Annotated in this window: 97 protein-coding genes, 3 tRNA genes and 1 pseudogene (2 of these 101 running past the window's edge); 48 read left to right on the forward strand and 53 right to left on the reverse strand. The window is 59.3% G+C overall.

From position 1 onward, the window contains the following. Together GAL_RS08010 and GAL_RS08015 are read left to right on the forward strand one after the other, a co-directional pair. Positions 1-401, forward strand: the 3' portion of a protein-coding gene (locus GAL_RS08010; protein ID WP_024097081.1) for a cytochrome c-type biogenesis protein. Its footprint begins 94 nt before the window's first position; only the last 401 of its 495 coding nucleotides appear in the window; its start codon lies beyond the left edge, outside the window; the stop codon is at positions 399-401. Positions 402-587: 186 nt separating this feature from the next. After that, entirely contained in the window at positions 588-1,364 is a 777-nt protein-coding gene (locus GAL_RS08015; RefSeq protein ID WP_024097082.1) for an enoyl-CoA hydratase-related protein, read from the forward strand. Between the two features lie 148 nt (positions 1,365-1,512). Here the strand turns inward: GAL_RS08015 and GAL_RS08020 are convergent, their stop codons facing one another. The 3 genes from GAL_RS08020 to gltX form a co-directional block, all read right to left on the reverse strand. Next, the gene (locus GAL_RS08020) at positions 1,513-2,406 is read right to left on the reverse strand and encodes a calcium-binding protein (protein ID WP_244462744.1); all 894 of its coding nucleotides are present in this window, start codon (positions 2,404-2,406) and stop codon (positions 1,513-1,515) included. A 337-nt stretch (positions 2,407-2,743) separates the two neighbouring features. Further along, entirely contained in the window at positions 2,744-4,039 is a 1,296-nt protein-coding gene (gene gltA / locus GAL_RS08025; protein ID WP_024097084.1) for a citrate synthase, read from the reverse strand. A gap of 126 nt (positions 4,040-4,165) precedes the next feature. Continuing rightward, positions 4,166-5,566 (reverse strand): glutamate--tRNA ligase, encoded by a 1,401-nt coding sequence (gltX, locus tag GAL_RS08030; RefSeq protein WP_024097085.1) that lies wholly within the window; start codon positions 5,564-5,566, stop codon positions 4,166-4,168. A 79-nt stretch (positions 5,567-5,645) separates the two neighbouring features. Between gltX and GAL_RS08035 the strand changes: the two genes are divergently transcribed. Then, on the forward strand, positions 5,646-7,709 hold the full coding sequence (locus tag GAL_RS08035; RefSeq protein WP_024097086.1) for a ComEC/Rec2 family competence protein: 2,064 nt from the start codon (positions 5,646-5,648) through the stop codon (positions 7,707-7,709). Positions 7,710-8,032: 323 nt separating this feature from the next. On the opposite strand, the gene lexA is transcribed toward GAL_RS08035, so the two are convergent. The 7 genes from lexA to GAL_RS08070 all read right to left on the reverse strand — a co-directional run bounded on the left by lexA (position 8,033) and on the right by GAL_RS08070 (position 13,582). After that, positions 8,033-8,716, reverse strand: coding sequence for a transcriptional repressor LexA (lexA, locus tag GAL_RS08040; RefSeq protein ID WP_024097087.1), 684 nt, complete (start codon positions 8,714-8,716; stop codon positions 8,033-8,035). A gap of 139 nt (positions 8,717-8,855) precedes the next feature. After that, entirely contained in the window at positions 8,856-10,028 is a 1,173-nt protein-coding gene (locus tag GAL_RS08045) for a molybdopterin molybdotransferase MoeA (RefSeq protein WP_024097088.1), read from the reverse strand. Next, positions 10,029-10,499, reverse strand: coding sequence for a cyclic pyranopterin monophosphate synthase MoaC (moaC, locus tag GAL_RS08050; RefSeq protein ID WP_024097089.1), 471 nt, complete (start codon positions 10,497-10,499; stop codon positions 10,029-10,031). Beyond that, positions 10,499-11,311, reverse strand: coding sequence for an indole-3-glycerol phosphate synthase TrpC (gene trpC, locus GAL_RS08055; protein ID WP_024097090.1), 813 nt, complete (start codon positions 11,309-11,311; stop codon positions 10,499-10,501). Before trpC ends, moaC begins: the two co-directional genes overlap by 1 nt. Before the next feature lie 14 nt (positions 11,312-11,325). Continuing rightward, positions 11,326-11,979, reverse strand: coding sequence for a uracil-DNA glycosylase (locus GAL_RS08060; protein WP_024097091.1), 654 nt, complete (start codon positions 11,977-11,979; stop codon positions 11,326-11,328). Then, positions 11,976-13,004 (reverse strand): anthranilate phosphoribosyltransferase, encoded by a 1,029-nt coding sequence (trpD, locus tag GAL_RS08065; RefSeq protein WP_024097092.1) that lies wholly within the window; start codon positions 13,002-13,004, stop codon positions 11,976-11,978. Before trpD ends, GAL_RS08060 begins: the two co-directional genes overlap by 4 nt. Next, positions 13,001-13,582: an anthranilate synthase component II gene (locus GAL_RS08070; RefSeq protein ID WP_024097093.1), complete on the reverse strand. Its 582-nt coding sequence runs from the start codon at positions 13,580-13,582 to the stop codon at positions 13,001-13,003. Before GAL_RS08070 ends, trpD begins: the two co-directional genes overlap by 4 nt. Positions 13,583-13,780: 198 nt before the next feature. On the opposite strand from GAL_RS08070, the gene GAL_RS08075 reads away from it, so the two are divergent. Continuing rightward, on the forward strand, positions 13,781-15,436 hold the full coding sequence (locus tag GAL_RS08075; RefSeq protein WP_024097094.1) for a divergent polysaccharide deacteylase family protein: 1,656 nt from the start codon (positions 13,781-13,783) through the stop codon (positions 15,434-15,436). Positions 15,437-15,569: 133 nt separating this feature from the next. Here GAL_RS08075 and trpE read toward each other — a convergent pair whose 3' ends face one another. The 6 genes from trpE to fabI form a co-directional block, all read right to left on the reverse strand. Further along, on the reverse strand, positions 15,570-17,081 hold the full coding sequence (gene trpE / locus GAL_RS08080) for an anthranilate synthase component I (protein ID WP_024097095.1): 1,512 nt from the start codon (positions 17,079-17,081) through the stop codon (positions 15,570-15,572). 15 nt (positions 17,082-17,096) lie between these two features. Next, positions 17,097-18,938, reverse strand: coding sequence for a peptidylprolyl isomerase (locus tag GAL_RS08085; RefSeq protein ID WP_024097096.1), 1,842 nt, complete (start codon positions 18,936-18,938; stop codon positions 17,097-17,099). A 146-nt stretch (positions 18,939-19,084) separates the two neighbouring features. Continuing rightward, positions 19,085-20,275, reverse strand: coding sequence for an aminotransferase (locus tag GAL_RS08090; RefSeq protein ID WP_024097097.1), 1,191 nt, complete (start codon positions 20,273-20,275; stop codon positions 19,085-19,087). Between the two features lie 194 nt (positions 20,276-20,469). Continuing rightward, a complete protein-coding gene (gene gpt, locus GAL_RS08095; RefSeq protein ID WP_014874783.1) occupies positions 20,470-20,973 on the reverse strand; it encodes a xanthine phosphoribosyltransferase in 504 nt (167 codons plus the stop codon). Between the two features lie 49 nt (positions 20,974-21,022). Then, on the reverse strand, positions 21,023-21,637 hold the full coding sequence (locus GAL_RS08100; protein ID WP_024097098.1) for a LysE family translocator: 615 nt from the start codon (positions 21,635-21,637) through the stop codon (positions 21,023-21,025). A gap of 96 nt (positions 21,638-21,733) precedes the next feature. After that, positions 21,734-22,552 (reverse strand): enoyl-ACP reductase FabI, encoded by an 819-nt coding sequence (gene fabI, locus GAL_RS08105; protein WP_024097099.1) that lies wholly within the window; start codon positions 22,550-22,552, stop codon positions 21,734-21,736. A 167-nt stretch (positions 22,553-22,719) separates the two neighbouring features. Between fabI and pdxH the strand changes: the two genes are divergently transcribed. The 5 genes from pdxH (at position 22,720) to GAL_RS08130 (ending at position 29,142) form a co-directional block, all read left to right on the forward strand. After that, entirely contained in the window at positions 22,720-23,325 is a 606-nt protein-coding gene (pdxH, locus tag GAL_RS08110; protein WP_024097100.1) for a pyridoxamine 5'-phosphate oxidase, read from the forward strand. 118 nt (positions 23,326-23,443) lie between these two features. Continuing rightward, complete coding sequence (locus GAL_RS08115; protein WP_024097101.1) at positions 23,444-23,980, forward strand: cold-shock protein; 537 nt, start codon at positions 23,444-23,446, stop codon at positions 23,978-23,980. A 4-nt stretch (positions 23,981-23,984) separates the two neighbouring features. Continuing rightward, positions 23,985-24,527, forward strand: a complete 543-nt coding sequence (locus GAL_RS08120) for a DUF192 domain-containing protein (RefSeq protein WP_024097102.1) — start codon at positions 23,985-23,987, stop codon at positions 24,525-24,527. Between the two features lie 43 nt (positions 24,528-24,570). After that, positions 24,571-24,647: transfer RNA gene (locus GAL_RS08125), tRNA-Pro, on the forward strand. A gap of 850 nt (positions 24,648-25,497) precedes the next feature. Continuing rightward, on the forward strand, positions 25,498-29,142 hold the full coding sequence (locus tag GAL_RS08130) for a vitamin B12-dependent ribonucleotide reductase (RefSeq protein ID WP_024097103.1): 3,645 nt from the start codon (positions 25,498-25,500) through the stop codon (positions 29,140-29,142). 200 nt (positions 29,143-29,342) lie between these two features. On the opposite strand, the gene GAL_RS08135 is transcribed toward GAL_RS08130, so the two are convergent. After that, on the reverse strand, positions 29,343-30,512 hold the full coding sequence (locus tag GAL_RS08135; protein WP_244462740.1) for an MFS transporter: 1,170 nt from the start codon (positions 30,510-30,512) through the stop codon (positions 29,343-29,345). Positions 30,513-30,746: 234 nt separating this feature from the next. Between GAL_RS08135 and GAL_RS08140 the strand changes: the two genes are divergently transcribed. The 8 genes from GAL_RS08140 (at position 30,747) to GAL_RS08175 (ending at position 41,346) form a co-directional block, all read left to right on the forward strand. After that, a complete protein-coding gene (locus tag GAL_RS08140) occupies positions 30,747-33,590 on the forward strand; it encodes an EAL domain-containing protein (RefSeq protein WP_024097105.1) in 2,844 nt (947 codons plus the stop codon). Positions 33,591-33,992: 402 nt separating this feature from the next. Beyond that, on the forward strand, positions 33,993-34,739 hold the full coding sequence (locus tag GAL_RS08145; RefSeq protein ID WP_024097106.1) for a FadR/GntR family transcriptional regulator: 747 nt from the start codon (positions 33,993-33,995) through the stop codon (positions 34,737-34,739). Beyond that, a complete protein-coding gene (locus tag GAL_RS08150) occupies positions 34,732-35,883 on the forward strand; it encodes an aminotransferase class I/II-fold pyridoxal phosphate-dependent enzyme (protein WP_024097107.1) in 1,152 nt (383 codons plus the stop codon). The genes GAL_RS08145 and GAL_RS08150 overlap by 8 nt, the downstream gene beginning before the upstream one ends. Before the next feature lie 41 nt (positions 35,884-35,924). Next, on the forward strand, positions 35,925-37,181 hold the full coding sequence (locus tag GAL_RS08155) for an ABC transporter substrate-binding protein (RefSeq protein ID WP_024097108.1): 1,257 nt from the start codon (positions 35,925-35,927) through the stop codon (positions 37,179-37,181). Continuing rightward, positions 37,163-38,113: a carbohydrate ABC transporter permease gene (locus tag GAL_RS08160; protein ID WP_024097109.1), complete on the forward strand. Its 951-nt coding sequence runs from the start codon at positions 37,163-37,165 to the stop codon at positions 38,111-38,113. The genes GAL_RS08155 and GAL_RS08160 overlap by 19 nt, the downstream gene beginning before the upstream one ends. A 9-nt stretch (positions 38,114-38,122) precedes the next feature. Next, the gene (locus GAL_RS08165; protein ID WP_024097110.1) at positions 38,123-38,974 is read left to right on the forward strand and encodes a carbohydrate ABC transporter permease; all 852 of its coding nucleotides are present in this window, start codon (positions 38,123-38,125) and stop codon (positions 38,972-38,974) included. A gap of 11 nt (positions 38,975-38,985) precedes the next feature. Continuing rightward, positions 38,986-40,053 carry an ABC transporter ATP-binding protein gene (locus GAL_RS08170; protein ID WP_024097111.1) on the forward strand — a complete coding sequence of 356 codons (1,068 nt, stop codon included), beginning with the start codon at positions 38,986-38,988 and terminating at the stop codon, positions 40,051-40,053. Between the two features lie 39 nt (positions 40,054-40,092). Continuing rightward, entirely contained in the window at positions 40,093-41,346 is a 1,254-nt protein-coding gene (locus GAL_RS08175) for an AGE family epimerase/isomerase (protein ID WP_024097112.1), read from the forward strand. Positions 41,347-41,425: 79 nt separating this feature from the next. Here GAL_RS08175 and GAL_RS08180 read toward each other — a convergent pair. Next, positions 41,426-41,500 (reverse strand) — tRNA-Asn (locus tag GAL_RS08180). 453 nt (positions 41,501-41,953) lie between these two features. Between GAL_RS08180 and GAL_RS08185 the strand changes: the two genes are divergently transcribed. Next, the gene (locus tag GAL_RS08185) at positions 41,954-44,962 is read left to right on the forward strand and encodes a hypothetical protein (RefSeq protein WP_024097113.1); all 3,009 of its coding nucleotides are present in this window, start codon (positions 41,954-41,956) and stop codon (positions 44,960-44,962) included. 16 nt (positions 44,963-44,978) lie between these two features. On the opposite strand, the gene GAL_RS22885 is transcribed toward GAL_RS08185, so the two are convergent. The 3 genes from GAL_RS22885 to GAL_RS08200 form a co-directional block, all read right to left on the reverse strand. Further along, positions 44,979-46,424, reverse strand: coding sequence for a phosphatase PAP2 family protein (locus GAL_RS22885; protein WP_040103992.1), 1,446 nt, complete (start codon positions 46,422-46,424; stop codon positions 44,979-44,981). Between the two features lie 132 nt (positions 46,425-46,556). After that, on the reverse strand, positions 46,557-48,329 hold the full coding sequence (locus tag GAL_RS08195; protein WP_024097115.1) for a tetratricopeptide repeat protein: 1,773 nt from the start codon (positions 48,327-48,329) through the stop codon (positions 46,557-46,559). 122 nt (positions 48,330-48,451) lie between these two features. Then, the gene (locus GAL_RS08200) at positions 48,452-48,940 is read right to left on the reverse strand and encodes an Lrp/AsnC family transcriptional regulator (RefSeq protein WP_024097116.1); all 489 of its coding nucleotides are present in this window, start codon (positions 48,938-48,940) and stop codon (positions 48,452-48,454) included. Positions 48,941-49,034: 94 nt separating this feature from the next. Between GAL_RS08200 and GAL_RS08205 the strand changes: the two genes are divergently transcribed. Together GAL_RS08205 and GAL_RS08210 are read left to right on the forward strand one after the other, a co-directional pair. After that, complete coding sequence (locus GAL_RS08205; protein WP_024097117.1) at positions 49,035-50,240, forward strand: methionine gamma-lyase; 1,206 nt, start codon at positions 49,035-49,037, stop codon at positions 50,238-50,240. A gap of 115 nt (positions 50,241-50,355) precedes the next feature. Further along, complete coding sequence (locus GAL_RS08210; protein WP_040103993.1) at positions 50,356-52,767, forward strand: transketolase-like TK C-terminal-containing protein; 2,412 nt, start codon at positions 50,356-50,358, stop codon at positions 52,765-52,767. Positions 52,768-52,872: 105 nt separating this feature from the next. Here GAL_RS08210 and GAL_RS08215 read toward each other — a convergent pair whose 3' ends face one another. Beyond that, a complete protein-coding gene (locus GAL_RS08215; protein WP_024097119.1) occupies positions 52,873-56,121 on the reverse strand; it encodes a chemotaxis protein CheB in 3,249 nt (1,082 codons plus the stop codon). A 300-nt stretch (positions 56,122-56,421) separates the two neighbouring features. Between GAL_RS08215 and GAL_RS08220 the strand changes: the two genes are divergently transcribed. From GAL_RS08220 to GAL_RS08250, 8 genes and pseudogenes are all read left to right on the forward strand, one after another. Beyond that, complete coding sequence (locus tag GAL_RS08220) at positions 56,422-57,084, forward strand: hypothetical protein (protein WP_244462741.1); 663 nt, start codon at positions 56,422-56,424, stop codon at positions 57,082-57,084. 554 nt (positions 57,085-57,638) lie between these two features. Then, entirely contained in the window at positions 57,639-58,775 is a 1,137-nt protein-coding gene (locus tag GAL_RS08225; RefSeq protein WP_024097121.1) for an ABC transporter substrate-binding protein, read from the forward strand. A gap of 99 nt (positions 58,776-58,874) precedes the next feature. Beyond that, complete coding sequence (locus tag GAL_RS08230) at positions 58,875-59,795, forward strand: branched-chain amino acid ABC transporter permease (RefSeq protein ID WP_024097122.1); 921 nt, start codon at positions 58,875-58,877, stop codon at positions 59,793-59,795. Next, positions 59,795-60,778, forward strand: coding sequence for a branched-chain amino acid ABC transporter permease (locus GAL_RS08235; RefSeq protein ID WP_024097123.1), 984 nt, complete (start codon positions 59,795-59,797; stop codon positions 60,776-60,778). Before GAL_RS08230 ends, GAL_RS08235 begins: the two co-directional genes overlap by 1 nt. Before the next feature lie 79 nt (positions 60,779-60,857). Then, positions 60,858-61,304: pseudogene (locus tag GAL_RS22965) on the forward strand (ATP-binding cassette domain-containing protein); the annotation flags it as partial. A 99-nt stretch (positions 61,305-61,403) separates the two neighbouring features. Next, on the forward strand, positions 61,404-61,541 hold the full coding sequence (locus GAL_RS22970) for an ABC transporter ATP-binding protein C-terminal domain-containing protein (protein ID WP_407674849.1): 138 nt from the start codon (positions 61,404-61,406) through the stop codon (positions 61,539-61,541). Continuing rightward, a complete protein-coding gene (locus GAL_RS08245) occupies positions 61,538-62,227 on the forward strand; it encodes an ABC transporter ATP-binding protein (RefSeq protein ID WP_024097125.1) in 690 nt (229 codons plus the stop codon). Before GAL_RS22970 ends, GAL_RS08245 begins: the two co-directional genes overlap by 4 nt. A 73-nt stretch (positions 62,228-62,300) precedes the next feature. Further along, on the forward strand, positions 62,301-63,044 hold the full coding sequence (locus GAL_RS08250; protein ID WP_024097126.1) for a glycosyltransferase family 2 protein: 744 nt from the start codon (positions 62,301-62,303) through the stop codon (positions 63,042-63,044). A gap of 61 nt (positions 63,045-63,105) precedes the next feature. Here the strand turns inward: GAL_RS08250 and GAL_RS08255 are convergent, their stop codons facing one another. Further along, positions 63,106-64,656: a trimethylamine--corrinoid methyltransferase gene (locus GAL_RS08255; RefSeq protein ID WP_024097127.1), complete on the reverse strand. Its 1,551-nt coding sequence runs from the start codon at positions 64,654-64,656 to the stop codon at positions 63,106-63,108. A gap of 471 nt (positions 64,657-65,127) precedes the next feature. On the opposite strand from GAL_RS08255, the gene GAL_RS08260 reads away from it, so the two are divergent. From GAL_RS08260 to GAL_RS08280, 5 genes are all read left to right on the forward strand, one after another. Then, complete coding sequence (locus tag GAL_RS08260; protein ID WP_024097128.1) at positions 65,128-65,724, forward strand: outer membrane protein; 597 nt, start codon at positions 65,128-65,130, stop codon at positions 65,722-65,724. Positions 65,725-66,137: 413 nt separating this feature from the next. Then, positions 66,138-66,722, forward strand: coding sequence for an outer membrane protein (locus tag GAL_RS08265; RefSeq protein ID WP_014874751.1), 585 nt, complete (start codon positions 66,138-66,140; stop codon positions 66,720-66,722). A gap of 307 nt (positions 66,723-67,029) precedes the next feature. Further along, the gene (gene cysS, locus GAL_RS08270; protein WP_024097129.1) at positions 67,030-68,427 is read left to right on the forward strand and encodes a cysteine--tRNA ligase; all 1,398 of its coding nucleotides are present in this window, start codon (positions 67,030-67,032) and stop codon (positions 68,425-68,427) included. Between the two features lie 67 nt (positions 68,428-68,494). Next, positions 68,495-70,126, forward strand: a complete 1,632-nt coding sequence (gene cimA, locus GAL_RS08275) for a citramalate synthase (protein WP_024097130.1) — start codon at positions 68,495-68,497, stop codon at positions 70,124-70,126. Next, positions 70,126-70,905 (forward strand): squalene/phytoene synthase family protein, encoded by a 780-nt coding sequence (locus GAL_RS08280; RefSeq protein WP_024097131.1) that lies wholly within the window; start codon positions 70,126-70,128, stop codon positions 70,903-70,905. The genes cimA and GAL_RS08280 overlap by 1 nt, the downstream gene beginning before the upstream one ends. 88 nt (positions 70,906-70,993) lie before the next feature. On the opposite strand, the gene GAL_RS08285 is transcribed toward GAL_RS08280, so the two are convergent. Next, positions 70,994-72,220, reverse strand: a complete 1,227-nt coding sequence (locus tag GAL_RS08285; RefSeq protein WP_024097132.1) for an MFS transporter — start codon at positions 72,218-72,220, stop codon at positions 70,994-70,996. A 92-nt stretch (positions 72,221-72,312) separates the two neighbouring features. On the opposite strand from GAL_RS08285, the gene GAL_RS08290 reads away from it, so the two are divergent. Then, on the forward strand, positions 72,313-72,981 hold the full coding sequence (locus tag GAL_RS08290) for a DNA-3-methyladenine glycosylase family protein (RefSeq protein ID WP_024097133.1): 669 nt from the start codon (positions 72,313-72,315) through the stop codon (positions 72,979-72,981). After that, positions 72,978-73,643 carry an alpha/beta hydrolase gene (locus GAL_RS08295; RefSeq protein ID WP_024097134.1) on the forward strand — a complete coding sequence of 222 codons (666 nt, stop codon included), beginning with the start codon at positions 72,978-72,980 and terminating at the stop codon, positions 73,641-73,643. Before GAL_RS08290 ends, GAL_RS08295 begins: the two co-directional genes overlap by 4 nt. A 40-nt stretch (positions 73,644-73,683) precedes the next feature. On the opposite strand, the gene GAL_RS08300 is transcribed toward GAL_RS08295, so the two are convergent. Next, positions 73,684-74,382, reverse strand: coding sequence for a pseudouridine synthase (locus GAL_RS08300; protein WP_024097135.1), 699 nt, complete (start codon positions 74,380-74,382; stop codon positions 73,684-73,686). A 611-nt stretch (positions 74,383-74,993) separates the two neighbouring features. On the opposite strand from GAL_RS08300, the gene GAL_RS08310 reads away from it, so the two are divergent. Next, positions 74,994-75,560 carry an HNH endonuclease gene (locus GAL_RS08310; RefSeq protein ID WP_024097137.1) on the forward strand — a complete coding sequence of 189 codons (567 nt, stop codon included), beginning with the start codon at positions 74,994-74,996 and terminating at the stop codon, positions 75,558-75,560. 94 nt (positions 75,561-75,654) lie between these two features. Here GAL_RS08310 and GAL_RS08315 read toward each other — a convergent pair whose 3' ends face one another. Genes GAL_RS08315 through rocF form a run of 3 tightly spaced genes read right to left on the reverse strand, consistent with a single transcriptional unit; the run spans position 75,655 to position 78,550 of the window. Next, positions 75,655-76,701: an ornithine cyclodeaminase gene (locus GAL_RS08315; protein WP_024097138.1), complete on the reverse strand. Its 1,047-nt coding sequence runs from the start codon at positions 76,699-76,701 to the stop codon at positions 75,655-75,657. Further along, positions 76,698-77,627: a citrulline utilization hydrolase CtlX gene (ctlX, locus tag GAL_RS08320; protein WP_024097139.1), complete on the reverse strand. Its 930-nt coding sequence runs from the start codon at positions 77,625-77,627 to the stop codon at positions 76,698-76,700. Before ctlX ends, GAL_RS08315 begins: the two co-directional genes overlap by 4 nt. Beyond that, positions 77,624-78,550, reverse strand: coding sequence for an arginase (gene rocF, locus GAL_RS08325; protein WP_024097140.1), 927 nt, complete (start codon positions 78,548-78,550; stop codon positions 77,624-77,626). Before rocF ends, ctlX begins: the two co-directional genes overlap by 4 nt. Before the next feature lie 112 nt (positions 78,551-78,662). Between rocF and GAL_RS08330 the strand changes: the two genes are divergently transcribed. Further along, positions 78,663-79,088, forward strand: a complete 426-nt coding sequence (locus tag GAL_RS08330) for an Lrp/AsnC family transcriptional regulator (protein WP_024097141.1) — start codon at positions 78,663-78,665, stop codon at positions 79,086-79,088. Positions 79,089-79,122: 34 nt separating this feature from the next. Here GAL_RS08330 and GAL_RS08335 read toward each other — a convergent pair whose 3' ends face one another. Both GAL_RS08335 and GAL_RS08340 read right to left on the reverse strand, forming a co-directional pair. Further along, complete coding sequence (locus tag GAL_RS08335; protein WP_024097142.1) at positions 79,123-79,593, reverse strand: disulfide bond formation protein B; 471 nt, start codon at positions 79,591-79,593, stop codon at positions 79,123-79,125. A gap of 2 nt (positions 79,594-79,595) precedes the next feature. Further along, positions 79,596-80,174, reverse strand: coding sequence for a YqaA family protein (locus tag GAL_RS08340; protein WP_024097143.1), 579 nt, complete (start codon positions 80,172-80,174; stop codon positions 79,596-79,598). A gap of 178 nt (positions 80,175-80,352) precedes the next feature. Between GAL_RS08340 and GAL_RS08345 the strand changes: the two genes are divergently transcribed. Next, positions 80,353-80,438 (forward strand) — tRNA-Leu (locus tag GAL_RS08345). 279 nt (positions 80,439-80,717) lie between these two features. Here GAL_RS08345 and GAL_RS08350 read toward each other — a convergent pair. From GAL_RS08350 to GAL_RS08410, 13 genes are all read right to left on the reverse strand, one after another. Further along, positions 80,718-82,190, reverse strand: coding sequence for an HD-GYP domain-containing protein (locus GAL_RS08350; RefSeq protein ID WP_024097144.1), 1,473 nt, complete (start codon positions 82,188-82,190; stop codon positions 80,718-80,720). 97 nt (positions 82,191-82,287) lie between these two features. After that, complete coding sequence (locus GAL_RS08355; RefSeq protein WP_024097145.1) at positions 82,288-83,043, reverse strand: ABC transporter ATP-binding protein; 756 nt, start codon at positions 83,041-83,043, stop codon at positions 82,288-82,290. Further along, positions 83,043-83,897 carry an ABC transporter ATP-binding protein gene (locus GAL_RS08360; protein WP_024097146.1) on the reverse strand — a complete coding sequence of 285 codons (855 nt, stop codon included), beginning with the start codon at positions 83,895-83,897 and terminating at the stop codon, positions 83,043-83,045. The genes GAL_RS08355 and GAL_RS08360 overlap by 1 nt, the downstream gene beginning before the upstream one ends. Further along, positions 83,894-84,829 carry a nickel transporter permease gene (nikC, locus tag GAL_RS08365; RefSeq protein WP_024097147.1) on the reverse strand — a complete coding sequence of 312 codons (936 nt, stop codon included), beginning with the start codon at positions 84,827-84,829 and terminating at the stop codon, positions 83,894-83,896. Before nikC ends, GAL_RS08360 begins: the two co-directional genes overlap by 4 nt. Further along, positions 84,826-85,884, reverse strand: coding sequence for an ABC transporter permease (locus GAL_RS08370; protein ID WP_024097148.1), 1,059 nt, complete (start codon positions 85,882-85,884; stop codon positions 84,826-84,828). The genes nikC and GAL_RS08370 overlap by 4 nt, the downstream gene beginning before the upstream one ends. A 1-nt stretch (position 85,885) precedes the next feature. Next, positions 85,886-87,481 carry an ABC transporter substrate-binding protein gene (locus GAL_RS08375; RefSeq protein WP_024097149.1) on the reverse strand — a complete coding sequence of 532 codons (1,596 nt, stop codon included), beginning with the start codon at positions 87,479-87,481 and terminating at the stop codon, positions 85,886-85,888. A 108-nt stretch (positions 87,482-87,589) separates the two neighbouring features. Then, complete coding sequence (locus GAL_RS08380; RefSeq protein WP_024097150.1) at positions 87,590-88,642, reverse strand: dipeptidase; 1,053 nt, start codon at positions 88,640-88,642, stop codon at positions 87,590-87,592. A gap of 204 nt (positions 88,643-88,846) precedes the next feature. Next, a complete protein-coding gene (locus tag GAL_RS08385) occupies positions 88,847-89,518 on the reverse strand; it encodes a class II aldolase/adducin family protein (protein ID WP_024097151.1) in 672 nt (223 codons plus the stop codon). A 6-nt stretch (positions 89,519-89,524) separates the two neighbouring features. Further along, on the reverse strand, positions 89,525-90,628 hold the full coding sequence (gene mtnA / locus GAL_RS08390) for an S-methyl-5-thioribose-1-phosphate isomerase (protein ID WP_024097152.1): 1,104 nt from the start codon (positions 90,626-90,628) through the stop codon (positions 89,525-89,527). A gap of 82 nt (positions 90,629-90,710) precedes the next feature. Then, positions 90,711-91,001: a MoaD/ThiS family protein gene (locus GAL_RS08395; protein ID WP_024097153.1), complete on the reverse strand. Its 291-nt coding sequence runs from the start codon at positions 90,999-91,001 to the stop codon at positions 90,711-90,713. A 10-nt stretch (positions 91,002-91,011) separates the two neighbouring features. Then, positions 91,012-93,282 carry a xanthine dehydrogenase family protein molybdopterin-binding subunit gene (locus GAL_RS08400; protein ID WP_024097154.1) on the reverse strand — a complete coding sequence of 757 codons (2,271 nt, stop codon included), beginning with the start codon at positions 93,280-93,282 and terminating at the stop codon, positions 91,012-91,014. Further along, positions 93,282-93,764: a (2Fe-2S)-binding protein gene (locus GAL_RS08405; RefSeq protein WP_024097155.1), complete on the reverse strand. Its 483-nt coding sequence runs from the start codon at positions 93,762-93,764 to the stop codon at positions 93,282-93,284. The genes GAL_RS08400 and GAL_RS08405 overlap by 1 nt, the downstream gene beginning before the upstream one ends. After that, positions 93,761-94,627, reverse strand: a complete 867-nt coding sequence (locus tag GAL_RS08410; RefSeq protein ID WP_024097156.1) for an FAD binding domain-containing protein — start codon at positions 94,625-94,627, stop codon at positions 93,761-93,763. The genes GAL_RS08405 and GAL_RS08410 overlap by 4 nt, the downstream gene beginning before the upstream one ends. 697 nt (positions 94,628-95,324) lie before the next feature. Here GAL_RS08410 and GAL_RS08415 point away from each other — a divergent pair. From GAL_RS08415 to GAL_RS08425, 3 genes are all read left to right on the forward strand, one after another. Beyond that, the gene (locus GAL_RS08415; RefSeq protein WP_024097157.1) at positions 95,325-96,290 is read left to right on the forward strand and encodes a TAXI family TRAP transporter solute-binding subunit; all 966 of its coding nucleotides are present in this window, start codon (positions 95,325-95,327) and stop codon (positions 96,288-96,290) included. 177 nt (positions 96,291-96,467) lie between these two features. After that, positions 96,468-99,077: a TRAP transporter permease gene (locus GAL_RS08420; protein ID WP_024097158.1), complete on the forward strand. Its 2,610-nt coding sequence runs from the start codon at positions 96,468-96,470 to the stop codon at positions 99,075-99,077. Beyond that, complete coding sequence (locus GAL_RS08425; RefSeq protein ID WP_024097159.1) at positions 99,074-99,505, forward strand: universal stress protein; 432 nt, start codon at positions 99,074-99,076, stop codon at positions 99,503-99,505. The genes GAL_RS08420 and GAL_RS08425 overlap by 4 nt, the downstream gene beginning before the upstream one ends. An 89-nt stretch (positions 99,506-99,594) precedes the next feature. Here the strand turns inward: GAL_RS08425 and GAL_RS08430 are convergent, their stop codons facing one another. From GAL_RS08430 to GAL_RS08440, 3 genes are read right to left on the reverse strand one after another with little or no spacing between them, the layout of a single operon-like run. Then, entirely contained in the window at positions 99,595-100,701 is a 1,107-nt protein-coding gene (locus GAL_RS08430; protein WP_024097160.1) for a lipocalin-like domain-containing protein, read from the reverse strand. Beyond that, positions 100,691-103,150, reverse strand: a complete 2,460-nt coding sequence (locus tag GAL_RS08435) for an FtsX-like permease family protein (RefSeq protein ID WP_024097161.1) — start codon at positions 103,148-103,150, stop codon at positions 100,691-100,693. Before GAL_RS08435 ends, GAL_RS08430 begins: the two co-directional genes overlap by 11 nt. Beyond that, a complete protein-coding gene (locus GAL_RS08440; protein ID WP_024097162.1) occupies positions 103,147-103,857 on the reverse strand; it encodes an ABC transporter ATP-binding protein in 711 nt (236 codons plus the stop codon). Before GAL_RS08440 ends, GAL_RS08435 begins: the two co-directional genes overlap by 4 nt. Before the next feature lie 187 nt (positions 103,858-104,044). Here GAL_RS08440 and GAL_RS08445 point away from each other — a divergent pair, with 187 nt between their 5' ends. Next, positions 104,045-104,425: a hypothetical protein gene (locus tag GAL_RS08445; protein WP_024097163.1), complete on the forward strand. Its 381-nt coding sequence runs from the start codon at positions 104,045-104,047 to the stop codon at positions 104,423-104,425. A gap of 96 nt (positions 104,426-104,521) precedes the next feature. After that, the gene (locus GAL_RS08450) at positions 104,522-104,971 is read left to right on the forward strand and encodes a potassium channel family protein (RefSeq protein ID WP_024097164.1); all 450 of its coding nucleotides are present in this window, start codon (positions 104,522-104,524) and stop codon (positions 104,969-104,971) included. A 19-nt stretch (positions 104,972-104,990) separates the two neighbouring features. On the opposite strand, the gene cls is transcribed toward GAL_RS08450, so the two are convergent. Next, positions 104,991-106,409, reverse strand: a complete 1,419-nt coding sequence (gene cls, locus GAL_RS08455; RefSeq protein ID WP_024097165.1) for a cardiolipin synthase — start codon at positions 106,407-106,409, stop codon at positions 104,991-104,993. 114 nt (positions 106,410-106,523) lie between these two features. Here cls and GAL_RS08460 point away from each other — a divergent pair, with 114 nt between their 5' ends. Further along, on the forward strand, positions 106,524-107,387 hold the full coding sequence (locus GAL_RS08460) for a YihY/virulence factor BrkB family protein (protein WP_024097166.1): 864 nt from the start codon (positions 106,524-106,526) through the stop codon (positions 107,385-107,387). Between the two features lie 164 nt (positions 107,388-107,551). Then, entirely contained in the window at positions 107,552-107,743 is a 192-nt protein-coding gene (locus GAL_RS08465; RefSeq protein WP_024097167.1) for a hypothetical protein, read from the forward strand. A 55-nt stretch (positions 107,744-107,798) separates the two neighbouring features. On the opposite strand, the gene GAL_RS08470 is transcribed toward GAL_RS08465, so the two are convergent. Then, positions 107,799-108,554 (reverse strand): RlmE family RNA methyltransferase, encoded by a 756-nt coding sequence (locus tag GAL_RS08470; RefSeq protein ID WP_024097168.1) that lies wholly within the window; start codon positions 108,552-108,554, stop codon positions 107,799-107,801. A 68-nt stretch (positions 108,555-108,622) separates the two neighbouring features. Beyond that, the gene (locus GAL_RS08475) at positions 108,623-109,735 is read right to left on the reverse strand and encodes a Ppx/GppA phosphatase family protein (RefSeq protein WP_024097169.1); all 1,113 of its coding nucleotides are present in this window, start codon (positions 109,733-109,735) and stop codon (positions 108,623-108,625) included. Between the two features lie 324 nt (positions 109,736-110,059). Here GAL_RS08475 and GAL_RS08480 point away from each other — a divergent pair, with 324 nt between their 5' ends. From GAL_RS08480 to GAL_RS08490, 3 genes are read left to right on the forward strand one after another with little or no spacing between them, the layout of a single operon-like run. Next, complete coding sequence (locus tag GAL_RS08480; protein ID WP_024097170.1) at positions 110,060-110,356, forward strand: virulence factor; 297 nt, start codon at positions 110,060-110,062, stop codon at positions 110,354-110,356. A gap of 26 nt (positions 110,357-110,382) precedes the next feature. Then, positions 110,383-111,315 (forward strand): methylenetetrahydrofolate reductase, encoded by a 933-nt coding sequence (locus tag GAL_RS08485; protein WP_024097171.1) that lies wholly within the window; start codon positions 110,383-110,385, stop codon positions 111,313-111,315. A 3-nt stretch (positions 111,316-111,318) separates the two neighbouring features. After that, the gene (locus tag GAL_RS08490; protein ID WP_014874709.1) at positions 111,319-112,380 is read left to right on the forward strand and encodes a methyltetrahydrofolate cobalamin methyltransferase; all 1,062 of its coding nucleotides are present in this window, start codon (positions 111,319-111,321) and stop codon (positions 112,378-112,380) included. Positions 112,381-112,867: 487 nt separating this feature from the next. Here GAL_RS08490 and GAL_RS08495 read toward each other — a convergent pair whose 3' ends face one another. The 4 genes from GAL_RS08495 to GAL_RS08510 form a co-directional block, all read right to left on the reverse strand. Next, positions 112,868-113,947 carry a tyrosine-type recombinase/integrase gene (locus GAL_RS08495; protein ID WP_024097172.1) on the reverse strand — a complete coding sequence of 360 codons (1,080 nt, stop codon included), beginning with the start codon at positions 113,945-113,947 and terminating at the stop codon, positions 112,868-112,870. A 293-nt stretch (positions 113,948-114,240) separates the two neighbouring features. Continuing rightward, positions 114,241-114,894 (reverse strand): recombinase family protein, encoded by a 654-nt coding sequence (locus GAL_RS08500; protein ID WP_024097174.1) that lies wholly within the window; start codon positions 114,892-114,894, stop codon positions 114,241-114,243. A 21-nt stretch (positions 114,895-114,915) separates the two neighbouring features. After that, a complete protein-coding gene (locus tag GAL_RS08505; protein ID WP_024097175.1) occupies positions 114,916-115,092 on the reverse strand; it encodes a hypothetical protein in 177 nt (58 codons plus the stop codon). 235 nt (positions 115,093-115,327) lie between these two features. Further along, positions 115,328-115,343: the 3' end of a hypothetical protein gene (locus GAL_RS08510; RefSeq protein WP_024097177.1), read on the reverse strand. 716 nt of this gene lie beyond the right edge of the window; the window shows 16 of its 732 coding nt (coding positions 717-732); its start codon lies beyond the right edge, outside the window; the stop codon is at positions 115,328-115,330.

The raw sequence follows: 115,343 nt of genomic DNA on the forward strand, positions 1-115,343 counted from the left end.
ACGAAATTCTGGAAGATCCGGTGCTGGAGGGCCGCGCGCGCGCGCTGTCCAAGGACCTGCGCTGTCTGGTGTGTCGCAACGAGAATATCGACGAAAGCAACGCCGATCTGGCCCGTGATCTGCGCCTTCTGGTGCGCGAACGCCTGGTGGCAGGCGACAGCAATGATGAGGCGATGGATTTCATCGTGGAGCGCTACGGCGAATATGTTCTGCTCAGCCCCCGGGCAAGTGGCGCCAACTGGCTGCTCTATGCGGCTGGTCCCCTGATGCTGGTGCTGGCGCTGATACTGGCCGGGGGTTATATCCGCACCCGCAGCCGCACCCCAAGCGCGGAGGATCCCGGCGCAGAGGGGCTCAGCGCGCAGGAGCGGGCGCAACTGGATCGTATCCTGAAAGACTGACCATTCGATGTCGGTGGTTTTCGATGCCACGGGCTAGGGATCGCGTGGGCCACAACCCTTCCGGCACCGGGCGACAGGGGCACACCGTTTTGGTGGTTTTGCCGCGAGAGGTTACGCGGCGTTTGCCTTTTCCTGCGGGCTTGCATAGGCAAGTCTGCGAAAAACCTTTAACCACGAGGCCCTTTGATGGATTACCAGGAAATTCTGTTCTCGCTGGAAGACGGCTTGGCCGTTGTGACGCTGAACCGCCCCGCCAAGATGAACGCATTGACCGGTCTGACGCGGGCGGAAATCACCCATGCGATGCAACGCGCCGGCAAAGAGGCCCGGGCCGTGGTTCTGACCGGGTCCGGCGTGTCGTTCTGTTCGGGTCAGGATTTGTCCGATGCGGCAAGCCAGGGCAAGCTGGATCTGGAGCGCACCCTGCGCGATGAATACACCCCGATGCTGGAGGCAATCTACAACTGCCCGGTGCCGACCATTGCTGCGGTCAACGGTCCGGCGGCGGGCGCGGGCGCCAATCTGGCGCTGGCCGCAGATGTGGTGATCGCAACCGAGAGCGCCTATTTCATGCAGGCCTTTGCCCGCATTGGCCTCATGCCAGATGCCGGTGGCACCTGGTTCATGCCACGGCAGATGGGCATGGCAAAGGCGATGGGGGCTGCACTGTTTGCCGACAAGATCACCGCCAAACAGGCCAGCGACTGGGGCATGATCTGGGAGGCCATTCCGGATGCCGAATTCGACGCCCATTGGCGCGCCCGTGCGGCATATCTGGCCTCCGGTCCGACCCGTGCCTTTGGCGCGATCAAAACGGCAATCAGCGATGGCTATGGCAACAGCCTGCCGGAGCAACTGTCCGAAGAGGCGCATCTGCAAGGCCAATGTGGCAAGACCCGCGACTTCATGGAAGGGGTTACGGCCTTCATGGAAAAACGCCCTGCGAAATTCGAAGGACGCTGATCCGTCGCGATCCGCGTCTGATCATTGACAGTACAAATGAAAAAACCCGCCTTCCTGACATGCAGGGGGCGGGTTTCTTTTGCTGCGTTCGTGCGGGCTACGCCGGGGCGGGCCAGATCAATTGACCCGACCTCAGCGGAGTTATGTATCAGCCGCTGCGGGCAACCAGCGCCACATGCTCGGCCAGGTTGAAGGTGGTACCGGCATTGATCAGACGCACCACTTCCTCGCCATTGGCCACCAGGAAGGCATCGGTGCCGCCATCGTCATTGGCGCGGGTGACCACGTCCAGTTCCGGCTCTTCCTCGTCTTCATCGTAGTAGTAAACCACGCGGTCATCATCTGCGGTGAAATCGGTGATGGTGGCCTGCTCATCCTCGCTCAGCCAGGCGCCGGTCTCAAAGCTGTCACTGCCATTGCCACCGGTCACCGTGTCGTTGAGGCCAAAGAGCACCGCGTCATCGCCTGCCCCTGCGTTGATGGTGTCGCCTTCGCCGTCCTGATCAGCGGTGTAGTCGTAGTTCAGCAGAGTGTTCACCTCTTCAACAGTCGCGGGCGGCGGGGTGCGGCCCTGGACCAAATCCTCATAGGCACCTTCATCCAGAATTCCGGCCGCGAGAATAATGTCATCGCCCTGACCGCCAACGAGATGATCCGCGCCGCGCGCATCGATAAGGATGTCATCACCCGCGTTGCCGCGCATGAAGTCATCGCCGTTGCCGCCGATCATACGGTCTTCGCCGTCGCCACCGAAGATATTGTCATCTGCCGAGCCACCATCTAGCGTGTCATCTCCGGCGCCGCCTTCGATAGTGTCAGGACCACCGCGGGCATCGATATTATCGTTACCGGCGCCGCCAAGCAGGGTTTCGCTGCCAATGGTACCGAGCAGTAGGTCAGCTCCGTCGGTGCCCTCGACAACGGCTTCATTGTTGTCTTCGTTACCGCTTTCGTTGGCGCCGGACTCGGCGCTGTCGGAGTCATCGGAATCATTGATGATCACGCCAGCCAGCAGGCCAACCCCAAGCAATGTCATGAGCATAAGCACGGTGCGTCTCCCGTTAAGGTTTAATTAGTAATTGGTGACATGCCTATGCAGGAGGTGGAATTTCGTCAATCGAAACCCACCGTAATTGAGTAAAATGCGATCAAATAGGTTAACCAAGTTTCCGGATTGGAAACAGCAGTTAGGTATCCTTTTGATTGTGGCACTCACCGAAAGGCGTGTGGATGCAATCAAAAGGTGTATCTCTGGGTACAGGCGCGGCAACTCTGTTGTGCCTGCATGGTGCCGGCAGAAGACATGAAAAAAACCCTGCCTTGGGGAAGGCAGGGTTTGAAGTTTTCTGTCGCCGATTATGCGGTAATACCGCCTGCAATCAGCGGCTTTCGATATCGATGTAGTCGCGGGCGGTTTCGCCGAGGTAGAGCTGACGCGGGCGACCGATTTTGTTCTGTGGATCCGCGATCATTTCTTTCCACTGCGAAATCCAGCCGACGGTGCGCGACAGCGCGAAGATCGGCGTGAACATCGAGGTCGGGAAGCCCATCGCCTCAAGAATGATGCCGGAGTAGAAATCCACGTTCGGGAACAGTTTCTTCTCGATGAAATATTCATCGTTGAGGGCGGTCTGTTCCAGTTCCTTGGCGACTTGCAAGAGCGGGTTGTTTTCCACGCCGAGCAGTTCCAGCACCTCATCGGCGGATTGCTTCAGGACCGTGGCACGCGGATCGGTGTTCTTGTAGACCCGGTGGCCAAAGCCCATCAGACGGAACGGATCGTTCTTGTCTTTGGCGCGTTCAATGAACTCGGGGATGCGGTCAACCGAGCCGATTTCCTTGAGCATCTCCAAGCAGGCCTGATTGGCGCCACCATGGGCCGGCCCCCAGAGGCAGGCGATGCCCGCCGCAATACAGGCGAACGGGTTGGCACCGGACGAGGACGCCAGACGCACGGTCGAGGTTGAAGCGTTCTGTTCGTGGTCTGCATGCAAGATGAAGATCCGGTCCATTGCGCGCGCAAGGATCGGGTCGACATGATATTCTTCTGCCGGAACGGAGAAGCACATGTGCAGGAAGTTCGCCGCGTAATCCAAGTCGTTGCGGGGATACACAAACGGCTGACCGATTGAATACTTGTAAGCCATCGCAGCGATGGTGGGCAGTTTTGCGATCAGACGGATCGCGGCCACTTCACGCTGCCAGGGGTCGTTGATGTCGGTGGAATCGTGGTAGAAGGCCGACATGGCGCCGACCACACCCACGAGGGTCGCCATCGGGTGCGCGTCCCGGCGGAAGCCACGGAAGAAGTTGTGCATCTGCTCGTGCACCATGGTGTGACGGGTCACACGGGTCTCGAAATCTTCCAGCTGAGCCGCGGTCGGCAGTTCACCATAAAGCAGCAGATAGCAGACTTCGAGGTGGTGCGATTTGGATGCCAGCTGGTCAATGGGGTAACCACGGTGCAGCAGTTCGCCCTTGCCACCGTCGATATAGGTTATGGTGCTGTCGCAGCTCGCAGTGGAGGTAAAGCCGGGATCATAGGTAAACACACCGGCTTGGCCATAGAGCTTGCGGATATCCAGAACATCGGGCCCGGTCGTCGGCGAGAAAATGGGAAGCTCGTAAGTTTCGCCATTCAGGCTGAGCTGGGCGGTCTTCTTTGTATCGGTCATAGATGTCCCTTCCTGATACAGGCACGAAAGCGGGGGAGGCCCCCGCCTTATGCAGGCAGCACCTGCACGGCAATCGCGCAGGTGAGGTCATAGCGGTACCGACTTACCCAGCGGTTAACGACAGGGTCAGCCAGCAACGTCGGAGAGTCGGGCCAGTGTTTCGTCCCGGCCCAGAATCAGCATCATGTCGAAAACTGAAGGGGTTACCGCACGACCAGCCAGCGCCGCCCGCAAGGGACCCGCCAGTTTGCCGAACTTGGTATCCTGTGCTTCTGCAAATGCGTTCAGAAGCGTCTCCAGATCGTCTCGGGACCAGCTAGCATTTTGCAGCTGCGGCGTCAATTCACTCAGTATACCGTCGGATACAGATGCAAGGGCCTTAGCGGCCTTTTGATCTGGCTCAATCGGCCGTGAAGTCAGGATAAAATGAGCTTTTTCAAGCAGCTCGGGGAATGTCTTGGCACGATCCTTGAGGCAATACATCGCACGTTCAAGATCGTTTGACTGAACGTCATTTAACTGCGGCTTGTCAGCCGCTGCCAAATAGGCCTGAAGCTCATTCCGCAGTGCAGCATCATCGCTGATGGCGATATGCTGACCGCAGAGATTTTCCAGCTTTTTCGTGTCAAACCGCGCCGGGCTTTTGCCGATGCCGTTAAGGTCGAACCAGTCGCGCGCCTGCGCATCGGTGAAAAACTCATCATCGCCATGGCTCCAGCCCAGACGGGCCAAATAGTTGCGCATGCCCGCAGCCGGATAGCCCATCGCCTGATATTCTTGCGCGCCCAAGGCACCATGCCGTTTGGACAGCTTTTTGCCATCGGGACCGTGGATCAGCGGGATATGCGCCCAGACGGGGACATCCCAGCCCATCGCCTCATAGATCATCATCTGACGTGCGGCGTTGTTGAGGTGGTCATCGCCCCGGATCACATGGGTGACGCCCATATCGTGATCATCTACGACAACTGCCAGCATGTAGACAGGTGTCCCATCAGAGCGCAGCAGGATCATGTCGTCCAGCTGGTCATTCTTGATCGTGACATCGCCCTGAACCTCATCGCGGATCACTGTGGTGCCGTCCTGCGGGGCTTTGATGCGGATCACATAAGGCGCGTCTGGATGACCGGCCTCTGCCGCATCGCGCCAGGGCGAACGGTAGAGGGTCGATTTGCCCTCAGCCTTTGCCTGATCGCGGAACGCCGCGATTTCTTCCTGCGTGGCAAAGCACTTATAAGCCTTGCCCGCCTCAAGCAGCTCACGGGCGACCGCGGCATGGCGCTCGGCGCCTTCGAACTGGCTGACCACCTCACCGTCATGATCCAGGCCGAGCCAGGCCATGCCTTGCAGGATCGCGGCCGTCGCCTCGGGGTTGGAGCGCTCGCGGTCGGTGTCTTCGATCCGCAACAGGAATTTGCCGCCGCGGCCACGGGCATAAAGCCAATTGAACAGCGCAGTGCGCGCGCCGCCGATATGCAGATAGCCGGTGGGCGAGGGGGCGAAGCGGGTGACGACCGGTTTGGACATGGGGGTGATTTACCTTTTGGAAACCATGGAAGGGCTAATTTTGTCGCCTGTCTACCGAGCCAGAAGGCAAGGAGCAAGCATGCGCGCCCTGGGCGTCCTTGATGGTCTGCTGCAATCCCAGCGCGGGGATCTCTTTCCCTGGGTGCCGGTTTTGTTCGGGGTTGGCATCGGGCTGTTTTTCTCACTCAGGTTTGAGCCGGATCTGGCGCACTATCTTTGGGGCGCTGGGCCGGGCTGCGTTGCACTGGCGATGCTGTGGCGCGGCGACCAGCAGGATGCTGTGGTCTTTCTGGGCTGGGTTCTGCTGCTGGTCACGCTCGGGTTTGCCACCGCCGGGTTGCGCGCGCATTCGGTTGGCGCGCCGGTGCTTCAGTACCGCAGCTATGGCGCGGTGGAGGGGCGGGTGATTGCCATCGACCGCTCTGCCCGTGACCGGTTGCGGATCACGCTGGATCAACCATTTCTGGACCGCATCCCGCCTGCTCAAACCCCTGCGCGGCTCAGGCTGTCGTTGCCGGACGGGGCAGCGGTTCCACGCATTGGCGACCGGGTGATGACCACAGCCCATCTGATGCCACCACAAGGCCCTGTTGAACCGCATGGTTTCGATTTTCGGCGACATGCCTGGTTCCAACAGCTCGGCGCGGTGGGGTACACCCGTGTGCCGGTGCTGATCATAAACCGCGGCCCGCGTGACCTGCCGGTTGAGCAATTGCGCCAGAAGCTCTCTACCGGCATTCGTTCGCAGATGCCGGTGGCGACCGGCGGTTTTGCGGTGGCCATTACCACCGGCGATCGTTCGGCGATCCCACAAGCGGCGCTGGAGGCGTTGCGGGCCAGTAACCTGGCACATCTGTTGGCAATTTCGGGGCTGCATATGGGGTTGCTGGCCGGCGTTGTCTTTGGCGGGCTGCGGTTGTTGTTGGCGCTTGCACCAGCCGTTGCGCAGCGTATCGACACCAAAAAACTGGCGGCGGTTGGCGCCTTGCTTGCGGCCAGTGCCTATCTGTTGCTGTCTGGAATGCAGGTGGCTAGCACGCGGGCCTACATCATGGTGGCGATGATGCTAGGAGCGGTGCTGCTTGATCGGCGGGCGCTGTCCCTGCGCGCGGTGGCGCTGGCGGCAATAGTGATCCTGCTCTTGCGTCCGGAAAGCCTGCTCAGCCCAGGGTTCCAGATGAGTTTTGCCGCCACCACCGCCTTGATCGTGATCTTTGGTAGCCTGCGTGACCGGTTGAGCCCTACGGGCCCGCGCTGGCTGCGACTGGTGACGGGGCTTGTGCTGTCCTCGCTGATTGCCGGATTGGCGACCGCGCCATTTGGAGCTGCTCATTTCAATATGATTTCGCATTACGGGTTGCTGGCCAATGTTCTGGCTGTGCCTGTAATGGGCGCGCTGGTGGTGCCAGCTGCTGTTCTGGCGCTTTGTCTGGCGCCAGTGGGGGCGTCCTGGATTGGTCTTACACTTATGGATCTGGGGATCAGCTGGATTCTGTTTGTTGCTAATTGGGTCGCCGCCCTTGATGGGGCGCAGGGGGCGGTGCCGATGCCGCCTGCTCCGGTGCTGCCACTGGTGGCTTTCGGTGGGCTGTTGCTTGGGCTTTGGCGGGGGCGGTTGCGCCTTCTTGGTGTGCCGGTGCTGATTGGGGGCGCGATGATCTGGTATGGCAACCCGCGCCCTGCGGTTCTCGCGGCGCCCAATGGCGGCATCGTCGGGGTCCTGACGGCGGAGGGACGGGCATTATCACGCGCTAAAGGGCATGGCTATGCAGCGGAACGTTGGACGGAAAATGACGGCAGTTTGCAGACACAGGAGGAGGGCGCGCAACTATGGCCGCTGATTGCCGGACCAGAGGCGCCCGGTAAATCGGTCACGGCATATCTGGCGGCGACGGATCAGCGGCTGACCCATGTGATGGGCAAGGCAGCGGCTGAGGCAATGACCGAATGTGCAGCCGATGAGGTGATCATAAGTGCCAAGCCCGTGGCACCGGTCGGCGGCTGCCTGGTGTTTGACGAAGACGCGCTACATCGCATGGGGAGCGTGCAGATGGATGCAGAGGGACGCTGGACTTCGGCGCAAGATGTGGTGGGAACCCGGTTGTGGAGCCGTGATCCGGTGAAGTCACGATCAAGCCATTGACACTAGCCTAAAGACAATAGGATCAAGGCCAATATCCATCCAAGCCTTGGATCACTCAACCTTCAGGCGTTGGTGCTGCATCTATGTAGGCTTTGTGTCTGGTTCGTGTGTGATCGCGCAGCGCCGAGTACGCTCAACGATGTTGTCATGATAGCATCAAGAGGTGAGCAGAAACACAGGCAATCAACCGTCTGGTCCGCGCGCTTTGTTCGTATCGCTTCGTCCGTGCCAGTTTGCACGTCACGACCCGCGTCGAGTTGCCCGTATCGAAGTGCGGGTCTTATCTATGCGTTTGTCCGTGACATTTCTGCGCGCGACGTCGCTCAGTAGGTGCGGATAAGGCCAACGAGACGGCCCTGAACCTTCACCTGATCTTGCGGGTAGCGGCGGGTTTCATAGGCGGGGTTCGCGGCCTCCAGCGCAATGGTGCTGCCCTTACGATAGATGCGTTTCAGTGTAGCTTCCTGTCCTTCGACGAGGGCAACCACCACATCGCCGTTGTCTGCCACAGCCGTTTCCCGGATTACAACGATATCGCCGTCATTGATCCCAGCCTCGATCATAGAGTCGCCGCGTACCTCCAATGCGAAATGCTGGCCTTGCGCCGAAAGCATGGAGGCGGGCACCGCGACCTGATGGGAGACCTGATTGATGGCCTCAATCGGAACGCCTGCTGCTATGCGGCCCATCACGGGCAGTTCCATCGCGGCGATCATTGCAGGTGCCGACACCTGATTGGCAGGCTCTGGTGTAGAGGATGAGGCTTCCGCAGTCTGAGCCGCATTGCCGAGGCTGTCCGGCAGGCGAATAATCTCAATCGCGCGGGCCCGATGGGCGAGACGGCGAATGAAGCCGCGCTCCTCCAGCGCGGTGATCAGCCGGTGGATGCCGGATTTGGACCGCAGATCCAGCGCCACCTTCATCTCATCAAAGCTGGGCGGGACGCCATCCTTCTGCAGGCGTGTGTGGATGAAATCCAGCAAATCCAATTGCTTCTTCGTCAGCATGACATCCCTCTCAACCGCTCGATGTTTCTCTTTGTTCTACGCATGTTCCCGTTTTGTGTCAACGGGTCCTTGCGTAAAACCTGTCATATCCAGCGGAATTGACGATGAATTGTTGGCAAAGTGAAAGCGGGTCGCCCTGTCAGATCACAATATAGGCGAGCGGTTCCCCCTTGCCTCGGGGGGGATCATGCGGGGGACGAATGGCGAGGGCGTTTGCCTCGGCCAGAAGGGTCAGCCGGGCGCTGTCCTGATCGTCGAAGACATGCAGATCGCCGCCGCTCAACCTGGCGCGCATATAATGTGTCCGTGGGCCGTTTGCAGGCAGGTCATGAGCCAGATTTGCCGTCGCCGGCTGCTGATCCAGAGGTGACAAACCTTGCATCACGCGCAGCATGGGCAACAGGAAGATATGCCCGCAAACCATTGCAGATACGGGATTTCCCGGCAGTCCCACCATAGCGGAGCGGCCCAGCGTTCCAGCCATCAGCGGCTTTCCCGGGCGCATCGCAACCTTGTAGAACGCGCGCGACATGCCAAGCCCCTCGGTCACCCCGGCGACCAGATCGTGATCCCCAACCGAGGCCCCGCCAATGGTGACGATCAGGTCGGCGTCCTGCGCCAGATCCAGCGCCATGCGAAGGCTGCTTTCGGTGTCGCGGGCGATGGGCAAAATCCGGGGCTCAGCACCTGCAGCGCTCAGCATGGCGTCCAGCCCAAGGGTGTTGGAGGCGATGATCTGATCCGGGCCGGGGCTTTCGCCGGGCAGGACCAGCTCATCCCCGGTGGAGATCAGCGCCACTGTTGGTTTGCGGTGCACGGGCACCTCGGCGATGTTCATCGCGGCGAGCAGGGCGATATCTGCCGGTGTCAGCATGCGTGGCGAGTCAACACTGGTGCCGATCTGAAAATCGCCACCCTTTGCGCGAATGTTATGGCCAGGTCCGGGATGGTCTGTGATGGTCAGCAAGGATCCGGTAACACTGGTATCCTCTTGTATAACAACGAAATCAGCGCCTTCAGGCACTGGTGCGCCGGTGAAGATCCGCACCGCCTGGCCGGGGCCGACGCGCCCCTGAAACCCATGGCCCGCAGCGCTTTCTCCGATGACTTTGAACATTGCATCCCGCTCGACCTCTGCCGCCTTTACGGCATAGCCATCCATAGCGGAGGCCGCAAAGGGCGGCTGGTCCCGGTTGGCGGACACAGGTTTTGCCAGCACGCGGCGGGCAGCGGCGCGCAGGGGAACGATTTCCACTTCAAGCGGAGCCACCAGATCTAGCAGCGTGGTCAATGCGTCGGAAACTGAGATCATTTAGGCCTCGTATCGTCCTGATTTTCCGCCATCTTTCAGTGTTACACGGATGCCACCGATCTCCATCGCCTTGTCGACGGCCTTGGCCATGTCATAGACCGTGAGGGCGGCGGTGGAGACCGCAGTCAGTGCCTCCATTTCGACGCCGGTTTGGCCCGTGGTTTTCACGGTGGCCGCGATGCGGACGCCGGGCAGATCGGGATCGAGGGTCAGGTCCACAGCAACCTTGGTTACGGGCAGCGGATGGCAGAGCGGGATGAGGTCCGGTGTCTTCTTGGCCCCCATGATGCCCGCGAGCCGTGCCACCGACAGGACATCGCCCTTCTTCGCGCGACCTTCTGAAATGATATCAAAGGTTTCGCGTGCCATGGTGATGTGGCCCTCAGCAGTGGCGATCCGCGAGGTGACCGCTTTGTCCGAGACATCGACCATATGGGCGTCGCCGCTGCTGTCGAAATGGGTGAGGGACATTACATTGCCCCCGGCATCAGCGGATTTGCGAGGATGTCACGGGTCGCAGCCGCAACGTCATCCTGGCGCATCAGGCTTTCGCCGATGAGGAAACTGCGTGCGCCATAGCGGGCCATATCAGAGAGATCCTGTGGCGTGGACAGTGCGCTTTCGCAGACGATGGTGCGGTCGGCAGGAACCAGACGGGACAGGGTGCGGGTGGTGTCCAATGTGGTTTCAAAAGTTTTGAGATTGCGGTTGTTGATGCCAAGAAGAGGCGATTTCAGCTTGCAGGCGCGATGCAGCTCTTCTTCGTCATGGACCTCCAGCAGGACGTCCATATTCCAATCAGCGGCGGCGGCTTCCAGTTCTGCTGCTTGCGTGTCGGAAACTGAGGCGAGAATGATCAGGATACAATCGGCACCAAGCGCGCGGGCTTCAGCCACCTGATAGGGATCATACATAAAATCCTTGCGTAGCGCCGGGAGGGCACAGGCGTCGCGCGCCTCCGTCAAAAAGGATTTCGCGCCTTGAAAACTGGGGGTATCGGTCAGCACGGAAAGACAGGTTGCACCACCTGCCTCATAGGCCCGGGCGAGGTCTGCGGGGTGGAAGTCTTCCCGGATCAACCCTTTGGAAGGGCTGGCTTTCTTGATTTCGGAAATCAGTCCGTAGCCTTCGCGGCTGGCCTGCATCAGCGCCTTGGCAAAGCCACGCACCGGGCTGGCATCACGGGCTTCGGCCTCAACCGCTTCGAGGGGTTTGGCAGCCTTGTCGGCGGCGATCTCTTCCAGCTTGTAGGCCTTGATCTTATCCAGCACTGTTTCAGTCATCTTGACGCCTCCCGTCACGCGTTCCAGTCAATTGTTGGCTGGCCCTGCTCAGCAAGCCAGCGGTTCACCGTCGAAAAGGGGCGCGAGCTGAAAAAGCCACGCCGCGCAGACAGTGGTGAGGGGTGCGCGGTCCTCAGGATAAGGTGATCACCCGGCTGGATATATTTTTCAAGCCCTTGGGCCTGTTTCCCCCAGAGAATATAAGCTGTGGGGCGCTGGCTGGACAGGTTGAGAACCTCATGTGCGAGTTGCTGCCAGCCAAGGCTTTTGTGGCCGTTGGCCTCGCCTGAGGGGACAGACAAGACGGTATTGAGCAGCAAAACGCCTTGACGTGCCCAGCCGCGCAGGTCGCCTGTGTGACGTTCAACACCAAGATCGTCGTGCAACTCTTTGAATATATTGTTCAAAGATCTTGGCAGCGGACGCACGTCGGGTTCGACGGAAAACGCCAACCCATGGGCATGACCGGGCGTTGGATAGGGGTCCTGACCCAGAATGACCACGCGGGTTTCTTCCGGCGGGGTCAGCGAGAGAGCTGCAAGGCGCTGATCCGCTGGCGGGAGGATATCGCGCGGATCCTCGGCCACCGCCGCCGCAATTGCCGGGTAGCGGTCAGCAAAAAACGGCAGGTCCGCCCAGCCGCCCAGATCGGGCAGGTCTGGGATCATGTTTCGGCGGCAGCCGTGGTGATCCGGGCAACGGCTTCGATCTTGCCCCGCGCCGCGCCACTGTCGATGCTGGTTCGGGCCATCTCAACGCCGGTTTTCAGATCACTTGCTGCGCCCGCCACCACAAGGGCTGCAGCAGAGTTCAGCAAGACGGCATCGCGATAAGCAGAGGGTTCACCAGCCAGAAGGGCCTCAAACGCCTTGGCGTTTTCTTCGGGCGTTCCGCCAACGATGGCTTCAAACGGGTGGGGCGGCAGGCCTGCGTCTTCGGGGTGGATTTCCATCTCCGTCACGCTGCCATCCGGGTTCAGGGCGGCAACCCAGCTGACGCCAGTGATTGTCAGCTCATCTGTACCGTCGGAGCCGTGGACGAGCCACGCCTGCTCCGATCCCAACTGGCCAAGCGTTTCCGCCATCGGGCGGATCAGATCGCGGCTGAACGCGCCGGTCAGTTGGCGTTTCACACTGGCTGGGTTGGTGAGCGGGCCAAGGATGTTGAAAATCGTGCGCGTGCCAAGTTCCTGCCGGGTGGGCATCACATGGGCGATGGCGGGGTGGTGCATCGGCGCCATCATGAAACATATACCGGTTTCACAGAGCGCCTGTTCAGCCACTTTCGGGCCGACCATGACATTGATCCCCATCTGACCAAGCGCATCCGCTGCGCCGGATTTCGACGACAGATTACGGTTGCCGTGTTTGGCAACCACGGTACCGGCCCCGGCCACGACAAAGGCGGTTGCGGTGGAGATATTCAGCGTGCCCTTGCCGTCGCCACCGGTGCCGACGATGTCCATCGCGCCTTCAGGCGCCCCAACGGGGTTGCATTTTGCGCGCATGACAGCCGCTGCTGCTGCGTATTCGTCGACAGTTTCGCCCCGTGTGCGCAGGGCCATCAACAATCCACCCATCTGGCTGGGCGTGGCGTTGCCTTCAAACAGATGGGTAAAGGCGGCCTCGGCCTCATCCCGGCTCAGGGCGCGCTCCGCAGCGGCATCAATCAGCGGCTTCATTGCGTTGCTCATGCGGGCACCTTCATCACGTTGAGGAAGTTCTTCAGCAGCGCGTGGCCGTGTTCCGAAGCGATGGATTCCGGGTGGAACTGCACGCCGTGGATCGGAAGCGTCTTGTGCTGCAGGCCCATGATGGTGCCATCTTCAAGCTCTGCTGTGACTTCAAGACTGTCGGGCAGGGTGTCGCGGTCAACAATCAGCGAGTGATAGCGCGTCGCCTCAAACGGCGAAGGCAGCCCGGCAAAAAGGCCCGTGTCGGTATGATGCATGGTGCCCATCTTGCCGTGGACGATATCTTTGCAGCGCACAACATTGCCGCCAAAGGCCTGTCCGATGGTCTGATGGCCAAGGCAGACGCCAAGCAGCGGGGTTTTGGTCTCAGCTGCAGCCTCGGTCAGGGCAAGGCAGATACCGGCCTGATCCGGATCGCAGGGACCGGGTGACAACAGAATGCCGGCCGGGTTCATCGCCATGGCCTCTTGCACATTCAGCGCGTCATTGCGGCGGACCTGCACGTCAGCGCCCAGCTCCCCCAGGTAATGCACGAGGTTGTAGGTAAAGGAGTCGTAGTTGTCGATCAGCAGCAGCATAGTCGCGGGCTCGTTTAAGGGCTGGCGGGCCGGGGCCGCGCCGCAGTATAGTGGTCGCAACATACATGTTCAGGGTTGCGCGGCAGCGTCAAGAGCACATCACCAACAGCAGGCGGGCCAAGCGTGCCCGACCGCCTTGGTGTGGCCTGGCCAACAGAATGCGACCGGTTCCAGAAGGCAACGAGAGGCAGGACAGAGATGCGAGGGTTTCTTGGAGGCGTGAGTTTCGGGGCCTTGGTGGCCGCAGGCGGCGCCGTGGTATGGTCGCTTTCGGTGCCCTTGCCCAAATCGGTTGAGGTCAGCGTCGCCGAACCGGCCCGCAGTGAAGTGCAGGCCCCGGCGGCGGAGACACCGGTCGACAGCGCGGGGAGCGATCCGGATCTGGTGGAAACACCTCCAGCAGCGCTGGACCCGCAAGTGGTGGGTGATGATCTGGCAGCACTTGCAGATGCCGATACTGATCCTGCCAGCCGACCGGAAGTGGGCACAGAGCTGGGCAGCGGGGATCGCGCCGCGCCCGGTGGCGTCGGCGCGCCGGCAATCGATGTGGCGCGGGATGCGCCCGTTACCCCGGTTGAAGCACTGCCCGCACCCAATGCCCCCAGTCAGGAGCAGCGTCTTGTGGTGGTGTCTGAACCGGCGCAGCCACCGGTGCCGCAGACTGCAAACGAAGCACCATCCCGGCTGACAACCGCGCCGGATCAAGCCGCTCCCGAGCCGTTGGGGCAGGACCCGTCCACACCATCGGCCGAGGGGGACGATGGCGACAATGACGCCTCCGCAACCGCAAACCTTCCGGTGCCGGATGTGACAACCGGTGGCCCGGCCCTCAGCACGATAGAGGCCGGGGACGATCAAGGACCAGCCTTGGGAGCTGTACCTGGCCCGACGGCGATTCCCGTGGTGCCGGGGCTGGGGCAGGCCGGGCCAACGGAGGTGGGCACGCAGCCTGCCGCAAGCGCTGAACCTAGGACGGGTGCCGAAGACCAAGGCGAGGAGGCCGGGGCGCGGCGGATTTCCGATCTGCCAACAACCACCCCCACGGCAGAACCGGGCAACACAGTAGATGCAACGGGCAGCCGCCCACGTATCGGCACCCCGGTTCGCCCGCTGACGGAGCGGGATCAGGCCAATGCACCGGCGGTCGGAAGTCAGGCCAGTGCGCAGACGGATGGGGTGCCGTTTGAACGCAACGCCGAAGCCTTCACACCGGAGGCAGACCGTGCCCTGATGTCGATTGTTCTGATCGATGATGCCGATGCGATAGGTGCTGAGGCCTTGCAGGATTTCCCCTATCCGCTGAGTTTTGCGCTGGACCCAAGGGATCCTGAGGCGGCGGCGAAGATGGCACGCCACCGCGCCGCTGGTTTTGAGGTGATGCTGATCGCCGATCTGCCCCGCGATGCCGCGCCGCAGGATGCTGAGACGGCGTTGCAGGTCTGGCTGGAGACCCTGCCAGAGGCCGTCGCTGTGTTGGAAGGGGTCGAGACCGGGTTTCAGGGCAATCGTCCGCTGGCTGATCAGATGGCCACGGCGCTTGGTGCAATGGGCTATGGTATGGTGACGCAGGATGCGGGTCTGAATACTGTGCAGAAACTGGCGCTGCGCGAAGGTGTGCCCGCCGGCGTGGTGTTCCGTGATTTCGACGGCGCCGGGCAAGACCCACGCGCGATACGGCGCTTTCTGGATCAGGCTGCGTTTCGCGCCGGGCAGGAGGGGGCCGTGATCATGCTGGGCCGGGTTCAGCCGGATACGATTTCCGCCTTGCTGATCTGGGGCCTTCAGGACCGGGCAAACCGGGTGTCTTTGGCGCCGGTATCGGCCTCTCTGCGGGCAAAACTGCAGGCGGAATAAACGACGCGGCAGGTGGTTTTCGTGACAAAGGCGCCGCTCCGGTTGGAGCGACGCCTTTGGTGCCTTCGGCGAGAGTATTTTGAGAAAGGTGACGGGCAGGCGCTCATAACAGGGTGCCCGCCCAGCCTTTGACCTAGCTGTTGCCGCTGCCGGTGAAGCGGGCCGCATCCGCAGCTGCGCGGCGGATGGCGTTGGATTTATGGACTGTCTCCATATATTCCGCCTCCGGGTCGCTGTCGTAGACAACGCCGCCGCCTGCCTGAATGTAGAGGTTCTGGTCCTTGACGATGGCCGTGCGCAGCGCGATGCACATATCCATGTCGCCGCCTGCCGAGAAATAGCCAACACCGCCACCATAGACACCGCGTTTTTCCGGTTCCAGCTCATCGATGATTTCCATCGCCCGCACCTTGGGCGCGCCGGAGACGGTGCCTGCGGGCATTCCGGCAAAGAAGGCGTCGAGCGCGTCCTTATCCTCGGCCAGCTCACCGACAACATTGGAGACAATGTGCATGACGTGGCTGTAGCGCTCGATGATGAACTTCTCGGTTGGGCGCACGGTGCCGATTTTGGCAACCCGTCCAGTGTCGTTGCGGCCCAGATCCAGCAGCATCAGGTGCTCTGCCAGTTCCTTCTTGTCGGCGAGCAGATCCAGTTCCAGCGCTTTGTCTTCTTCGGGCGTGGCACCGCGTGGACGGGTGCCGGCGATCGGGCGAATGGTGACCTCCTGTCCGAAGACGCGGACGAGGATTTCCGGAGACGCGCCCACCACCTGAAAGCCGCCGAAGTTGAAGTAGAACATGAACGGCGAGGGGTTGGTGCGCCGCAGGGAGCGATAGAGCGCGAAGGGCGGCTGGCGGAATTCCTGCGTCCAGCGCTGTGCCGGCACCACCTGAAAGATGTCGCCTGCGCGGATGTAGTCTTTGGCCGTCTCCACCGCGGCCATATAGCCGTCTTTGGTGAAATTGCTCACGGGCGGCGCAACCTCATCGGCATCGCCGAGATCGCGGCTTTCGGCGGGCATGGCGCGTTCCAGATCGCGGACCGCGTCCATCACCCGCTCGGCGGCCTGAGCGTAAGCCGCCTTGGCCGACTGGCCATCGCTGGCCCAGGCGGGGGAGACCACTGTCACCTCCCCTTTGACGCCGTCAAGCACCGCGATGACAGAGGGGCGTAGCATCAACGCGTCAGGTAGGCCAAGGGGATCGGGGTTCACGTCCGGCAGATGTTCGACCAGCCGGATCATGTCATAGCCAAGATAGCCAAACAGGCCGGCTGCGGCCTGCGGCAGATCATCGGGCAGGTCGATTTTGCTCTCTGCAATGAGGTCACGCAGGCAATCCAGGGGATTGCCATCCAGCGGCTCATAGGCATCGGCGTCAAAGCGGGCAGACCGGTTGAGGGTCGCGTGTTCTCCGTGGCAGCGCCAAACGAGATCCGGTTTCATGCCAATGATGGAGTAGCGCCCACGCACCTCGCCACCGGTGACGGACTCCAGCATGAAGGCGTCCTTCTGGGCGCCTGTCAGCTTCAGCATCAGGGATACCGGCGTGTCGAGATCGGCGGCAAGCCGGGTGTAGACGACCTGGTTTTCACCGGCCTCATAGGCCTTGGCGAAGATGTCGAAATCGGGGGTCAGGGCCATTTCGGTCTGCCTTGATTACTGGAAGTTGGCCCGCACGGCGTTGAGCGCCTGCGGGTCGATGCGAGGCGCAGCGCGGGTCTGGGAATCTTGGACGAAAGCTTCGAACAGAGCCTGTGCCAATGCCTGATCAAGCTGGGTCCCCATCGCCTCGGCCAGCGCCGTCATTTCTGGCGTATCGGCGACCGGCAGGGTCTCAGTGAGGCGCACCACAACAGTGGCGGTGTCATCGCTGACCACGGCAACCTCGCCCTCTGCCAGTTCAAAAACACGGGCCATCAGCTGCTGCGGGGCGGCGTCGATATAGGCGGCGCGGGTCAGACCGGTCTCTGACGTCAACTCAATACCCTCGGGGAGGTCAGCACCGTTGCGCAGCATATCAGCCAGACGCTCGGCCTCGGCCTCCAGGGCATCCTGCAATCGTTTGCTCTGCCATGCCGCGCGCAGTTTCTCCTGCGCATCTGCGAAGGGTTCGGGGCGCGGGTCCAGGTCCTCATCCAGGCGGATTGCAAACAGGCTGCCATCCTCAAGGAAGGCCACTTCTGGGAAGTCTTCGGCAGTAACGGTGGATGCGGCCTGACGAAAACCGTCATAGGCGGCGATGCCATCAGTGCTGCCGCTGTGCCAGTCGACCTTGCCAAGTTCCATGCCGGGTTCGTCAATCAGCTCTTCCAGTGTCGCGCCACCGGCCAGCATATCGTTGATCTCCTCAGCGCGGGTTTCGATAAGGCGGCGTGCACGGTCTGTGGCCAGTTCAGCGCGCAACTCGTCCTTGACGTCATCAAGCAGGGTCACGCGGGCCTCAAGACGGCCATTGACGCGGAACAGGGCCGGGCCGAGGTCGCTGTCGAGCGGCCCGACGACATCGCCGACCTGTGCGGCAAAAACGTCCTGACCTGCAGCGCCCAGGTCGCCCATGGTCAGATCGCCCAAATCCACGTCCTGCAGGTTGAGGCCACGATCCGCGACCAGCGCCTCGAAGGTGGTGCCGTTGATATCAAGCTGTGCCTTGGCGCTGTCGGCGGCGTCCCGATCAGCAAAGACCAGACGTTCCACCAGACGGCGTTCGGGCACTTGATATTCGGCGCTGCGGTCGTTGAAGAGCTTCTCAAGCGCTGCGTCGTCGATCTCGATCTCATCCACCAGCGCGTCGGGGCGCAGGGCGGCATAGGTGATCACCTTGGTGCGGGGTAGGGTGAACTGATCGATATTGGCGTCATAGAAGGCGCGCAGCTGGTCTTCGCTCGGCTCGACCGCGGTGAGGGCGACGCTGTTTTCGCTGACTGTCAGCCAATCAAAGCTGCGGCGCGCGCCGACATAGCTGGTCAGTGTGCCGCGCAGGGTGTCAGGCATCTCAGTACCGGCCATGATGGCACCCTGCACAAGGGTGCGGGCAGATTCGCGGCGCAGGTCGGCCTCAAACGCGGCCTCGGTCAGGCCGATATTGTCGAGTGCATACTGGTAGGTGTCGCGGTTGAAGGCGCCGGTGCCGTCCTGAAAGGCCGGGATCTGACTGATTTCGTCAAACAGGTTCTGATCACCGATCGACAGGCCAAGATCGCTGCTTTCCTGATCCAGGGCGGCAATGGCAATCAGACGCCCCAGCACGGCACGATCCAGACCAAGCGCGGTCATCTGCGCGATAGGGATGCGCTGGCCGGTCTGCGCCTCAAGCGCGCGCTGTTCGCGCTGCAGTTCGCGAGCGTAATCATCGACTGACACCTCCTGATCGCCAACCACGGCGACGGAGGAAACAGAGCCTGTGAAATTCACGGCGCCAAATCCGGCCAGACCGATAATCAGCATCCCCATCAGGATCCAGACAAAAGTATTTGATAGTTTTTTCATGCCTGCAGCCATGATGTCCTCGTATTGCCGGTCGCCGAACTGCGCCGGGCAGTCGGGAATGCTAAAATGTCGAGGCTCTGAATACGCTGCCACCTTGCAAGGAGCAAGGGACGACTGATCAGCGTCCGTGTTCAGTGCCGGTGAGTGGGGGGGATGGGTCAGGCTGTCCAGTTTGCCAGTCGGTCAAAAAGCGTACGGATGCCATGGGTGTCGACATTGGCAAATGCAATGCGGAACTGCCGTGTGCCGTTGGGGTCATTCTGCGGTGAGAACATGCTGCCGGGCAGCATCAGGACACCGGCCTCTCTCACCAGACGTCTGGCCAATTCCTCCGAGGAAGCCGCAAAGGGATGTGCGACATAGGCGAAATATGCACCACATCCGAGAAGTTGCCAGCCCTGCGCAGCAAGTGGCGCAAACCCAGCCTCAATCGCGGCGCGGCGGCAGAGCAGTTCCTCCCGTTCACCCGCGAGCCATTCATCGAGGTTTTCCAACCCCCAGAGCGCGCCGGTCTGTCCCAGCTGGGCTGGACATATGGTGACGGTATCGAGGAATTTCTCCATTTCCAGCAGATGGTCGGGGTGGGCGGCGATCGCGCCGAGGCGATGGCCGGTCAGACGGTAGGCCTTGGAAAAGGAATAGAGGTGGATCAGCGTATCCGACCAGTTCGGATCCTGAAACAGCGTATGGGGCGGGCCGTTGCGGCTGTCAAACTCGCGGTAGGTTTCATCCACGATCAGTGCCAGACCATGGGCGCGGGCAAGATCATAAAAGCGCTTCACCAGACCGCCGGGATACTCCACGCCGCAGGGGTTATTCGGGGTCACCAGAACAATTGCGCGGGTGCGGTCAGTGATCAATTTTGCGGCGGCATCGGGGCAGGGCAGCATAGCCTCTCCCACAGGCAATGGGCACGTCTCTACCCCTTGCATATCGAGCCACATTTTATGGTTGAAATACCACGGCGTTGGCAGGATCACCTGATCACCCTCACCACAAAGCGCGGCGATGGTCGCGGCAAAGGCCTGATTGCAGCCTGAGGTGATGGCCACATCTGCCGCAGACAGATCAGCTGCATAGTGACGGTTCATTTTGTCAGCGAGGGCTGCACGCAGCTCATCCCGGCCAAGCACCGCACCATAAAGATGGCTGCTGTCGTCGTTCAGGGCCGCCTCAGCAATGGCGCGGCGTAGCCCCTCGGGAGGTGGATCTGCTGGTGCAGCCTGGCTGAGGTTGAGCAGCGGCAGGTCATCGGGCAGAGCCAGCCCCTGAAGCCAGCGTCGGGATTCGACAATCGGCGAGACAAAGGTGTCGCGGGTGCGGGCGTTTGGGAAGGAGGCCTGTGGCATGAGTGTTCCTGTTCTGCGTCAGCGCCGGTGGGTGCAACGGTGGCGCCTGTTTGGATCACTCCGCCGCAAGTTCAGAAGTTTTGCAAGGGGCTTTGGTTGAGGGTGGTCAAATGGATAGCCCACAGTTGCGCGCAAAAGAAAAAGACGCCCCCGAAGGTGCGTCTTATTAAATGAATTGCTTGGATCCGCAGAGATCAGTCGGTGCCGCGATAAGGCTCGACATATTGCAGTGCCATATCCCAGGGGAAGAAGATCCAGGTGTCCTGGCTGACCTCGGTGATGAAGGTATCGACCATCGGGCGGCCTTTGGGCTTGGCATAGACGGTGGCAAAATGTGCCTTGGGGTACATCTGGCGCACCAGTTCCAGGGTTTTGCCGCTGTCGACCAGATCGTCGATGATCAGTACGCCTTCACCGTCGCCCATAAGCTCTGCGTCAGGGGCTTTCAGCACTTCGGCCTGTCCCTGATCCTGATGGTGGTAGGATTTCACGCCGATGGTATCGACGATGCGGATGTCCAGCTCGCGGCTGACGATCATGGCAGGAGCCATGCCGCCACGGGTGATGGCCACAACGGCGCGCCAGGCGCCATTGTCCGGCCCTTGCCCGTCCAGACGCCACGCCAGCGCGCGGCTGTCGCGATGCAGCTGGTCCCAGGAAATATGAAAGCCTTTTTCATGAGGCAGACGGTCGGTCATGTTTTTGATGCTCCTGTTAGGATCTGGCGTCGGGATCGCACGTTCCCCCTCAGAGGGCGGCGATCTTGACGCCGAGGGCGGCGAGCAGGCCGCCAAAGACCCGGTCGATCACATGTTTCAGATTGATATACCCGCGGCGCGTTTTCTCAAAGGAGAAGATACGGGCCACGAGGGTGTTCCAGGTGACTTCACCGAGAAAGATGCAGGCCAGCAGTGCTGCAAGCGCAAGAGAGCTGCTGCCCTCGGGCACCGTGCCGACAAAGACTGCGCCGAAAAACGCAGCGGGTTTCGGATTGGCCAACTGGGTGAAGATGCCAAGGCGAAACGCGGCAAAGGCCGTTTGCGGCAATTGCGCGTCGCTGTCTTGTGACATGGGTTCACTGGCATGACGCCACATATTCCAAGCCATGTAGATCAGGAATATGGCGCCACCCACCTTCAGCAGAGTGAGAAGGAACGGCGCATAGTCAAGCAGAAGGTTCAGTCCGAACAAGGCCGCTGAGGCCCAGAATACCGCACCGGCGCCGATGCCAATCGCCAGCGCCAGACCACTGCGCCAGCCATGGGCCAGGCCAACGCGTGCTGCCATAAGGACAGCAGGGCCGGGGCTGATGGCCGCCATCAGGCACAGCAGGACGGAAGCGGTAAAGGCGGCAAGTGTCATAATGCGGTCTCTGTCATTGGAAGAGGCGCGCGTGGGCCGCGCGCCTGCTGTGTCTTGCTCTGTGGTGCAGATGCACAGCATCTGCTGGACCCGTGTTTATTTGCGCCCGGTTGCCGCGTCGATGTCGGGGGCGTCGACTGCCTTCATCCCGACGACGTGATAACCAGCATCGACGTGCAGGTTCTCCCCGGTCACCCCGGAGGACAGATCCGACAGCAGATAGAGCGCTGAATTGCCCACGTCATTGATGGTCACGTTGCGGCGCAGTGGCGAGTTGAACTCATTCCACTTCATGATGTAGCGGAAATCACCGATACCGGAGGCTGCCAGCGTCTTGATCGGGCCGGCCGAGATTGCGTTGACGCGGATACCATCCTTGCCCAGATCCTCGGCGAGATATTTGACCGATGCCTCAAGCGCCGCCTTGGCTACGCCCATGACGTTATAGTGTGGCATCACCTGTTCGGCGCCATAGTAGGTCAACGTCACGGCGCTGCCACCTTCGGACATCATCTTTTCGGCACGCTGCATCACCGAGGTGAAGGAATAAACCGAGATATCCATGGTCATCTGGAAGTTGCTGCGGCTGGTGTCGACATAGCGACCGCGCAATTCGTTCTTGTCGGAAAAGCCAATGGCGTGCACCAGAAAGTCCAGTTTGCCCCATTTCTCTTCAAGCGCGGCGAACAGCGCATCGACGGAGCCTTCATCGGCCACATCGCAGGGCAAGACTATATCGCTGCCCAATTGCGCCGCCAGCGGGTCGACGCGTTTTTTCAGGGCCTCGCCCTGGTAGGAAAACGCAAGCTCAGCGCCGGCGTCGGCGCAGGCTTTGGCAATGCCCCACGCGATGGATTTGTCATTGGCAAGGCCCATGATGAGGCCACGTTTGCCGGCCATCAGTTGACTAGACATGCAGGTTCTCCGCCTGTGATCTTCGAATTAGACGACGTTTAGTCTGTCCCGCGGAGCGCTTCAAGAGCGCTGTCTCTTGTCGTGGGCTCGTTGTCGACTTAGGTTGCCCCCAGTCATGCGCATTCGCGCGCCAGCCAACCCAGACAAAACAGACCATGAGGTGCGCCATGTCCGATCGCAGCGGTATCTTTGCGGGAGAGGATCCCTTTGCCATTGCCCGTAATTGGCTGAGTGAGGCCGAGGAGAGCGAGATCAACGATCCCAATGCGATTGCGCTGTCCACGGTCGATGCAGATGGTCTGCCGAATTGCCGGATGGTCTTGCTGAAGGAGATCGAGGACGGCGCCTTTGTCTTTTATACCAATTACGAGAGCGCCAAGGCGCAGGAACTGGACGGGGCGGGCAAGGCCGCGTTTGTCATGCATTGGAAATCGCTGCGTCGTCAGGTCCGTGCGCGTGGGATCATCACTCGTGAGAACGGACCGCAGGCAGATGAATACTATAAGTCCCGATCTCTCAAAAGCCGTTTGGGGGCCTGGGCCTCGGCGCAGTCGCGGCCCCTGTCCAGCCGTGGGGCCCTCATGGCAGAGGTGGCAAAAGTGACTGCAACCAAAGGATCAAACCCTGATCGCCCGCCATTCTGGGGCGGTTACCGGCTAACGCCTCTGGAGATTGAATTCTGGGCGGATGGCGCTTTCCGCCTTCATGACCGGTTTGTCTGGCGGCGCGAAACCCCCGAAGCGCTTTGGACCGTGGATCGGCTGTGCCCCTAGGTTACGCGCGAAAAATAGCAGAATTGTGATATTGGTAGGTGTTTTTAGCTTGAACTTCGTTCCGAGAATAGAGCATCACCTACGGGTTAAAAACTGAAGAATACGGTGGACTACGGCAGTGGCAGAAGACTTGAGCAGTTTGCAGCAAATACGCGGGCTGGTAAAATGGTTCGATCCGACCAAAGGGTTCGGATTTGTCGTCTCTGACGAGGGCGGACCAGATATCCTGCTGCATGTGAACGTGCTGCGCAACTTTGGCCAAAGTTCCATCGCGGACGGGGCCGAAGTTGAGCTGGTGACCCATCGCACCGAACGCGGTGTTCAGGCCGTGGAAGTTCTGTCGATCACGCCTCCGACACGCGACGATAGCCCTGTGCTGAGCGATTTTGCCGAGATGGATTCAGATGTTCTATATTCTGAGCCATTGGTCCCTGCGCGGGTGAAGTGGTTTGATAAGGGCAAGGGCTTTGGCTTTGCCAATGTGTTTGGGCGCGATGAAGATGTGTTTCTGCATGTCGAGGTTCTGCGCCAGTCCGGCCTGTCGGAGCTGCAGCCAGGGGAGGCCTTGGGAATGCGGGTGATCGATGGCAAGCGAGGCCGCATGGCGGTTGAGGTGCTGGCCTGGGAAGCCGCTCTACTGGAAAAGCAGGACTGAGAAGATGCAGCCCCTCTGGATCCGAATGTCAGGCCCGGTCATGCGCCGATTGACAGCAGGAGCCAGAGCTTCCCTAGTGTGTATGATGTCTGTTGCCGCAGTTGTGGCAGCGGAGAGCGCGTCGGCCCAAAGTGGGACGGACGCCTGCCAGCCCGATCAGGTGACGCTGCGTGGACCTTGGGGGCAGACCCAATTTACCGTGGAAATCGCTGATTCTATTGAGGAACGTGCCGAGGGGCTGATGCATCGGCCGCATATGGCGCGTGGCGCTGGTATGCTGTTTGTCTACGAGGCACCGCAGCGGGCCAGTTTCTGGATGAAGAACACGCTGATCCCGCTGGATATGCTGTTTGTCGATGTGACCGGAACGGTCCGGCATATCCATCACCGGGCGATACCCGGTGATTTGACACCGATTCCCGGTGGCGACAACGTCTTTGCGGTGCTGGAAATCAACGGTGGTCTAGCCGCACGCTACGGGATTTCTGTCGGTACTGAGCTGCGCCACGAAGTTTTTTCAAAGACAGGTGCAATTTGGCCCTGTTAGGGCTTTTCAAATCAGATTGGCAACGCTAGGAAGGCGCACGGTCCGGGGCGTGGCGCAGTCTGGTAGCGCACCTGTTTTGGGTACAGGGGGTCGTGAGTTCGAATCTCGCCGCCCCGACCATTTCATCCCTAGGGATGTAACGTAGACGCCGACTTGCCTGTTTCAGGCGGTCGGCGTTTCGCGTTGTGGACCCTCTGAAGTCTGGCATCGAATATCCAGAAGATGACTTCACATGCGACGAGAACCCATCGCACCAAACCGTCAACCATCGGCGAATGGGGCCGGAAGGATTCCACCCTTTCTATGCCCTGTGGAGATTCGAATTGATTTCCAAATCGTCACCAAAATCGCCTCAGTGGCGATCCCGTTAAGGACTAGTTAACCAACTGTTGCGCTTTAGCGTCGAATTGATTTCGAGCTTCTTGTTCACGTGGAAAAAAATCATCTTGGCGCACGCACTATTTTTCCTGCGGGCATTTCACTTTCTCAACCCTCGGCCAGGTTGTGTCGCGCTGCTATGATCCAACGTCATTACCGGCATCCCTATCACACGATGCGCGGCAACCCCCTCTCTTCAAGAGGATTTCTCGTATCAAGACTCCGATCATGCGACGACCGGCACAGATGTTGTGATCAACTTTGAATCGCAGCTTCGTGATCGACCTCAGACCATTAAGCCATCGTCAACGAAAAAGATGGTTAGGAAAGCCTAAAAATGGCGTTGACCCCATATGCCGGAATACGCCAAATTGTATACGTCGGCTGATGTAGCACAAAATATGGTGGATTTTACCCGGTGCTGCACCACGCCAAGCAAAGCATCAAGCGCTAGCTGAAATAGGGTTTCGGCCCTGACTCGCATCTTCTATGAGATGCGCAACAAGATGTTTTGTCGTGAACGACGACGAGGGATGCGCCGGGAAAAAGGCGTGATTTGTGACAGTGGGACTGCAGAAAAGAGGCAGATGGCATGAAGATTGAACGGAAATTCACAAAATCTGGGCAGGACGCATATGCCGATCTTGAGTTTGTTCCTGCAACCTCGGAGATCCGCAATCCGGACGGTACCATCGTTTTCCGTCTTGAGGGCGTTGAGGTTCCAGCAGGCTGGAGTCAGGTTGCCAGCGATGTCATCGCGCAGAAATATTTCCGTAAGGCGGGCGTGCCCAGCAAACTGAAAAAGATTCGTGAAAAGGGCGTTCCTGAATTCCTCTGGCGCTCTGCTCCGGCGGGGGGCGATGTGGAATTTGGCGGTGAGACCTCTTCCAAGCAGGTATTTGACCGCCTCGCCGGTGCCTGGTGCTATTGGGGCTGGAAAGGGGGCTATTTCTCCACCGAAGAAGACGCGCGTGCCTATTTTGACGAGATGCGTTACATGCTGGCAACCCAGCGCGCCGCGCCCAACAGCCCTCAGTGGTTCAATACCGGTCTGCACTGGGCCTACGGAATCGACGGTCCGGCGCAGGGGCACCACTATGTCGACTATAAAACGGGCAAGCTGACCAAATCGGACAGCGCCTACGAACATCCCCAGCCTCATGCCTGCTTTATTCAGTCGGTTTCTGACGATCTGGTGCAGGACGGCGGCATCATGGATCTTTGGGTGCGCGAAGCGCGCCTGTTCAAATATGGCTCCGGCACCGGCACCAACTTCAGCCATCTGCGCGGCGAGGGGGAGCCCCTGTCCGGTGGCGGAAAATCCTCTGGCCTGATGGGATTCCTCAAAATTGGTGACCGGGCGGCGGGCGCCATCAAATCCGGCGGCACCACGCGTCGTGCAGCAAAAATGGTGATCGTCGATGCGGATCACCCCGATATTGAACAGTTCATCGACTGGAAGGTGATCGAAGAGCAGAAAGTGGCGTCCATAGTCGCCGGCTCCAAGATGCATGAGAAGATGCTGAACGGCCTGTTCGAGGCCATTCGCAGCTGGGACGGTGCCGAAGCCGACGCCTATGATCCTGCTGTAAACGACGGGCTCAAGAAGGCCATTCGCGAGGCAAAGAAGGTCGCGATCCCGGAGACATATGTCAAACGCGTGCTGGATTATGCCAAGCAGGGCCACACCTCGATCGAATTTCCGACCTATGACACCGATTGGGACAGTGACGCCTATAGCTCGGTCTCGGGCCAGAACTCGAACAACTCGATCCGGGTCACCAATGCCTTTCTGCATGCGGTGAAGAAAGACGCCGACTGGCAGCTGATCAATCGCGTCGATGGCAAGGTTGCGAAGACCGTGAAGGCCCGCGATCTGTGGGAGAAGGTGGGCCATGCAGCCTGGGCCTGCGCCGATCCCGGGATCCAGTTCCACGATACTGTCAACGAATGGCATACGTGCCCGTCTGATGGCGAAATTCGCGGCTCAAACCCGTGTTCGGAATATATGTTCCTGGACGACACCGCCTGTAACCTTGCGTCGCTGAACCTGCTGACATTCCTCAAGGATGGTGCGTTCCAGGCCGAAGATTATATGCACGCGTGCCGTCTGTGGACCGTGACGCTGGAAATCTCCGTCATGATGGCGCAGTTCCCATCGAAGGAAATCGCGCAGCGTTCTTATGATTTCCGTACGCTGGGCCTGGGCTATGCCAATATTGGCGGCCTGTTGATGAACATGGGCTTTGGCTATGACAGTGCCGAGGGGCGCGCGCTTTGCGGAGCGCTGACGGCGATCATGACCGGCGTGTCTTATGCGACCTCCGCCGAGATGGCGTCGGAACTTGGCCCGTTTGCCCGTTATGAGCAGAACGCCAGCGATATGCTGCGGGTGATCCGCAACCACCGGGCGGCTGCGCATGGGTCGGTTGACGGCTATGAAGGTCTGGCCGTGAAGCCGGTGCCACTCGACAGTGCGAATTGCCCGGACCCGCGTCTGGCGGAACTGGCGATGAGCAGTTGGGATGAGGCGCTGGAGCTGGGCGAGCGCCACGGGTTCCGCAATGCGCAGGCCACTGTTGTGGCTCCCACCGGCACCATTGGTCTGGTGATGGATTGCGACACCACTGGGATCGAGCCTGATTTCGCGCTGGTGAAGTTCAAGAAGCTGGCCGGCGGCGGTTATTTCAAGATCATCAACCGTTCCGTGCCGGCAGCCCTGGAAGGCCTCGGATATTCTCCGGCCCAGATCGAGGAAATTGTCTCCTATGCGGTGGGACATGGCACAATCGGCAACGCGCCGGGCATCAACCATACCTCACTGGCTGGCCACGGGTTTGGCCCGGCGGAGCTGGCCAAGGTGGATGCGGCCCTGGAAAGCGCCTTTGACATCCGCTTCGTCTTCAACCAGTGGACGTTGGGTGAGGATTTCTGCACCGGCGTTCTGGGCATCCCGGCAACTAAGCTGAACGATCCCACCTTTGACCTTCTGCGCCATCTTGGCTTTGGCAAGGCCGATATCGAAGCCGCAAACGACCATGTCTGCGGGTCGATGACGCTGGAAGGTGCGCCGCATCTGAAGGAAGAGCATTATCACATCTTCGATTGCGCCAATCCTTGCGGCAAGAAAGGTAAGCGGTATCTTGGGGTTGAGAGCCATATCCTGATGATGGCTGCGGCCCAGAGCTTCATCTCCGGGGCGATTTCCAAGACCATCAACATGCCCAATGATGCGACCATCGAGGATTGTCAGAAGGCCTATGAACTCAGCTGGTCGCTGGGGGTGAAGGCCAATGCGCTCTACCGCGATGGCTCCAAGCTGAGCCAGCCACTGGCGGCAGCGCTGGTTGAGGATGATGATGAAGCGGCAGAGGTGCTGGAAAGCGGGTCGCAGCAGGAAAAAGCCATCACCCTGGCCGAGAAAATTGTCGAGAAAGTGGTCATCAAGGAAGTTGTGAAATCCCATCGCACCAAGATGCCGCAGCGCCGTAAGGGCTATACCCAGAAGGCGGTTGTCGGCGGGCATAAGGTCTATCTGCGGACCGGCGAATATGAAGATGGCAACCTGGGCGAGATCTTCATCGACATGCACAAGGAAGGGGCCGGCTTCCGGGCGATGATGAACAACTTCGCCATCGCGGTCTCGGTTGGTCTGCAATATGGCGTGCCGCTGGAGGAATTCGTGGATGCCTTCACCTTCACCAAATTTGAGCCTGCGGGCATGGTGCAGGGCAATGACTCGATCAAGAACGCCACCTCGATCCTCGACTATGTGTTCCGCGAATTGGCGGTGAGCTATCTGGATCGCACCGATCTGGCGCATGTGAAGCCGGAAGGCGCCAGCTTCGACGATCTGGGCCGGGGTGAGGAAGAGGGTGTCTCCAACGTCTCCGAACTGAGTGAGACAGCCGCCACCCGTTCACTCGAGGTGCTGAAGCAGATTTCCTCCACCGGCTATCTGCGCAAGCGTCTGCCCCAGGAACTGGTGGTTCTTCAGGGCGGGCAGACAGAGATGCTGGCGGATGGCAGCGATCCGGTTTCGGCGTTGCAATCACTGGTGCCTGAAACCTCTACCGCGCCAGCGCCCGTGGTCTCTGGTGGCATGGATGCCCGCACCAAGGCGAAGATGCAGGGCTATGAGGGCGAGGCCTGCGGTGATTGCGGCAACTACACACTGGTGCGCAATGGTACCTGCATGAAATGCAACACCTGCGGCGGCACCTCCGGGTGCAGCTAACCGCTGGTTAGGGCTGGTGAAGACTTAGATTTGACGATCGCGACGGAGCTATCGCGGTCTTCGAGAACACGGGATGGGTGCGCTCATCCCGCCACGGATCGGGACACAGGCAAAGACCTCGGGCGGTAATAAGAACCACCTGATCCGTGCACCTGGAGGGGAGGCCGCTGTGCCTCCCTTTTTTCTTTCATGATAGTGGATTAGTTGCGCTTCAGAATGTGCGAGAAGACAACAATAAAAACTGCAAGTGCGGCTAGAATCAGGAAGGCTGCAGGCAGTGATAACAGCTCAGCGGTAACGCCGATCATCGGCGGGCCGATCAGGATGCCACCATAGCCGAATGTCGCAACGCTGGCGATCGCTGCGCCGGCTGGCAGGTCCGGATCGCTGGCCGCGCGGCTGAAGGCGAGTGGCATGACCAGCGCATAGCCAATCCCCATCAAGGCAAACCCGACCATGGCCGCCCCGTAGCTGGCAAAGCCCACAGTAATAAGCGCGCCAAGGCTGGCACTTGCTCCGGCAAGACGGCCTGCGGCCACCGGACCAATGCGGGCGACGACGGGGTCGCCAACCAGCCGCATCGCCACCATCGCAACGGAGAAAACGGCAAAACCAAGTGCCGCATCAGCCTCGGTTGCGCCAGTGGTCAGCACCAGAAAAATCGCGCTCCAATCAGCCATAGCCCCTTCGCCGACTGCGCCGCAGAAGGCAACGAAGCCAACCACCAGCAAGGGGCCACGCGGCAGCAGAGACGGTTTGGCAGCACCACCCATTGGGGCGGGGCTCCCCACCCAGGGGATCTGCGCCATATAAAGCGTGAGCAGCGCTGAAACACTGCCGGCCACAAGGAAGTGCAGTGGGATATCCGCGCCGATGGAAGCCGCACCATATCCGGAGAGCGCCCCGAGACCGGCGCCAAGGCTAAACATCGCATGAAAAGAGGACATCATTGGCCGCCCGGCGCGGGCCTCGACTTCGCTGGCCCAGGCGTTCATGGCGACATCCATGCTGCCATGGGCCGCGCCAAAGACAAACAGCGCAGCCGCCAGCAGTGGCAGAGTGGGGGCCAGCGCCAGCAACACCAGCCCCAGAACATAGGCCAGCGCCACCCGACGGGTGACACGGGCCGCGCCGGTCCGGTCAGCCGCACGTCCGGCCAGCGGAAATGACAGGATGGCCCCGGCTGCCATCAGCAGCAACAGCAGGCCCAGCCCGCCGGGCGTTAGCCCGTGGATCTCCGACACCGCAGGGATGCGCGAGGCCCAGATGCCGAAGAGCGCGCCGTTCAGCACAAACATCGCCGATACTGCACGCCACGGGCTGCGCAGCTGACGTGGTCGGCGGACGAGATTAGAACGGGTTTCGGACACTTGAGATCCCTTGGGGGCAAATCGCAATCGGAGATTTTACGGCAGGTTGATCGGAAATCAGAGCAGACGCAAGCGGCGGCGCCACGGTTGGTATTACGGGAGAATTAGCTCAAAACCCTACAGATATTTCACGCAGGCTTTGTGGTGGTGCAACGGTTTCTTGGGATCGAATTGCTACCTTTGGGAGAATTTGCCGCAGCCAATATGGTTATGGCGATATCCGGAGGGGCTTTGATGGCCGAATTCGACACCGCCTGGACGGTCATTATGGCGCTATTGGTGCTGATCCTGCAATGTGGGTTCCTGTGTCTGGAATCCGGCACTGTACGCGAGAAGAATGCCGCCAACGTTGCGTTGAAAAACCTCGCCGATATTTGTCTCGTTGGGACTGTGTTCTGGATCGGCGGATTTGGCCTTATGTTTGGCAATAGCTTGGGCGGACTGGTTGGTGTTGATGGCTTTTTTCCGAACCTCTCCAATGTAATAACGGGAACCGCAGGACATGTACCTGATCACGCACAGGTCGCCAACGTCGACCACGAGGGCGGGTTGGAAACTCATGTCTCTGCAATGTTTCTGTTCCAGACAGCCTTCGCGGCAACGGCGGCGACCATCGTCTCCGGGGCTGTGGCAGAACGGGAGCGGTTTCTGGGGTATATCGCCACCTCCCTGACCTTGGCGGGGTTGGTTTACCCGCTGGCTGGGCATTGGGTGTGGAATCCGCAAGGATGGCTTCGTCAGATTGGGTTCATTGATTTTGCCGGAGCGACGGTGGTGCATAGCGTCGGTGGATGGACCGCGTTGATTGCGGTGCTTTTCCTCGGCCCCCGGCTTGGCCGCTATGGGCATAAGAACCGGTTCTTTGAAGAAAATTCGATTTCATTGATGGCGCTGGGGGGCATGCTGCTGTGGATTGGCTGGGGCGCGTTTAATGGTGGCACTGCGATGGTGTCCAACGCGGATGTGGCGCCGATTGTAGCGCGAACCATGCTGTCCGCAGCGGGCGCCGGGGTGACCTGTATCACAGTGGGCCTGCTGTTGAACGGCCATATCCGCGCAGAGCTGTTGATCAACGGTATTTTGGGTGGGCTGGTGGCCGGGACCGCGGCAATCCATCTGGTCACCGGACCGGTGGCATTCGTGATTGGGATCGCGGGAGCGTTGACGGTGATGTTTGTTCGCGACGTATTGGACGCGCTTAAAATTGACGATGTCGTGGGTGCTGTCCCGGTTCACCTGGCTGCGGGAGTTGTCGGAACACTGGCGGTGGCGGTTGCGGTCCCCTATGAGGCGCTCCCGGCGGGCAGTCGTCTTGGTCAGCTGGGGATTCAGATTCTTGGTGTTGGAGTGGTCGGGGCCTGGGTAATGGCCATAATGGCACCGCTCCTCTGGGTGCTGAACCGCTGCGGTTTGTTGCGCGCTAAGCCGCGGGACGAGGTGCGCGGGCTGAACCTCGTGGAAAACAATCAGCGCAACGCGCTTTTGGAACTGCTGGAGGATATGAAACGGCATCAAAGATCAGGCCGATTCAGCCAACGCGTGCGGGTCGAGCCATCGACCCAGCTTGGTGCTCTGGCGTATCGCTACAACCGCGTGCTGGATCGTGTGGAGACCGAAATCGCCGAGCGAATTGATGCCTTGCGGCGCGAACGCGATATGCGGGCCATTGCCGAAGACGCCTTTGATGCCATGTGCGAGGCCCAGAAGGAGAGTGCCTGGGCAGCGCGCCATGACAAACTGACCGGGATTGGCAACCGCAAATACCTAGAAGATTTCCTTGCCGCTCCGGTTCAGGCTCCGGGGGAGGTGACGCTTGTAATCGCGCTAGATCTAGACCGCTTCAAAGAGGTCAATGACACCTACGGCCACGCAGCAGGGGATGCGGTGCTTCAGGTCGTGGCCCGGCGGTTGTCGGGCCGGATGCGGGATGGGCGAGATTTTGCCTTTCGCATTGGGGGAGATGAATTCACCGCCTTTGTTCAGGTCTCTGACGCGGGCTCGGAAGCCGAGGAGCTATGTCAGGACATTGCCTTCACCCTGTTAGAGCCGTTTTATTATCAGCAGGTCCGTCTTCGGTTCGGCGTGTCGGTCGGGTTTGCTGTCATGGAACCGGGGGAGCCTTTGAAATCCACGCTAAGGCGCGCGGATCTTGCGCTATATGAGGCAAAGTCATCAGGGTCAGACCGTGTGGTGGCCTATAACGATGCGATCGGGCAGGCCCATAGCGACAAGATGAACCTGATCCGCGATTTCCGAGAGGCTTTGGAGCGCAATGAGATCACCGCGCTGTTCCAGCCGCAGATTGACGCAAAAACCGGTCGCCTTATCGGCTGCGAGGTGCTGGCGCGCTGGCAGCACCCCCATCGTGGTCTGCTGACGCCGGATGTATTCCTGCCCATCGCCGAGGAGATGAATTGCAGCGCAGATCTGGATCTGGCGATTCTTGATCTGGCTTTGCAGGGCTATTGGGAGCTGCATCGTCGGGGCATTGAGTTGCCGGGCATTTCGGTGAATGTCTCTGCGGCCCGTCTGGCCGACCCGCAACTGGTGGCGGAATTGCAGAGCCGAGATGATATTCCACGGGGTGCGCTGTCCTTTGAACTGCTGGAGACCGTGTTTCTGGATACGATCAGCGATGATTACGCTCAGAAGATCGCCATGCTCAAGGATCTGGGCATCAGCATTGAAATCGATGATTTTGGCACCGGTCATGCCAGTATTGCGGGTGTTTTAGCCTTACAGCCTGATCGGCTCAAGATTGACAGGGTTTTCGCCAGTGAAATTGATCGCAAACCGGCACGTCAGGACCTGATGCGCGGGCTGATAGAAATGGCGGCGAGCGTCGGCGCAGAGACTGTGGTTGAGGGGGTTGAGACATGGGAGGAGGCAAGGGTCCTCACTGCCCTGGGCGCGGATGTGCTGCAGGGCTATGTGATTGGCCGCCCGATGGCGTTCGAGGATTTGCTGCGCTGGCATAGCGCCCGCGAGGGGCAGGCGGATGCGGTCGCCGCGCCCGATGGGGCGCCTGACAAGACGTCGGACCGGGATAAGGAACGTTCCCTGCGCAGCACAGGATAAGCGGGTCCTGGTGCCTTATGTTAATGTGCTGTTTGAGGTCGTCGGTCGGTGTTGCCGGTCGCTGTAGGCAGCCGCGCCCTAATATGGGCCCCGGCCGGGTGACCGCCCCACAAGGATCAACGCATGAACCGATGGGTTTCTGCCGCCTCCTGGGCAGGACAGTGGTCGCTGATGGCGGCGGATGACCTATGTCGAATCGCGCCGTACGTCTCTTGATCGGTGGCCTTGGGGCGGTGGGTGATACCGCAAGGTTTGCGATGGGTGATCGGGCATTATGGCTTCAATACGCTGATATGAATGCATAATATATTGTCCTACAATAAGATTGATAATGTCGGACAATACTGACATGCTTTTCCGAGACGGGGTTCGGCACAACGCCGACCCAAAGAGAGGCAGAGCATGGCAGCGCGTGATCCGAAACAATTCAGCCACAGCATGGCGCCACTTCCGGCGCGCAGCAGCAGCCGCGATGTTCTGGAAGCTTTGACGCATATGATTGAGCTGGAAGGGCTTGGCATCGGTGACCGACTGCCACCGGAGGTCGACATTGCCCGCCAGCTTGGGATTGGTCGTGCCAAAGTACGTGAGGCGCTGACCGCCTGGCAGAACATGGGCATCGTGACCCGCAACAAAAAGGCCGGTACGCGGCTCGCTACCGAGGTGGTTTCCAACGCCATTCACTTGCCCGTAACGCTCAAGCTGGAGGCCGAGAGCCTGCTGCGAACCCATGCCGTGCGTCGCCCGCTTGAGATCGAAACCGTGCGCCTGGCGACGCGCAATGTCACGCCGCAGAGCGGCCGTATCATTATGGGGCGCGTGGGTGAGTTGATTGCGATCCATGGCGCCGGGCAGGACTGGCGCGCGGCGGACTACCGTTTTCACGAAGCGTTGCAGGAAGCCTCTGGTAACCCGCTGTTCGGTCAGCTGATCCAGCAGATCCAACATGGCTTTAACGAGGTATATGAGGCGCCGTTTGGCAAGCCGCATCTGGGCGAGGCGTCGATCCCGTTGCATCTGCCGCTTGCCGAAGCCGTGGTGGCCGGTGACGAGAGCGCTGCGGTGGCGGTTATGGAACGCATTCTGGATATGGTCGAGGCGGAGATCCGCGAGTCGATGCAGTCGATGATGGAGGGGCGCAATGACTGAGGGTCAGGATCTGGCGACACTGATGGCGGCGGTCATGGACGACGGGAGCGGTTCGATCACGCCACCGATTGTGCAGACGTCGCTGTTCAGCTTTGACAGCTATGAGGCGTTTGAGGACCGGATGGCTGGGCGCAGTAACGCGGCGATCTACACGCGCGTGCAGAACCCGACAGTTGCCGCATTTGAAGCGCTGATGGCCAAGGCAGAGCAAGGCGAGGCGGCGGTTGGCTTTGCCTCCGGGATGGCGGCAATTTCGTCGACGCTGATGGCCTTTGTCAAACCTGGGGACCGGATCGCCTGCGTTGAGCATGTCTACCCTGACAGTTATCGGTTCATGGAGCGTATGCTGCGGCCATTTGGGGTGGAGATCGACTATTACGCACCACATCAGCTGGAAGAAGAGCCGGAGTTATTGAGCGGGGTTCGGCTCGCCTATCTCGAAAGCCCCAGCTCGGTCGTGTTTCAGCCGCTGAACCTCAAGAAGGTGACAGCCCATGCCAAACGGCACGGCGTAATAACGATGATCGACAACTCCTGGGCCAGCCCGGTGTTTCAAAAACCGCTGACACAGGGTGTTGATATTGTTCTGCATTCTGCGTCCAAATACATCTCCGGCCATTCCGATACAGTGGCCGGCGTGGTGGTTGCGGCGCAGCAATATATTGACCGGATCCGTGATCTGACACTGCCGCTCCTGGGCGCCAAACTGGCGCCGTTTGAGGCGTTTCTGCTGACACGCGGCCTGCGGACCCTCTCTGCCCGGATGCGTCAGCATCAGGCCACGGCGACGCTGTTTGTTGATCGCCTGTCGGCATCGCCACAGGTGCGCCGGGTGCATTCTCCGGGGCCAAACGCGGTTCCAGGGCTGACCGGACGTTCTGGACTTATGGCGGTCGAATTTGACGATAGCGTGGATATTCCTGCGTTTTCCAATGCGCTTCGCCATTTTCGGTTGGGCGTCAGCTGGGGCGGATTTGAGAGCCTGATCCTGCCAGCCCGTGTCGGGCTTGCACAGATCGGCGAAGAAAATTCGATGCAGCGTTTTGGAGTTTCGCCGAACCTCGTTCGGCTGAACCTCGGGCTGGAGGAGGCCGAGGACCTGTGGGCGGATATCACATCTGCCCTCGCGACCAGCACGGTCTGACAGGGCCGTGTGCACCGTCACACGACAAGGGGAAGGACAAGATGAGAAAATTTCTGACAGGGATTACCACCGCAGCGATGCTGATGGGAAGCGCCGCCTATGCGGAAACAACGCTAAAGCTGGTCGAAGTGATCACCAGCCCGGAGCGCACCAAGGTTTTGCAGGGCATCGTGGACGGCTATGAGGCCGCGAACCCGGATGTGACGGTTGAGATTATCAGCCTGCCGTGGGGACAGGCGTTTGAGAAGCTGGCCACAATGGTCGCCGGTGGCGATATCCCGGATGTGGTTGAAATGCCCGATACATGGCAGGCGCTTTATGCGGGGTCCGGCCAGTTGGCCAGTCTGACTGATCACGTCGCTGACTGGGAGCATGGCGCCACCCTCACAGAGAAGACAGTTGCCATGGGCAGTCAGGCCGGGGATCTCTATATGATCCCATACGGGTTCTATCTTCGGGCGATGTTCTACAACAAGAATCTGCTGGCCGAAGCCGGTGTTGAGCCGCCGGAAACCATGGCAGACTTCATGGCCGCGTCGGCAGCGGTGTCCGAGTTGGAGGGCAAATCAGGCTACTGCCTGCGAGGTGGTCCCGGTGGCACCAATGGCTGGGTGATGATGGCGGCTGCCATGAACGGCACCAACGACTTCTTCACGGATGATGGCAAAAGCCGAATGAACGAACCTGGCTCGGTCGAGGGCATCCAGTTCATGCTTGACCTCTATCAGAACGGTTACGCACCGAAGGATGCGGTCAGCTGGGGCTTTAACGAGATCGTGGCAGGCTTTTATTCTGGCACCTGTGCGTTCCTCGATCAGGACCCGGATGCTCTGATCGCGATTTCGGAACGGATGCCTGCGGAGGATTTTGCGGTGATCCCGATGCCTGTCGGACCTTCGGGAAAGGCGTTCCCGACCATCGGTTTTGCCGGGTGGTCAATCTTCAAGGCAACCGCGCATGAGGACGAGGCCTTTGATCTGGTGGCGGCCTTGTCTGCGCCGGAGGCCAATGGCACCTGGGCGAAACGCGTTGGTGTGATCCCGGTTCACAAGGGAGCTGATCAGGATCCCTATTTCCAGACAGAGCAATTTGAAGGCTGGTTCAAGGAGCTGAATGGCGAACAGTATGAGCCCACAACCATGCCGACCTATCTGGAGAAATGGGGTTATTTTGCCAGCACGGTGGTTCTGGAAACCAGCCAGGAAGCACTGCTCGGGCAGCGCAGCGCTCAGGATCTGGCGGATGAATGGGCAGAATTCCTGACCGATGAACACGCCAAATGGCAGGCAAAGCAGTGACTGCGCGCGCAAAAACAACCGTCGTGCCCGGGGGAACCGGGGCACGACGCTCGCTCTACTGGCAGTATATGGTAGAGCCGTTTCTCTACCTGTCGCCGATGATCCTGTTGATCGGAAGCGTTATGCTGATGCCGCTGGCTATCGGAATCTCCTATTCCTTTCAGTCTATTGAGTTGCTCAACCCCTTTGCTACTGGTTGGGTCGGCTTGGAAAACTATGAGAAGCTGTGGAGCGACCGCAAATTCTGGATAGCGCTGGAGAACACTGTCTTCTGGACCTTCTGGTCGATATTCTTTCAGTTTTTCCTCGGGCTCGGCCTGGCCATGCTGCTGAATACACAGTTCTTCGGTAAGAAGTTGTTTCAGGCACTGGTGTTTTTGCCCTGGGCGGTGCCCACGTTCCTGTCTGCTTTGACCTGGGCCTGGCTGTTTAACCCGGTGATCGGACCGATCCCGCATTGGTTGGCCGCCCTTGGGGTGCTGTCTGAGCCCTATAATATCCTGGGTGATCCTGATCTGGCGATTTGGGGACCGATCACGGCCAATATTTGGTTCGGGGTACCGTTCTTTGCGATCACGCTGCTGGCGGCGCTGCAATCCATTCCCGGCGAGTTATACGAAGCGGCAGAGATTGATGGCGCGACGCCTTGGCAGAGTTTCACCAAGATCACGCTGCCGTTTCTGGCGCCGATGATTGCCATCACAGTGATGCTGCGCACCATCTGGATTGCCAATTTCGCGGATCTGATTTTCGTAATGACGGGTGGTGGACCGGCAAATTCGACGCAGATCCTATCCACCTATATTTTCACCACTGCGTTCCGCAAATTGGACTTTGGCTATGCCTCGACCATTGCGGTGGCGCTGCTGATCATCCTGCTGGCCTATGCTGTCATCCTGCTTTGGATGCGCAAGCGGCTGGTCAAGATCTGAGGTTTTCCAATGAGTTCTGTCGTACGCTCAAACAGTCGCCATCCGGCACTGGCGTTCGGGAAATATGCGGCCATCGCTTTCTACCTGTGCTTTGCGCTGTTTCCGCTTTACTGGCTGATGAAAATCGCAATCACACCGGATGCGCTGATTTTCTCCGAGGGCACGCGGATGCTGCCTTCAGCTGTGACGTTCGAGAATTTCGCCACGGTGTTGTTTGAGACGGAGTTCCTTGCTTATTTCTGGAATTCGCTTACAGTATCGCTGGGGACCGCGTTCTTTACCACGCTGATTGCCGCTGGGGCAGGCTATGCCTTTTCGCGGTTTGTCTTCGCAGGCAAGCGGATCATCATCGCGGTGATGCTGATCACCCAGATGTTTCCGCTGTTGATGATCATTGCACCGATCTACAAAATCGTGGCCGACCTCGGACTGCTGAACTCGCTCACCTCGCTGATCGTGGTCTACACCGCCTTCAACATCCCTTTCGCCACCTTCCTTATGCAATCCTTCTTTGACGGGATCCCGAAGGATCTGGAAGAAGCTGCGATGATGGATGGGTGCTCGCGGTTTCAGGCGTTGCGCACGGTTGTGTTCCCGCTGACCCTGCCGGGGTTGGGAGCGACACTTGGATTTGTCTTCACCGCCGCGTGGTCTGAGCTGCTGTTCGCGCTGATGCTGATCTCGAAGAATGACGCGATGACCTTCCCGGTTGGGCTGTTGACTTTCGTGTCGAAATTCTCGGTCGACTGGGGGCAGATGATGGCGGCTGGGGTTCTGGCGCTGGTGCCGAGCTGTCTGTTTTTCATTTTCATACAACGCTACCTCGTGCAGGGCCTCACGTCCGGCGCGGTCAAGGGATAGGGGGCCGGATCATGGCACGGATCGAACTCAGAGATGTGGCGAAACGCTATGGCGCCGTGGAGGTGCTGCGCGATATCAATCTTGATATTCAGGACGGTGAATTCATCGTTCTTGTGGGGCCATCGGGCTGCGGAAAATCTACGCTGCTGCGCATGATTGCCGGGCTTGAGCCGATCACATCGGGTGATTTTGAGATCGATGGTGAGCGGATGAATGATGTCCGTCCGCGCGACCGCGATATTGCGATGGTGTTTCAATCTTATGCGCTCTACCCGCATATGGATGTGGCGCGAAACATGGGGTTCTCAATGGAGATCCGCAAAGATCCCGCGGAGACGCGTCGCTCCCGTGTTGCCAGGGCGGCGGAGACTCTGGGGCTTTCGTCCTTGGTTGACCGCCTGCCAAAGGCGCTATCGGGCGGCCAGCGTCAGCGCGTCGCCATGGGCCGTGCCATTATCCGGGATCCCCGCGCGTTTCTGTTTGATGAGCCGCTGTCCAATCTGGACGCTGCACTGCGTGTTGAGATGCGGCTAGAGATTGCCCGGCTACACAAGCAACTGGGCGCCACCATGATCTATGTGACCCACGATCAGGTGGAGGCGCTGACGCTCGCCGATCGCATCGTAGTGTTGAACGGCGGCGATATTCAGCAGGTCGGCTCGCCACTTGAGCTCTATGAACGCCCTGCCAACAAATTTGTCGCGCAGTTCATCGGCTCCCCCACAATGAACATTCTGCCGGTGTCCGGTGCTGCCTCTGGCGTGATGGCGGCAAACGGAATGATGCTGACGCTGGATCATATGCACGACACGGCTGCGGCGGTTGAGTTGGGCATCCGGCCAGAACATCTGGATGTGGTGGAGCCGGGTGAGGGGCATCTGACCGCTGTTGCTGATGTGGTGGAGCGGTTGGGCTCTGACACCAATATCTATGCCAAAGTTGACGGGGTAGGACCGCTTATGGTCCGTAAGCACGGCAATGTGCCGGTGCGAAGCGGAGAGCGGCTGGGCTTGCGCGTGCAGCCCCAAAATGCGCATATCTTTGATGCGCGCGGCGTGGCCTTGAGCCCTGTAGCCTAATTCAGCATCGCGCCTCGGATACGAAAAGGAGACCGGCTGATGAACACCCATTCTGCAGTTGGAGATATGTCTGTGCCCGGTGTTTGGTTGGAGGATGCGAGCCATCGGGCCTATCTGATTGCAGATGCCAGGCGGCAGCTGGATTTCTTCGCAGGTAGTCTACGGGCGGGGCCGGGGTTTCACACTCTGGATGCTTTAGGGAGGCCCTTGCCGGATGACACGCAGGAGCTGCACACCACAACACGGTTGGTCCATTCTTACGCACTGGCGCATATCTGCGGCTATGCAGGTGCCGACCGGATGATTGATCACGGCATCGCCTATCTTAACAGTCACCACCGCGATCAGACCCACGGTGGATACCTTTGGGCGCTGTCCGGAGATGATATCGCGGATGATCGCAAGCTGGCCTATGGCCATGTCTTTGTCCTGCTGGCTGCGGCGTCGGCGAAACTGGCCGGGCACCCCGCTGCGGATGCCTTGCTGAGCGATGTGGCGGAGGTTTTGGACCAGCGGTTCTGGGAGACAGAGCCAAAACGGTTTACCGACGAATGGAACCGGGATTGGGCACCGTTTTCGACCTATCGGGGAATGAACGCCAATATGCACGGGGTGGAAGCGCTGTTGACGGCGTATGAGGCCAACGGTGAGACGGTATTTCTGGACCGTGCAGGCCATATCCTCGATTTTTTCGTGGGCGAAGTTGCGCCAGCAGAAGGCTGGCGCCTGCCTGAACATTATACTGAGACGTGGCAAATCGACCGTAGCTATGCCGGGGATCCGATGTTCCGACCCGCAGGGACAACACCTGGCCACTCCTTTGAGCTGGGGCGGTTGATGTTGCAGCACTGGGATCTGTCAGGGCGGCGGGACAGGGACGCCCCGACACGCGCGCGAAGCCTGATTGAACGCGCGCTAGCCGACGCCTGGTTACCGGATGGTGGCTTCGCCTATACGCTTGATTTTGACGGCAAGGTCGCGATGGGCAATCGGTTCTGGTGGCCGGTGACGGAGGCCATCGGTGCCGTTGCCACGCTAGTGAAACTGGAGGCCAGAGACGAGGACGAGCGTTGGTATCGCCGCCTTTGGGAATTTGCGCAAACGCATTTCATCGATGAAGAGCGCGGCGGCTGGTATCCCGAAATTGATGGGAACGGGCAGGTGACAGGGTCGATCTTCACTGGAAAGCCGGACATCTACCATGCGTTACAGGCCTGCCTGCTGCCACTGGGGGCGCTGTCGTTGGGCCATGTGGCGGGGCTAAAGAAATCGCCCGCTCCGCTCTTGTCGTGAGCGGGCGGCAGACGCAAAGATAACACAAATGCAGAAACCAAAAGGGCCTAGCGTATATACGCTAAGCCCTTGGAAACTTTGGCTCCGGCGGTAGGGATCGAACCTACGACCAATTGATTAACAGTCAACTGCTCTACCGCTGAGCTACGCCGGAATGTGGAGCTGATATATGGTTTCCGTTCTGGCGCGTCCAGAGAAAAAATGCGCCGGTTTCAAATTTTTTGCCATCAAAGGGCGGATCATTTCTCGAACGGTCGGAGATCCAAAGTTGCCAGCATGTCGCCGGGCCATCCGTGATGGTTTGACAGCTTTCGCCGATCACTGGCGGAGTGTGCTGTCAGCCTACTGTTGGCGCTGAAACTATGGTAGGCTCATCCTGAGGTGGGGTTTGCGTTTGCAGCGCATCAGATGCTCGACGTGGCCGACGCCGTAACTCCAGCAGCGCACCTCCAATGAAAGGGCGGGATTGAAAAACCGCGTCACCCTTTGCTGAACGGCGGCATATTATGTCGTTGTGTTTCTGCGGAGGGCCGTTCCTGAGGATGTCGGGTGAATATTATGGCACAGACATAGCATGCCCTTCGGCGCATGCACGAAGGGGGATGATATGGCGAAACTGACACATCCTGGCAAATGGCCTCCCACTGACGTTGCTGAAGGCACAACACCGCGGGCCTGGTTGCGATATGAGTGGCAATATCCGGGGTCACGCCGCCCGTCGCGCCTGATCTCGCATCCGACGGTGCCTTATGTGACGGCTGCGCGTGTGGGTGGTGCCGATGGTGAGATTGATCTGGCAGCGTTAAGTACAGCGGCAGAACATTACCTCAAACAGCTGAAGCAATATGTTAACGCGACGCCGCCGCCGCTGGGTCAGGCGGATCCGATGCTGGATCTGTTGGCGGATGTTGCCGCAAGCGGCAGCCTGCTGCATTGGTGCGATATCTGGCCCAAAATCAACGCCGAGCCGAGCCGTCTTGATGGCCAGATCGCCAGCTGGAACATGTCGCGCCATCCAAAGAGTGCGATGCCGGGCACCGTTATCCTCGTGGCGACAGAAGGTATTCCTGACCCGATGCACGGGTCTTTTCTGATGCGGTTCCCGTCCGCCGGATTTCGGGTTCCGATTGAGGTGCGCGCCACTGATGATGGCTTTGATCTGATTATCCGTGGCTTGACGGCAGAGTTTCCCGGCGGATCCCACCAAGCGCTATCATCGCTGTTGGCTGGGCGCAGTGATGCCGAGAAACGCATGGTTCTGGGCGGCTTGTCGCGCAGCCTCTCCGGTGTTCCCTTGGGGTTCCAGGCCGGTATGGCACCGGCAACACTGGTTCCATCCTCTGAGACGGACACGGGCGATGCGCCGGTTGAGGCAGCCGTCTCAGATGACGCAAGCAGCGCGACATCGCCGCCGCCCTTTGATACGTCCTCTGTCCCGCCGACCCCACAAACGGGTGCGCCGCCTGCTGCGCGGTCCTCGGTCTACCGAATGATCACGATGCTGGAGGATGATATTGCCAAACAGGCCGGAGTGGTGCCGAAGTCCCTGCTGTTGCAGGATATCCGGTTTTCGGCGCAGCCTGAGAACGTCACCGACGGGGCCTGGGATATCACCCTGACCTTTCTGGCGCGCGGGCAGGATACGCCGCGCGGCGAACCGGTGAGCTATCGTTTGACCGTTCGGGTGCGTCTGGCGGAGCTGGGCGCAAATGAGGTTGAGTTGCTCTCGGTGACGCGGGTGCCACTGGTCAGTCACGCGGTGGCGGGAATCGGGGTTCCGCTACCGCCACCGCTGCCTTTTGTGCGGGTATTTCCGGTGCCGCCGCCCGATTGGCGCGCCCCCACGGGGCAGATTCCGCCGCACCCCGCACCACCGCTTGCATGGCGCCGACCAACGCGGTCGGACAAGATTTTGGATTTGTTCCGGGAAAGCCGGGCGATTGGGTTGGGTAGTGGCCTGAAGATGCAGCAGTCGGCCTATGAGGTGCGCAACTGTCCGCGATTTGTGCCGGGCGACGGGGTTGGAAACCTGCCGAAGACCCTGCCGGGAACAGGGCTGTCTGATCTGCCGCCGCGACGCAATATATCCAGCGCGATCAGCGCTTATTGGCACAGCAAAACCTTCTTTGACACGATGCGCGGGCTGGGTCTTGCGCCGGAGAGCTACATGGCCACGGCGGAGGGACCGCTGGCCGTGCACTACCGGTCGGGCATCGTACCGGGGCCGGGCCGGGATGGGCGGACGATCAATGCACAGGTGCGCTATGAGGTGGCACCAGATGCCACCCTTCAGAGCAAACCCAGCATCGATATGCATCTGGCGCTCGCCAATCTCAACCGTTGGGCGCGAGTGAAGGCTGGGACGCCAGACAGTCAACTGGAGCCTTTGGGTATTGCCAGCTGCGGGCGCTGGATGATGCATGAATTCGGGCATTACCTTTTGGCGGCCCGGATTGGGCAGCTTGAGTTCGATTTCGCCCATAGTGCTGGGGACTCGCTGGCGGCGGTGTTCTTTGATCCGCTGTCCGATCTGTCCAGCCCGACCTATCCCGGCGATCCGAAGATGCGAGGGTGGACATTTCCCTTTATCTTTGCACCACGGCGGCATGACCGCACACCTGCAATGGGCTGGGGGTGGTATGGGTTGCTGAATCGCTCGGTGATTGAGGATCCGCCGGATTCCGGGACCGAGCATAAGGCCTATCTGACCGAGCAGATCCTATCGTCCACCTGCTTCCTACTGTATCGATCCTTGGGCGGAGATACGCTTGCGGGTACGGAAGCTGACTGGGCACAGCGCACCCGGGCCTCTGATATGACGCTATATCTGCTGATGCAGGGAATGGCCGGACTGGCACAATCGCCGTCGCGGGCTGAAATGCTGGAGGTTGGCATGGAGGAGGCCGGTTGGAGCGCCTCGGCTTCCGTATCCTTGCCAAGAGGCGGAGCAGACTGGCAGCCCGCCACCTCTCACAAGGTAACGCGGTGGGCCTATGAAACCATGGGGATGTTTCCCTCCGAACCGAGTAAGATTGTCAGCAAGGCGGGGGCGCCACCGCTCGTAGATATCTATATTCGCGACCGCCGTCCCGATGTGTTCCCGACCGGGGATGGGCCGGTGAAAGTCGGACCGGGCAGCTATGTGCCGGTCTCGCTTCATTGGGCTGCAGACGCGGATTGGGTGATGCCCGGCTGGCTGCCGAGCTTTGGTAACAGAGGGGCGGTGGCCGCCAATGGCGCGCGGCTGCGGGCCTGGGCTGGTTGGGTGCTCAATGACAAACCGCTGGCTCAAATTATGGAGCGCAGTGTTGTCTGGAACAGCCATGTTGATATCGGACCATTCGATATTGCTCCGGACGTGGTCGGCATGGCGCTCGCACAGACTGATCAGCAACAGATCACGCAGCTGACCACGACTGCACGCACGGCCGCCCCTGCGGGCACCCAGCTGGTGGTCTTCTATGAACTGAGCCAGATCAATGACCGCGCCAACACCGACCCCGCCGCCGACTTCACAGTCAAGATTGGCGCAGCCGCGTCACCGCCCGATAAGGTTCAGGCCCTTGTTGATCTGGTTGCGGGTGACAACAATCTGGGCCTGCATATGGCGCCTTAGGAGGTTTCTGCGATCCTCATGTGATGTCAGCGGAGACCCAGGGTGTCGGCCATTCGGTCTTCGCCTTCTCCAGGATACGGTGCAGTGTGGGGACCGAGATATGCGCCCATGGGGTGCCGCCTGGCTTTGGGTCCACGGGGGCGCTGTCCATCAGGCAATACCAGATCCCCGCCGCGATGTGCCGTCCCGCGGTCGAGTCGGAGGGGTAGTGCACCCCGATCCGTTCACGGTTCACCGCAATCCGGTTCGCCATGGTCAGCAACGGCGAGGCGATCACATCACTGCCAAGCAGATCATTGTAGGTTGGCTTGCGCAGCAAGGTGCCCGCCGGGACTTGCACATCCGTGCCTGAGCCATCAGATTTATACCCTTTCACCACCCCAAATCGCTGTGCCACGCCGGGAATTTCCAGCAAGAGCAGGGACAGGAAATGCGCCAGAAACGCATGACCACTGGGAAAGGCTGGATGGGCGGGTGGCCCAAAGGGCACCGTCAGGCCGGGCCGCAGTATCGATGGGCGCACCCTTTTGAAATGGGCTTTATAGCTCATATAGGCGACATTGCCGACCGCCAGTCCGAGGTCAATCAACTTGAGTGTGAACGGATGGTCAAAGCTGTTGGCGCCCAGGAAATGGATCAGATAGGCCGGCAGGCCATCGGCCTGGACGTCGCATTCAACCATATACTGTTGACGATCATCCTCCATATACATTTTGAGCACTTCCAGCTCAGCGACGATGATATCAAAGGCAGACTCCGCCGCAGTGCGCGATTGCGCAGCGGTACCGGTTCTGACGTAGTGCCAAAACAGATCGTTTTCTTCCAGCCAGCGATTGCCGACATGAGCCGGATGCCAATTGGTGAATTGTGACGCAAATTCCAGCGCCGCCATGGTGCCGGGTTCCGATCTGTCCGCAGCGCGCAGCCATTCCCCAAGATTGGGATCAAATGGAAGCGCCCAGAACCGCAGAGCGGGATCCCAGTCTTCGGTGATCCATTCCAGCGCCACGGGATAGGCGGCGGTGTCTGTCGGCAGCTGATAGGGGCTGATGATCATCGACAGCGGGAACGGGTCGCCGCCATTGTTGTCGGGACTGAAATCCAGCGTCCAGGGCAGCAGCCCCAGCTCCTTTGGCGTTGCGTAGTAACTGCGCAATGTGCCGATACCTGCATCAGCGCCATTGCCGAGAAGATAGCCGTTGTCCTCCAGCCCGAGCCCCAGCCCTGAGCCGAGCCCCAGACCATTCCCAAGTCCAAGACCGGATCCTAGCCCGAGACCAAGGCCGGACCCCAACCCGAGGCCCAGCCCCAGGCCTTGACCCGTGCCCAGCCCGTTGCCATGACCGAGGCCATTGCCCAATCCCAGACCATTTCCAAGACCCAGACCATTGCCAAGTCCCAGCCCCAACCCGAGGCCGAGACCGTTCGACGCGCCTTGTGAACTACCATGTTCCGCCATCATAAATCCCCCTTAAATCGTTGAATACGAGTTAAAAAACGTCCTACGTGGCTGCTGATATCTGGCCTTTGCCGATCTGCCTCTCGGTTTATTTTGTTCTTGTCGGGTATCCCCATTATGCGCTGTGGCTGCCGTCTATTCCGGCAGTCCTGCGCGTATCAATCCGTCGATCAGACGATCCAGGGCCTCCTTTGATTTCAGCGGGTACCAGGTCGCAAATTTCGAAACCGAGAAGCCGGGATCCAGATCCAGAATTTCCTGCGCAACCTTGCGCGCGTTCTCCGTCTGGTCACTGAGGGCAAAAGACGCCGCGAGCAGACGCAGACTGGCCATGAAACGGGGCTTGTTGCGGCGGGCGTTCTTCAGAAAACGGATCGCTTCCGGCATGTTTCCGTCAACAAACTCGGCAAGGCCGGCCGCAGTCAGGAAAAAGAAGCTCAGTGGATCGTAGGGCGCCAGCCGCCAGACATTGAGAAGCCTGTCGCGGGCCTCTGCGCCATCGCCGAGATAGGCATATGTCGTCGCACTCAGCCCCCAGGCCAGCGGCAGGTTCATATTGTGCGCCAGTGCATCCTCAAAGAGCTCCAGCGCGTCTTCCGGGCTGTTTTCATGCAGGCTCAGCACATGGGCGCGCACTGACAAGGTCAGCGCGTCATCCGGGTCCAGTTCCACCGCGCGCCGGGAATGGTTGATCATGGTCAGTATATCGTCACGCGGGTTGTGAGAATGCCCCTCCGCCAAGAAGAAGTTCATACACCAGGCAAGATAAGCATGCGCCTGTGGATATTTCGGATCAAGTGACACCGCCCGTTGCAGCAGGGCAATCGCCTCTTCATAGCTGTAGTCGTCCAGCTGATAGAGCCGGGCGAGGGCGCGCAGCACGCATTTATAGGCATCCAGACTATCCGTGCTGCGAGCGCTGATATGCTCAGCCTCCGTTGACAGCACCTTTGGTTCCAGCATCGCCAGCACACCGGAAGCGATCTCATCCTGAAAGGCAAACAGCTCCTGTAGATCTCCGCGGTAGGTCTGGGCCCAGATGGCACGGTTGCGCAGCACATCCATCAACTCGACAAAAATGCGCAGTTGATCCCCGTGCCGGTCGACCGAACCGGTCAAGAGATAGGAGACCCCAAGGCCGCGACCTATCTCGGCCGGGTTTTCATTGCTGCCCCGAAATTTAAGCGTCGAAGTGCGCGCCATGACAAACATTGTGCGGCTTCGGGACACGCCTGAGATGATCTCCTCGGTGATGCCGTCGCCAAAGTACTGCTCCTCTGCCTGCGCGCCCCGATCCTGAAAGGGCAGCACCGCCAGTGTCGGTCGGTTCTTCCAATCGGCATGAGGGTGCAGGGGGACGGTGTCACCGCTGCCGTCGCAGACCTGATAGACCTGGACCGGGCGATCAATGTTCTTCAGCAGCGGCGATCCAAGGTCATGAAACCGCAGCGACAGTTTTCCACGGACGATATCGCGGACCATCTTGGTCACCACCACGGTGCCGGGATCAGCCAGTTGATGAATGCGTGAGGCGATGACAACGCCATCAGATTGTACAGTGCCCTGGTCGTCGATCACGTCGTCGATATTCACGCCGATGCGGATCTTCATCGGGTTGGCATCGTTATCCTGCTGGCCCAGCCGGTTTTGAACCGCCATCGCCCACTGCACTGCATCTGTGGCGCTGGAGAATTCCACCAGCAGCGCATCTCCGGCATCAGACCGCCGCACACCATCGTAACGTTCCAGCTCATCCAGCAGCACGGTATCGCGCAGGTGACACCATCGGCGCACCGTCTCCGTTGTGCTGATTTCGATATGCCGCGTGTAGTCTGCCACATCGGCAAAGGCAAACGCCGTGAGCCGCGTCGAGATCTTGGGTAGAATTGTCGGGATGGGCCCCTGCATGGATGATGTCCTGCCGCCAATAGGGGGGCAGTATATCGAATAGTATAGAATTATAAAGAATGTAGCGCCGGGGAGGCTGTATCTTTGCCGGCCATCCCCAAATCAGCGAACCTGATGGATGATCAGCCTCCGCTGCCCTCAACCTCAGGGTAGACTGCGGTCTTTTTCACGACGCCGTAGACAAAGCTGGTGTCGATAGAGCTGATGCCCCCGATGGGATGCAGCCGGGCGCGCACGAAGCGCTCGTAATCTTCCAGATCCGCCACCACCACCCGCAGCAGATAGTCGGCCAGGCCGGTCATGACAAAACACTCCAGCACCTCGGGTGTGTCGCGGATCTGGCGTTCGAAATTGGCCACCACGCTTTCCGTATGGTTCTCAAGGCTTACCCGGACAAAGACCGTGACCGGCAGCCCGTAGACCTTGGCATCGACATCGATGCTGTAGCCCTGAATGACATTGGTGTTTTCCAAAATACGCAATCGTCGCAGGCAGGGAGAGGGGGAGAGATTGACCTCAGCCGCAAGGTCGAGATTCGTCATCCGTCCATTGCGCTGCAGCGCCCGTATAATTCGCCGGTCAGTGACGTCTAGCTTGGCTACTTCTGGCATAATATGCCAATCCTTATGTTGTTTGAGGGTAAATTAGCAACTAATCGCCCGCGAGACCATCCTAAGATGCTGGAAACGCAATAGGGTGATTTCCATGACAAAAACCGGCTCCAGCTTTTCCACACGCGCCATTCACCATGGCTATGACACGCAGTCGCAGCAGGGATCGCTGAACCCGCCGCTCTATCTGACGTCGACGTTTACCTTCGACTCCGCCGAGGCCGGTGGTGAAATGTTCACCGGCGAACGCGAAGGGCATTTCTACAGCCGGATTTCCAACCCGACGCTGGACCATCTGGAGCAGCGGATTGCCAATCTTGAAGGGGGCGAAGCAGGGCTTGCTACAGCGTCCGGCATGGGTGCGATCACCTCGACTCTGTGGTCGTTCCTTGCTGCGGGCGACGAGATCATCCTCGACAAGACGCTTTATGGCTGCACTTTCTCTTTCATGACCCACGGTCTGCCGCGCTTTGGCGTGAAGGTGCGTCTTGTGGATATGACAGATCCGACCAATCTGGCAGAGGCGATCACCCCGAAGACCAAACTGGTCTATTTTGAGACGCCGGCGAATCCCAATAACCGTCTGATCGACATCGCTGCGATTTCCGAGATTGCGCATAAAGCTGGTGCCAAAGTGGTGGTCGACAACACCTTTGCCACGCCGGTCATCACGCGACCGATAGAACTGGGCGCAGATATCGTGGTGCATTCGGCGACCAAATTCATCAGCGGTCACGGCGATGTCATCGCCGGTCTTGTGGTGGGCTCCAAGGAGGATATCACCCAGATCCGTCTGGTCGGGCTGAAGGATATGACCGGTGCGGTGATGTCACCCTTCAGCGCCATGCTGCTGATGCGCGGCCTAAAGACGCTGGAACTGCGCATGGAGCGCCATTGCAAATCCGCATTGAAGGTCGCCGAGGCGCTGCAATCGCACCCTGCGGTGGAGCGGGTCTATTATCCGGGTCTTGATGATTTTGCCCAAGGTGATCTGGCGCGGCGGCAGATGTCGGGCTTTGGTGGCATGATCCCGTTTGAGGTGGTCGGCGGCAAGGCGGGCGGTATCGCCATGATGAACCGGCTTGAGATGGTCCAGCGCGCAGTCTCGCTAGGTGATGCCGAAACTCTGATCCAACACCCGGCCAGCATGACCCATTCGACCTATACCCCTGAGGAACGCGCCGAACATGGGATCGCCGAAGGTTTGGTGCGGATGTCAGTAGGGCTTGAAGGTGTCGATGATATCATCGACGATCTGATGCAGGCGCTGTCCTCGCACAATGCCTACGCCGCTGCCTGATTTCGGCTTTGCCCGGCGCGCCCCACTTGGCCGCCTGATGTAACCGCTGCGCCCTTCAGGTCGCCCCATGTAAAAGGCCCCCTCCGCACTCCGGCGGGAGGGGTAGCTTCGATTTATGCCAACGAGTTTGACCATGACCCCGACACCTGCCGCGCCGACATCCTCTCCTGAAATGCTCAAGACGATTGAGCAGCGGCTGCTATGGCTGTCACATTGGATGATCCACAACGCCAACCACCTGCGGGCCAAGGAAGACGGCATCAAGATTGGGGGCCATCAGGCCAGCTCTGCCTCGATGGTGTCGATCATGACCGCGCTGTATTTCAGCGCGCTACGGCCTGAGGACCGGGTGGCGGTAAAACCCCATGCGTCGCCCATCTTTCATGCAATCCAATATCTGATGGGCAACCAGACCCGTGAGAAGATGGAGAATTTCCGTGGTTTTGGCGGGGTGCAGAGCTATCCGAGCCGGACCAAGGATATTGATGACGTGGATTTCTCCACCGGATCGGTGGGTCTTGGGGTGGCGATCACCTCCTTTGCCTCCATGGTTCAGGACTATATCACCGCGAAATCCTGGGGCGCAGACGCGCCGCAGGGGCGCATGGTGGCGTTGGTCGGCGATGCAGAGCTGGATGAGGGCAATGTCTATGAATGCCTTCAGGAAGGCTGGAAAAACGATCTGCGCAACACCTGGTGGATCATTGATTATAACCGCCAGTCCCTTGACGGGATTGTGCGCGAAGGATTGTTCCAGCGGATCGAGAAGATCTTTGACGCCTTTGGCTGGGATGTGGTGAAGGTAAAATATGGCGCCCTGCAACGCGCCGCGTTTGAGGAGCCGGGCGGTGATAAGCTGCGTCAGTGGATTGATGACTGCCCCAATCAGACCTATTCGGCGCTGACCTTTATGGGCGGGGCTGTCTGGCGTCAGCATCTCATGGAGGATCTGGGCGATCAGGGAGATGTGACTGCGCTGATCGACCGGCGCTCTGACGCGGAGCTGGCGGCACTGATGGAAAACCTTGGCGGCAATTGCGTGGCCACTATGGCCGAGACCTTTGCGGCCATCGACCATGACCGCCCGGTTTGTTTCCTGGCCTATACAGTGAAGGGGTGGGGCACGCCCATCGCGGGCCACAAGGACAATCACGGCGGCCTGATGAACAAGACCCAGATGGCGGAATGGCAGCGCTATATGGGCGTCGCTGAGGGCGAGGAATGGGAGCCGTTTGCAACGGTCGAAGATGCGGCTGCGCTGCAAGGGTTCCTTGATCAGACGCCGTTTTTCGCAAAAGGCGCGCGGCGCTATCAGGACGCGCGCTTGGCTGTGCCGACGGTGGAGGTGAAGACCGACCGCGAGATGTCGACACAGATGGGATTTGGCAAGATCCTTGATGACCTCTCCAAAGGCGACAGCGATCTGGCAACGCGGATTGTTACCATGTCACCGGATGTGACCGGGACGACAAACCTTGGTCCCTGGGTGAACCGGCGCAAGCTTTTTGCCCGCACGGCTCAGGCGGATGCCTTCATGGAGCATAAGATCCCGTCGACCGCAAAATGGGAGTTCACACCGGACGGCCAACATATCGAATTGGGCATTGCGGAGATGAATTTGTTCTTGCTGTTGGGGGCTGCCGGTCTGTCTCAATCGCTGTTTGGCAAGCGGCTGATCCCGATTGGCACCGTCTATGATCCTTTCGTTGCGCGTGGCCTCGATGCCCTGAACTATGCTTGCTATCAGGATGCCCGTTTCATGATCGTGGGCACGCCGTCTGGGGTGACATTGGCCCCGGAAGGGGGCGCACATCAATCTATCGGTTCGCCGCTGATCGGGATGAGCCAGGACGGGTTGGCTGCGTTTGAACCTGCCTTCGTGGATGAGCTGGCAGTGATTATGGAATGGGCGTTTGATTATCTCCAGCGCGATGGCGAGGGCGACCCGGATGAGCGCACATGGCTGCGCGATGAGACCGGCGGCTCCGTCTATCTGCGGCTGACCACCAATCCTATTGAACAGCCCGGCAAACGTGGTGACGATGATTTCCGGCAGGGGGCCATTGATGGCGCTTACTGGCTGAAAAAACCGGGACCGAACTGTGATGTGGTGATTGCCTATCAGGGGGCCGTCGCACCGGAAGCCATTAAAGCCGCTGCCGCCATTGGTGAAGGTCGCCGTGACGTGGGCGTGTTGGCCGTCACCTCAGCAGACCGGTTGAATGCGGGTTGGACCGCAGCGCAGCGGGCGCGGGCACGTGGCCTGCCGCAGGCACAAAGCCATATCGAGACCCTGCTGGCCCAACTGCCCAACCATTGCAAGCTGATCACGGTGATTGACGGGCATCCGGCAACCCTGAGCTGGCTGGGGAGCGTTCAGGGGCATCAGTCTATTCCGCTTGGCGTCGAGCATTTTGGCCAGACCGGCACCATCGGTGATCTCTACCGTCATTTTGGCATCGACGCGCAAGCCATCACTGCGGCTGCAGACGGGTTGACGGCAGGACGACGGTTGAAGGTGGTGTAACGTCTGCCCCTTCGTGGGGCAGGTCAAAGACTACAGATGTGGACCATGAAAAAGGCGCAGTCACCTGCGCCTTTTTTAAAATCTGATTGCCCGGTGTGCGGGCAATCAGCCCTCAGCGTCCTGTGCCTCGCGGAAGATACCGACCAGTCGCGTCACATCGGCGTTGTCGTCGCGAATAGCCAAGCCTTGGCTTTCCACACTGATTTCGACGCCATCGGCACGAATCAAGCGTTTGATGAATGAAAAACCGCTGCCCGTTTCAATCGCCTCGGAGATAATGCGCTGCACATCCTCCCGGTCATCGGGGTGGAAGAACGCAATGGCACTTTCGATTTCCGGATCATAGTCCTCTGGTTTCACGCCATGGATGTCATAGACTTTGGGCGACCAATAGGGCGTCTGGCCCTCCGCATCGATGGACCAGAACCCGATCCCAACCATATCCTGGACCAATTCCGCCTGCATCAGAAGCGCTTCGGCACGTTGACGGGCCTCCACGGTTTCGGTCACATCAGTGCCGATGGTAAAGACTGTCGGCTCTTCGGTCACGTGATGGGGGAACCGGTGACGGTCCATATGGATCCAGCGCTCACCGGTCCCGTCAGGTAGGCTCACCTGCAGCAATTCGCTGTCAAATCCCTCCGGCTTATCCAGAACTTTGGTCGCTCGACGGAACATGGCCTGATCAATGCCTTCGTCGTCTTCAGCGATGGAAAATACGTTCTGAGACAGGGCTGTGTCGCGGTTCAAGCCCAACAATTCTGCATAGGCCGCACTGATCCGGAGGATCTCTCCCTTGCGCGTGCGATTGAGCAGCAGAAGATTGGAGTTGTCGAGAATCATCTCCATTTCATGTGCCATGCCCGGAAACTCCGACACGACCAGCGTAACGCCGAGGATCTGCCCGTTGACGTCGAAATAGGGCGAACAGGTCAGGCGGATGCGGCTGCCCTTAGAACTGAATTCCTCGGTCACGGTTTGGCCAAGACGCAGAGCTTCGCTGCAGATTGGTGCCAGAATAGGAAACCCTTCGGGCAGAGCACATTGGCTGATGTGCGGGCTGGAGATCGGACGGCGGATATCGAACATCCGGGTCGCCGCCAAAGTGGCCTGAGTGATCTGCAGGGCACTATCAGCCACAACGATCGCAAGCGGCGTGCTTTCAAGGACTGAAATCAGCTCGCCGGTACGGCCGCTCAGTTCAGACGCGGTGACCTGAAGCTCTTCATTGACGGTGATCAGTTCTTCGTTCGTGGATTGGAGTTCTTCGTTTGAGGTTTCCAGCTCCTCATTGGTGGCTTGCAGTTCCTCGTTGGTGGATTGCAGCTCCTCGTTAAGTGATTGCAGTTCCTCGTTTGATGTCTCCAGCTCTTCGATGGTCTGCTGCAGAGCTTCACGGGTTGTTGCAACCTCATTCTCTAGATTGCGGATCCGTTCAAAGGTGGCATCGCCTTCCTCGCCAATAATCGGTTCGTCACTCACTCGCGAGCGGTCAACCTTTACCGGTGTAAAGACCACCAATGCGGCGCGTTCACTGATGTCCTTGGCGACAATCGGATAAACATTGAGGTGAATTTCCTCCTCGTCGTTCTCCGCAAGAAGATGGCGGACGCCGCCTTTATGAGACCCATTTTTCAGCGCGATGGTAATGAGGCTGCGCGCCTCTTCACGCAATGGGCTGCGCAGCAGATCAAGATGCATCCGCAGCGAACTGGTCTCATTGATTTCGATGAACTGACTGACTGAGCCATAGACCCGCGCGATAGAAAAGTCCTCAGTGACCAGAAGTGAGTTCTTGCCCAAGGATTGCGCCAGTGCCTCGAACAGCTGTCGATCAGTGGAGGGCCCAGACTGCTCCGGCGGCTTGATCGTCGGCCGTTGTGCCATCATCGGCACCGAAGGCATATTATAAGGTTGCTGGTGTGCCCGCAGGGATCGTTTGCGATAGACATGCGTTGCGGAGCGATCTTGCACGAATAATTCATCCGATCCGGCGACGCTCTCGGCAGTGCCAAGGAACAGAAGACCATGCGGTGACATGGCATAGTGGAACCGCGACATGACCTTCTGTTGCAGTGGGTTTCCAAAATAAATCAGAAGGTTGCGGCAGCAAATTAAATCGACTTTCTGAAACGGGGGATCCTGACAGACGTTATGGTCAGAAAACAGAACCGCATTGCGTAGATTGTCGACCACCCGGACCCCATCGGTCTGACGGATCAGATATTTCTCGGCAAATTCAGGGGGAATATCGTTCAGAGCTGTGAGGCTGTAGACACCTTTGCGTGCGGTTTGCAACGCATCTTTGTCGATATCGGTTGCGAAAATCTGTACCCGTGATTTGAGCTGATTGGTCGGATTGCCGAGCGCCTCAGAGACCACCATGGCGATCGAGTAGGCTTCCTCGCCGGTGGCGCAGCCGGCAACCCAGATCCGCAGCGGGCCGGGGCCGCGCTCTTTTAGCAGTTGCGGTAACAGCGCTCTCAGCAGTTCGAATTCTTCCCGATCACGGAAGAACCGTGTGACTGAGATCAGCAGGTCCTTGAATAAGGCATCGACCGCATGAGGGTTGTTACGGCAGAACTGCGTATATTCTTCTTGGGTTTCGATTCCCAGAGCGATCATGCGTCGCTCAATCCGGCGACTGATCGTTGTCTGTTTGTAGTCGCGAAAATCAACGCGAGTGCGCGCCAGCAGAATTTGCAGCAGATCCGATACAGGTGATTCTTGTAGGCTGTTTTCATGCCGGAGAGAGGTGAAATCGCGCGGTGAGGAAAGGATCTTTTGCAGGTTGGCACCAATATCCTGCGGCCGCAGCACGAGGTCAACGCAGCCGGTCTGCACCGCAGCCACTGGCATACCGTCGTACTTCGCACTTTCGGTGTCCTGAGCAATGGTGATGCCGCCGGCCTCGCGAATGGCCTGCACGCCGTAGGCGCCATCACTGCCGGTCCCCGAAAGGATGATCGCCATGGAGTTGTCGCCGTTCTGCTCCGCAAGGCTGACCAGGAAGCGGTCGACCGAGGGGCGCGGCGTACCGGGTTCGGCATTGGGATCCTGCAACAGGTGCAGGCGACCATCTGAGAAGATGACATCGCTCTTGGGCGGGGTGATATAGACGACATTGGCCTCGGGGATCGTGCCATTTTGTATGGTGCCGACCTTCAGCTGGGTCTGCCGCGCCACCAGCTCCGTCATCAGGCTTTTGTGGTGTGGCGACATATGTTGGACAACAACATAGGCCGCAGGCACATCCACCGGGAGCGTCGCAACCAGCTCACGAATGGCTTCAAGTCCGCCTGCGGAAGACCCGATGCCGATAATGGTCAGGTCCTGAGATGTTTGCGTTGTCATATGTGCGCCTATCGTCTACCGTATTTTTTATCTATTAACGCCTTCACGGCTCCAAGTAACGCCTTCACGCCTTCACCCCTACAAGGTCCATGGCGAGTTGCAGAAGGTCTACTTGAGGAGTGAACTGTCGAGGCATATTGGGGCTGCGATCGAGATGTTGGGATTGCAATTCAGGGTTGCATAAAGCTTGACGGAGATTGTTACTCAAGCCTACGCTGTATCAACGATTTGTAAACCACTCCTAACTAGAAATTAAAACATCTCCAGTTATACAGGTTGGGTGTAATGAATGTGGTAGCTATGACTGATAGTGCTGAGACTGGAGAAGACCAACGGCGGTTCATCGTGAACATGATGGCCGAGAAGGGCGGAGCCCCTTATGTCCGGTCCTGTGAAATTGTCAGTTCTGCGTTCCGTAACAGAACCTCCTTCGTAAATACGATGCCCCTTGGTGAGGTGTTTTGCGACGCCATTGCTGACGGATTGAACGACTGCGTCAACATGCTGTCGGGCGAGACACAGGTTATTTCCCTGCCATCTCTGATCCTTGAAGTGCCAGGCCTGGTTCTGGCTGGGGCTCATATCCTCACATCTGTTAACGAAGATGGTAGTCTGTCGATCATCATCCGGTTTCGGATCAGCCTTGGTGGGATCGGCTATGCTTTCCGGCCTGATGTGGGTTTCGGTGCCGGGCTTGAGGATCTGACGCGCGAGGTGAGCGCGCAGGTGCTAACAGATCTGGCGTTGCCTCTGCTCAATGTGCTTTCCGCGACAGAGGCCGGTCTGGTAGATGCCGAGAGCGCCATCGGTTCACTGAGCCAGCAGCTCGCTGACCGGGTTCACGAGATCCGCTTTCAGATCGAACTTGTGAAGCGCTATACTGACGGGCTTGAGCGGCAGCGTAGTAACACTAAAGGCGCGGATGACGCGCTAGATCGACCGCGCCGACTTAAATCCTGCTAGCGAATACTATTTCCACTCAGCTCAGAGTTGTTATTAACGTCACTACGGCTGTCAGCCTACCAAGCAAGGCTGTCTGATATGGGCGTTAGCTGTCGTATGTTATGGTTCATGCTTGGCTGCTATTAATATGCAGCAGCTGACTGATCGTCGCCGTATGTGATAATAGCTTCTGTCCATATACAACGTTGCCGTTCACACTACGCGCTCTTCGCGCTCAAGGAGGGTGACGTCAAGGCAGCTTTCACTAGAAAGACCTGACGCGACAGGCGCTCCTGCTGGAGCGATAAGTTTTAAGGTTAGATATTTTAATCTTGAAATAAATACGGACTTCAGCCTAGGCTTCCTTAAGGGATCGATAAATGGTCCTTGGACCTCGTGAGGTCGGTTTTCTGCGCATGTGCTCTGCCCCCGGCATGAGTGCGCCCGCACAGGCTGACAAAATTGAAGAACGCCGCAAAAAGCTGGCGCAGCGCAGTCCAATCAGAAAGAGTAAGCGGCGGGGAGCTGCCACAGAAGCGGCCCCCATTGCTCAGATAGATCAGGGAGATGGATCAATGACGACACTGAAGACCATGGCGCTGGCGGCAGCCGTATCGACGCTGGCATTGGCCGCGGGCGCTGAAACCAAGATTGGTATGATTACAACACTCTCCGGTGGCGGCGCGGGCCTTGGCGTGGATGTGCGCGACGGCTTTATGCTGGCGATGGAGCAGGCGGGCCGCGACGATATCGAGGTGGTGATCGAAGACGACCAGCGCAAACCCGAAAGCGCCGTACAGATCGCCGATCAGATGATCCAATCAGAGAAGGTCGATATCATGACCGGCATCATCTGGTCGAACCTCGCGATGGCGGTGGTTCCAGCAGCAACGGCTCAGGGGGTCTTCTATCTGTCGCCCAACGCTGGCCCGTCAGCGCTCGCCGGAAAGCGCTGCCATGAAAACTACTTCAACGTGGCTTGGCAGAATGACAATCTGCATGAGGCGGCGGGCGCATACGCCAATGATGCAGATTTGAAAAACAGCTACATCCTTGCCCCGAACTACCCGGCTGGTAAGGACGCATTGACCGGCTATAAGCGGATGTACAAAGGCGATCTGGCGGGTGAGACCTACACCAAACTGGGTCAGACCGATTACGCTGCCGAAATTGCGCAAATCCGCGCCTCCGGTGCCGACAGCGTCTATTTCTTCCTGCCGGGTGGCATGGGCATTTCCTTCCTCAAGCAATATGCAGACAGCGGTGTCGAGTTGCCGGTTGTCGGCCCGGCCTTCAGCTTTGATCAGGGCATTCTGCAGGCTGTTGGCGGTGCCGCACTTGGGATCAAAAATACCTCGCAGTGGAACAAGGACCTCGACAATCCGGCGAACACAGCCTTTGTCGCTGCCTTTGAGCAGAAATACGAACGCCTTCCTTCGCTCTATGCAAGCCAGGGCTACGACACTGCTAACCTGATCCTCAGCGCGCTGGATAAGGCCAGTGTCGATGATAAGGACGCCTTCCGCACAGCGCTGAAGGCGGCGAACTTCGCGTCCGTACGGGGCGATTTCAAATTCGGTGACAACCACCACCCGATCCAGAACATTTACGTCCGTGAGGTCATTCAGGAAGGTGATGTTTTCACCAACAAGATCATCGCAACCGGTCTGGAAAATCATGCTGACGCCTACGCGGCAGAGTGCAAGATGTAAGACAATCTGAGGTGTGCGGGCCGGTAAGAAATCCGGCTCGCATCCTCCCATTCCAATTGCTGCAGAGGCGTGTTTCCTCTGCCTTGGTGGAACGAACTCATGTCCCTCATACTTATACTGGAGCAGATCCTGAACGGATTGCAGTTCGGGGTGATGCTCTTTCTCATGGCGGCCGGTCTGACCTTGGTCTTTGGCGTTATGGGGCTGATCAATCTGGCGCATGGTGCGCTTTATATGGTCGGTGCCTTTGCCGCCGCGGTTGTGGCCGCCTGGACCGGCTCGTTTGTTCTGGCCCTGATCGCCAGCCTGGCCGCCGCCGCAGCGGCTGGCGCGCTGGTCGAATTCCTGGTGATCCGGAAACTCTATGACCGGGATCATCTGGATCAGGTGCTGGCCACGTTTGCGCTGATCCTGATCTTCTCAGAAGGCACGCGCTGGGTCTTTGGGTCCTTCCCGCTGTTTCTGGATGTGCCGAGTTACCTGTCGGGTCCGATCAGCCTGCCGGGGGGCATTGAATACCCGCTTTATCGTCTGACCATCATTGCCATTGGTCTCGTGGTCGCAGCCGGGTTGTTCTGGCTGATCGCGCGCACCCGTATCGGGATCCAGATCCGTGCTGGCGAAAATGACCGGGAGATGATTGCGGCACTTGGTGTTGATATTTCAAAGCTTTACACGCTGGTCTTCGCCCTTGGTGCAGCGCTGGCCGGACTGGCTGGTGCCTTGGTCGGAGCCATCCAATCGGTCCAGGTCGGCATGGGTGAGCCGGTGCTGATCCTGGCCTTCGTGGTGATTGTCATCGGCGGCATCGGTTCGATCAAGGGCGCGATGGTCGGGGCATTGTTGGTGGGGCTGACGGATACATTGGGCGGCGTGTTCCTGCCGCAGTTGTTTGCGCTGTTCATGGAGCCGGCCAGCGCAACATCCGTCGGAGCATCGCTAGCGTCGATGCTGATTTACATCCTGATGGCGGTCATCCTGTTGGTGCGCCCGTCCGGTCTTTATGGGGGGCAGCACTGATGAGCCGTGAAAACCTGTTGAACGCTGCGGTGATCCTACTGCTGCTCGCGATCCCGCTGTGGGCGCATATGGCAGATGAGCCGTTTCTGATCACCCTCGCGACGAAGGTGGCAATCCTTGCGTTGGCTGGGGTTGGCCTCAATATTGCGCTGGGGATTGGTGGGCTTGTGAGCCTTGGCCATGCTGCATTTTTTGGGATCGGGGGCTATGCGATGGGAATTCTGGCCGCCCACGCGCAGAATTATGAACCGCTGGCCCAGTGGCCGATGCTGATCGAAGGCACCAACCAGATGCCGGTGATCTGGCTGGTTTCAGTTGTTGCCAGCGCGCTCGCAGCGCTGGTGATTGGCGCGCTGTCGCTGCGCACCTCGGGCGTCTATTTTATCATGATCACCTTGGCCTTCGGTCAGATGCTCTACTACTTTGCCATCAGTTGGTCGGCCTATGGCGGTGAAGACGGGCTATCGATTTGGGTGCGCAATGAGTTTCCGGGTCTCAACACATTGGTTCCATTGCAGTTCTTTTTGATCTGCTATTCCATCCTTTGTGTGGTGCTGTGGTTTGCCGCCCGGCTGGCGCGCGCGCCTTTTGGGCTGGCGCTTTCTGCTGCGCGTCAATGCGAGGCGCGAGTGGAGACGGTTGGTGTCACCCCTTACCAGCTGCGTCTGACGGCCTTTGTTATTTCAGGAGCGATCACCGGTCTGGCCGGGGCGCTGTTTGCCGATCTGAACCGTTTTGTTAGCCCCACCATGCTCAGCTGGCATACCAGCGGTGAGATCATGATCTTTGTCATCATCGGCGGCGTGGGTCGGCTGTTTGGCCCGGTCATCGGCGCTGCGCTGTTCATTCTGCTGGAGCATCTTCTGGGTGGGATCAGCGATTACTGGCAGATCTACCTGGGCGGGCTGCTGCTGATCATCGTGCTTTACGCCCGTGGTGGCGTAATCGGTGCGATCAGCGGACGGGAGGTGGCCCATGACTGATCTAACGGGTGTAAAACAGGTCCTTGAGGTCAGGGATCTGAGCAAATCCTTCGGCGCGCTGCAGGCCAGCAAGAACATCTCTCTGGATCTGCGCGCCGGTGAAATCCATGCGTTGATCGGCCCGAATGGCGCCGGGAAATCAACACTTATCAAGCAGATATCCGGGGAACTTCGTCCGGATAGCGGATCGGTTTCGCTGCTTGGTCGCCCGGTAGATGACCTGAGCCGCGTCGCACGAGCCCGGATGGGGCTGGGGCGCACCTTTCAGATCTCCGCGCTCGCGATGGACTTCACAGTGCTGCAAAACGCGGTTCTTGGCGCGCTTGGCGCGCGGGGGGGCGTGTTTCGGTTCCTTGGCAATGTGATGCGAGACAAGGCACTGGTGGCGCAGGCGGAACAGGCGTTGGAGCGCGTGGGCCTGCTGAGCGATGCAAAGCGGCGGACTGCTGATCTGTCACATGGTCAACGGCGCCAGCTGGAGGTGGCCGTGGCGCTGACGCTGCAGCCGAAACTACTCCTGATGGATGAGCCGATGGCAGGTCTTGGCGCGGGGGGATCGCAGGCGCTGACAGGGTTTTTGGACACGCTGCGCCACGAGGCGCCGATCCTTCTGGTGGAGCATGATATGGACGCGGTCTTTGCCTTGGCGGATCGGATCAGCGTGCTGGTTTATGGCGAGGTCATAGCCACCGGCACCACCGATGAAATCCGCAACAACGCAGAGGTGCGGCGCGCTTACTTGGGTGAAGAGGAGGCGGTATGACCTTGCTATCTCTTAAAAATGTTACTGCGTCCTATGGGCCATCTCAGGCCTTGTTTGGTGTGGACCTAGACATCGGCGAAGGCGAAGTGGTGGCGCTGATGGGGCGCAACGGCATGGGCAAATCCACCACAATCAAGACCATCTGCGGCATGCTGCCCGCGAGTGAAGGCACGCTGCATTTTTCAGGAAATGACCTGCGCAAGCTGCCCTCACATAAAATCGCACGCCTGGGCATCGGGCTGGTGCCTGAGGGTCGCCGGTGTTTTGCGCCGCTCACGGTCGAGGAAAATCTGAGAGCCGCTGCACGACCCGGCCCCTGGGATTTTGCCATGGTGGCAGATCTCTTTCCCCGCTTGGCGGAGCGGCGCGATCAGACCGCGTCTTCACTGTCCGGAGGGGAGCAGCAGATGCTCGCCATTGGTCGCGCGCTTATGATCAACCCGCGCCTGCTGATCCTGGACGAGGCCACAGAAGGGCTGGCGCCGGTGGTGCGGCAGGAAATCTGGGCGGCGATTGCACGGCTGAAACGTGACAGCGGCCTGTCGATCCTGGTGGTGGATAAAACACTGCGCGAACTCTCCGCCGTGGCGGATCGCGCAGTGATTGTGAACAAGGGCGCGACGGTGTGGACGGGTACGATGGGTGCGCTGACGCCCGAGCTGAAGGATCGCTATCTGGGCGTTTAGGCAGGTCCGCGGCTTGGACTTGCGCTGTGGCTTTGCTAGGCAGGGCAAAACAGCCCCGGCCAAGGAACCCGCCATGCCTGCAATTACCCTTTGCATTCCCGCCTATGCTATGGGCGGGGATGGTGCGCGTTACCTAGCGGACTCCTTTGACCATCTCTGCCACCAGAGTTTTAGCGATTTCGATATCGTCGTGTCTGATCAATCCGATGACATGGCGGTTGCTGAGGTCTGCCGGGAGTATGCCGACCGGTTGACCATCACCCATCTGTGGAACCGCGAGGGGTTGCGACAGGCATCGGCCAATGTGAACAACGCAATGGCCCATGCAGCCGGCGATATCATCAAGGTTCTGTTTCAGGATGATTTGATAATAGATCCCAAAGGGTTGACGCACATACATGATGTAATGGGGCAGGGGGCGGACTGGTGCCTCTGCGGCTCTGGCGTTACGCGGGACGGCAGCAGTGTGACCCGCCCGATGCGGCCTCGCCTGACGGATCGGTTGCATTTTGGCAAAAACACCGTTTCCAGTCCCTCGGTTCTTGCCATGCGTCGGACTTCCGCGATGGAGTTCGACGAAGCCTTGATCTGGTTGATGGATGTGGATCTCTACAAACGCCTGTGGGATGCCTACGGAGATCCCGTGGTCGTGCCAGACACTGTGATCGCCAACCGCATGCATGAGGGCCAAGTCAGCGCGTCTGTCAGCAAGGCTTTGCGGCAGAAAGAGCTGCGATATATGGGCAAGAAATTCGCCAAGACGACAAACCTCCGTGGCTGGCTGGAATATTTGCGGCAGCGGCTGAAGGCGATCTGACCTCGGCGTCAAAGGTCACCTATGGGCATTTCTTGATGATGCCCATAGGTGTTTCAATGGCTTATCTTGGCAAGTGAATGTTGAACCGCTCCCGCAGCGCCTGATCCAGAACTGGATCGAATTGCGCCTGCGAGGCTTGGCTCAGGATTTGTTCCTTGCGGGCTACGGCCTTTTCTATGAGGTCAGGCTTGTCCAGCTCCGCCCATTCCTTGGGCGAGGTGCGATCCCCGAATGTCGGGTAGACAAAATCCTGCTGCATCCGGCTCAGCGTAGCGTCCGTTCCTAAATAGTGGCCCGTTCCGCTAAGGCAGACATCAGCGATTTGATCGATGGCAACGGTATCCTCGCTCACTTCAATACCGCGCACGCAGCGCATGGCCTGGCCAAGCATATCGTCGCTCAGGATCAGGGACTCAAGGCAGAATCCAAGCAGCGAGGCATGCATCCCGGCGGCTTCATACACCATATTGCACCCCGACAGCCCCGCCATTACGTTGGAGCACATCTGCTCCCATCCGGCCTGCATGTCGGGGAGTTTGCTGTCGGAGGCGCCAGCGGCGGCCCCTCCTGGCAGGTCATAGAAATGATGCATCTGCGCGCAGCCCGCTGTCAGCAGCGCCTGTTCGCCAGATCCGATCGACATCGCCCCGGTTCGCAGATCAAGCCCAAATGGCCAGGTGCCAAAGATCGCGGGTGCGCCGGGTTTGACGGCGTTGACGTAAACCAGACCGGCAAGGCATTCGGCAACCGCCTGCACAATGGCGCCGGCAATTGTTGAGGGAGCGGTTGCGCCAGCCATGCCTGCGGATAGGAGCAAGACCGGCATACCACCCTTGATGCACAGTTCCATCACCTCGCAACTCTCGGTGGCGAACTTCATCGGGGGCACAACGAAGCAGTTGGAATTGGACATAAACGGACGCTCGCGCCATTTGTCCTCGCCGCCTGCAATCATATGCAGCATCTCCAGAGCTGGCGGCACATGGCTTGGCTCGGTAAAGGATGTGCCGATGTGTTTCAGCGTGCCAGAGCAGCTTGCATAGACCGTATTCAGGTCCATTTCCATATTGTCGAGAATATCGCGGCACACCATGGGCCGCTGCAGGAAATGGACATTGTCCAGCTGGTCGGTGATCCGGGCCGCGTCATGCAGATCCTGTACAGTTGAATCGCGGTATGTCCGGCCATGAACGTCAACCACATGGACCGCAGCACCGGCGGTGCCATAATGCACCCGGTTACCCGAGAGTTCGAGATCGTTTTTGCCATCCCGGCTGAACAGGGTGACCGATCTGTTCGCCTTGGCAATCGTGTCCTCGACCAGGGCACGAGGGAAGCGGATGCGACCATCGTCCCCTTCGATACAGCCCGCAGCTTTCAGATAGGCAACCCCGCTGGGGGGGGCGTCGGCAAGGCCGATCTGCTCCAGCGCGTCCAGCGCGGCTTGGTGAATACGTGCGACACCGGCGTCGCTGAGCGGGCGATAGAGCCCGCCCTCCAACCCAGCCCGGATGGGGCGCAGATGGTCGGCAAGGGGGGCTGCACGGGCAGCACGGCGGGCAGCGCGACCGCCACTGCGGGCCGCACGAGGCGAGTTCGATTGATCTGTCATAAGGTCTCTCTGGATCTGATATGGAATCTGAATGTCTCAGATCCGCCGCGGTCGCCCCCGCGCCGCCCGGCCACGGGACGCGCCGATTGTGCGGCCAATCAGGCTGATGACCCACCGTTCGCCTGACTGTTTCCCTGGCTGGCTAGCTGCCATATCGCTGCTCCGTTGTCGTCTGGACATCGTTGCACAGTGGGCGACCGATTCTATCTCATTTGCGACTTTTGTGAAATTTGCGACCAATATTTCACGATCGAGATCCGCAACCTGTCGCGTCTGCATTGGAGTTTTTAGGTAAAATATATAAATATTAGAGCGTTAAAGGGAGAACTTCTTCTATTCCGGGGCCGTCTGATGGGTCACTCTGAGAACACCATCATGCTGAACCCGGTGTTAAACATTTGCAGAGATACTGGTCGGAGTTGGACAATTACGCGCGCCTAAACGGCGGGCCGCCAGAAAAGGGCAGTGCCGATGATACCGGCCTTCATTCGCAGCACAGACCGTGATCTCTTGGTGCATCGCAAGCAGCGGCGCCGAGGGATTCGGGCAAATGGGTGCGGATCAGTACGGCGGGCAGCGATTGCCGGATTGGCGGTAGGGGGCCTTGCCGCTGCGCCGGGTTTTGCCGGTGACTGGAGCGGTTTCTTCCTCGGCGCCTCCATGGCGCGGGTACAGGCAGCACCATCAGAGCGCGGCTCGGTGAGCGCATCGGGGCTTCACCTAGGCTATGATCATGACTTTGGTCGCGTGGTACTGGGCGGGGAGGTTGAAGTCGATCGCAGCGGGCGTGTCCGCTCTGACCTGACTGAGGAGCAGACCCGGCGGATCAAACTGCGTGCCGGCTACGATATGGGAGAGACGCTGGGATATCTCACCATCGGCTCCGCGCGCAATGAAACCGCCACAGATAGTGACAATGGCGCGGTTTATGGCCTGGGGCTCAGCTACTCGCTCAACCGTGCTTTGCGGGTCAGCGGGGAATATCTACATCAGGACGCAAGCGATGGCGCGGCCGTTCAGGCGCCGTCACGTGATATCCTGTCCATCCGCGCATCCTTTCAGTTCTGACAACAGCCTTCTCCCCATCCGTCCATAGAATTGGCTGCGGGAATTGACTCTACCGGGATATTTCGCAAATCCGTGCATCCCTGCGCAGCGCCTCAACCTGGGTCGCGCGACCCGTGCAATAGGCCGATTCCGAGAAGCATACTGGACCCGGTTCCGGAATTCAGATGAGCGGCAGTTGGCCGGTCGGGCAAGATGCTGGCGCGAACCTGCCAATCGGCGATTAGCTGCCTGAAATCAACCGGCGGGAACCTGCCTCAGTCGCTCATTTTGCGCCAATTCATGCGCAGAAATTCAGAAAAATATGCCGGGGTCTGGAACAAAACGGCTGTCGATCTTCTTTAGGAGGGGCAGACGCGAGAGTAGCGCGTCGACGCAGAAGACACATGTCGAAAGACAGACAAGGAGAAGTCGAGATGACTCGTATCGTATCCATGGCCGCTATCGCCGCCGCCCTGAGCACCCCAGCCTTTGCCGGCAATCTGGAAGAGCCGGTCGTGGCCCCAGCTCCTGCCGCACCGCCAGTTGTGGTTGCCAATGACGGTGGTGATTGGACCGGTGCCTATATCGGTGGCCAAATCGGGCAGCTGGACGCCGACACCAGCAATGGCCTGTCAGGGGATGACGTCTCTTACGGTGTGCACGCTGGTTACAACTATGATTTTGGTCGCTTCGTCCTGGGTGGTGAAATCGACTATGACGCCACAGATGTTGATCTGGGCGGCGGTGCCGCGACCGTGGACTCGGTGATGCGTGGCAAGGTGAAGGCCGGGTATGACTTTGGTCCCGTACTGGCCTATGTGACCGGCGGTGTGGCGCAGGTTGATACCTCTGTTGGTGATGAAACCGGTGAATTCTACGGGATTGGCGTGGCCTACCGTGTGACCGATCAATGGACTGTCGGTGGCGAAGTGTTGGAGCATGACTTCGACAATCTGGGCAGCTCCGGCATCAGCGCTGATGCGACCACCGTGTCGCTGCGGGCGTCCTACCAGTTCTGATTTGACCCACCGGGGTTAATAGCGGCGCGTCCATGTCTGTGGGCGCGCCCTTTTGCGTTGGCGTGAGGCTTCGGTCTGAATTGCAGGCTTGGCGGGGCGGTGCGCGCGTGTTATGAAACTCTCATGAACCGGATTTGCAACATTATTACCTGCTGCATTACCTGCTGAAATAGTCAGCGGGCTGGTTTCTGTCGTTCCCTTCTTTTGAACAAGTTGCTAAGCCCGCGCTGCGCGCCGCGTATCTGCGGCACCCGTTGGGAGATTGGCCATTGACGCTGCGGCGCTGCGGTCAGACGAAGGATTTGTGATGACGACGATCAAGCTGCACAACACCCGCACCCGAGGCAAAGAGGTGCTGGCCCCGCTCAATCCCGACAATGTGCGCCTCTATCTCTGCGGGCCGACGGTTTATGACCGCGCCCATCTCGGCAATGCGCGCCCGGTCGTGGTGTTTGATGTGCTCTATCGCCTGTTGCGCCACGTCTACGGCACGGATCACGTCACCTATGCGCGTAATTTCACCGATGTGGATGACAAGATCAACGCAACGGCCCTCGCACGGAAAGAAGCCGGTGCCCCCGGCACGCTGGAAGAGCTGGTACAGGAGCGCACGGAAGAGACCATCAGCTGGTATCTGGCGGATATGGGCGGGTTGGGCGCGCTGGAGCCGGATCACATGCCGCGCGCCACCGCTTATATCCCGCAGATGATTGCGATGATTGAAGAGTTGATTGCCAAGGGCCATGCCTATGCCGACGGCGCGGGACATGTGCTGTTCTCGGTCAAGAGCTACAAGGACTATGGCGCGCTGTCCGGTCGCTCGGTGGATGACATGATTGCCGGTGCGCGGGTTGAAGTGGCCGATAACAAACGCGATCCGATGGACTTCGTGTTGTGGAAGCCCTCCACCGATGAGCTGCCGGGCTGGGACAGCCCCTGGGGCCGGGGTCGTCCGGGTTGGCATATCGAATGCTCCGCCATGAGCCATGAACTGTTTGGCGACAGTTTCGACATTCACGGCGGCGGCAACGATCTAATGTTCCCGCATCACGAGAATGAAATTGCGCAAAGCTGCTGCGCCCATCCTGAGGGCGATTTTGCAAAAATCTGGCTGCACAATGAGATGCTGCAGGTCGAGGGAAAGAAGATGTCCAAGTCGCTGGGCAACTTCTTCACCGTGCGCGACCTGTTGGATCAGGGCTATCCGGGGGAGGTGATCCGGCTGGTATTCCTGCAAACCCATTATCGCAAACCGATGGACTGGACCGACAAAAAGGCAAAGGAAGCGGAGGCAACGTTGCGCAAGTGGCGCGCGCTGACCACGGGCATCGAGCCCGCGCCTACCGCTGCTGCCGCGGTCCTGGAGGCGCTGTCGGATGATCTGAACACAGCCGGGGCACTCAGCGAGTTGCACAGGCTTGCGACACCTGAGACCGCAGCGGATCTGCTTGCCTCGGCGCAGGTGATGGGCCTTCTGACAGCGGAAATGGGAGGCTGGGTGGAAAGTGAAAAGATCGACCTAACCGGCTATGAAGAAAAGCTTTTCGAGGCGCGGACAATTGCGATGCAAAGCAAGGACTTTTCCGAGGTTGACCGGCTGAAAGCAGCTTTTGTTGCCGCCGGGATAGAAGTGCGGATGAGCAAGACCGGCGTCGAACTGGTGCCCGGCCCCTCATTTGATGCCAGCAAACTCGAAGCAATATAGAAGCAACATACATCACAGCCCTCTGAGGTGAGGGCCACCCATCTCTTGCCAAGCCATAAGGCCAGCCATGACCAAAGAACGTCTCTACCTCTATGATACCACCCTGCGCGACGGGCAGCAGACCCAGGGCGTGCAGTTCTCGACCACTGAGAAGGTACAGATTGCCACGGCGCTGGACGGGCTTGGGGTGGACTATATCGAAGGGGGCTGGCCCGGCGCCAATCCGACTGACAGCGGGTTCTTTGATGCAGCCCCGCAGACGCGCGCGACCATGACCGCCTTTGGCATGACCAAACGGGCCGGGCGGTCCGCTGAAAACGACGATGTTCTGGCGGCGGTGTTGAATGCGGGCACGGGTGCGGTCTGTCTGGTGGGCAAAAGCCATGACTACCACGTCACCCATGCGCTGGGGATCACGCTTGAGGAGAACCTCGACAATATCCGCGCCTCCATCGCGCATCTTGTGGCGCAGGGGCGCGAGGCGCTGTTTGACGCTGAGCATTTCTTTGATGGTTACAAGGACAACCCGGACTACGCGCTGGCGGCGTGCCGCGCCGCGCTTGAGGCTGGCGCGCGTTGGGTGGTGCTCTGCGATACCAATGGTGGCACCTTGCCGGGGGACGTGGGGCGGATCGTCGCGGAGGTGGTCGCGGCGGGGCTGCCGGGGGACCACCTAGGCATTCACACCCATAATGACACCGAGAACGCGGTGGCCTGTTCGTTGGCGGCGGTCGATGCAGGCGCCCGTCAGATCCAGGGCACGCTGAACGGTCTGGGGGAGCGCTGTGGCAACGCCAATCTGACCACGCTGATCCCGACGTTGCTGCTGAAAGAACCCTATGCGGACCAGTTTGACATCGGTATCAGTCGAGGGGGGTTGAGCACGCTGACAGCCCTCAGCCGAATGTTGGATGAGATCCTGAACCGGGTGCCGACGAAACAGGCCGCTTATGTTGGGGCCTCCGCCTTTGCCCATAAGGCCGGGTTGCATGCCAGCGCGATCCTGAAGGATCCCAGCACCTATGAGCATATCGATCCGGCGCTGGTCGGCAATACGCGCATCATCCCAATGTCCAATCAGGCGGGGCAGTCCAATCTGCGCCGTCGCCTGTCTGAGGCTGGTCTGCGGGTTGAGAATGGCGATCCGGCGCTGGCGCGGATTTTGGAGCGGATCAAGACCCGTGAGGCAGAGGGCTATTCCTATGACACCGCGCAGGCGTCCTTTGAAATTCTGGCGCGTGAGGAGCTGGGACAGCTGCCGAGCTTCTTTGAGGTGAAGCGCTATAAGGTCACGGTAGAGCGGCGCAAGAACAAGTATGACCGGATGGTCTCCCTCTCTGAGGCGGTTGTGGTCGTTAAGGTCGATGGGCAGAAATTGCTGTCGGTGAGTGAATCGCTGGACGAGACCGGTAGCGACCGGGGGCCGGTGAATGCGTTGGCCAAGGCGCTGACAAAGGATCTGGGCCAATACTCCAAAGCGCTGGATGATATGCGGCTGGTCGATTTCAAAGTGCGCATCACCCAAGGCGGCACCGAGGCTGTGACCCGCGTCATTATCGACAGCGAAGATGGCAAGGGCCGACGCTGGTCCACCGTGGGCGTCAGCGCAAACATAATAGACGCGTCGTTTGAAGCGTTGCTGGATGCAATCCGCTGGAAATTGCTGCGCGATACGGATGCGGCGGGTGGTGCTGCCTGATGATCCCGTTTGATGATGATCTGACGGCCTGCGCCGATCTGGTGCGGAAAGGCGATCCCGATCGTTTTGCCACGGTGATGGCGGCGCCGGTCGAGGTACGTGCGCCGCTGTTTGCGATCTACGCGTTTAATCTGGAATTGGCGCGCGCGCCCTGGGCCTCATCCGAGGCGATGATTGCGGAAATGCGCGTCCAGTGGTGGCGTGATGTCGGGGAGGAAATCGCCTCTGGTGGCCCGGTGCGCCGACATTTTGTGGCAACACCGCTGGCCAAAGTCCTGACGCCAGAGCTGGCGGGGCATATTGATTCCATGGCAGAGGCGCGCCGCTGGGATATCTACCGTGATCCCTTCGAAGATGAGGCGGCGCTGGCCGATCACATCGACAAGACCACCGGCTCGCTCATGTGGATGGCGGCCGCAACGCTGGGCGCATCGGATGAGGCGCTGGTGCGCCGGTTCGCCTATGGGGTCGGGATTGCCAATTGGCTGCGCGCGATCCCGAAACTGGTCGCGGAAAAGCGCATTCCCCTGCTGGACGGCACGCCGTCAGGCATAAGTGCGCTGGCAAAAACCGGATTGGAGGCGCTGAAGGAGGCGCGCGGACAACGCGCCAAGCTCAGCAAATCCGCACTGCCGGCGTTGCTTCCTGGCTGGCAGGCCGCTGCGATCCTGCGGCAGGCCGTGGCAGAACCGCAGCGCGTGGCCGAGGGCACATTGGGCACCAGCGAGTTTCGCCGCCGCGCCGGCCTGATCTACCGGGTGGCAACCGGACGCTGGTAGTGGATCCACATGTCGAATTGAAAAGACGCCTGCGGTTTTCCGTCAGACGTCTTTTTTGTTGATGAGCCACCGCAAACCGAAGGGCGGCTCAGGCCTTGCGCAGCGCCCGCGGCTTCAGCATCAGCCACAGCAAAGCTCCGCCTGCCAGCACGAGGAAGGGGGCCATCGCCATATTGACGGCGGTCCAGCCTTCGACGGCACTGCCACCGGAACAGTTCATCAGACCACCAGATGCCAGCGAGGCAAAGGTCACGCCGCCAAATACCAAGAGGTCGTTCAACCCCTGCATCCGGCCGCGCTCATAGCTCTCATGTGCGCCGGCCAACATGGTTGTCGCCCCGATAAAGCCAAAGTTCCAACCAATGCCCAGCAGAACCAGCGCGACAAAGAAGTTTTCCAGATCAACGCCTTGCAGGGCGACAGCTCCAGCTGCGGCAAGAATCACAAGGCCGGCACCGACAATCTTTTCCACGCCGAACCGCGCGATCAGATGCCCGGTAAAGAAAGACGGCACATACATCGCCAGAACATGCGCGGTCACCACATCGGCGGCGCTGCCTTCGCTAAAGCCACAGCCAACAACAGCCAGCGGGGTGGAGGTCATTACGAGGTTCATCAGCGCGTAGGACACCATGGCGCAGATTACGGCGACAGCGATGGTGGGTGTGCGCAGCAGCTCCAGACGGCTGCGCCCCTTGGGTGCGTCCTCGCTCGGAACCGGGGGTTTGGGGATCTTGAGAAACAGAAACAGGATTGCACCCAACACGTTCACTGCAACCACGGCCATATAGGTGCCGAGGAAGGGGATCACGAAGGCTTGGCTGGTCGCCTTGACGATCTGTGGCCCGATAATGGCTGAAAGCAGCCCGCCCGCCATCACATAGGAAATTGCCTTGGGCCGAAACGCATCGGACGCGGTGTCGGTGGCAGCAAAGCGGTAAAAGCCCTGTGCGCTCATATAGATACCGGTGAGGAAGCTGCCCAGCAGGAAGATGGGGAAAGAACCGAGGTACAGCCCATAGGCCCCAATGACACCGCCAAGAGTGCCGCCAGCGGCGCCCACGAAGAAGCCCGCTTTGCGCCCGTACCGCTGCATGATCGCAGAGATCGGCGTGGCCGCCAGCATGGAACCCGCGACGATCAGCGAGATCGGCAGCGTCGCAAAACAAGCATTGCTGGCAAGCGATTGACCTGCGAGACCACCAATGGTGAAGATCATCGGCATCTGCGCACCCAGAAAGGCCTGCGCAAGCACGAGAATGACAACATTGCGTTTGGCGATGCGGTCGTCGGGGAGGGGGAGGCTGTCAGTCATGACAGATGCGTAGCCCTGAATATCCGGCAGGGCAAGATTGATGCTGCATCAGTGCGCTATGCGCGCGAAAAAGACGCAAGGAGAGGCGATACATGACAGGATCGAAAAATCCGGATGCGGTGGGTCCGGTCAAGGTCGGGCGGATCATCACCAGTGATGCCTGTGTGCGCGAAGGCGCCGCTTGGCTGGCCGATCAGGATCCACGGTTCGCCGCCGCAATCGACCTCTGCGGGCCGCTGCCCCTGCGCCGCAAACCGGAGGGATTTTCCGAACTGCTCAGCGCGATTGTTAGCCAGCAGGTCAGCGTGGCCTCAGCCAATGCGATCTGGGGACGGATGGTCGAGGCAGGGCTTGATACAGCACCACGAGTCGCTGCGGCGAGCGAGGAGGATCTGCGCGCCGTTGGTCTCAGCCGTCAGAAAATCCGCTACGCCCATGCTCTGGCGGCTGCGGGTATCGATTTTGATGCGCTGCGCCAACTCCCGGACGCCGAAGTGATTGCGATCCTGACGCAAGTTTCCGGCATCGGCACTTGGACGGCGGAAATCTATGCGATGTTCTCGCTCGGTCGTGCGGATGTCTTTGCCCATGGAGATCTAGCACTGCAAGAAGGCGCGCGGATCCTGCTGGATCTGCCGGAGCGGCCCAAACCCGCCGCGATGCGCCGCATCGCCGAGGACTGGTCGCCATGGCGGTCGGTTGCGGCGCGCGTGCTCTGGGCCTATTACCGGGTGGCAAAGGACAGGGAAGGGATCCGATGACACGAGTTTTGAAAGCCGAGCGCAGGGCGCCTTTGTCGGGGCACACCCGCTCCGTGGTGGTGTTTCTGCATGGCTATGGGGCCAATGGTGCCGACCTTCTGGGGCTGGCTGACCCCTTGGCCGAACATCTGCCCGACACCTTGTTTGTGGCGCCGGATGCCCCGGAAAGCTGTGCTGGTGCGCCCTTTGGTTTCCAGTGGTTTCCGATCCCCTGGATCGACGGCTCCTCGGAAGAGGAATCGATGCGCGGCATGATGGCCTCGATTGATGACCTCAACGCCTTTCTGGATGCGCTGATGGTGGATGAGGATGTGCTGCCTGAGCAGGTGGTCCTGTTTGGCTTCTCGCAAGGCACAATGATGAGCCTGCATGTCGCCCCTCGCCGTGAGGATGCGGTGGCGGGAATCGTGGCCTTTTCCGGTCGTCTGCTGTCGCCGGAAACGCTGAAGGATGAGGTTATCTCAAAAATGCCAGTGCTGCTGGTGCACGGCGATGCTGACGATGTGGTGCCGCCGCAATCGCTGCCCGAGGCTGCCGAGGCACTGGGAGAGGCCGGGTTTCAGGACGTCTTTGCCCATATCATGAAGGGGACAGGCCACGGCATTGCCCCCGATGGGCTGAGCGTGGCGCTGGCCTTCATGCGCGACAAACTGGGCCTCTGAGCGCTAACAGCCGCAGATTAAACGTAAAGCAGCGTAAGGATCAGCCTTTGCGCGGCTTTCTTGGTTTTCGCGGCTTTGCTCTCGCGTTCGGTTCCGGGCGACCGGGCGTTGACGCGGCAGCCCTGCGCCGGGCGATGGCCTGTCGGTTTGGCGCCGGTTTGGGTTTGGGCGGTCCGGGAATGTTCGGCACCTCCAGATCCTCCCAACTGCCGGGGGACAAGCCGTCAAGCGTCCAGATCCCAATCGCGGCCCGGATGAGGCGCAGGGTTGGGTGGCCGACAGCGGCTGTCATCCGCCGCACCTGGCGGTTGCGGCCCTCGCGGATGGTCAGCATGATCCAGCTGTCAGGCACGGACTTGCGCACCCGGATTGGCGGGTTGCGTGCCCAGATCCCGTCGGGTTGCTCCATCAATGCCGCTTTCGCCGGGCGAGTCATCCCGTCCTTCAGCTCCACCCCGTCAGCCAGCGCCTGAATGGCCGCAGCATCCGGCGTGCCCTCAACCTGAACCCAATAGGTTTTCGGCATCTTATGCTGCGGATCGGAAATCCACGCCTGCAAGCGCCCGTGATCGGTCAGCAGCATCAGCCCCTCGCTGTCACGATCCAGCCGACCGGCAGGATAGACTCCGGGCAGATCAATCCAATCGCTCAGCGTTGCGCGCGGACTGCTTTCGCTGCCCCTGTCGGTAAACTGAGGCAGCACGTCAAAGGGTTTGTTGAAGCGGATCAATCTGGTCATTCACTTGCAATAGGCAGCGCCTTCGCTGCTGGCAAGGGGACGCTGCCGCAAGCCAAAGCGGGGAGCCGCAATCAGGCTATCTGAGCTGAGGCGAAATCCGTCATAGAGCTGTCACAGAAACGTTCTAGCGATTGAGCTGTTGATGCAGCGATACCCCGTCGTGATCGTTGATAATGGGGGCTTGTCAGTTGCTGGACACGATATATAGTTAAATCAAAGCAGGGGCGGGTTCCCCGCTCTGATGTCGAAACGCAGGCAGACAGGGCGGTTGAGCCGTTGCAGGACATGCAGAACCATCAGCAACAGATTCCCGCAGATAATGGGTATCGCCATGCAGCGGTTGCCCATGGTCAGCTTGTGATCAGCGGCAGCAAGGGAATGCGCCCGCTGATTGGTCTGCGAATACCTGTCTGGCCGCATCGAAGCCCTCTGTCGGTTCGCCCGCAGACTGCTGATATTCATATGACTGATCTAAAGACAAGCGCGTGCACTCCACGCGCTTTTGTTTTGTCTGAAACCACTGCTGTGTCGGCCTGTGCGCGGGGGCAGGGTGGTGGTCAGTGGCCGGGACCTTGGCGCAGGTCCGGGCCATTGAAACGAGGAGGTACAGTATGACCGTCGCCGTTGGTAATCTCAGAACTTTGATTCTGAACGCAGATATGCAGCCGCTCAGCTGGGCGCCGCTGTCTGTCTGCAATTGGCAGGATGCGTTTGTTGCCGTCCATCAGGAACGGGTCATACAGGTGAAGACCTATGACGATGTCGCGGTGCATTCGGCCTCGGACACCTTCGAAGTGCCTGCTGTTGTTGCGCTCAAACGCTATCGCAAGCGCAAGAAGGTGGCCTTCACCCGGTACAATGTGTTTCTGCGTGATGAGTTTTGCTGCCAGTATTGCGGCAAGCGGTTTGCCGCCAAGGATCTGACATTTGACCATGTGATCCCGCGCAGTAAGGGGGGGGCTTCCTCATGGACGAATATCGTTGCTTGTTGCAGCGCTGACAATCTGCGCAAGGGGAACCTGACGCCGCAGCAGGTTGGGCTGAAACTGCGCCGCAAACCCTTTGCCCCCGGCCCACATGAGCTGGATGCCATCGCCCGCCGGTTGCCGCGACCAAAACCTGAGCTGCATCAAACCTGGATGGATTTTCTCTACTGGGACAGTGAGCTGGATAGCTAAGTTACACCACAATGAGACCATAAAAGCGGCCCCAAACAGCTGTACTGTCGGGGCCGCTCGCGAGGGACATCATCGCTGTGAAGGGAGGCTGCTGTTAGCCTTTGGCGCGCTGTACCATACCGAAGAGGTCACGCGGATCATCCGGGTCGGCGAGCATGTCCAGTTCGAGGAAGAAATCCGTATCCTTGATGCGGTCGCGGATGTAGCGCAGGGCCGAGAAATCCTCGATCGCGAAACCGACGCTGTCGAACAGGGTGATCTGCTTGTCATCCCGGCGACCGGGTTTCTGGCCCAGGATCACCTGCCACAGTTCGGTAACCTCAAAGTCCTCCGGCATCTGTTGGATTTCACCTTCAACGCGGGTCTGAGGCGGGAATTCTACAAATACGTCAGAGCGGGACAGGATGCCCGGTACCAGTTCCGTCTTACCAGGGCAGTCGCCGCCGATGGCGTTGATATGAACGCCGCTGCCGACCATATTGTCCGTCAGGATCGTGGCATATTGCTTGTCTGCGGTGCAGGTGGTCAGGATCTGCGCGCCCTCAATCGCCTCTTCCGGGGTCTTGCAGGCCACAACCTCCAGTCCGCTGTTTTTCAGGTTTGCCGCGCATTTCGCGGTAGCAGCCGGATCAACATCATAAAGACGAACGGATTTCAGCCCGCAGATCGCCTGCATGGCGAGCGACTGAAACTCCGACTGCGCACCATTGCCGATCATGGCCATGGTCGTCGCGCCTTTGGGCGCGAGGTGTTTTGCCACCATGGCCGACGTCGCAGCCGTGCGCAGCGCGGTCAGAATGGTCATCTCCGTCAACAGCACGGGATAGCCGGTGTAGACATCCGCGAGCAGGCCAAAGGCGGTGACAGTTTGCAGCCCCTCAGAGGTATTCTTCGGGTGGCCATTCACGTATTTGAAACCATAAGCTTCGCCGTCCGAGGTGGGCATCAGCTCAATCACACCAACGTCGGAGTGGCTGGCCACGCGCGGCGTTTTATCAAACAGCTCCCAGCGTTTGAAATCCTCTTCGATATAGGTGGCCAGATCCTTCATCACGGTGTCAATTCCAACATGATGAATGAGGCGCATCATATTGTCGACGCTGACAAAAGGCACAAGCGCCTTGTCCGAGGGTTGGGTCATGACTGGGTCCTTTCACGGGGGCTGAGGTGGATGGCTGCCAGCATGCAGCGCACCGACCCGCCAGCGGTTTCGATTGTCGGGATGGAGAGCGGTAGCAAGTGGGCGCTGCGCTCGATTATGGCGATTTGATCCGCGCGCAGTACCTCCACCGCGCGGGAGGAGAGCGCCAGAAGACGGCGATCACCGGTCAGCTCCAGCGCATTGCCGGCAAAGCCTGCGATCTGTTCAGGCGTAAGATCGATCACCTGGCGTCCGGTTTCCTCCAGCCGTGCGGCTATCTCAGCCCGGCGTGTTGGATCGGTGATCATATCAAGGCAGATCAGCGCATAGTCCGTGCCAATACCCATCAGGACATTGGTGTGATAAACGTCGCGCCCCTGAGCATCCCTCGCTTCAAACACCATCGGTTCAAAGTTGAAATGGGTGCAGAAACGTTCCAGCAACACTGGATCGGCACGGTTGGATTTCACGGTATAGGCAATGCGCCCGATATGGTCGAGCACCATGGCCCCGGTGCCTTCAAGCGCCAGCCCATCCTGTTCCAACCCGGAATAGTCGATCACATCCTGAACACGGTAGTCGCGCTTCAACAGTTCGATCACATCCCAGCGGCGCTCCTTGCGCCGGTTGGCCGCATACATGGGGTAGACCGCAACATGGCCGCCGGCATGGGTCGAAAACCAGTTGTTCGGAAACACGCTATCCGGGGTTTCCGTGCCTTTATCGTCAAACACATGAACGCTCACACCCGCGCCGCGCAGTGCGGCAACAGCGGCGTCGAATTCAGCCAGCGCCTGCGCAGAGGTCACATCCGCCGTGTCATTCGCAAGGGTTTGAAACGCATTATCATCGCGCGTCTCCGGGTTGGAGCAGAAATGGTGCGGCCGGATCATCACCACCGCACCGGGGGCCTGAAGCTGGCTCATTGATAGCTCCGTGTCGGACGATCAAAGACACGACGCCCAAGGGCCGAGGCGCAGAGATCCACCATCAGATGGGCCGTGCGACCGCGCTCATCCAGAAACGGGTTCAGCTCAACAAGATCGAGCGAGGTCATCAGCCCGGAATCATGCAGCATTTCGCACACCAGATGCCCCTCACGCACTGTGGCCCCACCGGGCACGGTGGTGCCGACCGCTGGGGCCACAGACGGGTCCAGGAAATCAACATCCAGCGAGACATGCAGCATTCCGTTGGCATCCTTGACCCGCTTCAGAAAGGCAGAAAGCGGGCCGGCAATGCCATTTTCGTCGATATCACGCATGTCATGACGGTGAATATCGCTGGCCTCAAGCGCGAGGCGTTCCGGGGTGTCAACGGAACGCAAACCGATCATGCAGACGTTTTCTTGTGGGACCGGGTTGGTGACCTTAGGGAAACCTGCAAAATCTGGGCGCCCGGTGAAGTAACCCACTGGTGTGCCGTGCAGGTTGCCGCTGTCAGAAGTCGCCGGTGTATGAAAATCGGTATGCGCATCGAGCCACAGCACGAATTGCGGGCGGCCTTCCTTCGCGGCGTGGTTGGCCACGCCAGCAACCGAGCCCAAGGACAGCGAATGGTCGCCACCAAGGAAGATCGGTAGTCCCTTTGTCATTGCCTCTTCAGCGGCACGGATCAGGCGATTGGTCCAGCCTATGGTCTCATTGCGGGCAAAGACCAGACCGTCGTTGGCATCGGGTTCGTGGGTCGCAGGACGCAGGTTGCCCTGATCGATCACCTTGTGACCCAGACTTTCTATTGCGCGGCCCAAACCGGCGGTCCGATAGGCATCCGGCCCCATCAGGCATCCGGCCCGTCGCTTGCCGCTGTCCACTGGGGCACCGATCAGAATACAGGTCTTGGATGTCACGCGCATATCTCCTCTGCGAACTGTCAATACCCTTAGAAACCTCCGATTTGAGGTGGATTCCAGCGATCAAATCGCCCATATAGTAGGTCAAATAATCAAGGTGGAGGTCAAATTGGACAAAACGGATGAGCGCCTGATTGCTGCGCTACGTCACAATGCACGCGCATCCCTATCGGATCTGGCGTTGCAGCTGAACCTGTCGCGGACCACCGTCCGAGCCCGGATTGAACGGCTGCAAGCCAAAGGCGATATCCTCGGGTTTTCTGTTGTACTGAAGGAGGATGTGCTGCGCGATCCGGTCCGCGGTCTCATGATGATCGGCATTGAGGGACGCGGCACCAGCCGGATCACCCGCCAGCTTCAGGGCTTGCCCGAAGTGCGGGCTATCCACACCACGAACGGGCGCTGGGATCTGATTGTCGAACTCGGCACTGAAACACTGGAGACGCTGGATGCCGCGCTTGCCAAAATCCGCACATTCGAAGGGGTGGTGAGCAGCGAAACCAACCTCCTTCTTGCCACGAAAAAGGACAGTTGAGCCGAGCGGTGGCAAGCCCGGCCCAATGGAGGCGTCAGATCCGGTTCTTGCGCATGTGGTTGGCCGCAGCAATCCAGAGCACTGCCAGAAAAAGCGATGCAACCGCATTCCAGCTGGCCATTGAGAGGCTGAACAACTCCCACGGTACATCGTCACAGCGTACCAGCGGTGCAGACATGATCTGCTGCATCAGATCTTCGGAGCTGAGGTTGCCAATTGGGCCGGAAGTGCAGGAATTCGGGCCCTCCCACCAGCCACGCTCAACCCCAGTGTGATAAGCACCGATACTGGCTGTGGCCAGCGCAGCAAGCGCACCAAGATAGGGCAGGATCACCATTGGTACCATCAGCGCCAACACGCCAATCACAATCGCTGCACCATGCGGATACCGTTGCCAGATGCACAGCTTACACGGTGCCATCTCTCCAAGATACTGGAACCCGAAGGCACCCAGCAAAAGTGCTGCTGAGCCAGCGGTGGCAATCAGGATGAGAAATCTGCTCATGTCTACAAGACCTTTAGTGCGAAAAATCCGCCAAACAACAACACCACAAAGATCGTGAAGACAAGTCCCAGACGCCGTTCAATAAAGTCGCGGATGGGCGCGCCAAATTGCCACAGAAGCCCCGCAACCACGAAAAACCGCAGCGCACGGGCCAGAATGGAGGTCGCAACGAAGGTTGCGATGGGCATGCCGGTCCAGCCTGACATTATCGTGATGACCTTATAGGGGAAGGGGGTGATGCCCGCGATCAACACCGCCCAGAACCCAAAGTCATTGAACCGCGTGTTGAAGTTCGCCATCGCGTCAGCTTTGCCCATGGCCGCGAGCACCGGTTGTCCGATGCTGTCGTAGAAAAACGCGCCAATGGCGTAGCCCAGCAAACCACCGGCGACTGAAGCGACCAGCGCAACCAACGCTATCAGCCAAGCCCGCGACGGGCGTGCGAGGATCATCGGGATCATCAGAACATCGGGCGGGATCGGAAAAACCGAGCTTTCGACGAAGGCGACGCCTGCCAGCCACCACAGGGCCTTGGGGTGATCGGCCAGAGCCATGGTTCGGTCATACAGCGCGCGCAACATCCTCGGGGCTCTCCTTGGCAATCCGATGAGAGCGGTGCCACGTGGGAGCGGGCGGGTCAACCGCCATGGCCTCATGAGGCGTTCAAATGCCGCTCAGACCGCAGGTGCATTTTTCACCACTCCAGACGCGATTTGCCTATGGACCTCTGCGACCGCCTTGGGTAGGAACAACCCAGAAGCCCAAGTGGCGGAATGGTAGACGCAGGGGATTCAAAATCCCCCGCCTTTGCAGGCGTGCCGGTTCGAGTCCGGCCTTGGGTACCAAGGGTTTCAAGGGGCTGTGCGATGGTATCGCGTGGCCCCTTACTTTCCCAGCATCCTCGAAAGTAAAACGGAGCTGTGTAACTGCGTATCTGCCGTCAAGCTCGTCGATTTTCGGGCATCATGTGAGCCAGAGCTGACAGTGAACATTCTCGCTTTAACGCGGCAGGGGGGAGGGCAAAGGCTGGACGCTTAAATGACGAGTTCCTTTGAATGCTCATGTATGAAGCGCAGCTGGTTCATACGTGCATATACATTCCTCTTAGCCAGAAGACCGCGCCGTCAGTATCTAGGCGAGAATGGGCGTGTTTCGCGGGCAGGCCATGGGCTCTCCGCGATGGCGTCTTTTAGGGCTTGGTAGATCGCTGGATCGATGGCTGTACCCTGCATATCGTCCATGACTGCAAGCGCTTTTTCTAACGGCAACGCCGAACGATAGGGGCGATCCGCAGTCAGCGCGTCAAAGATATCAGCGACCGTGAGGATGCGCATTTCGACAGTCAGATCCGCTGCTTGGAGACCGTGCGGATAGCCGGTACCATCTAGCCGTTCGTGATGCGCTGCCACCACTTCTGCGACATCCTCAAAAACCGAAATTCGTTGTAATATGTCATGACCCAGAACAGGGTGCAGTTTCACCCGCTCCATGTCCTGATCGTTGAGACGGCCGGGTTTGTCCAAGATTGCGTTGGACACGCCAAGTTTACCCAGATCGTGCAGAAGCCCAGCACGTACCATCCAGCGCCGATGAGACAGGTCAAAACCGAGCGCCTCGCAGATCATATCCGTGTAATGCGCGACTCGTTCGGAATGACCATATGTGAAGGGGCTTTTGGCATCGATCACCTTGGAAAAGGCGTAAGACACCTCATCGAGATAATCATCATCGACGGCCATACTCGCCTGCGCCGCGCGATCGGAGAAAACGCTGGCCTCCAACCTGTTGCCGGTTAGCCTTTCGTAAAATCCGGGAGCGCGGACCACGCGGGTAAAGATGGGCACCAGTTCTGGATCGAACCAACTGCCTGCGCGAGTTTCCAGTTCATCCGCTGCGGCGCCGGATCCGAGCTGTAGCGTGAACACATCGGTGACCTGCGCCATAAGTGCGATACGGGAGAACAGCGGAATTTCTGTCCCGCAAATCCCTGCAGGATGGCCGCCACCGTCCCAATGCTCGTCTAGGCCAGCAATTCCACTGGCTACCTGCTCCGAGAACCGCATGAGCCGGGCGATTTCTGCGCCCCTGTCGCAGCGGGTCTGGATCAGTTCTGTGGCCAAACTACCGCTGCGGCCAATCACGCCAGTCACGGTTTTCAGCCGTTTCAGACGGCTGTCCCCCTGACCGGTGTGGCGCAGTACAAATTCCAGTTTCTGCCGGGTCGTGCCATCGACGAATTTGAAGTTGCGTTTAAAGGTGAGATCATCAGTGCGGTAAAGCGCGCAGATCCTGGCGGCGTTGGAGCTGCACCCTAGGTCCTTTAAAAGGAGGGTGAAATAGAGATCGGCGCGATCATCCGGCGAGAAATTCAGATAATCTGCGATCTGCATTCCAATCCAGCAGCAACGAACGCAATGCCCCTCCGGCTGCCCCTCGGTCAGATCCAGCGCATGGCTGAGCGCGCCGAGCAGTTCGCCGAGCTTGATGGTCTGGCCGCCAACCTTTTCATAGGTCACTCCATATAGCCCGCCGGACGAGGCATTGGCCGCGTGAATACCCGGATCCTGTCCAGACAGCGAAGAGGGAATGGCCACCATGGCGCGCATCCTTGTTTAAACGCGCGCCTAGCCTATTATCGCGGCCTTAATCTGAGGTTACTGCGGCGATCGCCGCCCTGTGGCTGTTACTACCGCATCAGGCGACACGATTTGCCGAGGCTGTGAGTAGCGTTTGGGTATAGGGATGCTGGGTCTGGCCTGCGCGCATCGCCTCAATGCTGAGCACCTCAACGATCTCGCCATGTTGCATGACGGCGGCCTGATCACACATATGCGCCACCACCGCCAGATCATGAGAAACCATCACAAAGGTTAGCCCATGTTCGGCCCGCAGATCACTGAGAAGGTTCAGAATTTCCGCCTGAACCGACACATCCAGCGCCGAGGTCGGCTCATCCAGTAGTAAGATATCCGGCTGTGGCGCCAAAGCGCGGGCAATGGCGACGCGCTGGCGCTGGCCGCCAGAGAGTTGATGCGGATAACGAAAGCGGAAGGCGGGGCCGAGACCGACGTCTTTCAACAGTTGATCGACCCGATCGTCGATATCGCGAAACCCGTGCAGGTGTAGCGTTTCTGACAGCACCTGATCCACCGACTGGCGCGGATGGAGCGAGGCATAGGGATCCTGAAACACCATCTGCACGGTTTTGTAGAACTCTCGGTCGCGGGTGGGGCCAAGCCGTGTGCCCTCGACGAAAATCTCGCCGTTCCATTGCGGCGCAAGTCCGGTGATGGCTTTAAGGATAGTGGATTTTCCCGATCCGCTCTCCCCGACAAGCCCAAAACTGGCGCCGGTTTCAACGCTGAGAGAGGCCGCTTTGACGGCATGAACCAGCGCGTGGCGTTCGCCGAAATAGACGTTGAGGTTGTTGATGTCCAAGGCGGTCGTCATCACCGTCCCTCCACACTGGGGGCGTCACGCCAGGCGGGATCACGTTGCAGCACCTCCAGCCGGGGGCGCGGCGCGTCAAACCGGGGCAGGCTGCCCAATAGCCCCTTGGTATAGGGGTGTTGCGCCTCATGCAGGCGATTGGCGTCGCAGACCTCAACGATGCGGCCGGCATACATGATCAGCACCCGGTCGCAGAACTGCGACACAAGATTGAGGTCATGGCTGATGAAGATCAGCCCCATGCCGCGTTCCTTGACCAACCGGTCCATGATCGACAGCACCTGACCCTGCACGGAGACATCCAGTGCCGATGTAGGTTCATCCGCGATCAGGATTTCCGGGTTGGGGATCAGCATCATGGCGATCATGATGCGCTGGCCCATACCCCCCGACATCTCGTGCGGATAGGCGCCCATGACCCGTTCGGGATCCCGGATTGAGACCGCTTCCAGCATCTCGAGCGCTTTCTGGCGGGACTCGGCCTTGCTGGCCTTGGCGTGCAAGCGATGTGCCTCGATCAGCTGATCACCGATTGTCATCACCGGATTGAGCGAGAATTTCGGATCCTGCATGACCATTGAGATCTGCTCGCCGCGCACTTTGCGCATCTCGCGCTCGGATTTCGTGAGCAGGTTTTCCCCGTGCAGAGCAATATGATCAGCCTCAACCATCCCCGGTTTGCGGATCAGTTGCAGGATGGCGCGGCCAGTCATGGATTTGCCCGATCCGCTTTCGCCAACAATCCCAAGGCGTTCCCGTCCGAGCGAGAAGGACACACCGCGCACCGCATCAAAGATGCCATTGCGCGTGGGGAACCGCACCCAGAGGTTTTCGACATCTAGAAGCAAACTCATGACGCGCTGTCCTTCGGGTCCAATACATCGCGCAAACCATCGCCGAGCAGGTTGAAAGCCAGCGAGACGGCAAAGATGGCAAGTCCGGGCATGGTGGCCACCCACCAGTGATCCAGAATGAACCGACGGCCTTCAGAGATCATTGCCCCCCATTCAGGGCTGGGCGGCTGCGCGCCAAGGCCAAGGAAACCGAGGCCCGCAGCGGCGAGAATGATGCCTGCCATATCCAGCGTTACCCGCACGATCAGCGAGGACACACAGAGCGGCCAGATATGCTTGATAATGATCCGCAGCGGACCGGCACCTTGTAGGCGGATCGCACTGATATAGTCGGAGGACCGTATCGTTAGTGTCTCAGCCCGTGCCATCCGCGCATAGGGTGGCCATGCGGTGAGCGAGATCGCCAGCACGGCGTTCTCAATGCCGGCGCCCAGAGCGGCAACAAAGGCCAGCGCCAGAACCAGCCGTGGGAAGGCGAGGAAGATATCCGTGATCCGCATCAGGATGATATCGACCCAGCCGCCAACGTAGCCCGAAACCGTACCCACAAGCAGCCCGGCGACGGGTGCAATCAGCGCCACCAGCGCCACGATATAAAGCGTGATACGTGCGCCATGGATCAACCGGCTGAGGATATCGCGGCCAAGGGAGTCGGTGCCCAGAATATGGCCATCGCTGCCCAGCGGCTGCAAACGGTTACCAAGGTTCTGCACAAACGGATCATGCGGCGCCAGCACCGGCGCAAGAACCGCGATGGAAACCAGCAGAACCAGAATGCCAAGGCCAACCATGGCCATGTGGTTCTGGCGCAGGGACAACCACCCTTGATAAAGAGCGGCCAACCGTGCCTGACGACGCGAGGTCGGCGTATCGGTCAGCAGCCAGGCGCGCAGGCCGTGCTTTGGAGCCGGGGAATGCGAAGACATGCTCATTTCGACCTCGGGTCAAAGACTTTGTAGAGAAGGTCGGAGAAGATATTGAGGCAGATGAATACCAGACCAACAACAACTGTGCCGCCCAGCACCGCATTCATATCGGCGGACAACAGGGCTGTTGTGATATAGCTGCCAATCCCCGGCCAGGAGAAGATGATTTCGGTCAGCACCGATCCCTCAAGGAGATTGGCATAGCTCAGCGCGATCACTGTGATCAGCTGCACGCGGATATTGCGAAATGCGTGCGTCCAGACCACGGCCCATTCGCTCATTCCTTTCACGCGGGCAGTGGTGACATATTCTGCCGAAAGCTGCTCCAGCATGAAGGAGCGTGTCATTCGGCTGATATAGGCAAGGCTATAGTACCCCAGTAGCGAAGCGGGTAGCACGATATGTGAGAAGGCATCGCGAAAGGCCCCCCAGTCCCCGGCAATCAGCGAGTCGATCAGGATCATCCCCGTGACAGAGGGGATCATGTCCTCGTAGAAAATTCCCTGACGACCGGGACCACCGACCCAACCCAGAATTCCGTAAAACAGCAACAAGCCCATCAGGCCCAGCCAGAATATCGGCATCGAATACCCTACCAACGCGATCACGCGGGCAATCTGGTCAATCCAGCTGCCGCGACGCACCGCAGCGATCACGCCCAGTGGCACGCCGAGTATGCAGCCAAAGAGAATGCCAATGGTGGCCAGCTCAAACGTCGCCGGAAACACGCGCGCGATATCGGTGGAAACATCCCGCGCCGTCAGCAGCGAGGTTCCGAAATCGCCCCGCAGGACATCGGTGACATAGTAGAAAAACTGAACCGCAAGCGAGCGATCAAGACCCAGCTCACGGTAGACGGCATTATACTGCTCCTCCGTGGCGCGCTCGCCGACGATGGCCAGCACCGGATCGATGGGCATCACCCGACCGATCAGGAAGGTCACAAACAGGAGGCCCAGCATAGTGACCGCGATGGACGACAGCGTCACCAGCGTGCCGCGCGCCCAAGGGGGGAGGGGCAGCCAAGGCCGCCGCTCCGTTTCTGTTGCGAAATTCGCCATCTTACTTTGTCACATCCCAGTATGCGACTGCAGTGATGGCGCCGCCAAGGCTCAGTCCTTCGACGTTATCGGCCATGCCCGCCTGTTCGATCAGCTGGAACATGACGGCAAAGGGAGCAGTGTCACGGAATTGCGCCTGAATCTCATGATACATTTCGGCGCGCTTCTCGGTGTCGCCTTCGACAACGGCCGCCGCAACCTTCTCGGTCAGACCACCTGTGTCCCAGCCGTTGCGCCAGGCCAGCAGACCGGTGGCATTGGCTTCGTCCGAGTTATCCGGGTTATAAGCAAAGGTGCCTGCGTTCGTGTGGGGGTCAGGATAGTCCGGCCCCCATGCGCCGAGATAGATATCCAGCTCACGCGCGCGATACTTACCCAGCACCTGTTTGCCAGTGCCAACCTCCAGGTTCAGCTTGATCCCGGCCTGCGCAAATGTGTTTTGCAGTGACTGGGCAATTTCCAGACGCTCCTGCGCCTCACGCACGCCGACGGTCAGCTCCAGATTTTCGACGCCCGCCTCAGCCAGCAACGCCTTGGCCTTTTCCACATCGAGCGAGAAGGGATTCTCGTCCACCGCGCCAAGATAGGTTTTGGGCAGGAAGTTCTGATGGCCGACATACCAGTTCTTGAGGAAGCTGTTTTCCATGCCGTCATAGTCGATCAGATACTTCAGCGCTTGACGAACTTGCGGTTTGGACAGTTCTGGGTGCTTCTGGTTGAAGGAGACATACATCAGGCGACCGCGCATTTCGCGCAGCACCTCAACGCCGTCAACACCGGCGAGACCATCGACATCAGACGGGGTGAGATCGCGGGCCACGTCAACGTCGCCACGTTCCAGCATCAGGCGCTGGGTCGCGCTTTCCTGAACATGGCGCACGATCACGCGCTTCATTTCTGGCTCACCACCGTAGTAGGCAGGGTTGGCGCTCAGGGTAACGCTTTCCTTCGGCTTCCAGCTGGCAAGGCTGTAGGGGCCGGACCCTGCGGAGTTGGTGGTCAGCCAAGTGTTGCCCATATCGCCATCGACTTCATTGGCCATGACCAATTCCCTATCGACGATCGCGCCAATGGTGGCAGTCAGGCAGTTCAGGACAAAGGAGGTCGCGTAGCGTTTGTCGGTGGTGATCGATAGGGTGTTGCCGTCAACCTTGATCGTTTCATCAACGTTTTCGGGCGTGAAGCCGAACTGGGTGATGATAAAGGACGGTGTCTTGTTCAGCAAAACCGCACGCTTCAGAGAAAATGCCGCATCCTCAGCGCGAACCGGGTTGCCCGACTGGAAGGTCACACCTTCGCGCATGGTGAAGGTGATGGTGCGCCCATCCTCGGAGACTGTCCAGCTTTCGGCCAGATCCGGCTGGTAGCCTGCGTCCAGATCAGAAGGGTCAAAGTTGACCAGCTTGCCGTAGATGTTGCGGATCACATCTGCGCCTGCAAACTCAAAACTCTGCGCCGGATCCAGCGTTGTGATATCGTCAATGCGGTTGGCAATGACCAGCATATTAGCTGGTGTTTCGGCCATCGTGGCCATCGGTGTGAAGCCAACCGCCAGCCCCAGCGCAGCGGTGCCAAGAAGGGTTTGAATGGTTTTCATCTTTAACTCCCTATCGTGTTTTTAATCTTTGAATATCGCGCTGTTGTCAGCGTCTTTTTCTTGTCTAACCGTGGCCCGTGCCGAGCAAGGGCGACCGCTTGTCGAATGTCAGGGATTGTCCCAGGTCGCATCCAGAACCCGGAGCCAATTGTCGTGGCACAGCTTTGCCATCAGGGCATCATTGATGCCGTGGTGACGCAAGGCGGCACGCAGCGCCGGAAGACCCGCCACGGTTTCGATGTCCTTTGGCACTGTGGCGCCATCAAAGTCGGAGCCGAACCCGACACGATCCTCCCCAAGCTGGGTGATCAGGTGATCAATATGGTGTAGCATGCGATCAATCGGAGTATCCGCGTCCATGCGGCCATCTTCCCGCAGGAAGGCCACGGCAAAGTTGAGACCGACCATGCCATCACTGTCACGGATTGCATGCAGCTGGCGATCCGTCAGGTTTCGGGTATGCGGTGTCAAGGCATGGGCGTTGGAGTGGGTTGCCACCAATGGCGCGTCACTCAGCTTTGCCACATCCCAGAACCCGGCCTCATTCAGGTGAGAAAGATCAATCATCACGCCCAGCTGATTGCAGCGTTGCACCAGCCGTTTGCCATCCGCCGTCAGACCCGGACCGGTGTCGGGAGATCCAGGAAAGCGAAACGGCACACCGTGACCAAATGGGGTCGGGCGGCTCCAGACCGGGCCGAGGGACCGCAGCCCCGCTTGATACAGCACCTCCAGCATGTGGAAATCGGTGTCGATTGCCTCCGCACCTTCCATATGCATCACGGCCGCCATCATGCCGGATGAGATGCAGTTGCGGATATCTGCGGTACTGCGGCAGATCTTCAGCGCGCCGTCCCGTTCCAGCTGAAACAGGCTTGCGGCCTGCGACAGAGCAACGGGCGCAGCATCTGGTAGAGCGATTTCATTGGGAAGGGGCAGATCGTAGCTCTCGGCCATCATCTCTTCGACGCTGTCGATACCGGCGGTATCCGGAATATAGATCGCGAAGAACCCGCCGCCAAAGCCGCCTTCGCGCGCCTTCACAAGGTCAATCTGGCGTCCACCGCTGCCCTGGAACCCATCCGCGCCGGATGAAATGTCGCGATTATGCAATCGCAGCAATAGATCGTTGTGGCCGTCGAAAATCAGAGGGTCAGTCATTTTGCTTCCTAGTTCTCTGATATGAGGTCGTATCTTTTGCGCTAACGCAAGGGAATTTACGCTGGTTTTCGCGATAAGTCAGAGCAACGCCCGAAAAGTAGCGTCTATCCAGCGGCATGCAGGGCGCTACAGGTCACCCTGTCTGCCACTAGCTCGACCGGGCCGGGAAGATGTTCGATTAACGCGCACGCGCGACTCAGGCGTTCAATACTGTTTCAAGCCATAGCTCGCGAACGCTGCCAGCGCTTCGTCAATCTGCGCGTGGCTGAGCAGCTTAGGCGTGCCGATGCTGCGTGCGCGAATGTAGGTTGCTGCCAGGTGTTCCAGCTCAGCCATCCGCCACATGGCGCGTGCCAGGGTGTCACCTGTACAAATAGCGCCATGGTTCGCCATCAGGCAGCCCTGGCGGTCCGCCATCGCATCCACAACATGCGCCGACAGCTCAGCAGTGCCAAAGAGCGCATAATCAGCGAGCGGAACATCATGCCCACCAAAAGCGGCCACCATGTAATGACAGGGCGGGATCGGCATATGGTTCACCGCCAGCGCGCAGCAGTTCACGGGATGGGCATGAACCACCGCCATAGCCTCGGGCTTGGCAGCCAGAAGCGCTTGATGAAACTGCCATTCGGAGGAGGGGGCAGGCTGACCGTCCCCCGCATCCGGTCCGCGATCCAACGGCATTCGAACAATCATCCCCGGTGTCATTGCCTCATAGGGCAGACCGGAAGGGGTGATCAGCATGTCCCCGTCGGCGATACGCAGAGAGATATTGCCGGACGTGCCCTGATTGATGCCGCTCCTGTTCATCTCAAAACAGGCGTCAATGATCGACTGGCGTAGCGCCGGGCTATCCTCGGGGGCGAACCTTGGCATGGTAGGTTACCCCGCCTTGCGGATAAGGTCGGGAAACAGTGCCGCCAGCCCCTCGGCAGAGGCATCGCAGATACCGCGCTCGGTGATAAGCCCGGTCACCAGTCGGTTTGGCGTCACGTCGAAGGCAGGGTTGCCGCAGGCGGTGCCCTCAGGCGTAACCTGCGCCAGAGCGATGCTACCGTCCTCCAGCACGCCTTGAACGTGGCTCACTTCACGGCTGTCGCGATCCTCAATCGGGATCTCTGCGACACCATCGGTAACCGTCCAGTCGATGGTGGGCGAGGGTAGGGCGACATAGAACGGCACCCCATTGTCTTGAGCGGCCAGCGCCTTCAGATAGGTGCCGATCTTGTTGCAGACATCGCCCTGCCGGGTGGTGCGGTCAGTTCCGGTTATGACCAGATCAACCTGACCATGCTGCATCAGATGGCCGCCTGCATTGTCCGTAATGTAGCTGTGGCTGATGCCATGGCTGCCCAGCTCCCATGCGGTCAGAGCGCCCTGATTGCGTGGCCGGGTTTCATCGACCCAGACATGGATCGGAATTCCGGCGTCGTGGGCCTGGTACATCGGGCTGGTGGCGGTGCCCCAATCGACGGTCGCAATCCAGCCGGCATTGCAATGGGTGAGCAGGCGCACGGGGTCGCCCGCGGGCTTGCGCGCGGCGATATCGCGGATCAACGTCAGCCCATAGGTACCTATGCGTCGGTTGATCTCCACATCTTCATCGGCGATGGCATGGGCCAGTTTCAATGCGGCCTTGGCGCGGTCTTCTTCAGGCAGCGGGAGCAGGGTTTCCATGCAGCGGTTCAAGGCCCAGCGCAGATTAATCGCGGTGGGGCGCGTGGCGTTGAGCTGCTCCCAGGCGGCCTCCAAGGCGCGATCGGAGGGATCCAACTCAGCCGCAAGCGCCATGCCGTAGGCCGCAGTCGCCCCGATCAGTGGCGCACCCCGCACGCGCATTTCCACAATGGCCGTAGCAAATTCGTCCAGCGTCGCGATCGCTTGTGTGCGGAAGTCATGCGGCAACCAGCGCTGGTCGATAATCATCAGGACTGCCTGATCTTCATCCCACCAGAGCGAGCGATAATGCGTGCCATCAACCTTCATGTGCTCTCCTCGATCCGTCGCGCTTGCGGCTTTTGTCGACTGTCCTAGCGGATTGGCCGGAAGTTGCAATCATCAAGCGGGCTCAACCACCGCGCAGCCGCTGTATAAGGTAGATTTCATTCTCCGGCTTGAGCGGCTCATCCAGACTGGTCGCGATGATACGGCCATCCACAGCAACCGAAACCCCAGCATCCAACGCAGGTCCAAGGGCCGGGTAAGCGGCCTTCAGCGCAGCAATCATTGTACCAGTGGTGGTGGCAGAGACCTCCACGACCCGCTGACCCTCTGCAAACCGTCTGAGGCCGGACCAAAGATGGACCGTCAGGCGCGGTGGGGCCGCGCCCTGACCTGTGGTGATATGCTCAGCCGCCATCTGCGAAGCCTCAACCGCTTTCGCCGTGCTGTTGATCCAGAGCGGCCAGGATACGCGGAGGTGACATCGGCAGCGCGTGCAACCGCACGCCTGCCGCCGCAGAGACCGCATTGGCAATCGCCGCCAGTGGTGGGCAGATGGAGGTCTCCCCCACACCGCGCACACCAAAAGGGTGGCCGGGGTTGGGCACTTCAACAATAACGGTGTCGATCATCGGCAGATCTGATGCGACAGGAATCCGGTAGTCGAGGAAGACCGCATTCTGCAACCGGCCATCCTCGCCGTAGATGTATTCCTCGTTGAGCGCCCAGCCGATGCCCTGTGCGGCACCGCCCTGAAACTGCCCTTCAACATAGGTGGGGTGGATCGCCTTGCCCGCGTCCTGAATGACGGTGTAGCGCGTCACAGCGGTTTTACCGGTCTCCGGGTCCACCTCCGCATCAACGATATGGGTGGCAAAGGAGACGCCCGCCCCTTCGGGCGTTGCCTCAAAATGGCCGGAAATGGGCCCGCCGGTCTGGCCCATGTCGCGGGTGATCTCAGCTAGCGGGACTGGGTCAAAATTGCCCGCATTGGGGCCAGAAGGCACAGCGTGGCCGTCCTCCCATTTGACCGCATCCTCAGGAATGCCCCATTTGGCGGCGGCCCGTTTGCTCAGTTTGGCAACCGCATCCTCGGCGGCCTTGATCGTCGCGAGGCCACTGGCATAGGTCACCCGGCTGCCGTGGGACACATCATTGTAGCCCAATGTTGCGGTGTCCGCGATGGTGACACGGATACTTTCATAGGGGATGCCCAGCACCTCTGCCGCCATCAGCGCCATCGAGGCCCGGGAGCCACCGATATCCGGTGTCCCGACCGAGATCTGGCAGGTGCCGTCCTCAGACAGGGACAGCGAAACGGAGGTCTCGCCCCCATGGTTGAACCAGAACCCGCAGGACACCCCACGCCCCTGACCGGGTTTGAGCGGGGCGCTATAGTGCGGGTGGGCCTTTGCCGCTTCAAGTGTTTCCACCAATCCGATCCGATCAAATCGCGGCCCATAGGATGCCTTGGTGCCTTCCCGCGCGGCGTTCTTCAGGCGCACCTCAATCGGATCCAGGTCCAGCTTGCGGCACAGCTCATCAATCACAGATTCCACCGCATAGGCCGCCATCGGCGACCCCGGCGCGCGGTAGGCGGCCTGTTTCGGGCGGTTGCTCATGACGTCATAGCCGATCTGCTGAACGTTCTTCAGATCATAGGGCGCGAAGGCACACATGGCGGTCATATCTGCCGGCGCGCCGGGGAAGGCCCCGCCTTGCAGCCGGAAAGTGCCCTGTGCCGCAGTGATGGTGCCATCTGAGGTCATGCCGATCTTGATATCCATCGAGGTCGAAGCGGTGGGCCCAGTGGCGCGGAAGACCTCAGGTCGGCTCATCACCAGCTTGACCGGGCGGTTTGCCTTGCGCGACAGGGCGAGTGCCACGGGTTCGATGAACACGGTGGTCTTGCCGCCAAAGCCGCCACCGATTTCCGATGCGGTCACGCGCAGCTGTGATGTCTCAATGCCCAACAACGCCGCGCAGTTCTTCTGCACATACCAATGCCCCTGGGTGCAACACCACAGCTCGCCTTTGCCGTCTTGCCCCAGTTGGGCCAGACAGGCATGTGGTTCAATGTATCCCTGATGCGTCGCCTCGGTGACGAAGTGCTCTTCGACCACCAGATCGGCCTTGGCAAAGCCTGCATCGACATCGCCGTGACCGCTTTCGTGATAACGCACCACATTTGGGTGCATCCCGTCAGGTACGGAGTAATCGGCGGCCCCGTCACGGATCACTGGCGCATCCTGCGCCATGGCCTTGTCGACATCCGTCACATGAGGCAGCACCTCATAGTCAACCTCAATCAGTTTGAGCGCGTCACGTGCGGCGAGGGCGGAGGTTGCCGCGACCGCGGCCACCGCATGACCATCATAGAGCGAGGTATCGCCCGCCATCACGTTTTCAAGCACATTCCATTGTTCGCCCTTCAGCCCCGGTGCAGGCTGGATCTCATCGGAGAAATCGGCGCGGGTCACAATCGCCTTCACATCGCCCAGCGCCTCGGCCTTGCTGGTGTCGATATGTTTGATCCTTGCATGAGCATGGGGGCTGCGCAGAATGGCGCCAAACAACATCCCCGGCGCCGTCACATCGGCGCCAAAACGCGCCTTGCCAGTGACCTTGTCCAGACCATCGGGGCGATTGGGGCGAGTCCCCACTTGGGTGAAGTCGGTTTTTTGTTGATCCAGAGCCATTATGACGCCTCCCGCATCTCTGCTGCCGCGTCCATCACGGCGCGAATGATCTTATCGTAACCGGTGCACCGGCAGAGGTTGCCCGCCAGCCAATAGCGCACTTCGGTTTCGGTCGGATCGGGATTTTTCTCCAGCAAGGCCTTGGCCGCCACCAGAATACCCGGCGTGCAGATCCCGCATTGCAAGGCCGCATGGTCGATGAATTTCTGCTGGAGCGGATGCAGGGTCTCGGCCTCGGCAATGCCCTCAACCGTGGCAATCTCCTGACCTTCTGCCTCAACCCCGAGGACGAGACAGGAACAGACCAGCCGCCCATTCAGCGTGACCGAACAGGCCCCGCAGTCACCCGTGCCGCAGCCTTCCTTGGCGCCCGTGAGGTTCAACCGGTCGCGCAGCACATCCAGCAAGGTTTCGCGCGGATCGCAGAGATAGTCGACCCCATCGCCATTGATGGTGGCCGAGACGTGGATTTTCGAGCTCATGCTGTGTCTCCCTTGGCACGGGTATAGGCGATTTCGGCAGCGCGGCGGGCCATCACGCCCGTGACTTGCGTGCGAAAGGCGATGGTGCCGCGTTTATCGGTGATCGGTGAACAGGCATCAGAGGCAGCGGTGGCCAGACGCTCCAGTGCTGCTGCATCCAAAGTAGAGCCAATCAGTGCATCGGCACAGGTCTGAACCAGCAGGACGGTCGGTGCGACGGCCCCCAGCGCAACACGGGCATCGGCAATGGTGTCGCCCTCCAACCTTAGCCAGACGCCGCAACCAACAACTGCGATATCCATTTCGGTGCGCGGAATGAACCGCAGATAGGCATCGCCTTGATGCGGTTGAGTGGCGGGCAGATGCACGGCTGTGATCAATTCACCGCGCTTGAGTGTGGTCTTACCGGGGGCGGCGGGGATATCCGCAACAGTGCAACGGCGCGTACCATCGGGGCCGGTAATGCTGACAGTTGCGTTCGCGGCAACCATCGCCGGCACGCTATCCGCCGCTGGCGAGGCATTGCACAGATTGCCAGCCAACGTGGCGCGGCCCTGCACTTGGGTTGAGCCGATCAGATCCATCGCCTCAACCACACCGGGCCAGGAAGCACATAGGGCAGGGTGCTCACTCATCTCGGCGCCGGCCACGGCGGCGCCGATCGTCCAACTGCCATCGTCGTCCTGCCGGATGTCCCGTGCCCCCGCAATTGACTTAATGTCAATCAGCGTATCTGGCGTGACGATATCGGCCCGCATCTGAACCAGCACATCTGTGCCGCCGGCCAGAACACGGGTTACACCCTTGGCTGAGGCCGCCAGCTCTGCCGCCTCGGCAAAGCTGCTGGGTCGGTGATATTCCATTGGAACTGTCCTTCTGCTGGCCTTGCTGCTGGCGACTGCGGTTGAAACCGGGGACCCCGCGTGGGAACAAGGTTAGGCATGGTGTTGACCCCGTGATCCCCGAACGTGGCGTGTGTCCGCAAGGTCATCTTGCGATCAGACGTGCGCTTGGGCAAGCCACCATCACGCCTTCGCCGGAGTATAAGCGCGAAAACCGTTCGAACAGGCCGCCATATTCGCACTCCGATCGGATCATCAGTGGTTTCCGATCAGCGGCACCTTACGATCCCAATGGGGAAGCTTTTACGGTTTTGCCCCTTGCGGTGTCGTATCCACTCTTTTATGGCGTCGGCGTTCCTGAATTTTTTCGAAAAATATCGCCGTCAAAGGGGTTTGACAGGCAGAGTTGGCTTGCACTTCGGTGTGACAATCTGCCACAGTGCGACGAATCCAAAGGATGTGTGTACGGGGGAAAATTCCAGCATCAGTATCAGATACGCAGAAACCCTGCGCCTGTGGGCTGAAGGCAAGAGTGCGAGCCTTGACTTGGCCGGATGCGCCTGAAACGCTTAAACCTCTAGACCTGCCGGAAATTGTTGCCAGAACGCGCGACAAGTCACACCTGGCGTCTACATGTCCCCAAGGGTTCAACGACCCTCAGCCGCGACTTATGCGGCTCAACGGTTTCGACGACAAAAAAAGTGGGAGAACAACACATATGACCAACACAAAGCTGGCCGTTAGCGCCCTTGTAGCAACTGCCTTTATGGCGCCTGCTGCAATGGCAGAAGAATTCATCACAATCGGTACCGGCGGTGTGACCGGCGTGTACTACCCGACCGGTGGCGCGATCTGTCGTCTGGTCAACAAGACCCGCAAAGAACACGGCATTCGTTGCTCCGTGGAATCCACTGGCGGCTCTGTCTACAACATCAACACCATCCGCGAAGGCGAGCTGGAGTTTGGCGTGGCGCAGTCTGACTGGCAGTATCACGCCTATAACGGCACCTCCAAATTCGAAGATCAGGGCGCCTTTGAAGGTTTGCGCGCGGTATTCTCCGTGCATCCCGAACCCTTTACCGTTGTGGCTCGCGCCGATGCCGGTGTGACCAGCTTTGACGACCTGCAGGGCAAGCGCGTCAACATCGGCAACCCCGGTTCCGGTCAGCGCGGCACCATGGAAGTGCTGCTGGAAGCCAAAGGCTGGGGCATGGATAGCTTTGCGCTGGCAACCGAGCTGAAGGCGGCAGAACAGTCGGCTGCGCTCTGCGACAACCAGATCGACGCGATGGTCTACACCGTTGGTCACCCCTCCGGCTCCATTCAGGAAGCCACCACAGCCTGTGACTCCGTTCTGGTGACTGTTGATGGGGAAGCCGTTGAAAAGCTGATCGCCGACAATTCTTTCTACCGGACCGCAACCATCCCCGGTGGCATGTACCGTGGCTCCGACGCGGATGTGAACACATTCGGCGTTGGCGCGACCTTTGTCACCTCCGATCAGGTCTCCGACGAGGCGGTCTATACCGTGGTGAAAGCGGTCTTCGAAAACTTCGATGACTTCAAAAAGCTGCACCCTGCATTCGCCAACCTTAAGCCTGAGGAAATGGCAACCGCAGGCCTGTCCGCGCCGCTGCATCCCGGTGCCGCGAAATACTACAAAGAGCAGGGCTGGGTCGAGTAACCCATCTCTGATGATTGCAACGGGGCGCCAATGGCGCCCCGTTTTGCCCTTGCCGTGAAGGCTTTGCCCTTTGCCATGAAGCGCTGAAACTCCACCAGGGAGCAGGGCGCGTCGGGGCCAAGGGCAACACCCAAGAATAACCGGCCGCAGAGTTAGACGGCCTCAGGGGGATACTCCATGACATCCGATGTCCAAGGAAATCGACCGCTTACCGAAGAAGAGCTGCAAGACCTCGTCGCATCTTCCGATGCCGGCGCACGCAACCCGGTTGGGTCGGTTGGGCTGTTTCTGGCGATTGTCGCCGTAATATGGTCGGTCTTTCAGGTGGTACTGGCCTCGCCAGTTTCAAACCTTTTGCTGCCCGGCAGCGTGGTGAACAACTCACGCCAGATCCATTTGGCTTTTGCGATCTTCCTGGCCTTTGCGGCCTATCCCGCGCTGAAATCCAGCCCACGTAACTACATCCCAATCCAGGATTGGATCATGTCGATCGTCGGAGCAGTGATCGCGCTCTATGGTTACATTTTCTACCAGAAAATCGTGAATTCCGGCGGGCTTGCCGATGATACGGACAAATGGGTGGCCCTAATCGGGCTGTTGTTGTTGTTCGAAGCGGCACGCCGCGCGCTGGGGCCGGCTATGGCGATCATTGCTTGTGTGTTTCTGGCCTATGTGTTCTTCGGCTCCTCCGACTGGGTACCGGAAGTCATCCGCTGGAAGGGCGCGAGCCTGAAAAAAGCGATGAGCCATATGTGGATCACCTCTGAGGGCGTGTTCGGCATCGCGCTGGGTGTCTCCACCAAGTTTGTCTTCCTCTTCGTGCTGTTCGGTGCGCTTCTGGATAAGGCAGGGGCCGGCAATTACTTCATCAAGATGGCCTTCGGCGCGCTTGGCCATCTGCGGGGCGGTCCGGCAAAGGCTGCGGTGGTTGGGTCAGCTGCTACTGGTCTGATTTCCGGCTCTTCCATCGCCAATGTTGTGACCACCGGCACTTTCACCATTCCGCTGATGAAGCGCGTGGGCTTCAGTTCAGAGCAGGCCGGTTCGGTCGAAGTTGCCTCTTCGGTGAACGGCCAGATCATGCCGCCGGTGATGGGCGCTGCGGCCTTCCTGATGGTGGAATACGTCGGCATTTCCTATGTCGAGGTGATCACCCATGCCTTCCTGCCGGCCGCGATTTCCTACATCGCGCTGGTCTATATCGTCCATCTTGAGGCGGTGAAGCGCAACATGCCCACGCTTGGCAACCGCGTTGTGTCTATGGGACGGACCATCGGCGGTATGGCTGCGTTCTTTGCCGGGTTTGCTGCACTTTGCTACGGCATCCAATACCCGATCAAAGCAATTACCGCAGCCATCCCCGGGGCCTCTGGCCTTGTGCTGTCGCTCTTGGTGGTTGCAGCCTATCTGGGGCTATTGTGGCTGGCGGCCGGGACCGATGATCTGGTACCTGATGACCCCAATGCAGCTGAGGTGGAACTGCCGGTTGTGGGCGAGATCTACAAGGCGGGTTTGCACTACCTGCTGCCAATCATCGTCTTGGTCTACTTCCTGATGATTGAGCAGAAGTCGCCGGGTCTATCAGCCTTTTGGGCGACTGCTCTGCTGTTTGTGATCCTGTTGACCCAAAAACCGCTGAAAGCGCTGTTCCGAGGGCAAAGCACCTTGGCGCACAGCTTCCTGGATGGGGTGCATGATCTGTGGAATGGGCTGATCGACGGCGCGCGCAATATGATCGGGATTGCCCTGGCCACGGCCACAGCAGGCGTCATCGTCGGCACTGTAACGCTGACCGGCGTTGGTCAGGTGATGTCGGAACTGGTGGAATTGATGTCCGGCGGCAATCTGATCCTGATGCTGATCATGGTCGGCCTTCTGTCGCTGGTTCTTGGCATGGGCCTGCCGACCACGGCCAACTATATCGTGGTGTCCTCTCTGATGGCGGGCGTTGTGGTTGAACTTGGTGCACAATCCGGGCTGGTGGTGCCGCTGATCGCGGTACATCTCTTTGTGTTCTACTTCGGGATCATGGCGGATGTGACACCACCTGTGGGTCTGGCCAGCTTTGCCGCCGCTGCGGTGTCGGGGGGCGATGCCATTCGCACCGGCTTTGTTGCGTTCTTCTACAGTCTGCGCACGGTGGCGCTGCCCTTTGTCTTCATCTTCAACACGGATCTTCTGTTGATTGATGTAGGCTGGGTGCAGGGCATTCTGGTTGCGATTTCTGCAACCATCGCCATTCTTGCTTTCACGGCTGGCACGATGAACTATTTCATCACCCGCAACCGCATCTACGAAAGTGTCCTGCTGGTGCTGGTCGCCTTTTCCCTGTTCCGCCCGGACTTCTTCATGAACCGGCTGATGCCTCCGTTTGCCAGCACCGATCCGGCAGCTTTGGTGGAGACCGTTGCCGCGGCCCCTGCGGGGAGCGAGTTGCGGATCACCGTGGAGGGTCCTGACTTCGACACCGGAGAGCAGAAGAGCACCACGCTGATCCTGCCGGTCGCTGATGGTGGCGATGGTCAGGCGCAGGTTGATGCCTTTGGCCTGATGTTGCTGCCTGAGGATGGTGTGGTCAAACTGGATGAACCGATGTTTGGTACGCCTGCGCAATCCGGCATGGACAGCTTCGATTTCTACGGTGACGAACCTGTCCGCCTGCTGAGTGTGCAGGCGCCGGCAGACCAACTGCCCAAGGAATTGATCTTCATCCCGGCGCTGCTGCTACTGGCGATGATCGCCTTCTTGCAGCGCGCACGGGCCAGCAAGGAAGGAGTCCCAGCATGAGCAAATCCGTTCTCTGCGCATTGGAACTGAGCGACAAGACCATTGATGCCAAGGTGCTGCGCGAAGCGGCGCGGCTGGCGGATATGGATGGTGCGCAGCTGGATGTGGTCAACGTCCTGCCCGATTTTGGCGAGAGCTGGGTGTCGGGGTTCTTTGAGGACCATCACCACGACCGCGCTGTGAAGGAAACCGCCGACCACCTGGGTAAGCTCTGTGAGGAGACCCTGGGAGGCGAGCGCAATGCCAAGGTGCGCCATGTGGTTGCCACCGGCAAAGCCTATCAGGAGATCCTGAAGGTCGCCGACAAGGCTGGCACGGATCTGATTGTAATTGGCGCCCATAAGCCGGAGCTGTCGGATTACCTACTGGGTCCCAATGCGGCACGGGTGATCCGGCATTCGACCTGTTCGGTCTATGTGGTGCGCTGATCAACCGATCCGAATTTACTGCCAACTCATGAGAAAGGGGCGCCTCATCGGGCGCCCTTTTTTGCGTCAGTGTGATGACTGGTCACCCGCTAGTCCGTCGAAGTGCTGTAACCAGTCATCTCCAGGTATCCCTTGCCATGGTGACTACCACTGAGGCGCACAGGTCCCTCCCAATAGGGAAAGGACATCTCCATCCAAGACTGCGAGTTCATTGCTGAGACACGAACGTCCAACCCGCGCGCAGGCAGGCGCAGCTGCCACTCCGTCGGCACCTTGCGCCCGGCGACCTCAGTGAACGTGACAGGCGTTGCCCGCAGGCTGCCCGGCTCAAGCGGGGTCGGTGTGCCATCGACTGCAATCCACGTGCCAGAAGTATACAGATCACCACCGCGCAGCTGGAATCCCATCAGTTTCTCGCCCGTGTCAAAGCGCAGGGAAAACCAGTCCCATCCGTCCTGATCGTCGGACAAGGGCTGACTGGACCATTCGCGATCAAGCCAGCCATCGCCCGTTACCGCCACTGGTCCATCTGGCAGAACCAGCGTGCCGGTTACCTGATAATGGGGTTGGGAATAATAATAGCTGGCCTGCCCATCCGCCGATTTCACGGAATAGCCCGCATCGCCCTGTAACACCAGCGGACCGTTGGCGCTCAACGACAGATCATAGCGGAAGCTCTCGCCCGTTGCGCGCAAGGTCAGATCTCGCAGGTTTTGGTCGCTGCTGCGCATATACCAATCATCGATATAAGCCTCAAATGGCGCAGCGGTGACGCCAGCCTGACCGATGCCGCCCCGTGCCAGCCGCTCAGCGGAATGATGGGCGTCTGGCGTCGTCAATCCTGCGTGCCCCATCCAGATCTGCGGATCCTCCCAAGGCGAGGCCGGATCGGGCATGGACCTCCCTTCGGGTCGTAAGCCAGAGCGGAACAGCGTCCATTGCACCCCATAGTCGCGCCCGTCGTCGCCGGTCAGGTTGGCAGTCAGATACCACCATTCAATCCGGTAATCAGGATGGGCCGCGTGATCGCGTGGAAACACAAGCGGGCGACCGGCGATCGGCGCGGCAAAGCCCTCCGCCTCGGTTCCCAATCCAGCGTAACCCTGTGCCGTGACAACCTTTGCCGGCAAGACCAGCAGGATCAGGGCAGCAGTAATCCTCCCGATAGATTTCATAACAGCGTGGCTATCGTTCATTGGCAAAGACCCTCAACAGATCGGCGGGTTTCAGCTTCGACAGTCGGCGGGCGGGCAGGGCGGCGGCCAGCGCTGCCGCAACAAGCGCCATCAGCAGCAACTGCAACCAATCCAGTGGGAACAGCGACATCGGCAAACGCCAGCCAAAGGCCTCGACGTTGACGACGGCCAGAAGCGCCCAGCCCAGCAGCAACCCCAAAGGCAGCGCCAAGAGGGCGGTGAGCCCTGCAAGGATCACGCTACGCAGGATTTCATATCTGGCCAACTGTCGGCGCGTCAGCCCCATAGCCCAGATCGGAGCCAATTGCGGCAGGCGCTGGCTCCAGAGTGTCAGCAGACTTGTCAGCATGGCAAATCCTGCCACGCCAAAGGTCAGAAGGTTCAGCGCCCCTGTTATCACAAAGGTCCGGTCGAAAATCGCCAAGGACTGCGCTTTGAGCGCACTCTGGTCGATAAAGGAACTCTGCGGCAGACCAAACTCACGATGCAGCGTGGCGCGGATTTCTGCGACCTCAGCAGGGGGCAACCGCAGACCAAATCGGCGGTTTTCAATCAATGGACGATGCTCCAGCAGTGTCTCTAGCCCTACAATTGCCTGAGGGTTAGGGTTTCCATAGTCGGAGTAGACCCCGGCAATCCGCATCCGCCAGTCCGGCGCGATCATCAGCATATCTCCCGGACCCAGATCCGCGCGCCGCGCCAGCTGTTCATTGATCAGTGCGCCAAGCCCCTCGGCCAGTTGCGCCCAGACCATCGGCTCTGCCTGCAACAGCGGCCAGTTGTCACGATAGGTGGCATCATCCACCACCCCGTAGACCTCCATCGGTGCGCCGATACCGTCTGGTCCCACGTAACGCTCGTCACTGTGGCGGATCGGCAGGGTGCGAATACCCCTGTCGGCAAGCCACGGCAGCACGTCTTTGGCCATCTCCTCCTGCGGCAGCGTCATATACAGTTCAGACGCCAATCGCTGATCCAGCCAGCCCAAGAACGTGAGGCGGAAGCTGGACACCATTGTTCCAACGCCAATATTTGTCGCCAGCGCCAGCAGCAACGCCATCAGCGCCAGCGACAGACCGGGCAGTTGCGCCCGCATATCCGCCCAGAGCCATAGCGTTACCGGCTTGCGTGCCAGCTGCACGCCAACCGATGCCAACCGGGACAGCGCCAAAGGCAGCAAAAGCGCGGCCCCCAGCATCAGCCCCGCGAGAAAGGCAAACCCCGCAAGCAGCCCGTCGAACAGCGCAGGGATCGCTGCCGCGCCCAGCACAAGGAGCGCGCCGGACAAAGCCGAGAGACGATGCCCGCGCAAGGCCTGCTGGCCACGCGCCGCCGCGGCCGGAGCCGCAAGAATGGGCAGGCGCGACAGGCCGACCCAGCTTTGCGCCCCGGCAAGCGCCATCCCCGCCAGTGCCATCGCCAGGCCGGAAACCACCCAGCCGGGGCGCAGTTGCAGGCTGCCGTCCAGCGGCGCGCCATAAAGCCCGGACAGTGTGGCGCCAACACCGGGGAGCAAGGCCGCGGCAATCAGGTAGCCCAGGATCAACCCCAGCAACGCCGCCAGCAGCGTAATCACCAGAAGTTCTGCAAAAATAAGCCCAACCAGCGTATTAAGCGGCACACCTAAACTGCGCAGCGTGCGAAACAAGCCCCGCCTCTGTTCGATCCCCAGCGCGATGGTGCCCTGCACGATGAACAACCCCACCGCAAAGGACAACAACCCAAAAGCCGTGAGATTGAGGTGAAAGCTCCGAGTCAGCTGCGCGGTATCCGCGCCGGTGGAGGCCGTTTGCAGGCGCAGATGAGGGGCAAGTTCTGCCAGTGGGCGCAGGCCGATGGGTTGCTCATCCAGGATCACCAACCGGCTGATCAAAAACGGCTTTCTCAGAAGGCGCGCGACTGTTGAGATATCGCCGACCACCACCCCACGCGGCACCGCCGTGGTGCGTGTCAGAGGTGGCAGGCTGCGCAACAGCAGATCAAGATCACTGTCAGGATGCGCAAACAGATGACCGGGGGCCAGCAGCAGGTCCGCAGAGGTCAACGTCGTCTGCGCGTTTTCGTCAGAGGAGCTGTCCGTCGCAGCCAGCCGAGCCATCATCGGATGCGACAAGATATCTATCCCAATCATTTCCAGATCCACCGCGCCCACTTCGGCGGTATTCTCTGTAAGTGTTCCAATTAAAACCGGTGACAGTTGCCAACCTTCACGTCGCAGGGCAACATATTGATCCAGTTCGATATAACCATCCTGAGGTGTTAGATATGTCTGCCCTGATGGGGAGATACGCGCCGCAGCCTCGGCGTAGCTGGCGCGGGCCTCTGCGTTGATGGCCTGCACCGCAGACCAGAGCGCCGTGGCGAGGGCGAGGCCGGTCACAAGCATCGCCAGCTGCAGCGGATGCAAGCGCCAATGCGACAGGATCGCCGTGAATGTAGCCGTGATCACGCCTTGCCCTCGCACAGGATCCCATCCGGCGAATTCCTCTCATAGAGGCTGTCACCATCAAGGCGCCCGTTGCTAAGATGACGCTGCTGATCAAGCTGTGAGGCAATGGCCTGCGAATGAGTCACCAGCAGCAGCGCGGCACCGGTTTCGCGCACCAGATCCAGCATGAGCGCCATCACCGAAGCACTTGAACCTTCGTCCAGATTTCCCGTTGGTTCATCCGCAAGAAGCAACTTTGGTCGCATAGCCAGCGCACGCGCGATGGCAACACGCTGTTGTTGTCCGCCGGAGAGCTGCTCGGGATATCGCCCCTGAAGTTCCGCCAGCCCAAGTCGCTCGGTCAGTGCTTTTATCCAAACCGGATCAACACGCCCGGCCAATCGAGCATGAAGGCTGATATTCTGCGCCACGGTCAGGGCCGGGACCAGATTGAACTGCTGAAACACCAATGAGACCTGCTGACGCCTGAGGGCGGCACGTCCTGCATCATCCAACCCCTCAAGAGAGATGCCATCCACCATTATCCGCCCGCTGTCGGACTGATCCAAAGCGGCTGCCAGATGGAGCAGTGTACTTTTGCCAGAGCCGCTGTCCCCGGTCAGTGCCAGGCTGCACCCGGCTGCCAGATGCAGCGATACCCCATTCAGAACCGGGATATCGCCGGACGGGCCTTGATAGGACTTGTGGACGTCCTCAATGATGAGCATCACTTCGCAACCTTTTGACAATAAACTAGTTTTATATGTCTCACGTTTTACGCAACCCCGAGCCGCAGCAACCTGCCACTGGCATGCAATGCGCCAGCACACTGCACAGCATTGACCCGAAGGGATCTAGCCCCCATTTGAGCGATGCCCATTTCATTTTACCGGGCCGCTTAAATCAGGTTTTGCCATGTCGCTGCTCTCATCGCCATCCCGTCACTTCCGTGAAATTGTCGCACTGACGATGCTCGTGTTCTGTCTGGGCCAGCCCGCTCTGGCAGGGTCTGGAAATGCCGATCGTGAGGCGCTGTGCCGCAGCCGGGCCGAGGCCTATGCCGGGGCGCCCAGCAGCAAGGCATCCAACCATCTGAGACTGGGCAATGATCGCGTCGGGATCACATTCTCCGGCACCGCCCGTATTGGCATCAGCGTGCAGGATGGCAAGGTCCGCAGCGCCGGTTCCCGTCGCGGCTCAGAGGCCGAGGATCGCGACGATTATTTCAATACCCCAGAGGCGCGCCGCAAACGACTGGTCAAGCAGCACTATCGCGATTGCATGTCCCAGCGCTGATTGAATAGACTGCGCGAAACCGGGATCCTGACCGATCCGGTCGCAAGAGATGCGGGCGCTGACCGCACGAAACCCGGCGCATGAGGGGCAGGCGGCATGACACTCATTCAACAGCTGCTGATGGGCAGCTTGTACCTTGGTATCTGTCTGGTGGTCGAAGCCGGATTGCTTGTCTTTTGCATCCACATATTACGCGAACGGCTGGGTATTCTACAGCGCGGGCAACGGTTCTTGCAAATCTGCGTTGTACTTGCAGTGGCGATTGGTCTGATCGTCTTTGCACACACTTTGCAGGTCTGGATCTGGGCCACGGCATTGGTTTTTTCTGGCGCTATAGGTGATTGGAATACCGCGATTTATTTTTCACTCGCCACGTATACGACGTTGGGCTACGGCGACATCGTTCTGGGCGAGGAAATGCGGATATTTGCAGCCTTTGGGGCTGTAACAGGGCTTTTTGCCTTTGGCATGAGCACGGCTTTTCTGGTCGCTGCCCTGCGTGAGGTTTTCCTTCTGGAAGAAACTGCGCCCGTGAAAGAACGCTAAGACGACGTCGCGAACAGACCTACAGAACAGGAGCCAACAAGCGAGCAACCGGCGCGCCAAAACGAATAGTTAGAGGTTGTGCCTCCAAATCCGTAGTCAAAAGATGCGCAGACGCCATGTCCTGTTCCAGCATATCGGCCACCTGGTTTGCGGTCTCGCCATCAAAACACAGCGCCATACTCTCAAAATTCAACCGAAACGACCGATTGTCCAGGTTCATCGTACCCACTGCCGCAATGCTGTCATCCACTACAAACACCTTCTGGTGAAGAAAACCCGCCTGATAGCGATAGATACTGATGCCAACATCACGCAAGTCGTCGAAATACGCATAGGCAGCCAACCACGGGGCATAGTGATCCGCGGTCTCCGGCAACAGTATGCGCACATCGACGCCGCGCAGGGCGGCATTTTTCAGTGCAGCTACAACGTCTTGATCCGGTACGAAGTATGGTGAGGACAGCCAGATTCGAGACTGTGCGGCGGCAATCGCAGAGAAATACAGGGTTGAGCCGTTGACGGTGCTGTCGCCGGGGCCTGTTTCGATCACCAGCGCGGGTTTCCCGTCATCTGCCACTGGCGCGCACTCCCACGTCAGCAGGTCTAGGATCGGATCTTCGGTAAGCCAGAACCAGTCTTCAGCATAACCGAGCTGCAATTGCTGTACCTCGGGGCCTTCGAGCCTCACCTGCGTATCGCGCCAGTCGCCAAATTTTGGATCGCGCCCCATATACTCATCGCCAATATTCATCCCCCCGGTAAAGCCGACGCGACCATCGACAATCACTGTCTTGCGGTGATTTCGAAAATTGAGGTGAAAGCGATGTTTGGGGCCGGGCCGGGTGCTTGGATCAACCTGATTGACCCCCGCCGCGTCCAGATCCGCACGGTATTGATGCGAAAGCCCGTGACTGCCAACCGCATCGGTCATAAACCAAACGGCCACCCCGCGCCCACGCGCACTGATGAGCGCAGATTTGAGCCGCTGGCCAATCTGATCGTCCCGCACGATGTAGAAATGAACCAGCACATAATCTTCGGCTGCATCAATGGCTTCAATAATCGCATCGCTGATGTCGCGGCCATTGACCAGCAACTCAAAGCTATTGCCCCGACAGACCGGATATCCGGCGAGCCGTTCAAAGGGTGCCTGATTTACCGCCAGTTGATCCCGATCTTGGGTATAGCGGGTGGAATAGACGCGCAGCGCGTTCAGCACCCGTTCCGCCTCGCGCCGTGTCGCGCGGTAACGGGAGAATTTACGCTGCCCGAAGAAGAGATAGAGTGGCAGCGCCAGAAGCGGTGCAGACAGCAAAAACACCACCCAGCCAATAGCCCCCTGCGGCGTGCGGGCAGTGCGTGCCGCCTTAAGAGAGGCAAGCCCCGCAAGCCCCCACATCAACAGCAGCGCAGATGTGCTTATCACGACCTCAACCATCACAGCGCCCCTTCGTGGCTCATCTCGATTTCGACCCTACATTCGGTAGGCGCCTTTGACTATATCTCCCTGAAAGGGCTGGTTTTTCGAACCAAGCTATGAGACCTTTTTCCCATGAGCATCCGTCCCTATGTCAAGCCCGGCGCCTATGCGTTGTATCTGGCCGCCAAGCGGTTCAACGATAAGAATGGCTGGGTGCTGAGCAGCCACATTGCCATGTCGCTGATGCTGGCCCTGTTTCCGTTCATCCTGTTTACCGTCGCACTCACCGGTGCGGTGGCGGGGGCGTTTTCTGACGGGATTGATCTGAAGAATCTGGTCGAACTGGTCTTTGGCTCCTGGCCAGACAGCGTCTCTGATCCGATTGTGCGCGAGGTGTATTCCGTCCTTGCAACCTCTTCGACAGGGGTGGTGACATTGGGGGGTGTGATTGCGATCTACTTTGCCTCAAACGGGGTGGATGCGGTGCGGCTGGCGATGGTTCAAGCCTATCATGAGCGGGACCACAGGCCATTCTGGAAAACCCGAGGCCTGTGCATCGGTCTGGTGATCCTTGGCGGTGCCGGCATCATGGCGGCAGCCGTGTTTGAGTTGATCCTACCGCTATATGCGCGCCATCTTGCCAGCTTCTTCCCGCAGGTGCCCCTTGCCCGCAATTGGGAAAGCGGTCTGAATGGCATATTGGTCGCCCTCATTCCGTTGATTGCTGTTTGCGCCTTTCACATGCTGCTACCGGCCAAACGCCACCGCTTCACGCAAGTGCTGCCCGGCGTGATCTTGACGGTGGTCCTGTGGTGGGCGGCAGGGCTGGCCTTCGCCATCTATATCAGCAGTTTCGCATCGTATTCTGCGACTTACGCTGGGCTCGCGGGGGCAATGGCGGCGCTTATTTTTCTCTACCTCAACTCTGCCATTCTAATCCTCGGGGCGGAGCTGAACGGCGTGCTGCTGCACCCCACCTCAAAAACCAAGGCCTGAAGGCATCAGGGCTTGAGGGGCGAAATCTGCGGCATTGCGCGAAATTGTTTCGCAAATTGCAACAATAAGGCAGTCTTGCCACAATTGGGTCACGATCACGGCCCAGTGATCGATCTATCCTCAGATCATACCAGCCACGACAGCTCATATGGTATGAGGATCAGATGCGTCTTTTGCAAAACAAATTTCCGACCCGCCCCTTGATCCAGCGCTTGCTTGCGCGCCGCATCGGGGGCAAGCCGTCCACGCGTATGGACATGCCTCGTGTGACCCTGCGTGCTGAAGGCACTTCGCTGGAAACGCTCGCCCTGCAGACAATGGCGCTCCGCTCCTTTGGCAATACGGCGCCGCGCTGATCTGAACACAATCGGGCAGGGGCCAACACCCCACCCGAAACACGTCTAACTGCCGTTAGTCTTCCGCAGTTTCTGATGCATCGCCGCGAAAACCTGTGGCAACCACGAATTTCTCGGAGCTATCGGACCGGGAGGAGGGCGGTTTGACATGGTAGACTTTGGTGAATTTCTGCTTCAGCAGTTTCTGCAACTCGCCCTCCGCGCCGCCGGCCAGGACTTTGGCAACGAAGGTCCCGCCGTCCTCCAGCACGTCGAAGGCAAAGTAAGCTGCCGTCTCGCAGAGGGAGATGATCCGCAAATGGTCTGTCTGTTTGTGACCGGAGCTGGCCGCAGCCATATCTGACATCACCACATCTGCCTTACCACCCAGCCATTCCTTGACTTTGTCGTCGGCGCCGTCATCCATGAAATCCAGTTGATGGAATTCGGCACCGGGCAGCGGCTCCACCTCTTGCAGATCAACACCGATGATACGGCCAACCGCCTTACCCGGTTTTTCCCCCAAGGCGTTGATCCGCTTGACCGCGACCTGCGCCCAGCCACCCGGCGCACAACCGAGGTCAACCACTCGAGCACCATTGATGAGAAACCGAAATTTATCGTCGACTTCCATGATCTTGTAAGCCGCGCGCCCACGATAACCTTCGGCCTGTGCACGTTTCACATAAGGGTCGTTTAACTGCCGCTGCAACCAGCGGGTTGAGCTGAGCTTGCGCCCACGGGCGGTCTTCACCTTGACCTTCAGATCACGCTGCCCGCGCCCGGAGGTGTTTTTGCCAGTGGGTGTTTTTCCCGTGGGAGTCTTTGCCATATCCGCTGTTCCTTGTCGCCCGAGGTCCCATCTGGACCTGTTGTCGAACGCATCATTTCTCTGGGCCCTTAGAACGGCCCGTCTTCCAACACCCCATCGGCGCTCATCTGTGCATAAAGCAGACCTTCGCGCAGACCCCGGTCTGCCACCGACAGGCGATCTGTTGGCCAGCACCGCAGAAGCGCCTGCAGAATTGCCGCACCGGACATGATCAGCGCCTGACGGTCCTCGCCAATGCGCGGGTCACTGCGGCGCCCTTGAGGGCCGAGTTCTAGATAAGAGCGGATCACCTTGTCAATCTGATCGCTGGTCATCCGCAGCCCGTCCACCTTGGTCCGGTCGTACCGTTTCAGCCCCAGATGGGAGGCCGCAACGGTTGTCACCGTGCCGGAGGTTCCGACGATCTGAAATCCCTGCCGGGTCTGCTCGTCCTTGTAGGGGGCAAAATCCGCCAGGTTTTCCTCAAAAAACCAGCTCATCAGCGCAAAGCGCGCGGCATCGTCTTCTACATCATGGAACTGATCGCGCAGTGTTGCCACCCCCAGAGGGACAGAGATCCAGTCCACCACCTTCGCGGCGGGGAAGGGGCTCTCCGCCGGATGAAACCCTGCATGAAGCCGCATGATCGCCGAAGGACGATCGCGGCGCGGAATAGAAGAAATGTCGATCCAGACCAATTCGGTAGAGCCACCACCAATATCGACCACCAACAACTGATCCGTTTTGGTGGACACCAATGGCGCACAGGAAATAACCGCCAGACGCGCTTCTTCCTCTGGCTGGATGATCTCCAGCGTCAGGCCCGTCTCACGGCGCACCTGGCGAATGAACTCGCGCGCGTTCTTGGCACGGCGGCAGGCTTCGGTTGCGACCAGACGCATCCGCTTCACACGGTTGCGCTTGAGTTTCTGCTGACAGATCCGAAGCGCCTGAATGGTGCGCGCCATGGACGCGCGCGACAATCGCCCGGTTCGCTCCAAACCGGCGCCCAGTTGCACCGACTTTGAGAAGCTGTCCACCACATGAAAGCCGCTGCCCTTGGGTTGGGCAATCAGCATCCGGCAGCTATTTGTTCCCAGATCGAGCGCCGCATAGAGCGCATCAGGATCTGGGCGGGCCGGTGCAGGGCTCTCTACCGCTAGGGGAAATGCGCCCGCACCTTTGGAACGCCTGGGCGCCATGATTCACGCCCTCCGATAATCGTGTTGATCCAAGCATATGTGGGCACATCGCTGCGTGCAAGATGGGCCGAGCGTCCCGATGACGATTTGCAATCGCGCGAATTGACGTTTTTTGAACGGTTTTGAACGCTTTGCCGGTCAAATTCATAAAGCTGTTGAATATTATGAGGGAGCCACGCGGTAGCCAGCGCCGGGCCGTGTTGTTATCCAGATGCGACCCGGAAAAAGGTCGCTCAGAACCAATGTCAGGTCGAAATCCGACGAACGCGCCCGGCAATGCCACACTAGAAACGCATTTACACAGACGCAAAGGAAGCCAAGGCAATGCCCGACGTCACCATCGTATACTGGCGCGACATCCCCGCTCAGATCATCGTCGGCAAAGGCCGTCGTGGGGCAAAACGCCAATTGGAAGAGCGGTTTGAACAAGCCATCGACCGCGCCGCCATGAAGGTGAACGCCAAGGATGCCGATGCCTATCTCGCAGAGTGGCGCAAGGCGGCGCCCTACGCGGTGGACGGTGAGCCTGCAGACATCGCAGAGTCCGAGGCCAAGCGTCTGGAAGCGGATTATGATCAGGACCGTCTGAAGACGCTGATCGCCAACGACGGATGGGCATGAGCCTGACATCTTTATGGGAGGCCACGATGGCTTTGTTGAACTTCAAAAAACGCGATGCAGGCGCAGTCCAGCCCAGCAGCCCCGAGGTCGAGGCCTTTCTGGAGAACTACTCGATCGAGGTAATGCCACGCACCGCAGCCAAGGTTGAGAACTTCCGAGATCTGCTGCCTGCGGGTACGCGCGTCTACATCGCTCATATCGAAGGCACCCCGATTGAGGAGATGGTGGAAACGGCCAAACGCATCAACGCCGAGGGTTTCCCGGTGATGCCGCATTTTCCCGCGCGCATCATCCAGGATGAGGCGACACTGGCCGATTGGATTGCACGCTATCAGGGCGAGGCTGATGTCAAACAGGCGCTGCTGCTTGCCGGCGGCGTGGCCAAGCCGCATGGTGCTTTCGACAGCTCCATGCAGCTTTTGGAGACGGGGCTATTTGACAAGGCCGGTTTCAACAATCTGCACGTCGCGGGCCATCCGGAAGGCAACAAGGATATCGACCCTGACGGCAGCATGAAGAACGTCTCTGATGCACTTCTGTGGAAACAGAAATTCTCTGAGCGCACAGACGCAAATATGGCGCTGGCCACGCAGTTCGCTTTTGAGGCAAAGCCAATTATCGAATGGGCCGAGGGTATCAAGGCGGCTGGCGTTGACCTGCCTATCCACATCGGTATCGCCGGTCCGGCCAAGCTTCAGACGCTGATCAAATTCGCCATCGCTTGTGGTGTTGGTCCCTCGTTGAAGGTTCTGCAGAAGCGCGCGATGGATGTGTCCAAGCTGCTGCTGCCCTATGAGCCGACCGATGTGATCGCCGAGCTGGCCGCCCACAAGGCTGCCAACCCCGATTTCAACATCACCAATGTGCATTTCTTCCCGCTGGGTGGCATCAAGACCAACGCCACCTGGGCCATCAACAACGGCGGCGCAGCAGCGCAGCCGGTCAATTCCCAAGGATAAACAATGACCCGTACTGTCGTAGAATCTAAGACAAAAACCGCAATCCTGGGATTTGATGAGCCGTTCTGCGTGATCGGTGAGCGGATCAACCCCACCGGCCGTAAAAAACTGGCGGCCGAGCTGGAAGCGGGTGATTTCTCCACGGTTGAGAAAGACGCGCTCGCACAGGTGATGGCGGGAGCCAATATCCTCGATATCAATGCGGGTGTTGTCTACAACTCCAACCCGAACCCGAATGAGACCGAACCGCCGCTGATGACCAAGATCGTCGAGCTGGTGCAGGGCCTCACCGATACGCCGCTCTGCATCGACTCCTCGGTGCCCGGCGCGCTGGAAGCCGGCCTTCAGGCCGCCGAGGGCCGCCCGCTGCTGAACTCCGTCACCGGCGAGGAAGAGCGTCTGGAGCATGTTCTGCCGCTGGTTAAGAAATACAACGTGCCTGTGGTGGCGATTTCCAACGACGACACCGGCATTTCGGAAGATCCCGACGTGCGTTTTGCTGTCGCGAAGAAAATCGTTGAGCGTGCCGCAGACTTCGGAATCCCGGCCCATGATATCGTGGTGGATCCGCTGGTGATGCCGATTGGCGCGATGGCGACCGCCGGTCAGCAGGTCTTTGCTCTGGTCCGCCGCCTGCGCGAAGAGCTGGGCGTCAACACCACCTGTGGTGCCTCCAACGTCTCCTTCGGCCTGCCCAACCGTCACGGTATCAACAACGCCTTCCTGCCGATGGCCATGGGCGCGGGCATGACCTCCGCGATCATGAACCCGGTTGCTCTGCCGATCACTCAGAAAAAGATCGCAGAGAAGAAAGCCGAAGTTGAGGCCGCGGGCATCATCCTCCCCGAAGGCATGGAAGATGAGGCTTTTGTACAGATGTTCGGTCTGGGCTCCACCAAGCCGCGTGCCGGCAAGGAAATGGAGGCCATCCGCGCCGCCAACCTGCTGACCAACAACGACCCCCATGGTGGGGAGTGGATCAAGGCCAACAAAGAACCTGCGAAAGAGGGTGAAGAAGGCCGAGGTCGCGGTGGTCGCGCAGGTGGCCGTCGCCGCCGCGCCTGATCCGGGATCAGCCACAAGATTGAGAAAGGTCAGGCTTCGGTCTGACCTTTTTTTGTGGATGCCCGCACCGCGGTTCCCGTAGCCAACAGCAGGCACAGACGCAAACCGAGCAGTCGAAACGACCAGATCGATCAGAGGCAAAACGAGCGACCCACGGGTAAAACCATTCCTTCATGGACGCAGGCCGCTCTCTCCCGCCCCGGATTTGTCGGGATTAACCAATAATAGTGCTTGGGCGGAGCAGCGTCCACTTCTGCCGGTCTGACCGGCAAGCCCTTGCCGTTCAGCTACAGGCGAACATCGTGCCCGAGCAACGATCAGTTCTAACTCGGGAGATATGGCGCACCTGAGAGGATTCGAACCTCTGGCCTCTGCCTTCGGAGGGCAGCGCCAGAGCCGGTATTCATGATTTATTCCCGTTTTGCGCATGTTTTGTTTACGCTCGGGATGTGTTCGAAATGGATGTAACTGTTACGCGTAACAGAAACTATCGCCGCTCTACGGCACGCAGGACGCTTTCTTGGTGGCGTGGCGAATGGTGCCCATAAACTTTTTCGATGGTCTCGGCGCTAGTCGCAAAGAAACCGGCAGCATCCCAGACACTTGCACCGTTTTGAAGCGCCCAGGTGATCGCAGTGTGTTTTAACGTATGTGGGGAGCAAGGGGTAACATCGGCGGATTGCACGGCTTTTGCAAAGGCTCGCTTTATGTCGCCGACACGTGCGCCCTGATATTCGACAGCCCACTTGCTTCCACTATCACGCCAGCGCCTCAGGTGGGCCGCCAGCTGGCGGGGGATGCGTGCTGGTGTGCGCCGCTTGTTGGTTTGCCGCTCTGAATCACTGCGCCTGAACATAATGCCCTGGTCCAGATCAAACCATCCTCCAACTGTGTTGGGCTCAAAACCCATCCGCAAAATGGCGTCCTTGCGAGTTCCAGTGTAGATCGCAATCAGGATAAAACGGGCGAGGTGGGAAGCCTTGTGGCCCCGGTAGGCCGCCCAGAGAAGCTTGGCAGCCTCATCACGGGACAGCCAGCGTTCAGTCGCCTCTGGCTTACCCGGCAGTGTGACGGCTGGTGCAGAAGTAATATAGCCCTCAGCATGGGCGTAGTTGATAGCCCGTTGCAGAACTCCTAACTCACGGCGCACTGTCCCTGGCGAGATAGGAGCGTATTCGATGGGTTCTTTAGTGTCCGGATCACGTTGGACAACTTTCTTTCGGGTCTTTGCGTACCGCCTACACGTTTCGCCCTTCACATGGCTCAGTTTCAGCCCATCCCAAAATGGGATCAGGGCATCAATCGCATATCCGACCCTCTCTGGCGCCGCGACGGTCGGGGCATATTCCTCAGCGTAGATTGCGAGAACCTCCCCACAGGTTACGTTGGCCGGCTCATTCGCAGAACCTTCCCGTCCTTTGGTCGCGATGTAGGCAGCGAGCGCTTTTTCAGCATCTGCGCGGCTTGCGCAGCCCGTTGACTGGTCTGGCCTTCCGGTGTCCCGGATGTACCAGTACGGCCGGTGTTTGAATTTGTGCAGGCGGGCGCCCTTGCTTGGTCTTGGCATGCTTTCACCAATTTCGGAAAATCGTTTCTATCAATGCGAGTGGCACGGCCCATTTTAACGAGGAACCCATGCTCTTGTGCTGCGGTTTTTAGCGATCCTTTGGGTACACCCAATTCCTCCGCCGCCGCGTCAATGGTCAATAGCTGTGGATTAGCCATATTGGTCTCCAAGGGATTGTTGGGTTAATGGTGAGGGGATTTCGCGGCTCTTGTTGCTGAGAAAAATGGTGCGCAGCGCATCAACCGTGACAGGCGGGTTGCCCTCAAATTTTGCGGTTAGGAGTCTTAGTGTTTTCATTGCTGCCACCCGGCATTTTCTCGAGTTGCACTTGACGTCAGCATTCCCTGTTGGGCTTTGAATTCCCTGACCCACTGATAGACGCGGGATTTGGCGATGCTGGGTCCGGGCATGGCTTTCATCACAGGGATGATCTTGGTTGCCGATACGCCTGCTAGGGCGAGTTCTGCGGCCTTCTCTATCCGTTCCGGTGTCATTGTCTGGGGCCTGCCGTGACGCGATCCGCGCTCACGGGCCGCTTTGACGCCTGCGATGGTGCGCTCCCTAATCAGGTCGCGCTCCATTTGCGCCAGGGCTGCCATGATGTGAAACATGCCCTTGCCCATGGGGCTAGTGAGGTCAAAGCGCTCTGTCAGGCTGACCAGCAGGACGTCGTTTGCCTCAAACACCTGCATTGCGCCGATGATGCCCAGCAGGGTACGGCCCAGTCTATCCAGCTTCCAAACCACGAACTCGCCACCAGTCTCCGCTGCGGTTGAGATAGCCGCTTGCAGCCCTGGGCGGTTTGTCTTTGCGCCGCTCATTTTGTCGGTAAAGATCATGGCGTCTGTGACGCCGTATTGTTTGAGGGCTGTGATCTGCATGTCCAGGTTCTGCTCTATTGTCGAGACGCGGGCGTATCCCACCTTCACGGGTTCAGGCTTGGTCACGGTAGTCCTGCGGTTGGGATTTTATGGACGCAGGACGATGCAAGGGCCGTATGCCTCCTGCATCCGTCCCGGTTCGAGTTCTGCTACATCGTTCACTAGGCCGCTCAACTCGTCGGCGTCGTTATCGTGGTTGGCGATGGCTACGCGGTGCCCCTTTGGAAGTTTCTGAAGCTTCTTGATGAGTTGAGATACGGTCATTTCGGCCTCCGGGGTTTGTTGGATTTGGCTGCGAAGATCATGATTATGCCTTCGCTTCACGCTTGCTTTTCAGCCAAAGCGCCGCCGCCAAACGTGTCGGGAAATGCTTGATGGTTGTATCATCGTTAGTGATAGCCAAGGCTGCAAAGCGCTTTCGTTTCGTCCTGTGAGGGCAAGGCCAAATCCGTCTGTCCATCAAGTTCATGGTGCCTCCGGGGTTGGGGATTGTTGGAATTCAGGCGGCCTTGGCC

Source organism: Phaeobacter gallaeciensis DSM 26640, assembly GCF_000511385.1.
Taxonomy (GTDB): Bacteria; Pseudomonadota; Alphaproteobacteria; order Rhodobacterales; family Rhodobacteraceae; genus Phaeobacter; species Phaeobacter gallaeciensis.

What these genes read in the sequence shown, in the direction of transcription:
- GAL_RS08015 (WP_024097082.1), top strand. Translation starts at nt 588, where the DNA reads ATGGATTACCAGGAAATTCTGTTCTCGCTGGAAGACGGCTTGGCCGTT.
- GAL_RS08020 (WP_244462744.1), bottom strand. Translation starts at nt 2,406, where the DNA reads ATGCTCATGACATTGCTTGGGGTTGGCCTGCTGGCTGGCGTGATCATC.
- gltA (WP_024097084.1), bottom strand. Translation starts at nt 4,039, where the DNA reads ATGACCGATACAAAGAAGACCGCCCAGCTCAGCCTGAATGGCGAAACT.
- gltX (WP_024097085.1), bottom strand. Translation starts at nt 5,566, where the DNA reads ATGTCCAAACCGGTCGTCACCCGCTTCGCCCCCTCGCCCACCGGCTAT.
- GAL_RS08035 (WP_024097086.1), top strand. Translation starts at nt 5,646, where the DNA reads ATGCGCGCCCTGGGCGTCCTTGATGGTCTGCTGCAATCCCAGCGCGGG.
- lexA (WP_024097087.1), bottom strand. Translation starts at nt 8,716, where the DNA reads ATGCTGACGAAGAAGCAATTGGATTTGCTGGATTTCATCCACACACGC.
- GAL_RS08045 (WP_024097088.1), bottom strand. Translation starts at nt 10,028, where the DNA reads ATGATCTCAGTTTCCGACGCATTGACCACGCTGCTAGATCTGGTGGCT.
- moaC (WP_024097089.1), bottom strand. Translation starts at nt 10,499, where the DNA reads ATGTCCCTCACCCATTTCGACAGCAGCGGCGACGCCCATATGGTCGAT.
- trpC (WP_024097090.1), bottom strand. Translation starts at nt 11,311, where the DNA reads ATGACTGAAACAGTGCTGGATAAGATCAAGGCCTACAAGCTGGAAGAG.
- GAL_RS08060 (WP_024097091.1), bottom strand. Translation starts at nt 11,979, where the DNA reads ATGATCCCAGACCTGCCCGATCTGGGCGGCTGGGCGGACCTGCCGTTT.
- trpD (WP_024097092.1), bottom strand. Translation starts at nt 13,004, where the DNA reads ATGAGCAACGCAATGAAGCCGCTGATTGATGCCGCTGCGGAGCGCGCC.
- GAL_RS08070 (WP_024097093.1), bottom strand. Translation starts at nt 13,582, where the DNA reads ATGCTGCTGCTGATCGACAACTACGACTCCTTTACCTACAACCTCGTG.
- GAL_RS08075 (WP_024097094.1), top strand. Translation starts at nt 13,781, where the DNA reads ATGCGAGGGTTTCTTGGAGGCGTGAGTTTCGGGGCCTTGGTGGCCGCA.
- trpE (WP_024097095.1), bottom strand. Translation starts at nt 17,081, where the DNA reads ATGGCCCTGACCCCCGATTTCGACATCTTCGCCAAGGCCTATGAGGCC.
- GAL_RS08085 (WP_024097096.1), bottom strand. Translation starts at nt 18,938, where the DNA reads ATGGCTGCAGGCATGAAAAAACTATCAAATACTTTTGTCTGGATCCTG.
- GAL_RS08090 (WP_024097097.1), bottom strand. Translation starts at nt 20,275, where the DNA reads ATGCCACAGGCCTCCTTCCCAAACGCCCGCACCCGCGACACCTTTGTC.
- gpt (WP_014874783.1), bottom strand. Translation starts at nt 20,973, where the DNA reads ATGACCGACCGTCTGCCTCATGAAAAAGGCTTTCATATTTCCTGGGAC.
- GAL_RS08100 (WP_024097098.1), bottom strand. Translation starts at nt 21,637, where the DNA reads ATGACACTTGCCGCCTTTACCGCTTCCGTCCTGCTGTGCCTGATGGCG.
- fabI (WP_024097099.1), bottom strand. Translation starts at nt 22,552, where the DNA reads ATGTCTAGTCAACTGATGGCCGGCAAACGTGGCCTCATCATGGGCCTT.
- pdxH (WP_024097100.1), top strand. Translation starts at nt 22,720, where the DNA reads ATGTCCGATCGCAGCGGTATCTTTGCGGGAGAGGATCCCTTTGCCATT.
- GAL_RS08120 (WP_024097102.1), top strand. Translation starts at nt 23,985, where the DNA reads ATGCAGCCCCTCTGGATCCGAATGTCAGGCCCGGTCATGCGCCGATTG.
- GAL_RS08130 (WP_024097103.1), top strand. Translation starts at nt 25,498, where the DNA reads ATGAAGATTGAACGGAAATTCACAAAATCTGGGCAGGACGCATATGCC.
- GAL_RS08140 (WP_024097105.1), top strand. Translation starts at nt 30,747, where the DNA reads ATGGCCGAATTCGACACCGCCTGGACGGTCATTATGGCGCTATTGGTG.
- GAL_RS08145 (WP_024097106.1), top strand. Translation starts at nt 33,993, where the DNA reads ATGGCAGCGCGTGATCCGAAACAATTCAGCCACAGCATGGCGCCACTT.
- GAL_RS08150 (WP_024097107.1), top strand. Translation starts at nt 34,732, where the DNA reads ATGACTGAGGGTCAGGATCTGGCGACACTGATGGCGGCGGTCATGGAC.
- GAL_RS08155 (WP_024097108.1), top strand. Translation starts at nt 35,925, where the DNA reads ATGAGAAAATTTCTGACAGGGATTACCACCGCAGCGATGCTGATGGGA.
- GAL_RS08160 (WP_024097109.1), top strand. Translation starts at nt 37,163, where the DNA reads ATGGCAGGCAAAGCAGTGACTGCGCGCGCAAAAACAACCGTCGTGCCC.
- GAL_RS08165 (WP_024097110.1), top strand. Translation starts at nt 38,123, where the DNA reads ATGAGTTCTGTCGTACGCTCAAACAGTCGCCATCCGGCACTGGCGTTC.
- GAL_RS08170 (WP_024097111.1), top strand. Translation starts at nt 38,986, where the DNA reads ATGGCACGGATCGAACTCAGAGATGTGGCGAAACGCTATGGCGCCGTG.
- GAL_RS08175 (WP_024097112.1), top strand. Translation starts at nt 40,093, where the DNA reads ATGAACACCCATTCTGCAGTTGGAGATATGTCTGTGCCCGGTGTTTGG.
- GAL_RS08185 (WP_024097113.1), top strand. Translation starts at nt 41,954, where the DNA reads ATGGCGAAACTGACACATCCTGGCAAATGGCCTCCCACTGACGTTGCT.
- GAL_RS22885 (WP_040103992.1), bottom strand. Translation starts at nt 46,424, where the DNA reads ATGATGGCGGAACATGGTAGTTCACAAGGCGCGTCGAACGGTCTCGGC.
- GAL_RS08195 (WP_024097115.1), bottom strand. Translation starts at nt 48,329, where the DNA reads ATGCAGGGGCCCATCCCGACAATTCTACCCAAGATCTCGACGCGGCTC.
- GAL_RS08200 (WP_024097116.1), bottom strand. Translation starts at nt 48,940, where the DNA reads ATGCCAGAAGTAGCCAAGCTAGACGTCACTGACCGGCGAATTATACGG.
- GAL_RS08205 (WP_024097117.1), top strand. Translation starts at nt 49,035, where the DNA reads ATGACAAAAACCGGCTCCAGCTTTTCCACACGCGCCATTCACCATGGC.
- GAL_RS08210 (WP_040103993.1), top strand. Translation starts at nt 50,356, where the DNA reads ATGCCAACGAGTTTGACCATGACCCCGACACCTGCCGCGCCGACATCC.
- GAL_RS08215 (WP_024097119.1), bottom strand. Translation starts at nt 56,121, where the DNA reads ATGACAACGCAAACATCTCAGGACCTGACCATTATCGGCATCGGGTCT.
- GAL_RS08220 (WP_244462741.1), top strand. Translation starts at nt 56,422, where the DNA reads ATGACTGATAGTGCTGAGACTGGAGAAGACCAACGGCGGTTCATCGTG.
- GAL_RS08225 (WP_024097121.1), top strand. Translation starts at nt 57,639, where the DNA reads ATGACGACACTGAAGACCATGGCGCTGGCGGCAGCCGTATCGACGCTG.
- GAL_RS08230 (WP_024097122.1), top strand. Translation starts at nt 58,875, where the DNA reads ATGTCCCTCATACTTATACTGGAGCAGATCCTGAACGGATTGCAGTTC.
- GAL_RS08235 (WP_024097123.1), top strand. Translation starts at nt 59,795, where the DNA reads ATGAGCCGTGAAAACCTGTTGAACGCTGCGGTGATCCTACTGCTGCTC.
- GAL_RS22970 (WP_407674849.1), top strand. Translation starts at nt 61,404, where the DNA reads ATGGACGCGGTCTTTGCCTTGGCGGATCGGATCAGCGTGCTGGTTTAT.
- GAL_RS08245 (WP_024097125.1), top strand. Translation starts at nt 61,538, where the DNA reads ATGACCTTGCTATCTCTTAAAAATGTTACTGCGTCCTATGGGCCATCT.
- GAL_RS08250 (WP_024097126.1), top strand. Translation starts at nt 62,301, where the DNA reads ATGCCTGCAATTACCCTTTGCATTCCCGCCTATGCTATGGGCGGGGAT.
- GAL_RS08255 (WP_024097127.1), bottom strand. Translation starts at nt 64,656, where the DNA reads ATGACAGATCAATCGAACTCGCCTCGTGCGGCCCGCAGTGGCGGTCGC.
- GAL_RS08260 (WP_024097128.1), top strand. Translation starts at nt 65,128, where the DNA reads ATGATACCGGCCTTCATTCGCAGCACAGACCGTGATCTCTTGGTGCAT.
- GAL_RS08265 (WP_014874751.1), top strand. Translation starts at nt 66,138, where the DNA reads ATGACTCGTATCGTATCCATGGCCGCTATCGCCGCCGCCCTGAGCACC.
- cysS (WP_024097129.1), top strand. Translation starts at nt 67,030, where the DNA reads ATGACGACGATCAAGCTGCACAACACCCGCACCCGAGGCAAAGAGGTG.
- cimA (WP_024097130.1), top strand. Translation starts at nt 68,495, where the DNA reads ATGACCAAAGAACGTCTCTACCTCTATGATACCACCCTGCGCGACGGG.
- GAL_RS08280 (WP_024097131.1), top strand. Translation starts at nt 70,126, where the DNA reads ATGATCCCGTTTGATGATGATCTGACGGCCTGCGCCGATCTGGTGCGG.
- GAL_RS08285 (WP_024097132.1), bottom strand. Translation starts at nt 72,220, where the DNA reads ATGACTGACAGCCTCCCCCTCCCCGACGACCGCATCGCCAAACGCAAT.
- GAL_RS08290 (WP_024097133.1), top strand. Translation starts at nt 72,313, where the DNA reads ATGACAGGATCGAAAAATCCGGATGCGGTGGGTCCGGTCAAGGTCGGG.
- GAL_RS08295 (WP_024097134.1), top strand. Translation starts at nt 72,978, where the DNA reads ATGACACGAGTTTTGAAAGCCGAGCGCAGGGCGCCTTTGTCGGGGCAC.
- GAL_RS08300 (WP_024097135.1), bottom strand. Translation starts at nt 74,382, where the DNA reads ATGACCAGATTGATCCGCTTCAACAAACCCTTTGACGTGCTGCCTCAG.
- GAL_RS08310 (WP_024097137.1), top strand. Translation starts at nt 74,994, where the DNA reads ATGACCGTCGCCGTTGGTAATCTCAGAACTTTGATTCTGAACGCAGAT.
- GAL_RS08315 (WP_024097138.1), bottom strand. Translation starts at nt 76,701, where the DNA reads ATGACCCAACCCTCGGACAAGGCGCTTGTGCCTTTTGTCAGCGTCGAC.
- ctlX (WP_024097139.1), bottom strand. Translation starts at nt 77,627, where the DNA reads ATGAGCCAGCTTCAGGCCCCCGGTGCGGTGGTGATGATCCGGCCGCAC.
- GAL_RS08335 (WP_024097142.1), bottom strand. Translation starts at nt 79,593, where the DNA reads ATGAGCAGATTTCTCATCCTGATTGCCACCGCTGGCTCAGCAGCACTT.
- GAL_RS08340 (WP_024097143.1), bottom strand. Translation starts at nt 80,174, where the DNA reads ATGTTGCGCGCGCTGTATGACCGAACCATGGCTCTGGCCGATCACCCC.
- GAL_RS08350 (WP_024097144.1), bottom strand. Translation starts at nt 82,190, where the DNA reads ATGGTGGCCATTCCCTCTTCGCTGTCTGGACAGGATCCGGGTATTCAC.
- GAL_RS08355 (WP_024097145.1), bottom strand. Translation starts at nt 83,043, where the DNA reads ATGACGACCGCCTTGGACATCAACAACCTCAACGTCTATTTCGGCGAA.
- GAL_RS08360 (WP_024097146.1), bottom strand. Translation starts at nt 83,897, where the DNA reads ATGAGTTTGCTTCTAGATGTCGAAAACCTCTGGGTGCGGTTCCCCACG.
- nikC (WP_024097147.1), bottom strand. Translation starts at nt 84,829, where the DNA reads ATGAGCATGTCTTCGCATTCCCCGGCTCCAAAGCACGGCCTGCGCGCC.
- GAL_RS08370 (WP_024097148.1), bottom strand. Translation starts at nt 85,884, where the DNA reads ATGGCGAATTTCGCAACAGAAACGGAGCGGCGGCCTTGGCTGCCCCTC.
- GAL_RS08375 (WP_024097149.1), bottom strand. Translation starts at nt 87,481, where the DNA reads ATGAAAACCATTCAAACCCTTCTTGGCACCGCTGCGCTGGGGCTGGCG.
- GAL_RS08380 (WP_024097150.1), bottom strand. Translation starts at nt 88,642, where the DNA reads ATGACTGACCCTCTGATTTTCGACGGCCACAACGATCTATTGCTGCGA.
- GAL_RS08385 (WP_024097151.1), bottom strand. Translation starts at nt 89,518, where the DNA reads ATGCCAAGGTTCGCCCCCGAGGATAGCCCGGCGCTACGCCAGTCGATC.
- mtnA (WP_024097152.1), bottom strand. Translation starts at nt 90,628, where the DNA reads ATGAAGGTTGATGGCACGCATTATCGCTCGCTCTGGTGGGATGAAGAT.
- GAL_RS08395 (WP_024097153.1), bottom strand. Translation starts at nt 91,001, where the DNA reads ATGGCGGCTGAGCATATCACCACAGGTCAGGGCGCGGCCCCACCGCGC.
- GAL_RS08400 (WP_024097154.1), bottom strand. Translation starts at nt 93,282, where the DNA reads ATGGCTCTGGATCAACAAAAAACCGACTTCACCCAAGTGGGGACTCGC.
- GAL_RS08405 (WP_024097155.1), bottom strand. Translation starts at nt 93,764, where the DNA reads ATGAGCTCGAAAATCCACGTCTCGGCCACCATCAATGGCGATGGGGTC.
- GAL_RS08410 (WP_024097156.1), bottom strand. Translation starts at nt 94,627, where the DNA reads ATGGAATATCACCGACCCAGCAGCTTTGCCGAGGCGGCAGAGCTGGCG.
- GAL_RS08415 (WP_024097157.1), top strand. Translation starts at nt 95,325, where the DNA reads ATGACCAACACAAAGCTGGCCGTTAGCGCCCTTGTAGCAACTGCCTTT.
- GAL_RS08420 (WP_024097158.1), top strand. Translation starts at nt 96,468, where the DNA reads ATGACATCCGATGTCCAAGGAAATCGACCGCTTACCGAAGAAGAGCTG.
- GAL_RS08425 (WP_024097159.1), top strand. Translation starts at nt 99,074, where the DNA reads ATGAGCAAATCCGTTCTCTGCGCATTGGAACTGAGCGACAAGACCATT.
- GAL_RS08430 (WP_024097160.1), bottom strand. Translation starts at nt 100,701, where the DNA reads ATGAACGATAGCCACGCTGTTATGAAATCTATCGGGAGGATTACTGCT.
- GAL_RS08440 (WP_024097162.1), bottom strand. Translation starts at nt 103,857, where the DNA reads ATGCTCATCATTGAGGACGTCCACAAGTCCTATCAAGGCCCGTCCGGC.
- GAL_RS08445 (WP_024097163.1), top strand. Translation starts at nt 104,045, where the DNA reads ATGTCGCTGCTCTCATCGCCATCCCGTCACTTCCGTGAAATTGTCGCA.
- GAL_RS08450 (WP_024097164.1), top strand. Translation starts at nt 104,522, where the DNA reads ATGACACTCATTCAACAGCTGCTGATGGGCAGCTTGTACCTTGGTATC.
- cls (WP_024097165.1), bottom strand. Translation starts at nt 106,409, where the DNA reads ATGGTTGAGGTCGTGATAAGCACATCTGCGCTGCTGTTGATGTGGGGG.
- GAL_RS08460 (WP_024097166.1), top strand. Translation starts at nt 106,524, where the DNA reads ATGAGCATCCGTCCCTATGTCAAGCCCGGCGCCTATGCGTTGTATCTG.
- GAL_RS08465 (WP_024097167.1), top strand. Translation starts at nt 107,552, where the DNA reads ATGCGTCTTTTGCAAAACAAATTTCCGACCCGCCCCTTGATCCAGCGC.
- GAL_RS08470 (WP_024097168.1), bottom strand. Translation starts at nt 108,554, where the DNA reads ATGGCAAAGACTCCCACGGGAAAAACACCCACTGGCAAAAACACCTCC.
- GAL_RS08475 (WP_024097169.1), bottom strand. Translation starts at nt 109,735, where the DNA reads ATGGCGCCCAGGCGTTCCAAAGGTGCGGGCGCATTTCCCCTAGCGGTA.
- GAL_RS08480 (WP_024097170.1), top strand. Translation starts at nt 110,060, where the DNA reads ATGCCCGACGTCACCATCGTATACTGGCGCGACATCCCCGCTCAGATC.
- GAL_RS08485 (WP_024097171.1), top strand. Translation starts at nt 110,383, where the DNA reads ATGGCTTTGTTGAACTTCAAAAAACGCGATGCAGGCGCAGTCCAGCCC.
- GAL_RS08490 (WP_014874709.1), top strand. Translation starts at nt 111,319, where the DNA reads ATGACCCGTACTGTCGTAGAATCTAAGACAAAAACCGCAATCCTGGGA.
- GAL_RS08495 (WP_024097172.1), bottom strand. Translation starts at nt 113,947, where the DNA reads ATGCCAAGACCAAGCAAGGGCGCCCGCCTGCACAAATTCAAACACCGG.
- GAL_RS08505 (WP_024097175.1), bottom strand. Translation starts at nt 115,092, where the DNA reads ATGACCGTATCTCAACTCATCAAGAAGCTTCAGAAACTTCCAAAGGGG.